The sequence below is a fragment of the Prosthecodimorpha hirschii genome (genome assembly GCF_001305515.1).
Classification (GTDB): Bacteria; Pseudomonadota; Alphaproteobacteria; order Rhizobiales; family Ancalomicrobiaceae; genus Prosthecodimorpha; species Prosthecodimorpha hirschii.
This window is the reverse complement of sequence record NZ_LJYW01000001.1, coordinates 2,376,163-2,489,604: the sequence shown is the minus strand read 5'-3', so window position 1 is coordinate 2,489,604 and position 113,442 is coordinate 2,376,163. Positions and strand designations below refer to the sequence as shown.

At 69.7% G+C, this 113,442-nt stretch carries 105 protein-coding genes and 1 riboswitch (2 of these 106 cut by a window edge); of the genes, 22 read left to right on the top strand and 83 right to left on the bottom strand.

Translation table 11 applies throughout. The features are described from left to right. Positions 1–860, bottom strand: partial view of an MFS transporter gene (locus ABB55_RS10920; RefSeq protein ID WP_054358831.1) — the 5' portion only. The gene continues 604 nt to the left of window position 1, outside the view; 860 of the gene's 1,464 nt are visible here — the first part of the coding sequence; it begins with the start codon at positions 858–860; its stop codon lies beyond the left edge, outside the window. A gap of 136 nt (positions 861–996) precedes the next feature. On the opposite strand from ABB55_RS10920, the gene ABB55_RS10915 reads away from it, so the two are divergent. Further along, complete coding sequence (locus ABB55_RS10915; protein WP_083463531.1) at positions 997–2,007, top strand: LysR family transcriptional regulator; 1,011 nt, start codon at positions 997–999, stop codon at positions 2,005–2,007. Positions 2,008–2,053: 46 nt separating this feature from the next. On the opposite strand, the gene ABB55_RS10910 is transcribed toward ABB55_RS10915, so the two are convergent. The 22 genes from ABB55_RS10910 to ABB55_RS10805 form a co-directional block, all read right to left on the bottom strand. Beyond that, entirely contained in the window at positions 2,054–2,353 is a 300-nt protein-coding gene (locus ABB55_RS10910) for an SH3 domain-containing protein (protein WP_200912018.1), read from the bottom strand. Between the two features lie 17 nt (positions 2,354–2,370). After that, on the bottom strand, positions 2,371–3,294 hold the full coding sequence (truB, locus tag ABB55_RS10905) for a tRNA pseudouridine(55) synthase TruB (RefSeq protein ID WP_054358830.1): 924 nt from the start codon (positions 3,292–3,294) through the stop codon (positions 2,371–2,373). Between the two features lie 94 nt (positions 3,295–3,388). Next, the gene (rbfA, locus tag ABB55_RS10900) at positions 3,389–3,796 is read right to left on the bottom strand and encodes a 30S ribosome-binding factor RbfA (protein WP_054358829.1); all 408 of its coding nucleotides are present in this window, start codon (positions 3,794–3,796) and stop codon (positions 3,389–3,391) included. Then, complete coding sequence (locus tag ABB55_RS10895; RefSeq protein ID WP_152982003.1) at positions 3,783–4,340, bottom strand: YcxB family protein; 558 nt, start codon at positions 4,338–4,340, stop codon at positions 3,783–3,785. The genes rbfA and ABB55_RS10895 overlap by 14 nt, the downstream gene beginning before the upstream one ends. 144 nt (positions 4,341–4,484) lie before the next feature. Next, a complete protein-coding gene (gene infB, locus ABB55_RS10890; protein ID WP_054358827.1) occupies positions 4,485–7,589 on the bottom strand; it encodes a translation initiation factor IF-2 in 3,105 nt (1,034 codons plus the stop codon). 7 nt (positions 7,590–7,596) lie between these two features. After that, entirely contained in the window at positions 7,597–8,253 is a 657-nt protein-coding gene (locus tag ABB55_RS10885) for an RNA-binding protein (protein ID WP_054358826.1), read from the bottom strand. A gap of 33 nt (positions 8,254–8,286) precedes the next feature. Next, positions 8,287–9,873, bottom strand: coding sequence for a transcription termination factor NusA (nusA, locus tag ABB55_RS10880; protein WP_054358825.1), 1,587 nt, complete (start codon positions 9,871–9,873; stop codon positions 8,287–8,289). Positions 9,874–9,924: 51 nt separating this feature from the next. Next, positions 9,925–10,548 carry a ribosome maturation factor RimP gene (rimP, locus tag ABB55_RS10875; RefSeq protein WP_083464097.1) on the bottom strand — a complete coding sequence of 208 codons (624 nt, stop codon included), beginning with the start codon at positions 10,546–10,548 and terminating at the stop codon, positions 9,925–9,927. 254 nt (positions 10,549–10,802) lie between these two features. After that, positions 10,803–11,546: a tRNA (guanine(46)-N(7))-methyltransferase TrmB gene (gene trmB, locus ABB55_RS10870; RefSeq protein ID WP_083463530.1), complete on the bottom strand. Its 744-nt coding sequence runs from the start codon at positions 11,544–11,546 to the stop codon at positions 10,803–10,805. Next, positions 11,543–12,739 carry a methionine adenosyltransferase gene (gene metK / locus ABB55_RS10865; protein ID WP_054358823.1) on the bottom strand — a complete coding sequence of 399 codons (1,197 nt, stop codon included), beginning with the start codon at positions 12,737–12,739 and terminating at the stop codon, positions 11,543–11,545. The genes trmB and metK overlap by 4 nt, the downstream gene beginning before the upstream one ends. 239 nt (positions 12,740–12,978) lie before the next feature. After that, positions 12,979–13,395 carry a helix-turn-helix domain-containing protein gene (locus ABB55_RS10860; RefSeq protein WP_054358822.1) on the bottom strand — a complete coding sequence of 139 codons (417 nt, stop codon included), beginning with the start codon at positions 13,393–13,395 and terminating at the stop codon, positions 12,979–12,981. A gap of 210 nt (positions 13,396–13,605) precedes the next feature. After that, entirely contained in the window at positions 13,606–15,270 is a 1,665-nt protein-coding gene (gene lnt / locus ABB55_RS10855; protein ID WP_200912017.1) for an apolipoprotein N-acyltransferase, read from the bottom strand. After that, positions 15,267–16,319 (bottom strand): hemolysin family protein, encoded by a 1,053-nt coding sequence (locus tag ABB55_RS10850; protein WP_083463529.1) that lies wholly within the window; start codon positions 16,317–16,319, stop codon positions 15,267–15,269. Before ABB55_RS10850 ends, lnt begins: the two co-directional genes overlap by 4 nt. After that, positions 16,316–16,900, bottom strand: a complete 585-nt coding sequence (gene ybeY / locus ABB55_RS10845) for an rRNA maturation RNase YbeY (RefSeq protein ID WP_338053649.1) — start codon at positions 16,898–16,900, stop codon at positions 16,316–16,318. Before ybeY ends, ABB55_RS10850 begins: the two co-directional genes overlap by 4 nt. Further along, the gene (locus ABB55_RS10840; RefSeq protein ID WP_054361978.1) at positions 16,897–17,943 is read right to left on the bottom strand and encodes a PhoH family protein; all 1,047 of its coding nucleotides are present in this window, start codon (positions 17,941–17,943) and stop codon (positions 16,897–16,899) included. Before ABB55_RS10840 ends, ybeY begins: the two co-directional genes overlap by 4 nt. A 38-nt stretch (positions 17,944–17,981) precedes the next feature. Further along, positions 17,982–19,493: a tRNA (N6-isopentenyl adenosine(37)-C2)-methylthiotransferase MiaB gene (gene miaB / locus ABB55_RS10835; RefSeq protein ID WP_083463528.1), complete on the bottom strand. Its 1,512-nt coding sequence runs from the start codon at positions 19,491–19,493 to the stop codon at positions 17,982–17,984. 99 nt (positions 19,494–19,592) lie between these two features. Further along, complete coding sequence (gene olsA / locus ABB55_RS10830; RefSeq protein WP_083463527.1) at positions 19,593–20,525, bottom strand: lyso-ornithine lipid O-acyltransferase; 933 nt, start codon at positions 20,523–20,525, stop codon at positions 19,593–19,595. Next, positions 20,522–20,920 carry a Fur family transcriptional regulator gene (locus ABB55_RS10825; RefSeq protein WP_054361976.1) on the bottom strand — a complete coding sequence of 133 codons (399 nt, stop codon included), beginning with the start codon at positions 20,918–20,920 and terminating at the stop codon, positions 20,522–20,524. The genes olsA and ABB55_RS10825 overlap by 4 nt, the downstream gene beginning before the upstream one ends. Before the next feature lie 120 nt (positions 20,921–21,040). Beyond that, a complete protein-coding gene (locus ABB55_RS10820) occupies positions 21,041–21,535 on the bottom strand; it encodes a GNAT family N-acetyltransferase (RefSeq protein ID WP_054358821.1) in 495 nt (164 codons plus the stop codon). After that, the gene (tsaB, locus tag ABB55_RS10815; protein ID WP_054358820.1) at positions 21,535–22,308 is read right to left on the bottom strand and encodes a tRNA (adenosine(37)-N6)-threonylcarbamoyltransferase complex dimerization subunit type 1 TsaB; all 774 of its coding nucleotides are present in this window, start codon (positions 22,306–22,308) and stop codon (positions 21,535–21,537) included. The genes ABB55_RS10820 and tsaB overlap by 1 nt, the downstream gene beginning before the upstream one ends. 114 nt (positions 22,309–22,422) lie before the next feature. Continuing rightward, positions 22,423–22,986, bottom strand: a complete 564-nt coding sequence (locus ABB55_RS10810) for a NifU family protein (protein WP_054358819.1) — start codon at positions 22,984–22,986, stop codon at positions 22,423–22,425. Between the two features lie 252 nt (positions 22,987–23,238). After that, on the bottom strand, positions 23,239–23,727 hold the full coding sequence (locus tag ABB55_RS10805; RefSeq protein ID WP_054358818.1) for a universal stress protein: 489 nt from the start codon (positions 23,725–23,727) through the stop codon (positions 23,239–23,241). A 135-nt stretch (positions 23,728–23,862) separates the two neighbouring features. On the opposite strand from ABB55_RS10805, the gene ABB55_RS10800 reads away from it, so the two are divergent. The 3 genes from ABB55_RS10800 (at position 23,863) to ABB55_RS10790 (ending at position 26,920) form a co-directional block, all read left to right on the top strand. Next, a complete protein-coding gene (locus ABB55_RS10800) occupies positions 23,863–24,579 on the top strand; it encodes a response regulator (RefSeq protein WP_054361975.1) in 717 nt (238 codons plus the stop codon). Further along, entirely contained in the window at positions 24,576–26,030 is a 1,455-nt protein-coding gene (locus ABB55_RS10795) for an ATP-binding protein (protein ID WP_054358817.1), read from the top strand. The genes ABB55_RS10800 and ABB55_RS10795 overlap by 4 nt, the downstream gene beginning before the upstream one ends. 149 nt (positions 26,031–26,179) lie before the next feature. After that, the gene (locus tag ABB55_RS10790) at positions 26,180–26,920 is read left to right on the top strand and encodes an EF-hand domain-containing protein (RefSeq protein WP_160321210.1); all 741 of its coding nucleotides are present in this window, start codon (positions 26,180–26,182) and stop codon (positions 26,918–26,920) included. Positions 26,921–27,035: 115 nt separating this feature from the next. Here the strand turns inward: ABB55_RS10790 and trpS are convergent, their stop codons facing one another. From trpS to ABB55_RS29665, 8 genes are all read right to left on the bottom strand, one after another. Continuing rightward, positions 27,036–28,097, bottom strand: coding sequence for a tryptophan--tRNA ligase (gene trpS, locus ABB55_RS10785; protein ID WP_054358815.1), 1,062 nt, complete (start codon positions 28,095–28,097; stop codon positions 27,036–27,038). Between the two features lie 154 nt (positions 28,098–28,251). After that, a complete protein-coding gene (murJ, locus tag ABB55_RS10780; protein ID WP_054358814.1) occupies positions 28,252–29,817 on the bottom strand; it encodes a murein biosynthesis integral membrane protein MurJ in 1,566 nt (521 codons plus the stop codon). An 80-nt stretch (positions 29,818–29,897) separates the two neighbouring features. Next, positions 29,898–30,245, bottom strand: a complete 348-nt coding sequence (locus ABB55_RS10775; RefSeq protein WP_083463526.1) for a MoaD/ThiS family protein — start codon at positions 30,243–30,245, stop codon at positions 29,898–29,900. Further along, positions 30,242–31,324, bottom strand: coding sequence for a WD40/YVTN/BNR-like repeat-containing protein (locus tag ABB55_RS10770; RefSeq protein WP_054358813.1), 1,083 nt, complete (start codon positions 31,322–31,324; stop codon positions 30,242–30,244). The genes ABB55_RS10775 and ABB55_RS10770 overlap by 4 nt, the downstream gene beginning before the upstream one ends. Positions 31,325–31,335: 11 nt before the next feature. Beyond that, complete coding sequence (locus ABB55_RS10765; RefSeq protein ID WP_054358812.1) at positions 31,336–31,752, bottom strand: VOC family protein; 417 nt, start codon at positions 31,750–31,752, stop codon at positions 31,336–31,338. Between the two features lie 64 nt (positions 31,753–31,816). After that, positions 31,817–32,320 (bottom strand): SRPBCC family protein, encoded by a 504-nt coding sequence (locus ABB55_RS10760; protein ID WP_054358811.1) that lies wholly within the window; start codon positions 32,318–32,320, stop codon positions 31,817–31,819. 187 nt (positions 32,321–32,507) lie between these two features. Then, on the bottom strand, positions 32,508–33,761 hold the full coding sequence (locus ABB55_RS10755; protein WP_054358810.1) for an RNA polymerase sigma factor: 1,254 nt from the start codon (positions 33,759–33,761) through the stop codon (positions 32,508–32,510). Further along, on the bottom strand, positions 33,758–34,129 hold the full coding sequence (locus ABB55_RS29665) for a YciI family protein (protein WP_054358809.1): 372 nt from the start codon (positions 34,127–34,129) through the stop codon (positions 33,758–33,760). Before ABB55_RS29665 ends, ABB55_RS10755 begins: the two co-directional genes overlap by 4 nt. A 27-nt stretch (positions 34,130–34,156) precedes the next feature. On the opposite strand from ABB55_RS29665, the gene ABB55_RS28875 reads away from it, so the two are divergent. Both ABB55_RS28875 and ABB55_RS10740 read left to right on the top strand, forming a co-directional pair. Beyond that, the gene (locus ABB55_RS28875) at positions 34,157–34,873 is read left to right on the top strand and encodes a PilZ domain-containing protein (RefSeq protein WP_160321209.1); all 717 of its coding nucleotides are present in this window, start codon (positions 34,157–34,159) and stop codon (positions 34,871–34,873) included. A 193-nt stretch (positions 34,874–35,066) separates the two neighbouring features. Beyond that, positions 35,067–35,465, top strand: a complete 399-nt coding sequence (locus tag ABB55_RS10740) for a flagellar basal body rod protein FlgC (protein ID WP_054358807.1) — start codon at positions 35,067–35,069, stop codon at positions 35,463–35,465. A gap of 32 nt (positions 35,466–35,497) precedes the next feature. On the opposite strand, the gene ABB55_RS10735 is transcribed toward ABB55_RS10740, so the two are convergent. The 4 genes from ABB55_RS10735 to ABB55_RS10720 all read right to left on the bottom strand — a co-directional run bounded on the left by ABB55_RS10735 (position 35,498) and on the right by ABB55_RS10720 (position 40,331). Continuing rightward, positions 35,498–35,761, bottom strand: a complete 264-nt coding sequence (locus tag ABB55_RS10735) for a hypothetical protein (RefSeq protein ID WP_054358806.1) — start codon at positions 35,759–35,761, stop codon at positions 35,498–35,500. A gap of 210 nt (positions 35,762–35,971) precedes the next feature. Further along, positions 35,972–37,468, bottom strand: a complete 1,497-nt coding sequence (locus ABB55_RS10730) for a CoA-acylating methylmalonate-semialdehyde dehydrogenase (RefSeq protein ID WP_054358805.1) — start codon at positions 37,466–37,468, stop codon at positions 35,972–35,974. Between the two features lie 160 nt (positions 37,469–37,628). Beyond that, positions 37,629–38,963 carry an NAD-dependent dihydropyrimidine dehydrogenase subunit PreA gene (gene preA / locus ABB55_RS10725; RefSeq protein ID WP_054358804.1) on the bottom strand — a complete coding sequence of 445 codons (1,335 nt, stop codon included), beginning with the start codon at positions 38,961–38,963 and terminating at the stop codon, positions 37,629–37,631. Positions 38,964–38,978: 15 nt separating this feature from the next. Continuing rightward, positions 38,979–40,331, bottom strand: a complete 1,353-nt coding sequence (locus tag ABB55_RS10720; RefSeq protein WP_054358803.1) for an NAD(P)-dependent oxidoreductase — start codon at positions 40,329–40,331, stop codon at positions 38,979–38,981. Positions 40,332–40,735: 404 nt separating this feature from the next. Here ABB55_RS10720 and ABB55_RS10715 point away from each other — a divergent pair, with 404 nt between their 5' ends. Continuing rightward, on the top strand, positions 40,736–41,107 hold the full coding sequence (locus tag ABB55_RS10715; RefSeq protein ID WP_054358802.1) for a VOC family protein: 372 nt from the start codon (positions 40,736–40,738) through the stop codon (positions 41,105–41,107). Next, a complete protein-coding gene (locus ABB55_RS10710) occupies positions 41,104–41,547 on the top strand; it encodes an EVE domain-containing protein (protein ID WP_054358801.1) in 444 nt (147 codons plus the stop codon). The genes ABB55_RS10715 and ABB55_RS10710 overlap by 4 nt, the downstream gene beginning before the upstream one ends. Before the next feature lie 97 nt (positions 41,548–41,644). Here the strand turns inward: ABB55_RS10710 and ABB55_RS10705 are convergent, their stop codons facing one another. The 26 genes from ABB55_RS10705 to ABB55_RS10590 form a co-directional block, all read right to left on the bottom strand. Continuing rightward, the gene (locus ABB55_RS10705; RefSeq protein WP_054358800.1) at positions 41,645–42,910 is read right to left on the bottom strand and encodes a sensor domain-containing phosphodiesterase; all 1,266 of its coding nucleotides are present in this window, start codon (positions 42,908–42,910) and stop codon (positions 41,645–41,647) included. A 133-nt stretch (positions 42,911–43,043) separates the two neighbouring features. After that, positions 43,044–44,558 carry an AMP-binding protein gene (locus ABB55_RS10700; protein WP_054358799.1) on the bottom strand — a complete coding sequence of 505 codons (1,515 nt, stop codon included), beginning with the start codon at positions 44,556–44,558 and terminating at the stop codon, positions 43,044–43,046. A 23-nt stretch (positions 44,559–44,581) separates the two neighbouring features. Beyond that, on the bottom strand, positions 44,582–44,914 hold the full coding sequence (locus tag ABB55_RS10695) for a cupin domain-containing protein (RefSeq protein WP_054358798.1): 333 nt from the start codon (positions 44,912–44,914) through the stop codon (positions 44,582–44,584). Between the two features lie 23 nt (positions 44,915–44,937). Then, entirely contained in the window at positions 44,938–45,816 is an 879-nt protein-coding gene (locus tag ABB55_RS10690; protein ID WP_054358797.1) for a branched-chain amino acid ABC transporter permease, read from the bottom strand. A gap of 10 nt (positions 45,817–45,826) precedes the next feature. After that, on the bottom strand, positions 45,827–46,582 hold the full coding sequence (locus ABB55_RS10685; protein WP_054358796.1) for an ABC transporter ATP-binding protein: 756 nt from the start codon (positions 46,580–46,582) through the stop codon (positions 45,827–45,829). Next, positions 46,579–47,601, bottom strand: coding sequence for a branched-chain amino acid ABC transporter permease (locus tag ABB55_RS10680; RefSeq protein WP_083463524.1), 1,023 nt, complete (start codon positions 47,599–47,601; stop codon positions 46,579–46,581). The genes ABB55_RS10685 and ABB55_RS10680 overlap by 4 nt, the downstream gene beginning before the upstream one ends. Then, entirely contained in the window at positions 47,570–48,292 is a 723-nt protein-coding gene (locus ABB55_RS10675; RefSeq protein ID WP_054358794.1) for an ABC transporter ATP-binding protein, read from the bottom strand. The genes ABB55_RS10680 and ABB55_RS10675 overlap by 32 nt, the downstream gene beginning before the upstream one ends. After that, positions 48,292–49,440: an ABC transporter substrate-binding protein gene (locus ABB55_RS10670; RefSeq protein WP_054358793.1), complete on the bottom strand. Its 1,149-nt coding sequence runs from the start codon at positions 49,438–49,440 to the stop codon at positions 48,292–48,294. The genes ABB55_RS10675 and ABB55_RS10670 overlap by 1 nt, the downstream gene beginning before the upstream one ends. Positions 49,441–49,567: 127 nt before the next feature. Continuing rightward, a complete protein-coding gene (locus ABB55_RS10665; RefSeq protein ID WP_054358792.1) occupies positions 49,568–51,136 on the bottom strand; it encodes a hydantoinase B/oxoprolinase family protein in 1,569 nt (522 codons plus the stop codon). A 12-nt stretch (positions 51,137–51,148) separates the two neighbouring features. Beyond that, the gene (locus tag ABB55_RS10660) at positions 51,149–53,212 is read right to left on the bottom strand and encodes a hydantoinase/oxoprolinase family protein (protein ID WP_054358791.1); all 2,064 of its coding nucleotides are present in this window, start codon (positions 53,210–53,212) and stop codon (positions 51,149–51,151) included. Beyond that, entirely contained in the window at positions 53,209–54,009 is an 801-nt protein-coding gene (locus ABB55_RS10655) for an IclR family transcriptional regulator (protein WP_054358790.1), read from the bottom strand. The genes ABB55_RS10660 and ABB55_RS10655 overlap by 4 nt, the downstream gene beginning before the upstream one ends. 223 nt (positions 54,010–54,232) lie before the next feature. Further along, on the bottom strand, positions 54,233–55,387 hold the full coding sequence (locus tag ABB55_RS31275; RefSeq protein WP_083463522.1) for a reverse transcriptase family protein: 1,155 nt from the start codon (positions 55,385–55,387) through the stop codon (positions 54,233–54,235). 202 nt (positions 55,388–55,589) lie between these two features. Next, positions 55,590–56,828 (bottom strand): phosphoribosyltransferase-like protein, encoded by a 1,239-nt coding sequence (locus ABB55_RS29660; RefSeq protein WP_420848227.1) that lies wholly within the window; start codon positions 56,826–56,828, stop codon positions 55,590–55,592. A gap of 1,946 nt (positions 56,829–58,774) precedes the next feature. Further along, positions 58,775–60,331, bottom strand: coding sequence for a vWA domain-containing protein (locus ABB55_RS10650; protein ID WP_054358789.1), 1,557 nt, complete (start codon positions 60,329–60,331; stop codon positions 58,775–58,777). Positions 60,332–60,634: 303 nt separating this feature from the next. Beyond that, the gene (cobM, locus tag ABB55_RS10645; RefSeq protein ID WP_054358788.1) at positions 60,635–61,408 is read right to left on the bottom strand and encodes a precorrin-4 C(11)-methyltransferase; all 774 of its coding nucleotides are present in this window, start codon (positions 61,406–61,408) and stop codon (positions 60,635–60,637) included. Beyond that, the gene (locus ABB55_RS10640; RefSeq protein WP_054358787.1) at positions 61,405–61,827 is read right to left on the bottom strand and encodes a cobalamin biosynthesis protein; all 423 of its coding nucleotides are present in this window, start codon (positions 61,825–61,827) and stop codon (positions 61,405–61,407) included. Before ABB55_RS10640 ends, cobM begins: the two co-directional genes overlap by 4 nt. After that, positions 61,824–63,065: a precorrin-6y C5,15-methyltransferase (decarboxylating) subunit CbiE gene (gene cbiE, locus ABB55_RS10635; protein ID WP_054358786.1), complete on the bottom strand. Its 1,242-nt coding sequence runs from the start codon at positions 63,063–63,065 to the stop codon at positions 61,824–61,826. The genes ABB55_RS10640 and cbiE overlap by 4 nt, the downstream gene beginning before the upstream one ends. Further along, a complete protein-coding gene (cobJ, locus tag ABB55_RS30605) occupies positions 63,062–63,811 on the bottom strand; it encodes a precorrin-3B C(17)-methyltransferase (protein WP_054361973.1) in 750 nt (249 codons plus the stop codon). Before cobJ ends, cbiE begins: the two co-directional genes overlap by 4 nt. A 92-nt stretch (positions 63,812–63,903) precedes the next feature. Beyond that, positions 63,904–64,677: a precorrin-2 C(20)-methyltransferase gene (locus tag ABB55_RS10625; RefSeq protein WP_054358785.1), complete on the bottom strand. Its 774-nt coding sequence runs from the start codon at positions 64,675–64,677 to the stop codon at positions 63,904–63,906. After that, complete coding sequence (locus ABB55_RS10620) at positions 64,674–65,321, bottom strand: precorrin-8X methylmutase (protein WP_054358784.1); 648 nt, start codon at positions 65,319–65,321, stop codon at positions 64,674–64,676. The genes ABB55_RS10625 and ABB55_RS10620 overlap by 4 nt, the downstream gene beginning before the upstream one ends. Then, entirely contained in the window at positions 65,318–66,622 is a 1,305-nt protein-coding gene (gene cobG / locus ABB55_RS10615) for a precorrin-3B synthase (RefSeq protein WP_054358783.1), read from the bottom strand. The genes ABB55_RS10620 and cobG overlap by 4 nt, the downstream gene beginning before the upstream one ends. A gap of 83 nt (positions 66,623–66,705) precedes the next feature. Beyond that, entirely contained in the window at positions 66,706–70,281 is a 3,576-nt protein-coding gene (locus ABB55_RS10610) for a cobaltochelatase subunit CobN (RefSeq protein WP_054358782.1), read from the bottom strand. A gap of 37 nt (positions 70,282–70,318) precedes the next feature. Continuing rightward, positions 70,319–71,365 (bottom strand): cobalamin biosynthesis protein CobW, encoded by a 1,047-nt coding sequence (gene cobW / locus ABB55_RS10605; RefSeq protein ID WP_054358781.1) that lies wholly within the window; start codon positions 71,363–71,365, stop codon positions 70,319–70,321. Beyond that, positions 71,362–71,760, bottom strand: a complete 399-nt coding sequence (locus ABB55_RS10600) for a DUF1636 family protein (protein ID WP_054358780.1) — start codon at positions 71,758–71,760, stop codon at positions 71,362–71,364. Before ABB55_RS10600 ends, cobW begins: the two co-directional genes overlap by 4 nt. A 22-nt stretch (positions 71,761–71,782) precedes the next feature. Then, positions 71,783–72,610 carry a CbtA family protein gene (locus tag ABB55_RS10595; RefSeq protein ID WP_054358779.1) on the bottom strand — a complete coding sequence of 276 codons (828 nt, stop codon included), beginning with the start codon at positions 72,608–72,610 and terminating at the stop codon, positions 71,783–71,785. Between the two features lie 13 nt (positions 72,611–72,623). Further along, positions 72,624–72,833: a CbtB domain-containing protein gene (locus ABB55_RS10590; protein ID WP_083463518.1), complete on the bottom strand. Its 210-nt coding sequence runs from the start codon at positions 72,831–72,833 to the stop codon at positions 72,624–72,626. A gap of 33 nt (positions 72,834–72,866) precedes the next feature. Continuing rightward, a riboswitch (cobalamin riboswitch) is annotated at positions 72,867–73,085 on the bottom strand. A gap of 146 nt (positions 73,086–73,231) precedes the next feature. Between ABB55_RS10590 and cobO the strand changes: the two genes are divergently transcribed. The 3 genes from cobO to ABB55_RS10575 all read left to right on the top strand — a co-directional run bounded on the left by cobO (position 73,232) and on the right by ABB55_RS10575 (position 76,912). Continuing rightward, the gene (gene cobO, locus ABB55_RS10585) at positions 73,232–73,846 is read left to right on the top strand and encodes a cob(I)yrinic acid a,c-diamide adenosyltransferase (protein WP_054358778.1); all 615 of its coding nucleotides are present in this window, start codon (positions 73,232–73,234) and stop codon (positions 73,844–73,846) included. Next, the gene (gene cobD, locus ABB55_RS10580) at positions 73,846–74,940 is read left to right on the top strand and encodes a threonine-phosphate decarboxylase CobD (RefSeq protein ID WP_338053648.1); all 1,095 of its coding nucleotides are present in this window, start codon (positions 73,846–73,848) and stop codon (positions 74,938–74,940) included. Before cobO ends, cobD begins: the two co-directional genes overlap by 1 nt. Positions 74,941–75,061: 121 nt before the next feature. Further along, positions 75,062–76,912 (top strand): SPFH domain-containing protein, encoded by a 1,851-nt coding sequence (locus ABB55_RS10575; protein WP_054358777.1) that lies wholly within the window; start codon positions 75,062–75,064, stop codon positions 76,910–76,912. A gap of 72 nt (positions 76,913–76,984) precedes the next feature. Here the strand turns inward: ABB55_RS10575 and ABB55_RS10570 are convergent, their stop codons facing one another. The 3 genes from ABB55_RS10570 to ABB55_RS10560 all read right to left on the bottom strand — a co-directional run bounded on the left by ABB55_RS10570 (position 76,985) and on the right by ABB55_RS10560 (position 79,542). After that, the gene (locus tag ABB55_RS10570) at positions 76,985–78,304 is read right to left on the bottom strand and encodes a sensor histidine kinase (RefSeq protein WP_152982000.1); all 1,320 of its coding nucleotides are present in this window, start codon (positions 78,302–78,304) and stop codon (positions 76,985–76,987) included. Positions 78,305–78,489: 185 nt separating this feature from the next. Continuing rightward, positions 78,490–79,149 (bottom strand): response regulator transcription factor, encoded by a 660-nt coding sequence (locus tag ABB55_RS10565; RefSeq protein ID WP_054358775.1) that lies wholly within the window; start codon positions 79,147–79,149, stop codon positions 78,490–78,492. Then, positions 79,150–79,542, bottom strand: a complete 393-nt coding sequence (locus ABB55_RS10560) for a PepSY domain-containing protein (protein ID WP_054358774.1) — start codon at positions 79,540–79,542, stop codon at positions 79,150–79,152. Positions 79,543–79,710: 168 nt separating this feature from the next. Between ABB55_RS10560 and ABB55_RS10555 the strand changes: the two genes are divergently transcribed. From ABB55_RS10555 to ABB55_RS10535, 5 genes are all read left to right on the top strand, one after another. Beyond that, a complete protein-coding gene (locus ABB55_RS10555) occupies positions 79,711–80,379 on the top strand; it encodes a phosphoribosylanthranilate isomerase (RefSeq protein WP_054361970.1) in 669 nt (222 codons plus the stop codon). Positions 80,380–80,420: 41 nt separating this feature from the next. Further along, entirely contained in the window at positions 80,421–81,638 is a 1,218-nt protein-coding gene (trpB, locus tag ABB55_RS10550; protein ID WP_054361969.1) for a tryptophan synthase subunit beta, read from the top strand. Between the two features lie 101 nt (positions 81,639–81,739). Then, entirely contained in the window at positions 81,740–82,579 is an 840-nt protein-coding gene (gene trpA / locus ABB55_RS10545) for a tryptophan synthase subunit alpha (protein WP_054358773.1), read from the top strand. Between the two features lie 230 nt (positions 82,580–82,809). Then, positions 82,810–83,712, top strand: a complete 903-nt coding sequence (gene accD, locus ABB55_RS10540; RefSeq protein ID WP_054358772.1) for an acetyl-CoA carboxylase, carboxyltransferase subunit beta — start codon at positions 82,810–82,812, stop codon at positions 83,710–83,712. A 63-nt stretch (positions 83,713–83,775) separates the two neighbouring features. After that, positions 83,776–85,101, top strand: a complete 1,326-nt coding sequence (locus ABB55_RS10535; protein WP_083463516.1) for a bifunctional folylpolyglutamate synthase/dihydrofolate synthase — start codon at positions 83,776–83,778, stop codon at positions 85,099–85,101. Positions 85,102–85,208: 107 nt separating this feature from the next. Here ABB55_RS10535 and cydX read toward each other — a convergent pair whose 3' ends face one another. From cydX to mutM, 12 genes are all read right to left on the bottom strand, one after another. Further along, positions 85,209–85,316 carry a cytochrome bd-I oxidase subunit CydX gene (gene cydX, locus ABB55_RS10530; protein ID WP_054358771.1) on the bottom strand — a complete coding sequence of 36 codons (108 nt, stop codon included), beginning with the start codon at positions 85,314–85,316 and terminating at the stop codon, positions 85,209–85,211. Positions 85,317–85,334: 18 nt separating this feature from the next. Next, positions 85,335–86,486, bottom strand: a complete 1,152-nt coding sequence (cydB, locus tag ABB55_RS10525) for a cytochrome d ubiquinol oxidase subunit II (protein WP_054358770.1) — start codon at positions 86,484–86,486, stop codon at positions 85,335–85,337. Positions 86,487–86,499: 13 nt separating this feature from the next. Continuing rightward, a complete protein-coding gene (locus ABB55_RS10520) occupies positions 86,500–88,062 on the bottom strand; it encodes a cytochrome ubiquinol oxidase subunit I (protein WP_054361967.1) in 1,563 nt (520 codons plus the stop codon). A gap of 43 nt (positions 88,063–88,105) precedes the next feature. Then, positions 88,106–88,321, bottom strand: coding sequence for a hypothetical protein (locus ABB55_RS10515; RefSeq protein ID WP_054358769.1), 216 nt, complete (start codon positions 88,319–88,321; stop codon positions 88,106–88,108). A gap of 109 nt (positions 88,322–88,430) precedes the next feature. After that, entirely contained in the window at positions 88,431–88,901 is a 471-nt protein-coding gene (locus ABB55_RS10510; RefSeq protein ID WP_054358768.1) for a hypothetical protein, read from the bottom strand. Positions 88,902–89,256: 355 nt separating this feature from the next. After that, the gene (locus tag ABB55_RS10505) at positions 89,257–89,877 is read right to left on the bottom strand and encodes a 2,3-bisphosphoglycerate-dependent phosphoglycerate mutase (protein ID WP_054358767.1); all 621 of its coding nucleotides are present in this window, start codon (positions 89,875–89,877) and stop codon (positions 89,257–89,259) included. Between the two features lie 13 nt (positions 89,878–89,890). Beyond that, the gene (gene dapB / locus ABB55_RS10500; protein ID WP_054358766.1) at positions 89,891–90,706 is read right to left on the bottom strand and encodes a 4-hydroxy-tetrahydrodipicolinate reductase; all 816 of its coding nucleotides are present in this window, start codon (positions 90,704–90,706) and stop codon (positions 89,891–89,893) included. 186 nt (positions 90,707–90,892) lie between these two features. Continuing rightward, complete coding sequence (gene dnaA / locus ABB55_RS10495; RefSeq protein WP_054358765.1) at positions 90,893–92,338, bottom strand: chromosomal replication initiator protein DnaA; 1,446 nt, start codon at positions 92,336–92,338, stop codon at positions 90,893–90,895. 150 nt (positions 92,339–92,488) lie between these two features. Continuing rightward, a complete protein-coding gene (locus ABB55_RS10490; RefSeq protein ID WP_054358764.1) occupies positions 92,489–92,926 on the bottom strand; it encodes a rhodanese-like domain-containing protein in 438 nt (145 codons plus the stop codon). Positions 92,927–93,599: 673 nt separating this feature from the next. Beyond that, the gene (rpsT, locus tag ABB55_RS10485) at positions 93,600–93,866 is read right to left on the bottom strand and encodes a 30S ribosomal protein S20 (RefSeq protein WP_054358763.1); all 267 of its coding nucleotides are present in this window, start codon (positions 93,864–93,866) and stop codon (positions 93,600–93,602) included. Positions 93,867–94,062: 196 nt separating this feature from the next. Continuing rightward, positions 94,063–94,836, bottom strand: coding sequence for an enoyl-CoA hydratase (locus ABB55_RS10480; RefSeq protein WP_054358762.1), 774 nt, complete (start codon positions 94,834–94,836; stop codon positions 94,063–94,065). Between the two features lie 229 nt (positions 94,837–95,065). Then, on the bottom strand, positions 95,066–95,974 hold the full coding sequence (gene mutM, locus ABB55_RS10475; protein ID WP_054358761.1) for a bifunctional DNA-formamidopyrimidine glycosylase/DNA-(apurinic or apyrimidinic site) lyase: 909 nt from the start codon (positions 95,972–95,974) through the stop codon (positions 95,066–95,068). An 85-nt stretch (positions 95,975–96,059) separates the two neighbouring features. Between mutM and ubiE the strand changes: the two genes are divergently transcribed. From ubiE to ABB55_RS10460, 3 genes are read left to right on the top strand one after another with little or no spacing between them, the layout of a single operon-like run. Next, positions 96,060–96,905, top strand: a complete 846-nt coding sequence (ubiE, locus tag ABB55_RS10470; protein ID WP_083463515.1) for a bifunctional demethylmenaquinone methyltransferase/2-methoxy-6-polyprenyl-1,4-benzoquinol methylase UbiE — start codon at positions 96,060–96,062, stop codon at positions 96,903–96,905. Continuing rightward, positions 96,905–98,485 (top strand): 2-polyprenylphenol 6-hydroxylase, encoded by a 1,581-nt coding sequence (gene ubiB / locus ABB55_RS10465; RefSeq protein ID WP_054358760.1) that lies wholly within the window; start codon positions 96,905–96,907, stop codon positions 98,483–98,485. The genes ubiE and ubiB overlap by 1 nt, the downstream gene beginning before the upstream one ends. A gap of 55 nt (positions 98,486–98,540) precedes the next feature. After that, complete coding sequence (locus tag ABB55_RS10460; RefSeq protein ID WP_054358759.1) at positions 98,541–99,281, top strand: AprI/Inh family metalloprotease inhibitor; 741 nt, start codon at positions 98,541–98,543, stop codon at positions 99,279–99,281. Positions 99,282–99,327: 46 nt separating this feature from the next. Here ABB55_RS10460 and ABB55_RS10455 read toward each other — a convergent pair whose 3' ends face one another. The 3 genes from ABB55_RS10455 to ABB55_RS10445 all read right to left on the bottom strand — a co-directional run bounded on the left by ABB55_RS10455 (position 99,328) and on the right by ABB55_RS10445 (position 105,535). Further along, on the bottom strand, positions 99,328–100,695 hold the full coding sequence (locus tag ABB55_RS10455) for a formimidoylglutamate deiminase (protein WP_054358758.1): 1,368 nt from the start codon (positions 100,693–100,695) through the stop codon (positions 99,328–99,330). A 128-nt stretch (positions 100,696–100,823) separates the two neighbouring features. Next, positions 100,824–104,387, bottom strand: a complete 3,564-nt coding sequence (locus tag ABB55_RS10450; protein WP_083463514.1) for an acyl-[ACP]--phospholipid O-acyltransferase — start codon at positions 104,385–104,387, stop codon at positions 100,824–100,826. 197 nt (positions 104,388–104,584) lie between these two features. Beyond that, positions 104,585–105,535: an aldo/keto reductase gene (locus ABB55_RS10445; RefSeq protein ID WP_054358757.1), complete on the bottom strand. Its 951-nt coding sequence runs from the start codon at positions 105,533–105,535 to the stop codon at positions 104,585–104,587. A gap of 490 nt (positions 105,536–106,025) precedes the next feature. Between ABB55_RS10445 and ABB55_RS10440 the strand changes: the two genes are divergently transcribed. Together ABB55_RS10440 and ABB55_RS10435 are read left to right on the top strand one after the other, a co-directional pair. Then, positions 106,026–107,261 carry a metallophosphoesterase family protein gene (locus ABB55_RS10440; protein WP_054358756.1) on the top strand — a complete coding sequence of 412 codons (1,236 nt, stop codon included), beginning with the start codon at positions 106,026–106,028 and terminating at the stop codon, positions 107,259–107,261. Next, a complete protein-coding gene (locus ABB55_RS10435) occupies positions 107,261–110,746 on the top strand; it encodes an ATP-binding protein (protein WP_054358755.1) in 3,486 nt (1,161 codons plus the stop codon). Before ABB55_RS10440 ends, ABB55_RS10435 begins: the two co-directional genes overlap by 1 nt. Positions 110,747–110,818: 72 nt before the next feature. Here the strand turns inward: ABB55_RS10435 and ABB55_RS10430 are convergent, their stop codons facing one another. The 4 genes from ABB55_RS10430 to ABB55_RS10415 form a co-directional block, all read right to left on the bottom strand. Continuing rightward, positions 110,819–111,739: a transglutaminase family protein gene (locus ABB55_RS10430; RefSeq protein WP_054358754.1), complete on the bottom strand. Its 921-nt coding sequence runs from the start codon at positions 111,737–111,739 to the stop codon at positions 110,819–110,821. 103 nt (positions 111,740–111,842) lie between these two features. Next, positions 111,843–112,244, bottom strand: a complete 402-nt coding sequence (locus ABB55_RS10425; RefSeq protein WP_152981998.1) for a hypothetical protein — start codon at positions 112,242–112,244, stop codon at positions 111,843–111,845. Between the two features lie 55 nt (positions 112,245–112,299). Then, positions 112,300–112,560 carry a NepR family anti-sigma factor gene (locus tag ABB55_RS10420; protein WP_054358752.1) on the bottom strand — a complete coding sequence of 87 codons (261 nt, stop codon included), beginning with the start codon at positions 112,558–112,560 and terminating at the stop codon, positions 112,300–112,302. An 84-nt stretch (positions 112,561–112,644) separates the two neighbouring features. Next, the gene (locus ABB55_RS10415; RefSeq protein ID WP_054358751.1) at positions 112,645–112,884 is read right to left on the bottom strand and encodes a hypothetical protein; all 240 of its coding nucleotides are present in this window, start codon (positions 112,882–112,884) and stop codon (positions 112,645–112,647) included. A gap of 146 nt (positions 112,885–113,030) precedes the next feature. On the opposite strand from ABB55_RS10415, the gene ABB55_RS10410 reads away from it, so the two are divergent. Beyond that, positions 113,031–113,442: the 5' portion of a response regulator gene (locus tag ABB55_RS10410; RefSeq protein ID WP_054358750.1), read on the top strand. It continues 374 nt past the right edge of the window; only the first 412 of its 786 coding nucleotides appear in the window; its start codon is at positions 113,031–113,033; the stop codon falls past the right edge of the window.

The window sequence follows — 113,442 nt, the reverse complement described above, 5'->3', positions numbered from 1 at the left end:
GCCAGGATCGGATCACGGACCAGGGCCGGGGCGATCAGCGGGACGGCGGCGGTCCGCTCCGCCCGCACGAAGGCCGCGCCGCCGATCGCCGCAAGCGCCGAGAGGGCGAGGCCGGCCGGCCCGAAGAGGTCGCGGCCGAGCGTCATGGCGGCCGCATAGGCGGCGAGCGTGACGCTCAGAAAGACGGTCGCGGCCAGGCCGACGGGCGCCGGCTCGACCAGCGCGGGGCGGCGCTCCGCGGTCCAGGCCCGGAAACCGATGCCGAAGGCCACGAGGGCGAGCGGAACCGGGGCGACGAACACGGCGCGCCAGCCGAACTGGCCGATCAACAGCCCGCCCAGCGACGGGCCGAGGGCCGTGCCGACCGCCGACAGCGTGCCGACGAGGCCCATCGCGGTCCCGATCCGGTCCGGGGGCACGCTGTCGCGCACCAGCGCCAGGGACAGCGCCATCAGGATGGCGGCGCCGGCCCCCTGGGCGGCCCGGGCGGCGATCAGCAGGTCGAGCGTCGGCGCGGCGGCCGCGGCCAGGGAGGCGGCCGCGAACAGGGCGAGGCCGATCAGCAGTATCCGTCCGCGCCCGAACCGGTCGCCGAGGCGTCCGGCACCGACGATCAGGGCCGTCATGGCGATCAGATAGGCGATCACCACCCATTGGACGCGCGCGAAGGGCGCCGCGAAGGCCTGCGCCAGGGTCGGCAGCGCGACATTGGCGATGCTGGTGCCGAGCGAGGCGAGCAGCGCCGCCAGGAAGAGCCCGCCGAGGGGAAGGGCTGCGGACGGCGGACGACGCGCCGCGACCGGATCGGGGCGGTCCGCGGGGTGGGCGGCGGGGTGTTCGGCGGTGCGGGCCGATGCCATGGCGGGTTCTCCTCGGGGCTCGTTGGCAGACCTCCGAGGTAGTCCGCTCGCCGCCATGGCGGAAGACGCAGCGATTGCAGTCGATCCGTGCATCCGACGCCCTCTATCGGTCGGCCTGCCGTGCTATGATTTCGCCATGACGCCGCCCGACCTGAACCTGCTCGTGACCCTGGACGTGCTCCTGACCGAGGGCAGCGTCGCCGGCGCGGCGCGGCGGCTGCGGCTCAGCCCGTCGGCGATGAGCCGCCAGCTGGCGCGGCTCCGGGCGGCGACCGGCGATCCGCTGCTGGTCCGGGCCGGCCGCGGGCTGGTGCCGACGCCGCGCGCGCTCGACCTGCGCGAACGGGCCGGGTCCCTGGTCGAGGCGGCGACGGCCCTGCTGCGCCCGGAGGCCGCCCCGGATCTCGCCCGGCTCGAACGCCGCTTCACGATGCGCAACCGGGAGGGCTTCGTGGAGACCTTCGGTCCCGCGCTGCTCGCGCGGCTGGAGCGGGAGGCGCCCGGTGTGCGACTCTGCTTCCTGCCCAAGCCCGACAAGGACAGCGCGCCGCTGCGCGATGGCGGCGTCGACCTGGAAACCGGGGTGGTGGCGGCCGCGACCGGACCCGAATTGCGCGCGCAGGCGCTGTTTCGCGACCGCTTCGTCGGCGTGGTGCGGTCCGGTCATCCGCTGGCGGCGCATCCATTGGCGGCCCATCCGCTGGCGGCGGGACCGGTCACGGCCGAGCGCTATGCGTCCGCGCTCCATGTCGCGATCTCGCGGCGCGGCCGGGAACACGGGCCGGTCGACGCGGCCCTGGCGGCGCGGGGGCTCGAACGGCGCATCGCCACGGTGGTGGCCACCTTCTCGGAAGCGCTGGCGCTGGCACGGGCGACCGATCTCGTCGCCACCGTGCCGGAGCGCTATACCGGCCGCCTGCGCGACGGCATGGCGAGCTTCGCGCTGCCGGTGGCGCTCGCCGACCTGACCATCTCGCTGCTCTGGCACCCGCGCATGGAAGCGGACCCGGCGCATCGCTGGCTGCGCGGCGTGGTCCGGGAGATCTGCGGCGGGGCTCCGGCCCCTGGGACATCCGCCACCGGGGCGCCGGCTCCTGGGACACCCGCCACCGGGGCACCGGCCGATGAGGCACAGGCCGGCGCATGACCGGCGCGGCGTCCCGGCCGTCCGATGCCGAACCTGGCCGGGCGATCTATCGGTAGCAGCTGAGGAATTCGCGGAACACCCAGCCGACGGCCGGACCCGAGCCCTCGGGCCGGATCAGCGTCCAGCGGCGACCGCGGGAATCCAGGCTCGCGTCGAGGATCTCGACGTCGATGCCGTTGCGGATCGTCCCGACCACCGCGCCGTTCGGCGCGGCGCGCAGGTTGAGCGGCGTGCCGGTCGGGTCGGTGACCTTGCAGATCTCGGCCCGGGCCGGCGCGATGCCGGCGGCGATGGCCAGACCGAGGCCGAGCAGGGCGGCCTTGGCAGGACGGACAAAGCGCGGCATCGGCAGGTCTCCTCGTTTCAGCCTTCGAGGTTGAACACCCGCACGGGGCGGAGTTCGGCGCCCTCGATCTCGCCGATCGCGACCAGATCGCCGCCGCAGGTGACCGCGACCGCACCGGCCTCGGTCGGCGCATCGCGGCCGCGCAGGATGACGCCCTGGCCCCGGCGCAGCCGGGCCGCGCCGTCGCGATTGACCACCACTTCGGGGATTTCCGCAAGAGCCGTGTCGACGGCGAGCAGTTCGCCGCGCGGCGCGGCCGGCTCGCCGGTCTCGGCCAGTTCGTCGAGCCGATCCATCGGCACCATGTCCTCCTCGCCGAACGGGCCGACCAGCAGGCGGCGCAGCCCGACGACATGGCCGCGGGTGCCGAGCCGGCGGCCCATGTCGCGGGCGAGCGCGCGCACATAGGTGCCCTTGCCGCATTCGCAGTCGAACACGGCGGTGTCGGCATCCGGCATGTCGACCAAGTCGAGCCGGTGGACCTGGATCGGGCGCGCCTCCAGGATCACCTCCTCGCCGTCGCGGGCGAGGTCGTAGGCGCGCTCGCCGGCGATCTTGATCGCCGAGAAGGCCGGCGGCACCTGCATGATCTCGCCGGTGAACTCGTCCAGGATGTCGAGCACGTCGTCGCGGCTCGGGCGCAGGTCCGAACGGGCGACCACAACGCCCTCGGTGTCGTCGGTATCGGTTTCGATGCCCCATTGCACGACGAAGCGGTAGATCTTGCGCCCGTCCATCACGAAGGAGACGGTCTTGGTCGCCTCGCCGAGCGCGACCGGCAGGAGCCCCGAGGCGAGCGGGTCGAGCGTGCCGGCATGGCCGGCCTTGTTGGCGTGCATGATGCGCTTGACGCGCGCCACCGCCTGGGTCGAGGTCATCCCGACCGGCTTGTCGAGCACCAGCCAGCCATTCACGTCGTCGAACTTCTTCCTGCGGGCCACGATGGTCCGGTCCTTCTGGATGAGCGGCCGCCCGCTCGGGACGAGCGCGACGGCAGGGATATGGGGGTGATGCGGTGGTCGGCGCGGCGCGGGATCAGTCCTCGCGGTCGCCGCCCTCGATGTCCTGGCGCACTGAGGGTGTGCGCAGCAGGGCGTTGATCTGGTCGTCGTCGTCGTAGCGGGTGTCGAGCCGGAAGCGGATTTCGGGCGCGAAGCGCAGGTCGACGCGGCGCGCGATCTGGCCGCGCAGCCATTTCCGGCTGCGCTCCAGGCCGGCCAGCACGCGGTCGGCATCGCGCCCGCCGAGCGGCATGACCAGCACGGTCGCCTGCTTCAGGTCCGGCGACATGCGCACCTCCGGCACGGTGATGATGACGCCGTCCAGATCCGGATCGGCGATCGCGCCGCGCGACAGGATGTCGGACAGGGCATGGCGCACGATCTCGCCGACGCGCAACTGGCGCTGTGACGGGCCGGCGGGGGTGGGGTTATGCGGCGGCATGGGTCTTTTCCTGGATGAATTTCGTAATGGCCGCCCACTCGTCCGGAGATGCCACGGCGCTTCTTGGGATGACGACATACATCAGCTTATCGAGCATCACCGTGATGTACTCGGACGAATAGATGCACTTGGTCACAACGGACCATTTGGCAGACCACTCCGTGACCGGTGAAGAATTGAAAACCCTATCCTCGGTCAAGAGAATTTTCTGTTCGATGCGGTCTGCCCGGACTCTTTTCAAGAGGCGGCTTGGTAAAACAATGCGAATATACGCCTCTGTAGATATGGCGGCTACGATCAGTGCAGAGACCGTAAAAAGCAAGTATTTCGACGAAAAAAATGAAAGAATTTTGAGTGTCTTCGTCAGATCAAATTCGCTAAAAATATAGAAAATAACTATCACCGTTGGAACGCAAAAAGCAACGCTGGTCATGAAATGTCGAAGTGCCGCGATTCCGAAGTGACCACGCTCGAGCCGACACAATTCCTCGAAATAGGGGGCATCCATTCGAAACGAAATCTCAAAATACTTCTTGTCCTGCATAATGTCCTCCGCCCACCACGTCGGGGATCGGACCCGGCGCCATGGCATCTGATGTTCCAGTCGTCATTGACAGACGGCCCGGAGCGCTGGGGCTCCGGGCCGTTCCTGACTTCGCATTCCCGGTCGTGGCGCCGCCTATGGGCCTCAGAGCGAGCGGGCCACCGTCTCGACGCGGTAGCACTCGATGACATCGCCGGCGCGCATGTCCTGGTAGGACTCGAAGGCCATGCCGCATTCCTGGCCGGACTGCACTTCCTTTGCGTCGTCCTTGAAGCGCTTGAGCTGCGACAGCTTGCCTTCGTGGATGACGACGTTGTCGCGGATGAGGCGCACATTGGCGCCGCGTTCCACGGTGCCGTCGGTGACCAGACAGCCGGCGACCTTGCCGACCTTGGAGACCGCGAAGATCTCCAGGATGCGGGCATTGCCCAGCATGGTCTCGCGCAGCAGCGGCGGCAGCATGCCCGACATCGCGGTCTTCACGTCGTCCACGAGGTCGTAGATGACGTTGTAGTACCGGATCTCGATGCCCTCGCGTTCGGATGACTCGCGCGCTTCCTTGGAGGCGCGGACGTTGAACCCGATGATCGCCGCGTGCGAGGTCGCCGCCAGCGAGATGTCGGATTCCGTGATGCCGCCGACGCCGCCATGGATGACGCGGGCGCGCACCTCGTCGTTGCCGAGCTTCTCCAGCGCGCCGGTGATCGCCTCGAGCGAGCCCTGCACGTCGGTCTTGACGACGAGCACGAACTCCTTGCGGCCGGTCTCCTTGAGCTGGGTCATCATGTCCGCGAGCGAACCGCGCTGGGCGGTGCCGCGGGCCATGCTCTTCTCGCGCTTCAGGCGCTGGCGGTAGTCGGTGATCTCGCGGGCCCGGGCTTCGCTGTCGACCACGGCGAAGCGGTCGCCCGCCTCCGGGGTGTCCTGGAAGCCGAGCACCTCGACCGGGGTCGAAGGCGTCGCCGCCTTGATGGTGCCGCCCTGATCGTCGAGCAGCGCGCGCACCTTGCCCCAGGCCGGACCGGCGACCAGGATGTCGCCGACCTTGAGGGTGCCGCGCTGGACCAGCACGGTGGCGACCGGGCCGCGGCCCTTGTCGAGCTTGGCTTCGATCACGGTGCCTTCGGCCGAGCGGTCCGGATTGGCCCGGAGTTCGAGCACTTCCGACTGCAGCAGGATCGCGTCGAGCAGCTTGTCGAGATTGATCCGCTTGGTCGCTGAGACCTCGACTTCGAGCACGTCGCCGCCCATCGATTCCACCACGATCTCGTGGCGGAGCAGGTCGGTACGGACCCGTTCGGGGTTGGCGTCGGCCTTGTCGATCTTGTTGACGGCCACGATGATCGGCACGCCCGCGGCGCGGGTGTGGTTGATCGCCTCGACGGTCGTCGGCATGACGCCGTCATCCGCCGCCACCACCAGCACCACGATGTCGGTCGCCTTGGCGCCGCGCGACCGCATGGCCGTGAAGGCCTCGTGGCCGGGGGTGTCGATGAAGGTGATCTTGTGGCCGCGGCTCTCGACCTGGTAGGCGCCGATATGCTGCGTGATGCCGCCGGCTTCGCCCGCCGCGACCTTGGTCGAGCGGATGGCGTCGAGCAGCGAGGTCTTGCCGTGGTCGACATGGCCCATGATGGTCACGACCGGCGGACGCGGCAGGAGGTTCTCCTCCTCCTCGGCGACGGTGGCGAACAGGCCCTCCTCAACGTCGGATTCGGCGACCCGCTTGACCGAGTGGCCCATCTCCTCCGCGATCAGCTGCGCCATGTCGGCGTCGATCACGTCGTTGATCTTGAGCATCTGCCCCTGCTTCATCAGGAGCTTGATCACGTCGACGCCGCGCTCTGCCATGCGGTTGGCGAGTTCCTGGATGGTGATCGTCTCGGGGATGACCACCTCGCGCAGGACCTTTTCGCGCGGCTCGTTCGACATCATGCGGCGCTGCTGGCGCTGCACGCGGCGGCGGAAGGCGGCGACCGAGCGGCCGCGATCCTCCTCTTCCTCTTCCTTCTGGGCCGTGGTGACGGTCAGCTTGCCGCGCGGCTTTTCGGCCGCCTTGTCGCGGGTCGGCTTCGGCGCCGGCACGGCGACCTTCTTGGCAGCCGGCGAGATGCTGCGCGGGGGACCGCGACGGGCGCTGTCCTCCTCCTCCTCCTCGGTGCGGGCACCGACCGGCTTGCCGGCGACCGGAGCCAGCGGCTTGGCGACGGCCGGCGCGGCGGGCGCACCGGGACGCGGACCGCCCGGATGGGCCGGACGCACGGCGGAAGCCTCGGCCGGCGGACGCAGTTCGCCGTCCAGGCGGCGCTGGGCCTCCTGCTCGGCGCGGCGGCGCGCCTCGTCTTCGAACTTCTTGCGGGTATCTTCCTCGGCCTTGCGGCGCTCGGCCTCCTCCCGCTCGCGGGCGAGGCGGACCTCCTCCTCGGCGCGGCGAATCGCTTCTTCTTCGGCGCGCTTGCGCTCCTCGGCCTCGCGGGCGCGGGCTTCGACCAGAGCGTTGGCGCGCGCGGCGCGTTCATCGGCGGAGAGCGCCTGCAGGACGACGCCGGTGCGGCCGGGCGACTGGCCCTGGCCGCGCGACGGACCCGCGGGACCGCGGCCGGTCGGACCGGCCGGCTGGGAGCGGCCACCGGCGGGCGACTGCGGGCGCGGCGGCTGGGCAGCCGGAGCCGACGGGCGACCCGCCGACGGCTGAGCCGCGGCCGGACGCACCGAAACGGGGGCCGGGGCGGCCGGCGCCGGGCGCACGGTCACAGCGGCAGGCGCCGCCGGAGCGGGCGCCACCGCGGCCGGCGCGGCGGCGACGGGTGCGGCCGGGGTCGGTTCCGGAGCGGCGGGGGGCGTCGGTTCCGGAGCGACCGGGGTCGCCGGCGCGGCGGCCACGACCGGCTTCGGAGCCTCGGCGACGACGGGCTCGGGCGCCACGACCGGGGCCGGCGCCACGACCGGGGCGGGCGCCGGGGCCGGAGCGGCGGCCGGAGCCGCGGCCACCGCCGGAGCGGCGGGCGGCGTCGGTGCGACCGACGGCGCTGCGGCCGGTGCAGCCGCGTTCGGGCGCACCGCGGCGGGCTCGACCTCGCCGGGCTTCAGAATCGGCCGCTTCTTCTTCGTCTCGACGACGACCGCCTTCGACCTGCCGTGGCTGAAGCTCTGCCGGACAACGTTGGTGTCCGACTTGGGCTTCAACGTCAGCGTCTTCTTGACGTCGACGTGCAAGGTCTTGTCGGTCGTGCTCTTCGTATCGTTCATGAGCCTGTCAGTCCTGCGGGGCGTCGCCGCCCCTCGTACGTTCGTTGTCCGCCGCCGGGATGGCCGTGCCACCCCGCCAGCGTTCGAGCGCGTGGTACCGCTCGAGGAATATTTCACCCGCCCGGCCCGCGAGCACCGCAGCATGTACCACATTCGACCGGCCCAATGCCAAATCCAATTGGGCCCCGGAGAAGAAACGCACGACCGGAATCGCGTTTTCGTCACCGAAGCGGCGCCGGAGCGCCGCGGTCATCTTGTTCGTCCCGTCCTCGCCGGCCTCGCTCGCACGGATCAGGCCGATCACCGCATCCGAGCGGATCGCAGCCTCGACCTTGGCGAAACCCAGGACGATCAGGCCGGCCTTGCGGGCCAGACCGAGCGTGCCGAGGGCGGCATCGATCAGGAGCCGGTCGACCTGGTCGGGCAGGTCGGTTCCGGCCTTGGCTTCCTCGCCGAAGCCGCGGCCGAACAGCCGCTTCCTCGTCGCCGTCTCGACCGCCTTGCGGCTGGCTTCGACCCAGACGCCGCGTCCCGGAAGCTTGCGCTTCAGGTCGGGTACCACGGTTCCGTCCGGACCGAGCACGAAGCGGATCAGCGCCTCGACCGGCAGGGTCTCTCGCGAGACGATGCAGGTCCGCTCGGTCGGTTCGTTCTTGCGCGGCATGGCCTGATCCGGCCGAACCCCGAGGCGCTGGCCTCAGACCTCGTCCGCCTCCTCGGCTTCCGCCTCGGCCACGGGCTCGTCGATCCAGCCGGCCTTGATGCGGGCGGCCATCACGATGGCCTCCACCTCGGCCTTCGAAACCTCGAAGCCCTTCAGCGCGCCGTCATGCTTGATCGTCTCGCCGTTCTTGCGTTCGGTCCAGCCGGTCAGGTCGTCGGTGGCGCAGCCGGCGAGATCCTCGACCGTCTTGATGCCGTCCTTGCCGAGCGCGACCATCATGGCGGTGGTCACGCCGGGCACCTCGCGCATGGCGTCCTCGACGCCGAGCGCCTTGCGCTCCTCGTCCTGGGCCGCCTCGATCTCGGCCAGATGCGCCAGGGCGCGGTTCTGGATTTCCTGGGCGGTATCCTCGTCGAAGCCTTCGATGCCGGCGATCTCGTCCAGGTCCACATAGGCCAGTTCGTCGATCGAAGCGAATCCTTCCGTCGCCAGCAGCTGGGCGACGACCTCGTCGACATCCAGCGCCTGCATGAACAGCTGGGTGCGCTCCTGGAATTCCTTCTGGCGACGCTCGGATTCCTCGGCCTCGGTCAGGATGTCGATATCCCAGCCGGTCAGCTGCGAGGCGAGACGGACATTCTGGCCGCGGCGGCCGATGGCCTGGGACAGCTGGTCGTCGGGGACGACCACCTCGATCCGGCCGGCATCCTCGTCGAGCACCACCTTGGAGACTTCGGCCGGCTGCAGCGCATTGACCAGGAAGGTGGCGGCATCCGACGACCACGGGATGATGTCGATCTTCTCGCCCTGCAACTCGCCGACCACCGCCTGGACGCGGCTGCCGCGCATGCCGACGCAGGCGCCGACCGGGTCGATCGAGCTGTCGCGGGAATAGACCGCGATCTTGGCGCGCGAGCCCGGATCGCGGGCGACCGACTTCACCTCGATGATGTTGTCGTAGATTTCCGGCACTTCCTGCGCGAACAGCTTGGCCATGAACTGCGGATGGGTGCGCGACAGGAAGATCTGCGGCCCGCGCTGTTCGCGGCGCACGTCGTACACATAGGCGCGGACGCGGTCGCCGTTGCGGAAGTTCTCGCGCGGGATCAGTTCGTCGCGGCGCACGATGGCCTCGCCGCGGCCGAGATCGACGATCACGTTGCCGTATTCGATGCGCTTGACGCTGCCGTTGACGATCTCGCCGATGCGATCCTTGAATTCGTCATACTGCCGGTCGCGCTCGGCCTCGCGCACCTTCTGCACGATGACCTGCTTGGCCGACTGGGCGGCGATGCGGCCGAAGTCCATCGGCGGCAGCGGCTCGGCGATCATGTCGCCGACCTGCGCGGCCGGGTTCTTCATGCGCGCTTCGTCGACCGAGATCTGGATCGCCGGATTCTCGACCTCGTCGACCACCATCAGCAGCCGCTGCAGGCGGATTTCCCCGGTCTTGGAATTGATCTCGGCCTTGACCTCGGTCTCCGAACCGTAGCGCGAGCGGGCCGCCTTCTGGATCGCATCCTCCATCGCGGCGAGCACGATCCGCCGGTCGATCACCTTCTCGCGTGCGACCGCGTCGGCGATCTGGAGGAGTTCCAGCCTGTTGGCGCTAACTGCCATGGTCTTCTCCCTGGGACCGGACCGCTTCGCGCGAGCCGGGGGCTTTCGTCGTCAGGAACGGGCGGCCTCGGGGCCGCCGTCGGTTTCGGAAGGCTCGCCATCGGTCTCGGCGTCGTCGAGCCCGAGTTCGCGTTGCGCCAGCTTGGCGGCACGCAGCGAAGCCTTGATCAGGTCGTCGGTCAGGACGAGGCGAGCCTCGGCCAGATCGTCCATCGGCAGCCAGACCGTGTCCGCCGCGCCGGGGGCGGGGTCGGCGACCTTGAGGCCGATCGTGGCGTCGCGGGCGCCGAGCAGGATGCCGCGCCAGCGCTTGCGGCCGTCGACCAGACGCCCGAGCTCGATCTTCGCCTCGTGGCCGGACCAGCGGTCGAAGTCCGAGGGGCGCACCAGCGGCCGGTCGATGCCGGGCGAGGACACCTCGAGATTGTAGGCGCGCTCGACAGGATCGTCGGCATCGAGCGCCGGCGACACGTTCCGGCTGATCGTCTCGCAGCCTTCGACATTCATGCTGCCGTCCGGCCGCTCGGCCATGATCTGAACCGTGAAGCCGTTGCGGGCGGAGCATTTCACGCGGACCAGGCGGAAGCCCAGATCCTCGATGACCGGTTCCACGATGGCGGCGACGCGGGCATCCATCCCGGTCTCGCTGATGATGCGCGGTTCGTTGCGCGTCACGGATCGTCCCATTCTCGCGGATCGGCAGCGCCGTCCCGGTGATGAAGGCCGGCGGGACCGGCCCAGGAGACCGGCCGGTTGCCCGGCCTGGTCGGCAGATCGGCGGAACCGACCCGGTGAAGCAAAAAAGAGCGGGTCCCGGGGGGACCCACTCTCACCACACTCCATCAGGAGCGAACTGAGATGTTGAGATGGCGGGAATATAGTCGAAAGCGCCCGAAGTGCAAGGCCGACGATGCGGACGCCCGCCGCGGTCAGCGGCGCTCGACGCGCAGATAGGCCGGCACGCGGCCTTCACGCAGGGCTTTCGCCTCGTAGCGGGTGCCGGGCCAGCCGTCCCAGGGGCGGCGCCAGTCGTCCGCCGTGGCCGCCGTCCAGCGGAAAGCCTCATGGGCGAGCAGGCGCGCCAGGGTCCAGTCGACATAGTCGGCCCAGTCGCTGGCGAAGCGGAATTCGGCGCCCGGCCGGAGCACGCGGGCGATCCGGTCCAGGTTGGCGCGGTCGACGAAGCGCCGCTTCCAGTGCCGTTTCTTCGGCCACGGGTCGGGATAGAGAAGATAGAGGCGGTCGAGTGAGGCCGGCGGCAGCCAGTCGAGCAGCGGCACGGAATCGGCATTGTGCAGCCGGATGCGTCCGGCGAGGCCGTGCCGCTCGATCGCCGCCAGGGCCTTGGCCATGCCGTTGACGAAGGGCTCCACCCCGATCAGGCCGAGGTCGGGATCGGCCAGCGCCATGGCGATCAGATGCTCGCCGCCGCCGAAGCCGCTCTCCAGATGGACGCGCGTCACCGGCACGTCGAAGAGCCGGCCGAGCTCCGCCGGAGCCGGGCCCGACAGGTCGAGCGCCAGCTGCGGCAGCAGGGTTTCCATCAGGTCGGAATGGCCGTCGCGCAGCGGCTTGCCCTTGCGCCGCCCGTAGAAGGCGTGGGCGCGCGCCTCGCCGTCCGCCGGAGACGGTCCGGCGGCGGCATCCGGGCTGCGCTCGACGATTCCGGTCACTGACCGACGGCCGTCCGGATGGCGTGGACGAGGTCGATCTGTTCCCACGAGAAGCCGCCGTCGGCTTCCGGCGCACGGCCGAAATGGCCGTAGGCGGAGGTCCGGGCATAGATCGGGCGGTTGAGCTTGAGGTGGGTCCGGATGCCGCGCGGGGTCAGATCCATCACCTCGCGCAGTCCGGCTTCGAGCTTCGCCTCGTCGACGCGACCGGTGCCGTGCAGGTCGACATAGACGGCGAGCGGCTGCGAGACGCCGATCGCATAGGCGAGCTGGATGGTGCAGCGGTCGGCGAGATCGGCGGCGACCACATTCTTGGCCAGGTAGCGCGCCGCATAGGCGGCCGAGCGGTCGACCTTGGTCGGGTCCTTGCCCGAGAAGGCGCCGCCGCCATGCGGAGCCGCCCCGCCGTAGGTGTCGACGATGATCTTGCGTCCGGTCAGGCCGCAATCGCCGTCCGGGCCGCCGGTCACGAACTTGCCGGTCGGATTGACGTGCCAGACGGTGTCCTGGGTGACCCAGCCGTCCGGCAGGGCCGCGACGATGTAGGGTTCGACGATGGCGCGCACGTCGGACGAATTGAGGTTTTCGTCGAGATGTTGCGTCGAAAGCACGATCTGGGTCGCACCGACGGCCTTGCCGTTCTCGTAGCGCACCGTGACCTGGCTCTTGGCATCCGGCCCGAGCGCCTTCTCCCGGCCCGACTTGCGCGCCTCGGCCAGCAGCTTCAGGATCTTGTGCGAATAATAGATCGGTGCCGGCATCAGTTCCGGGGTCTCCCGGCAGGCATAGCCGAACATGATGCCCTGGTCGCCGGCGCCCTCGTCCTTGTTGCCGGCAGGGTCGACGCCGATCGCGATGTCGGCCGACTGGGCGTGCAGAAGCACTTCGATCTGGGCCGTTTCCCAGTGGAAGCCGTCCTGTTCGTAGCCGATGTCGCGGATGGCGAGCCGCGCCACATGGGCGATCAGGTCCCGGGTGATCGTCTTCGGACCGCGCGTCTCGCCGGCGATGACCACGCGGTTGGTGGTGGCCAGCGTCTCGCAGGCGACGCGCAGATGGGACGGATCCCAGCCGGCTTCCGGCCCAAGGCGGAAGAAGGCGTCGACCACTTCGTCGGAAATGCGATCGCAGACCTTGTCGGGATGACCCTCGGCCACGGACTCGCTGGTAAAGACGTAATTCGACCGGGACACTGGAAATCTCTCGCAGAAACGCGCCGGGACGGACGGTCCCGGCGACGGGCGAACCCGTCTATCAGCCGGATCCGATCACGGTCAAGTTCGGGTGCCGCCGTTCCGGCATCGCGTGGCGGCAGGCCGTCGGCCCGCGATCGGCAGGCTCCCCGCAACCGGTCTGTAGCTCCGGCAGCGGAAAGCGATCCTGTGCGGTTGAGGTCCGTTGAGCGACTCCGTCCAGCCGCTCGCCGGCCTTCTCACTCTTCGTCTTCGCCGGCGATGGAGCGGACGAGTTCGACGACCTTCCGACGCACCTTGGCGTCCTTGATCCGGACGAAGGCCTTGTTGAGCGACAGTCCCTCGGAACTCGACAGGAAGTCGACGACATAGGAGGCCCCGGCGGCTTCGTCGAAGCCCTGATTCCCGGCGACCGGCGTCATGCCCGGCGCATCTTCGAAGAAGAAGGCGACCGGAACATTCAGTACACGGGCAATGGCCTGCAGACGGCTGGCACCGATGCGATTGGTGCCCTTCTCGTATTTCTGGATCTGCTGGAACGTGATACCCAGATGTTCGCCAAGTTTTTCCTGGCTCATTCCAAGCATCATGCGCCGGAGCCGAACGCGGCTGCCGACATGAATGTCGATCGGATTTGGGGATTTTTTGCTGGCCATTTTGGCACCTTTGTTCCGGTTTTTGTCACTTTGTTATTGGCAGCGCCGAGGCGCCGTGACGAGCCGCCGATGGTTGTGAGGATCTTTGACCCACGTTGAGGCTGGTGTCCCGACAGCCCCGACGCATACCGAAAGGTCGCGTGCCCTCACAATCGATAGACTCGTGATTGCATCATTCCAGGCATGAGACAGGACGTCAACTTCCGCTCATCACGATAATCTCCGTGCCCGAATTAACACTAAGCAAAGCATACATATAGCGGCCAGCCAAAACGCATTGGATCGGTGTTCCGAGTAGAAAGTTGCAGGCAAACTCACGGGAAGTTGCGCATCCAATAGAGCCGATTGACCGAGCTTAAGCGACGATATGACCCGGCCATACCCGTCGATCACAGCAGAAATGCCAGAATTTGCTGCCCGAACGAGGGGTAACCCCTCTTCAACTGTCCGCAACCTGACTTGATGAAAATGCTGGTAGGGTCCGGGCGTCAGCCCGAACCAAGCGTCATTGGTCACGTTGAGCAGCCATTCCGGCCGATTTCGGGCATCCACGACGGCATCGGGAAAGATGGCCTCGTAGCAGATCAGCGGTCCCATGGCCGGAGCCCCCGGAACCGCCAGGGTCTGCAGCCCCGGTCCGGGCGTGAAACCGCCGCGCAGATGGGTCAACTGTCGCAGGCCGATGGCCTCCAGGGTGTCCTGGGCCGGGAGGTATTCGCCGAAGGGAACCAGATGGGCCTTGTCGTAGGCGGCGAGAATGGATGCATTCTCGCCGATCACGTAGATCGAGTTGAAATAGCGCGTCCGGCTCTCGCCCGGCGCCGGCGGTTCGGCCCGGATGGCGCCGGTCAGAAGGATGGTTCCGGACGGCAGCAGGTCGGCCAGCTGGCGCAAGGCCTCCGGCTCGTAGGTCAAAAGGAACGGGAAGGCGGATTCGGGCCAGATCAGATGCGTCACGCCGGCGAGGCCCTGGCCGTCGGTGCCGGTTGCGGTGCTGAGCGCGTTGTAGCGGGCCAGAATCTCGTCGCGGAACTCCGGCTTCCACTTGTGCGACTGATCGATGGCGGGCTGCATGATGCGCAGCTTGATGCCGGGATGGACGGCGACGGCCTGCGCCGGCAGCCGCCAGGCGCCGAATCCCGCGACCGCTGCGAACAGGGCGAGGCCGGCCGCGGCCGTCGCCAGTCCGGCACGCCCGCCGCCGACGGCCGCGGCCGGCGCGGCGAAGATCAGACCGGCCAGCAGCGTCATGCCGTCGAGACCGACGAGCGAGGCGGCCTGCATCAGCGTGTCGTTGGCGGCGAGGCCATAGCCGAGGGCGTTCCACGGGAAGCCGGTCAGGATGTGCCCGCGCAGATATTCCGAGATCCAGAGGCCGACCGCGAGCGCCAGGATGCGCGCAGGTCCGTCGGTCCAGAGCAGGCGGGCGATCAGGGTGCCGAGGCCGGTAAACAGGCCGAGCCCGGCCGAAAGGGCTGCCAGCGCGATCGGCAGCAGCCAGCCGAAGCGCAGGGGGTCGACCAGGAAGGCCGATCCGATCCACCAGAGCCCGGCCAGGAAATAGCCTGCGCCGAAGCACCAGCCGATCCCGAAGGCCGCGCGCCAGCGTCCGCTGCGGCCGCCATCGGCGGTCTCGACGGCGCCGTCGAGCAGGAAGACGAGGACCGGAAGCGCGATCCACAACACCGGAAAGGCGTGGATCGGCGCCTGGGAGAGCGCGGCCAGCCCCCCGGCGAGCCCGGCGGCGAGGGCCCGGCGCCAGCCCCAGGCGAGGACCAGACTGCCGGCGATCCGCTCGACCGGACCCGCGCGGCCCGGGCCGCGGCTGGCCGCACGCCGGGCCGGGCGCGGGGAATCGGTCGGGGCGAGGCTCACGCGGCGCCCATCTCGCCGACGCGGCCCTTGTCGTCGCCGCGCCGACCGGCCGGGTCGTCGGGCAGGATGTGGACCCGCCGGATGCGCCGGTTGTCGGCCGCCACGATCTCGAACATGTAGCCGGGCAGCCGGTCGGACCGGATCTGCTCGCCGCTGACCGCCATCCGGCCGACCAGGGCGGAGACCAGGCCGCCGACCGTTTCGACATCCTCGGGAATGTCGGCGGCGTCGAGATCGATGCCGGTCGCCTCGGCGAAATCCTCCAGCTCGACCAGCCCGTCGGCGATCCAGCCGCCGGTTCCGTTCGGCACGATGGCGGCCCCCTCCTCGTCGATGTCGTGTTCGTCCTCGATGTCGCCGACGACGGTCTCGACCACGTCCTCCAGGCTGACCAGCCCGTCGACGCCGCCATATTCGTCGATCACCAGCGCCATCTGGATGCGGTTCGACTGCATCCGCGCGAGCAGGTCGGTGACCGGCATCGAGGCCGGCACGAACAGGACCGGCCGGACCAGGCCGGTATCAGACAGCCGGCGCCCGAGATCGACCTGGGTCAGGTGGATGCCGGCGGTTTCCTCCGACCGGGTTTCGATCGAGGAGGCGCGCACCGCGGCCTCCTCGGCGATGTGGTTCATCAGGTCGCGGATGTGGACCATGCCGGAAGCGTCGTCCAGGGTCTCGCGGTAGATCGGCATGCGGCTGTGGCCGGTCTCCTTGAAGGCGATCATCAGCTCGGTCAGCGAGACGTCGACCGCGACCGCGGCGATCTCGGCCCGCTGGATCATGATGTCGCCGACGCGGGTCTCGCCGAGCCGCAGGATGTTGCGGATCATGCGCCGTTCGTCGGCCGTGAAGCTGTCGTCGGCGCCGCCGTCGCGCTCGAGCAGGTCTTCGAGGGTGTCGCGCAAGGTGGCGGTCGACGGCTTCAGGCCGACCGCCGACATCAATCGGTCGATCCAGGTTTCGCCGGATCGACTGTCGCCCTCGCGCGGGTCGGCGCCGTGGCCGTTTTCCTGCCCGCCGGCGCCGGAATTCTGGGGATCGCTCATTTCGCCTTCGTCTCGACAGGATCCCCGCCGCCGCCGTCGATCGGCTGCGTGTCGGCATAGGGATCGGGAATGCCGAGGTCGGCCAGGATGGCCGTCTCCAGCCGCTCCATGGCTTCGGCCTCGTCGCTCTCTTCGTGATCGTACCCGAACAGATGCAACAGTCCGTGCACGATCAGATGACTGATATGATGCGCGAGCGGCCGGCCCGCGTCGAGCGCCTCGGCCGCGGTCGTCTCGTAGGCGACGGCGATGTCGCCGAGCATCGGGCCGATCGGCTCGTCGGGATCGGAGCCCGGGAAGGACAGGACGTTGGTCGGCTTGTCCTTGTCGCGCCAGTCGCGGTTGAGCACGCGGATATGGGCGTCGTCGGTCAGCAGCACCGACAGTTCAGCCGCCTCCGGCACCTCGATGCCGCCCGACCGTATGGCGGCGGCAACCGCGGCCTCGATCAGCGGGCGGATGTCCGCTTCCTCGCCCCAGTCGCCGGCCTCGATCAGGATGTCGATGGCGATGTCGATGGCGATGTCGGGGCCGGGGCCGATGCCGATGTCGGGGCCTTCTGCGGCCGTCTCGGTGCTCACGGGGTCGGCCCCCGCGCCGCCATCGGCCCGAAGGTCCGGGCGGCCTCGGCGGCCAGCCGTTCGCGCGACTGGTCGTCGTAGGCCTTGACGATGCGGCCGACCAGTTCGTGCCGGACGACATCCTTCTCGGTGAAGCCGACCGTGACGATGCCCTTGACGCCCTTGAGGATCTCCAGCGCGTCGACGAGCCCCGACTTCTGCCCCGGGCCGAGATCGACCTGGGTCGGATCGCCGGTGACGATCATCTTGGAATTCTCGCCGAGCCGGGTCAGGAACATCTTCATCTGCATTGTCGTGCAGTTCTGCGCCTCGTCGAGCAGCACGACCGCGTTGGCGAGCGTGCGCCCGCGCATGAAGGCGAGCGGCGCCACCTCGATCATGCCGGACTGCAGGCCGCGCTCGACCTTCTCGGCCGGCATCATGTCGTAGAGTGCGTCGTAGAGCGGGCGCAGATAGGGGTCGACCTTCTCGCGCATGTCGCCGGGCAGGAAGCCCAGCCGCTCGCCGGCCTCGACGGCTGGTCGCGACAGGATCAGCCGGGTCGCGTCGCCGCGCTCGATCAGCGCGGCCGCATAGGCGACCGCCAGATAGGTCTTGCCGGTGCCGGCGGGGCCGACGCCGAAGACCAGATCGGCGCGGTCCATGGCCCGGATATAGGCGTCCTGGGCCGGCGTCCGCGCCACGACGGTCTTCTTGCGGGTCGAGATCTGCGCGGCGGAGATGCGCCCCTTGGGCTCGAGCGTCGGCAGCGGCAGCTGCGCTTCCGCCGCTTCGGCCATGCGGATGGCGCCGTCGACATCGCCGGGATGGACCTCGGAACCCATCTGCAGCCGGTCCCAGAGGATCTCCAGCACCTGCCGGGCCTGCAGGCAGGCCTGATGCGGCCCCTTGATGGTGACCTGGTTGCCGCGCGCGATCGCCGTCACGCCGAGGCGGCGTTCGATCTCGGCCAGATTCTGGTCGAACTGGCCATAGAGGTCGCCGACCAGCCGGTTGTCGTCGAAAGCCAGATCCACATGCGTCAGGTCGGAGGCGTGCGCCATGACCGGGAAGGACGGCTCCAGACCCTGCTTCGCCTCTTTCACCCGCGACCTCCCCCGGCGGCCGCTGGCGCGGCCGCATGACTGGCGGCTGCTGGTGCAACCGCATGACCGGCGGCCGCTTGCGCAGCCGTGTGACGGGCGGCCGCTGGCGCGACCGCGTGATGGCCGGGCGTCGGTACGATCGCCCCGAACAACGAATAGCTGTGCATATCGGAAATTGCGACCGGAACTATGCTGCCGATCATCGAGTCCGGCCCGTCGACATGGACCGGCTGCAGCCAGGGCGAGCGGCCGACCAGCTGGCCGGGCACCCGGCCGCGCTTCTCGATCAGCACGTCCATGGTCATGCCGATGCGGCTGCGGTTGAAGGCCTGCGTCTGCCGCTCGATCAGGGCTTGCAGGCGCTGCAGGCGTTCGGACTTGACCGCCTCCGGCACCTGGTCGTCGCGGCCTGCGGCCGGCGTGCCGGGGCGGGGCGAGTATTTGAACGTGAAGGCGGCCGCATAGCCGACCGTCTCGGCGAGCGTCAGGGTCGCCTCGAAATCCGCATCGGTCTCGCCCGGGAAGCCGACGATGAAGTCGGAGGTCAGCGCGATATCGGGCCGGGCGGCCCGGATGCGCGCGACCAGATCCCGGTAGTCGGCCGCGGTGTGGCGCCGGTTCATGGCCTTGAGGATGCGGTCGGACCCCGATTGGACCGGCAGGTGCAGATAGGGCATCAGCGCCGGAAGGTCGCGATGGGCGGCGATCAGCGCCTCGTCCATGTCGCGCGGATGCGAGGTCGTGTAGCGGATGCGGTCGAGGCCGGGCAGGTCGGCCAGCGCGGCGGCGAGCCGGCCGAGCGTCCATTCGCGTCCGTCGGGGCCGAGCCCGTGCCAGGCATTGACGTTCTGGCCAAGCAGCGTCAGCTCGCGCACGCCGCCGTCGACCAGCGCCCGCGCCTCGGCGAGGATGCGGTCGAGCGGCCGGGACACCTCGGCGCCGCGGGTATAGGGCACCACGCAGAAGCTGCAGAACTTGTCGCAGCCTTCCTGGATGGTCAGGAAGGCGGTCGGGCCGCGTGCCAGCGTCCGCGCCCGGTCGGGCCCCGGCAGGGTCTCGAACTTGGTGCCGATGTCGAATTCCGTTTCCACGATGCCGGCGCCCCGGGCGACCGGCCCGCTGCGCTCGCGCCGTTCCCCGGCGCGCGCCAGCAGCTCGGGCAGGTTCTGGTAGCTCTGCGGCCCGACCACGAGATCGACGACCGGCGCGCGGCGGACGATCTCGTCGCCTTCGGCCTGGGCGACGCAGCCGGTCACGCCGATCATCAGCGAGCCCCCGGCCGCGGCCTTCTCGGCCTTCAGCACGCGCAGACGGCCGAGCTCGGAATAGACCTTCTCGGCCGCCTTCTCGCGGATATGGCAGGTGTTGAGCAGGACGAGATCCGCCTCGTCGACAAGCTCCGTCGCCTCGTAGCCCTCTCCGGCCAGGAGGTCCGTCATCCGATCGGAATCGTAGACGTTCATCTGGCAGCCGTAGGTGCGGACGAGGACTTTCTTCTTCGCTGTCATAACGTCAGGAGTGTCGATCGGGACCGGTTTGTGGTCCGACCATCGAGCGGGACCCGGCAGCCTGCTTAGCGCGAATCCGGCGGCGAGAACAGCCGCAATTCAGGGTGCGGGCAGGATGCCGGCGGCCTGACCGGCCACGGCGGGCCGTTTCGACAGCCCGGTCGGGGCCGCCGCGCCCGGCAGCCCCGGCCGCAACGGCTCGCGGCCGGCGATCCCGGCGGAGACGAGGCGGCGGACCTCCCGCTCCAGCGCCCGGGTGATCAGCTTGCGGTCGGTGGTCTCGTCGAAGGGGATCGGCTCGCCCCAGACGAGGTCGATGTCGACCGGGCCGAGCAGGATCGTCCCGATGAGATGCGGGAACATGTCGGTGTCGCCGTACCAGGCGAGCCGCGGCCGTTCGGCGCGCCCGAGCGGCAGTCCGTCGAGCCGCTTCAGGACGATGGCCAGCGGCTGCACCCAGACCCGGTCGTGGCCGCCCTCCACCATTGCGGCGCGCGCCGCGCCGATCAGCGCGGAGCGGAAGGGCAGGACATGCGTGCCGTCCGACGACGTGCCTTCCGGAAACAGCACCATGGCGTCGCCCGAGGCGAGCCGCTGCGCGATCTCGCCGTTGACCCGCGCGGTGTCGGTGCGCCGGGTGCGGTCGACGAAGACGGTGCGCTGAAGCTTGGCGAACAGGCCGAACAGCGGCCAGCCGGCGACCTCGCTCTTGGCCACGAAGGAGAGCGGCATCAGGCTGCCGATCAGGTTGATGTCGAGCCAGGAGACGTGGTTGGGCGTGACCAGGAGCGGCCGGTCCCGGCACGGCGCGCCGACCACGCGCACCCGCACGCCGAGGGCCGCCAGGGCACGCCGGTGCCACCAGACCGGCAGCGTTGCCGCCAGCCGCCAGCCGCGCCGATGGGCGACGAGCTGAACCGGCAGGGCGGCCAGCGTCAGGACGACCAGGATCGCGATGGCGGCGACATTGCGCAGCGTCAGCACCAGCGACGGGCGGGCCGGGCGGCGTGCGTCGGACGCCGCTGCCGTCATCGCTCGCGCTCCGGACCGCGCTCCGCCTCGTCGAGCACGACGCCGTAGAGTTCCAGGCGGTGTCCGACCAGCCGGTAGCCGAGCTCGCGGGCGACGAATTCCTGCAGCTTCTCGATCTCCTCGCTGCGGAACTCGATGACGTGGCCGGTGCGCATGTCGATCAGGTGATCGTGATGCTCTTCCGGGACCGTCTCGTAGCGGGCGCGTCCGTCGCGGAAGTCGTGCCGCTCGATGATGCCGGCATCCTCGAACAGCTTCACGGTCCGGTAGACGGTGGAAATCGAGATGCGCCGGTCGATGGCGGCGGCGCGACGGTGCAGTTCCTCGACATCCGGATGGTCGTCGGCGGAGGCGATCACACGGGCGATGACGCGGCGCTGTTCGGTCATGCGCATGCCGCGCGTCTCGCACAGGTCTTCGAGGCTCTGCTCGCTGCAGACGCCGCGCGAGGTGCCCGTTCCGGCTGCGTTCAAGGCGAGACTCCCCGGTTGCCGGCCGATCCCGAAGACCGGCAGTTAACCGAGATCGGCCCGCATGACAAGCGCCGAGGCGCCCGGCGTCGAGCCCGCCCGGTAGTAGCCCTTGCGCTCGCCGACCTGCCGGAAACCGAGCTTGCCGTAGAGCGTCAGGGCCGGCTGGTTGCCGCCGTCGACCTCCAGAAAAACCGCCTTGATCCGGTCGCGATAGAGGCGCCGGAAGGCCGCCTCGACCAGGGCCCGGCCGCAGCCGCGCCCGCGCTGGCGCGGCGACACCGCGATGGTCAGGATTTCCGCCTCGTCCGCCGCCACGCGCATCAGGATGAAGCCGACCGGGCTGCGGGTTCCGAACAGGTTGGCCCGCCGGGCGACCATCCCGAACACGGTGCGGTCACGCAGCAGCGCCGAGATTTCCTCCGCGGTCCACTCGTAGGGAAAGGATTCGCCGTGGATCGCAGCCAGTTCCGGCGCGTCGTCGAGTTCGGCCTCCTCGACCGCGATCGGCGCGCTCGCCCACCACCAGAAGGGGTTCATCACGGACGGACCTCCGGGTCTGTTGGGGAGGGCGGGACGGGGTCTGCGTCGGGAGCGGTCGTCCGGGCGATGCGGAAGCCCTCCTGCGGCTTGGCATCGGCGGCGCGCAGGTAGACCGGCGCCGGCGGCCGCGCCGACGGCGCGCGCGCGGCGCCGATCCGGCCGACGCGAACGATATCGGGGAAGCGGATGGCCGTATCGGCGGCGATCCGGCCGTCGGCCGCCGCCGCGACCAACATCGCGCCGGAACCGACCACGCGCGCGCCCGCGGCGATCGCCAGGGCGGCGGCCTGGGCGTGGCTCATGGCGGCGGGGGCGGTCCGTTCCGTGGGCATCGCAAGGCCGGCCGGAGCGGCCTCGTAGAGCCCGGCATAGACCTCGCCCCGGCGGGCGTCGATCGCGACCAGGACGGGCGCGATCAGGACGGGCGTCACTAAATCGGGATCCAGCGCCTGCGCCAGGGCATCGTCGGCGATCGCCTCGAGCGTGGTCACGCCGACGACCGGGATGTCGGCCGCGAGCCCGATGGCACGCGCCGCGGCAAGGCCGACCCGGATGCCGGTGAAACTGCCGGGCCCGATCGTGACGACGATGCGGCTGAGATCGCGGGGCGTCGTGCCGGCGGCCTCGAACACCTCGCCGGCCACCGCCATCAGCACTTCGGCATGGCCGCGTCCGATGTCCCGGGTTGCACGCGCCAGCACATCGCCGCCGGCCGTCAGCAGGGCGACCGAGCAGGCATCCAGAGCGGTATCGAGGGCCAGTATGGACATTCTCAGACTAAAGCGCAGGCGGGGCCATGACGTCGAGACGACTTTTGGCCGTCAGGTGCCGATCCATCATGATCGGTCTTCCTGAAGAGTGCCTTACGCTTCTGAGAAATCCGGTCAGGCGGCGCGCACTTCCTGTACGTCCGGAACGAAATGCCGCAGCAGATTCTGGATGCCGTGGCGCAGCGTGGCCGTGGAAGACGGGCAGCCGGCGCAGGCGCCCTTCATGTTCAAATAGACGATCCCGTCGCGGAAACCCTTGAAGGTGATGTCGCCGCCGTCATTGGCGACCGCGGGGCGGACCCGGCTGTCGAGCAGCTCCTTGATGGTCGCCACCGTCTGGGCGTCGGACGGATCGAAGAATTCCTCGCCGGGCGCGATCTCGGTCGGATCGCTGCCGACCGCCATGACCGGCGCGCCGGACATGAAATGCTCCATGATCACGCCCAGGATGGCCGGCTTCAGATGCGGCCATTCGGCGCCGGACTTGGTCACGGTGATGAAATCCGAGCCGAAGAACACGCCCGAAATGCCGGCAATCGAGAACAGCTTCTCGGCCAGCGGCGAGGCGCCGGCATCGTCCGCCGAGCGGAAGTCCTTGGTGCCCTCCGGCAGCACGGTGCGGCCGGGGATGAACTTCAGGGTCGCCGGGTTGGGCGTGGTCTCGGTCTGGATGAACATGTGCGCCTCCTCTCGGGTTCAAGGCCCGGAGCTTGGAACGGAAAGTAAGGATTCGGCGCCGGACATCAAGAGCCGGATGCAGGGAGGCTGACGGCCGGCGGATGGATAGGTCCGCCGTGCTTCCCCGGCAACGGCCGGCCCGTCGGCCCGTCACGCGTCCGAATGCGCCCGGAATCCCCCCTGCGCGGGCCGAATGCCCGTGAGCAGCGGAACTGCATTGCGCAGCGCCGGTCCGGCGATCGCGGCGGGCCGTCAGGCGATCGCGGCGATCTCTTCGTCCGACAGCGTGCCCGGAACGATCGTGATCGGGACCGGGAAGCTGCCGAGCCGGCCGGTCAGGGCCGTGACCAGCGGTCCGGGACCGTCGCTGCCGGTCCCGGCGGCGAGCACCAGGATGGCGATGTCCTCGTCCTTCTCGATCAGGCCGACCACCTCGGCGGCGCGCACGCCCTCGCGGACCACCATCTCCGGCTCGATCCTGGCGACCGTGCGGATCCGGTCCGCCACCTTGGCGAGGGTCAGGTCGGCGGCCTCGCGCGCTTCCGCCCGCATCATCTGCTCGACGCCGATGAAGCCGCGGAAATCCTGGTCGTCGATGACGAAGAGCATGACCAGCGCGCCGTTGGTGCGCTCCGCGCGGCGGGCCGCATAGATCAGCGCCCGGTCGCATTCCGGGGTGTCGTCGACGACGACGAGAAACTTGCGCTTGTGTCCGGCTTCGTGAGGGCGACGTGTCAGCATGGGGGGATGCTGGCACGGGTTACCGGTCAGCGGCAAGGCGCCCGGCGTGCCGGAATGGGGGATGGGTGCCGACATGTTACATTGGGTTACATGTCGGCTCTTTCGCGCCGCGTGTCGCAGCGGCATAACGGCTTCATGGAATCCACACCCCACATATTGATCGTCGAGGACGATCAGGAGATCCGCACGCTGGTGGCGCGCTACCTGAAGGCCAACGGTCTGAGGGTGACGACGGCGCCGGCCGCCCGCGAGATGGACCGGATTCTCCAGGAGGCGCGGATCGACCTTTTGGTGCTGGACGTTAACCTTCCCGGCGAGGACGGCTTTTCGATCTGCCGCCGTCTGCGCAACAGCACGCCGCTGCCGATCATCATGCTCACGGCCCGGACCGAGGAGATCGACCGGGTGCTCGGCCTCGAAATGGGCGCCGACGACTATCTCGGCAAACCCTTCTCGCCGCGCGAGCTTCTGGCGCGCATCCGCGCCGTCCTGCGGCGCCGGCCCGATCTCGGCCCCGGCTACCGCTCGGATCGACGGTCGCGCCAGTTCGCCGGCTGGCGATTCGAGCCGCTGTCGGCAAATCTCAGTTCGCCGTCGGGCACCCGGGTGCCGCTGACCGGTGCGGAATCCGATCTGCTCGCCGTGCTCAGCGACAATTCCGGCCGCATCCTGTCGCGCGACGCGCTGCTCGATCTGACGCGCGGCCGGGCCGCCGGTCCGTTCGATCGCAGCGTCGACGTGCTGATCAGCCGTCTGCGCCAGAAGATCGAGGTCGATCCGCGCGATCCGCAACTGATCCGGACCATCCGCGGCAACGGCTATCTGTTCACGGCCGAAGTGCAGGTGGAATGAAGCGGGTCGTCCGCCTCCTGCCGCGCGGCATCGCCGGTCAGGTCGGCGTGCTGATGGCCGTCGCGGTGCTGGCGACCGCCCTGGTCGGTGGATTGGCCGGCTATCGCTTCGGCGCGCGGCCGGCCGGAACGGACAATCCCATCATCCGCATCGGCGGCTTCATGACGGTGATCCGACTGCTGATCGCCGAGCCCGATCCGGATGCGGTCGCGGTCGTGATCGCCACGGCCAACAAGACCTTTCCGGGTTTCGATTTCGAATTGATCGACAGCGCGGCGCTGCCGCTGCCGCCGCCGGCCGACGCCCGTCGCGCATCGACGCCGGAGCCACCGCCCCCCGGCGCCGCCGGCGCCCCCGGCGAGCCGGGGCCGCCCGGCTTCCCGAACCCGATCTTCGGACCCGACCTCGGCGAGTTCCTGCGCCGGGACCTCGGCGTCGAACGCGTGATCGTGGAGATGTCGACGCAGGGCAAGCCCGGGCGGATCATCATTCCCATCGCCGGAAATCGCGCCGTCCGCGCGACCTTTCCGGCCTCGCCGGCACCTTTCGGCAATTTCGGGCCGTTCCGCGGTCCCGATGCGGGCCGGATCGTCTCGATCCTGCTGCTCGGCGTGCTGGCGACCGTGCTGCTGTCGCTCTGGGCCGCCTTCTGGCTGACGCGGCCATTGCGCGAACTCGCCGAGGCGACCGAGCGCTTCGAGCCGGACCGGCCGCACGAGCCGATCACGGAGAGCGGTCCGGCCGAAGTCCGCAAGGCGGCGCGCGCCCTGAACCTGCTGCGCGACCGCGTCTCCCACCTGATCGCCCAGCATGCCCGCACCCTGGCGGCGGTCGGCCACGACCTGCGCACCCCGATCACCCGGCTCCGCCTGAAGGTGGAGTTCGTCGAGGATCCGTCCCTGAAGCGGGCGCTGGAAGGCGATCTCGACCGCATGTCGGCGATGGTCGAAGGGGCGCTGAACTATCTGCGCGCGGGCCATAGCGGGGCGGAACGGCAGCGCGTCGACCTGGCCGCCCTGGTGCAGACCGTCGCCGACAGCGTCGCGGAGACCGGCGGCGACGTGGTCTGCGAACTGACCTCCGGACGCGCCCCGATCGTCGCCGACGTCTCCAGCCTGGAGCGGGCCTTCTCGAACCTGATCGAGAATGCCCTGCGCTACGGCAACCGGTGCGAAGTCGGCATGACGCTCGCGCCCGGGGAGGCCCGCGTGACCGTCGACGACGACGGGCCGGGCATCGCCGAGGCCCAGCGCGAGCGGATGATGGAACCCTTCGTGCGCGGCGACGAGGCGCGTCCGGCCGGCGCCAGCGAGGGGTTCGGCCTCGGCCTGTCCATCGCCTCGGCGGTCATTGCCGATCACGGCGGGCGAATCGCCTTCGAGGATCTGATCCCGCAGGGACTGCGGGTGGTGGTCAGCCTGCCGCTGGCGACGCCCGACGCGGCCGGATGAATTTTGCAAGCCTTCGTTTCTCGGAAGCCCGCCGAAACACTCGTTTACACATCCGCTTCCGGCCCCCGGTCAGTGGAAAGGTTTGGTTAACGCGCCCGGCGCGTGATCGGAGCGCCGTCCCGTTACGGCATCGCGCAAGGGGGGCACCCATGACATCGATCGGCGGCATTGGCGGTTTCGCACCGCCGCCCATGATGCGCGGCGGCAAGGAACCGCCGAGCTTCGACAGTCTCGATTCCGACAAGAGCGGCGGCATCTCGCTCGACGAGTTCAAGACCGCGGGCCCGGGCGGCGGCAAGGACGCCAAGGCCAATGCCATGGCCGAGAAGATGTTCGCCGCCATGGATACCGACAGCGACGGCTCGGTCAGCGAGGACGAGAAGTCGACATTCGATTCCAAGATGCAGGATCGGATGCAGTCCCTGCAGATCATGGCCCAGATCGCCGGGCAGGGCGGCCCCGAGGCCTTCGCCGATGCGGTCGTGTCGAGCGCCGACACCGACGGCGACGGCGCCATGTCGGCGGACGAGTTCTCCGCCGCGGCCCAGTCGTCCGGGATCGAGTCCGCGTCAGGCGACCTGGTCGCCAAGCTGTTCGAGGCGATGGATGCCGACGGCAGCGGCAGCGTCGACACCGGCGAGGCGGAGAGCTTCGTCAAGGATCTGGCCAGCCAGGGCCCCGGCGGCGCCGGCGGCCCGCCGCCCGGTCCCCCGCCCGGCCCGCCTCCCGGCGGCATGGCCGACGGCAGCGGTTCGGATTCGGACTCCTCGTCGAGCCAGTCCGACGCCATCGCCCGGCTGTTCGAGATCGCGTCCGCCGCCTATGCGTCGACCGCCTCGAACAGCGCGAATTCGACCGCATCGAGCCTGCTGTCGAGCCTCGCGGCCTGACGGCCTCGCCGGCCGGTTCGGCTGGCTATCGCGGGCCGCCGCCGCCCGGACGCAACGAAAAAGCCGGCCGCAGCCTTCGGGCTCCGGCCGGCTTCGTGCTGTCGGTCGCTCCCGTTCAGCGGATGAAGCCGACGATGTCCTTGACCTCGTCCATGATCGGCGCCGCGATCGCCGCGGCGCGCTCGGCGCCGGCCCTGAGGACGCCGTCGATATAGCCCGGATCGGCCACCAGCCGCTTCATCTCGCCGCCGACCGGGGCCAGCCGCTCGACGGCCAGATCGGTCAGCGCCTGCTTGAAGGCGGAGAACTGGCTGCCGCCGAAATCCTGCAGCACGGCGGTGACCGGCTTGCCGGCCAGACCGGCGAAGATGCCGACCAGGTTCTCGGCCTCCGGGCGGCCTTCGAGGCCCTTGGCCTCGCTCGGGATGGCGTCGGCGTCGGTCTTCGCCTTGCGCAGCTTCTGCGCGATGGTGTCGGCGTCGTCGGTCAGATTGAGGCGGCTATATTCCGACGGGTCGGACTTCGACATCTTCTTGGTGCCGTCGCGCAGGCTCATGATGCGCGCGGCCTGGGGCTGGATCAGCGGTTCCGGCGCGGGGAAGAAGCCGCCGGCCTCGCCGCGGCCGAGGCCGAGCTCGGCGATGCGCGGGCCGAAGTCGTTGTTGAACTTCTGCGCGATGTCGCGCGTCAGCTCCAGATGCTGCTTCTGGTCCTCGCCGACCGGGACATGGGTCGCCTTGTAGACCAGGATGTCGGCGGCCATCAGGTTCGGATAGGCGTAGAGACCCGTCGAGGCGTTCTCGCGGTCCTTGCCGGCCTTGTCCTTGAACTGGGTCATGCGGTTCAGCCAGCCGAGCCGCGCCACGCAGTTGAACACCCAGGCGAGTTCGGCATGGGCCGAGACCCGGCTCTGGTTGAACACGATCTGCTTCACGGGATCGATGCCGGCCGCGATGAAGGCGGCGGTCACCTCCCGGATCTGCGCCGGCAGGTCCGGCTGCACCAGGGTCGCGGTGATCGCGTGCATGTCGACGACGCAATAGATGCAGTCATGCGACTTCTGCAGCGCGACGAAATTGACGATCGCGCCGAGATAGTTGCCGAGGTGCAGATTGCCGGTCGGCTGGACGCCCGAGAAGACGAGGGGCTTGAAGGGCTTGATCGCGGCGTCGGTCATGGCGTTGTCCTGATTGGCGGCTCGCATGTGCCCGATTGCGGCCGCAAGAGCAAGAGGCCGCCGCGGCGCAGGGGTCCGGCGGCGGGTCTCGTGGTCCGATCGGGACGGAGGCACCGATCCGTCCCGCCGATCCGAACCGCGCTCCCTCGGACATTCAGGTGGGGCGGCGGCGCATCTGGCGCAGGATGCGGCCGAGATCGACGGCCCCGGTCGCCTGCGCGACGCCGAAGAACAGGCCGAGCCCGAGCGCGATCAGGCTTCCGAGCGCGCCGGCCTTGACCAGGAGATGGTTCTCGGCCCCGGTCCAGACGCCGACCGGGTCGACCAGCAGATAGAGCACCATCCCCATCACGGCCGCGCTGGCGGCGATGCGCGGCAGACGGCTCTCCAGTTCCCAGTCGGCCCGCCAATGGCCGCGCCGCACGGTGATCAGCCAGAGCAGCGCCGCATTGACCCAGCCGGCGATCGACGTGGCGATCGCGACGGCGACGAAGTCGACCACCGGGAACAGGGCGAGCGCCAGCGCGATGTTGACCGCCACGGTGGCCATGCCGATCCACATCGGCGTCGCGGTGTCCTCGCGCGCGAAGAAGCCCGGCGCGAAGACCTTGACCAGCACGAAGGCCGGCAGGCCGAACGCATAGGCGGCGAGCGCGGAGGCGGTCCTCATCGTGTCCTGCGGCCCGAAGGCGCCGCGTTCGAACAGCACCTCCACGATCGGCCCGGCCAGGATCGCCAGCGCCACGGCCGACGGGAGGGTCAGCACGGCGGCGAATTCGATGCTGCGGTTCTGCGCCGCCAGGGCCAGATCCTCGCGGTCGGCGCGCACCTGCCGGGCGATCTCGGGCAGCAGCACGACGCCGATGGCGGCCCCGACGATGCCGAGCGGCAGCTGATAGACCCGGTCCGCATAGTAGAGGTAGGAGACCGATCCGGCCGAGAGCGACGCGATGATGGTGCCGACCACCAGGTTGATCTGGGTGATGCCGCCGGCGATGACGCCGGGCGCGCCGAGCCGGGCGAGGCGGCGGATCGCGGCTGTCAGGCGCGGCCGGACGATCGGGAAGCCGACGCCGGCGCGGCGCACGCCCCAGACCAGCGCGGCGCACTGCGCCAGTCCGGCGACCGCGACGCCGATCGACAGGATCGTGCCGGCGAGTGGGGTGCGCTCGGCGCCGCCGAGGCGGATGGCGAACAGGAAGGCGATCAGGACGAGATTGAGCAGCGCCGGCACGAAGGCGGCGAACAGAAACAGACGATGCGCGTTGAGCACCCCGGACAGCATGGCGCCGACCGAGATCAGCGCCAGGTAGGGGAAGCAGATGCGCGTCATCAGGACGGCCAGGTCGAACTTGGCCGGATCGGCCGCGAAGCCCGGTGCCAGCAGGAAGACCAGGGCCGGCGCGAAGATGACGGCGAGCCCGGTCACGAGCGCCAGGAGGACCAGCAGGGCCGACAGGGCCTCGCTGGCGAAGCGGCCGGCCGCCTCCGGTCCGTCGGCCTCCAGCGCGCGGCTGTAGAGCGGGATGAAGGCGGTGTTGAACGCGCCCTCCGCAAAGAAGCGGCGGAACAGGTTGGGCAGGCGGAAGGCGACGAAGAAGGCGTCCGCCGCCGGTCCGGTGCCGAGCGCCGCCGCGATCATGGTGTCGCGCAGGAAGCCGAGGATGCGGCTGACCATGGTGGCCGCGCCGACGCCGAGGAAGTTGCGAAACAGCGTCATTCCCCCGACCCGGCACGGCACGATTCCAAGCTCTTATAGCCGAGCGCCGGCGGGCTGTCGCGCCCGCTCAGTGACCGCTGTCAGCCACCGCTGATCGCCGTCAGGATGAAGATGTCGGCACCCGGCCGGATCGGGGTCGCGAGCGACGCCCGCGCCCCGTCGACGAAGACGTTCATGTGCCGCCGGATCGCCGGCCGTTCGTCGCAGATGCGCGCCGCCATGCCGGGATGGCGGGCGTCGAGCGCCGCGACGAGGTCCGCAACGGTGCCGGCGCCGTCGATCGCCACGAGCGCCGCGGCGCCGGGGAACAGAGTGACGAGCAGCGGCGACAGGCGGACCAGGGCCGGAGGCGCCGTGCCGGTGCCGCCAGCCGGTTCGCCGCCCCGTTCGCCGCCCCGTTCGCCGATCGGAGGGCCGTCCTCCGTCATGCCGCGATCACCATGGTCTCGACCGAGGCGATCACCGGCAGGTTCTCGGCGATCCGCGACCAGCTTGCGCCCTCGTCGAGGCTCGCATAGAGCGATCCCGAATTGGTCCCGAAATAGAGACCGGGCCGGTCGTGCCGGTCGGTCGCCATGGCCTGGCGCAACACGTTGAAATAGGCGCCCTCCTGCGGCAGGCCGGTGCGGCCGTCGGCCCAGGTCCGGCCGGCATCGGCGCTGCGCCAGACCGCCGCGCGCGCGTCGGGCATGAAGCGGCCGGCGATGTCGCCGTTGAGCGGGATCAGGAACACCCGGTCCGGATCGCTCGGATGGGCGGCGGCCGGAAAGCCGAAGCTCGACGGCAGGCCCTGTTCGATCGACACCCAGTTCTCGCCGCCGTCGTCCGACCGGTACATGCCGCAATGGTTCTGCTGGTAGAGCCGGTCCGGCCGGCCCGCCGCCATGACGATCGAATGGACGCACTGCCCGGTCTCGGGGTAGCGCTGGTCCTCCGGCATGTAGTCGCAGCGCACGCCGCGATTGCGCGGCGTGAAGCTGATCCCCCCGTCGCGCGTCTCGAACACGCCCGCCGACGAGATGGCGACCCAGTAGCGCTCCGGATCGTCGGGATGCAACAGCACGTGATGCAGGATCAGGCCGCCGCCGCCCGGCATCCAATAGGGGCGGGAGGGATGCTCGCTGAGACCCTTCACCTCCGCGAAGCTCTCGCCGCCGTCGGCGCTGGCGAAGACCCCGGCCGGCTCGACGCCGGCATAGACCCGGCCATGGCCGACGGCGAGGCTCCAGGCCGATTTCACCGGTGTCGAACCTTCCGGATAGGCGAGGCCGCGGCTCGAATGGCTCCAGCTGCGGCCGAGATCGGACGATTTCCAGATCGCCGGCCCGAACCATTCGTTGCCGCCGGCCGCCCAGATGGTGCCGGTCTCGGCATCGCCGAGGACGTGGTTGATCGGCCACATCTCGCAGAACGGCCCGCGCACCGTCCAATCCCGACGCTCGGCATCGGATTCGAGCAGGAAGGCGCCCTTCCGGGTGCCGAGCAGCAGCAGCGTTTTCGTTGCCATGACGCCCTCCCTCATGGGTTCGCGATGATGATCCAGCCGACGCCGAATTTGTCGGCGACCATGCCGAAGCGCGGCGAGAAGAAGGTCCGCCCGATCGGCATCCGGACCTCGCCGTCCGCCGCCAGGGCCTCGAACAGGCGGTCGGCCTCCGCGGGCGTGTCGACCATGATGGTCAGCGAGAAGCCGTCGAAGCCGCCCTGGCGGCCGCTGCACATGCCGTCGGAGACCATCACGTCGGTCGATCCGATCCGGATGCGCCCGTGCATCACCCTGTCCTCGGTGCCGGGCGGCATCACGCCGGGCGGCGGCGGATCGGGCGCCTCGCGGAAGCGCATCAGATCGAGCCGTTCGGCTCCGAGCTTCGCCTCGTAATAGGCGATTGCCTCCTCGCAGCGGCCTTCGAAGAAGAGATAGGGGGCAACCTGCATCGTCGTTCCTCCATGGGGTACGGTCGGTTGGGGACCGGGTTCTGATTTCGGGATCGGCTCGGCGTCACGCAGCGCCGCGGGCGAGCCGCTCGGCGAGAGCGGCGAGGCGGTCCGCACTGCGGCCCCAGCCGTCGTCGAAGCCCATCGCGGCATGCTCGTCGCGCCTGGCCGCGCTCCAATGGCGGCCGCGCGCGGTGTAGCGGGTGCGCCCGTCGCCCAGATCGTCGAGCGTCGTGATCGAGACCGTGAACGGATCGGGCTTCGGCACCCAGCCGGCCCGGAAGGCATCGGTGAACACGATCCGCTCCGGCGCGGTCACTTCCAGGAACACGCCCTCGAAGGGATATTCCTGCCCGTCCGGCAGGCGCGAGACGACGTGGAAGCGGCCGCCGGGCCGCAGGTCCATCTCGACCGCCGGAACCGTCATGCCGCCCGGCCCCCACCACTCCTCGATCCGCGCCGGATCGGTCCAGAGCCGGAAGATCAGGTCGCGCGGCGCGGCGATCTCGCGCGTCACGCTGAGCTCGAAGCCGTTGGGGTCGGGCAGGTCCGCTGCGAACAGGCTCATCGATGTCTCCGATCCGATTGCGCCCCTAGTGGTTTGATCGAGACGGATGGTACCCATCCGTCTCGTGAATCCAAACCACTAACTCTTTGACGACGTGGTCAATTCAATCTGACATTTGCGGGACGCAAATGTCAGATTTTGACCACTAGGACGTCGGCCGGCGGACGGTCCCGACAGGGGAGGCAGGTTATTTTTCCGGATGCGCCGCTTCGGCCATCAGCTGGTCGAGCTTCGAACGGATATGGGCGGCCTCGTTGGCGTTTCGGGCCAGTGCAATGGCACGGCCGAAGGCGGTTTGTGCTTCGGCGCTGCGACCGAGCTCCATCAGGAAGGTACCGCGGGTACCGTGGAAGTAGAAATAGCCGCCGAGTTCGCTTTCCAGCGGGGCGATCAGCTCCAGGGCGGCGGCCGGGCCGCGGCAGCGCGCCACCGCAACGGCGCGGTTCAGGCGGACGACCGGCGACGGCTCGAACCGTTCGAGTGCGCCGTAGAGAAGCTCGATCTCGGCCCAGTCGGTCGCCTCGACCGAGGGGGCGCGGGCATGCAGGGCCGCGATGGCGGCCTGGATCTGGTAGGGGCCGGGGCGGCGATGGCGCAGCGCCTTGTCGAGCAGCGCCAGCCCTTCGGCGATCAGGCTGCGGTTCCAGCGGCTGCGGTCCTGCGCGTCGAGCGGGATCGGCCGGCCGTCGGCATCGGCGCGCGCCGCCGCGCGGGCATGGCCGAGCATCATGACGGCGGCGAGGCCCATGATCTCCGGCTCCGAGGGGAACAGGCGGATCAGGAGACGGATCAGCCGGATCGCCTCCTCGGCGAGAACCCGGCCCTCGGGCTCGGCGGCGGTCGTATAGCCCTCGTTGTAGAGCAGGTAGAGCATCGCCGCGACGGCGGCCAGCCGCTCCGTACGCTCGATCGCGCTCGGCGCCTCGAAGGCGACGCCCGAGCGGGCGATGCGCCCCTTGGCGCGCGTGATGCGCTGCTCCATGGCGCTCTCGCCGACCAGGAAGGCGCGGGCGATCTGGCGCACCGAAAGTCCGGACACGACGCGCAGCGCCAGCGCGACCTGGTGTTCGGCCGGCAGGTCCGGATGGCAGCAGACGAACAGCAGGCGCAGGATGTCGTCGCGATAGTCGGCCTCGTCGATCTGCCGCACCACGGCGGCCTCGGCATCGTCGAGATCGGACAGTTGATCCTCGTCCGGCAGGCTGGCCAGGCGGCGCGATCGGCGCAGGGCGTCGACGGCGACATTGCGTCCGACGAAGATCAGCCAGGCGGTCGGATCGCGCGGCGCCCCTTTCTCCGGCCAGGTCTTGAGCGCGCGCAGGCAGGCCTCCTGGAAGGCCTCCTCGGCGAGATCGAGGTCGCGGAAATGCCGCAGCAAGGCGGCGATCGCCTTGGGCCGCGCCGCCGTCAGCGCGCTTTCGACCGGGTCCGGGCGGGTCACGGCGCGACGGCTCCGGGCCTGAAGATCGAGATCGGCCGGATCTCGTAGGCGCCGCCCGGATTGGCGCGGGCGAGGTCGCGGGCGACCGTGAGGGCGCCGTCGAGATCGTCGCAGTCGACGACATAGAAGCCGAGCAGCTGCTCCTTGGTTTCGGCGAAGGGGCCGTCCAGGACCAGCGGCGGATCGCTGTCCTTGCGCAGCGTGGTGGCCGAGGTGGTCGGCAGCAGGCGGACGACCGGGCCGAGCCGGCCGTCGCGGGCCAGCTGCTCGTGCACCACGGCCAGCCGGCCGAGGACCGCGTCGTCCTCCTCCTGGCTCCAGCTGCAGACGACCTGTTCGGAATGGTAGCAGAGAATGGCGTAGTACATGTCGCGTTCACCTCCACGCTGCGGCCCATGCCGAGGACGGATGGACCCTGCGCCGGCCGACAGGTCCGGCAAAAAGCCGGCGGCGCCTGTCGAACGGCCCTGATTTCATTCTCGGTTAACGAAATCATTCGGGAAAACACCGAAAACCCGAACAAGGAAGGTTTCGTTAGTCACCTTGGACCATGCTGCGCTACGGACGCGCAACGCGTTTCGCCTCCCATTGGCGTGGAACGTAGACGGGACATCAGCGGGATCGCGAAGGCCATGTCGGCGGAGAACAGGAAATACCCGCGACGCCGGGTATTGAAGAGCGGGGTGGTGATCTTCAACAATCGCCACTCGACGATGGATTGCACCGTCCGGAATCTCTCCGAGGGCGGCGCGCTGCTCGTCTTCGCCCGGCCGCCGACGCTTCCCGAGCGGTTCTCCCTGCGCTTCGAGGACGGCAGCGAATTCCCGTGCCGCAAGGCGTGGCAATCCGCCATGTCGATCGGCGTCGCCTTCCTGACCGTCGAGGCCGCGCCCGCCGTCCCCCCGTCGGCCCCGGCTGCTCCGCCGGCCCAGGCTGCCCCGCCGGCTCCGGCGGCAGAGCCCAAGCCGGAGTCGGTCGAGGTCAGGATCGGCGGGACGGTGGTCTATGCGACCGGGTCGGACGGCGGTGCTGCCCCGGCCCTCGACGCGGAGCGCAAGGCTCAGGTCCTGAAGGCGCTCGCCGACGCGATCGCCCAGATCGGCGCGACCTGATCCCCCCGGGGCTGCGATCGCCGATCCGGGCGCGGACCGCGATGTCGAACGTCGCGCTGCGACGGATGTTCAGACGGATGTTCACCGGGCAGCCGGCAAGGTGACGTCGAATTCGTTCGAATTGATTCGAATTCCGCAAGGGACCCGCAACGCGCTCCTGGCAGGCTCACGCTGGGTCAAGGAGTCCCGTCCCATGTCGCTCGCCGCGATCTCGATCGCCCTGTCCGGTGCCAACGCGGCCGTCCGCCGCCTGGAAAACTCGGCCGCCAACGTCGCCAACGTGTCGACGACCGGTACCGTCCCGGACGGCACCGGCGCCTCGACGGCCTATCAGCCGATGGTGGTCAGCCAGCAGTCGGTCCCGGGCGGCGGCGTGACCACGACCCTGGTGCCGCAGCGGCCCGGCTTCACGCTGCGCTACGATCCGACATCGCCGGACGCCGATCCGCGCGGCATGGTCGGGGCCCCGGACATCGATCTGGCCGGCGAGGCGGTCACGCAATTGACCGCCCGGTTGGACTACCGGGCGGCCCTGAAGGTGATGCAGGTGGCCGACGAGATGCTGCAGAGTACGCTCGACCTTACGTCGTAGAGAAACCTGCCGTCATCCCTGCCGGTGGAGCCTCAGTACCAGGGGCAGACCAGCTTGTTCTTCCAGACCGGTCCCCAGGGCGTGTGGATCAGCTTCGGCTTGTAGAAGCAGCCGCCGTAGCCGCCACCGTAGCCGCCGCCCCACTGGCCGTGATGATGATTGTGGCCGAACTTCACCACGACCCCGCCATGGTGATGCTTGTGGCCGGCCTGGGCCGAGGCGGTGGTGGCGACGGTGCCGCCGGCGATCGTGGCGGTGGCGACGAGGGCCAGGAGGGTCTTGCGCAGGATGGTCATGGGCGTCTCTCTCTCGTTTGAAAGGTCGGGATCGACCGTATGACGAGAAGCTGACATGGATGCCCTGAACCCGGCTTGAGCCGCCCGTTCATCGGGCCGGCAGAAACGTTGCGTACTGCCGGCCTTCCGTGTTCGTTCGCCTTCAATTCTCACAAATTCAAATAATGGAATTCGACGGGACAAAAGGGGGCGGTGCCCCGTCCGCGGCGCTCACTTCAGGCTCGGGAAGTTGAACTCCGCGCCGGACCGGATGCCGGTCGGCCAGCGCGAGGTGACGGTCTTCAGGCGCGTGTAGAAGCGCACGCCCTCCATGCCGTAGATCGAATGGTCGCCGAACAGCGAGCGCTTCCAGCCGCCGAAGGAATGGTAGGCGACCGGCACCGGGATCGGCACGTTGACGCCGACCATGCCGACCTCGATCTGGTCGGCGAAGGCCCGGGCGGCATCGCCGTCGCGGGTGAAGATGGCGGTGCCGTTGCCGTATTCGTGAGCCTGGATCAGCCCGACCGCCTCGTCGAAGGAACCGGCGCGGACGACCGACAGGACCGGACCGAAGATCTCCTCGCGGTAGATGGTCATGTCCGGGCGGACGCGGTCGAACAACGTGCCGCCGACGAAATAGCCGTTCTCGTAGCCCTGCAGGCGGAAGCCGCGGCCGTCGACGACCAGGTCGGCGCCCTCGGCGACGCCCTTGTCGATATAGCTGAGCACCTTGCGCTGGTGCAGTTCGGTGACCAGCGGGCCCATCTCGGCCTCCGGATCGCTGGCCGGGCCGATCTTGAGCGCCCGGACGCGCGGCGCGAGCGCCTCGATCAGGGCATCGGCGGTGCGCTCGCCGACCGGCACTGCGACCGAGACGGCCATGCAGCGCTCGCCGGCCGAGCCGTAGCCGGCGCCCATCAGCGCGTCGGCGGCCTTGTCGATATCGGCATCCGGCAGGATGACCATGTGATTCTTGGCGCCGCCAAGCGCCTGCACGCGCTTGCCCTTCGCGGTGCCGCGCGCATAGACATATTCGGCGATCGGGGTCGAGCCGACGAAGCTGACCGCCTTCACGTCCGGATGGTCGAGCAGCGCGTCGACCGCCTCCTTGTCGCCGTGGATGACATTGAGCACGCCCTCGGGGAAGCCGGCCTCGCGGAACAGGTCCCAGACCAGCATCGGGGCGGACGGGTCGCGCTCGGACGGCTTCAGCACGAAGGTGTTCCCGCAGGCGATCGCGATCGGATACATCCAGAGCGGCACCATGGCCGGGAAGTTGAACGGCGTGATGCCGGCGACGACGCCGAGCGGCGCGCGATCCGACCAGCTGTCGACATCCGGGCCGACATTGCGGCTGTACTCTCCCTTCAGAAGATGCGGGATGCCGCAGGCGAAATCGACCACCTCGATGCCGCGCGCGACCTCGCCGAGCGCGTCCGCATGGGTCTTGCCGTGCTCCTTCGAGATGGCCCGGGCGATGTCGGCGACATGCCGGTCGAGCAATTCCTTGAACTTGAACATGTGCCGGACGCGCTTCAGCGGCGGCGTGCGGCCCCAGTCCGGCGCGGCGGCCTTGGCGGCCGCGACCGCGGCGTCGACCTCCTCGCGTGTCGAGAGCGGCAGGATGCCGGTCTGCTCGCCGGTCGCCGGATCGTAGACCGGCGCCGTGCGGGCGGATGCGGAGGTGACGCGGCCGGCGCCGATCGCATTCTGCAGGGTTTGCATGGTCGTTTCCCGAAAGGACGTTTCTTGTGGAGAGGGCGGCGGCCAGAGCGGCGGTGTCTGTGCCGCCACCCTTGAGCAATCCGACGATCGATGGGCCCGGACCCATGCGCGGCCGAACTCATCCGACCCCGCTCATCCGATCCTGCCTATGCGACCCCGTTCACTCGGCCGGCTCAAGCACGGCCGGCCCGCGCGGGTTCTGGGCCATCGGATTGTTGGGATGTTCGAGCCAGGTGCGGTGGCCGCCGACCGGCAATCCGGTGCGCTTGTCGATCGCGCCGGCCTGGAGCGGTTCCATCGTGATGCACTGGTCGACCGGGCAGACGACGGCGCACAGATTGCAGCCGACGCATTCCTCTTCCATCACCTCGAAATGCCGCTGGCCGTCCTTCTCCTTCATGATCGCCTGATGCGAGGTATCCTCGCAGGCGATATGGCAGCGACCGCACTGGATGCACAGATCCTGGTCGATCTTCGCCTTGACCGCGTAGTCGAGATTGAGATGCTGCCAGTCGGTCAGCTTCGGCACCGCCGCGCCGACGAAGTCGTCGGCCGACGCATAGCCCTTCGCATCCATCCAGTCGGACAGGCCGGTGATCATCTCCTGGACGATCTTGAAGCCGTAGGTCATGGCGGCGGTGCAGACCTGCACGGTGCCGGCGCCGAGCGTCATGAACTCGGCCGCGTCCTTCCAGGTCTCGATGCCGCCGATGGCCGAGATGGGCAGCCCGTGGGTCTCCGGATTGCGGGCGATCTCGCTGACCATGTTCATGGCGATCGGCTTCACCGCCGGGCCGCAATAGCCGCCGTGGGTGGCCATGCCGTCGGTCGACGGCCAGGGCGTCAGGGTGTCGAGATCGACGCCCATCACCGAGTTGATGGTGTTGATCAGCGACACCGCATCCGCGCCGCCGCGCTTGGCGGCTTCGGCCGGCTTGCGGATGTCGGAAATGTTCGGCGTCAGCTTGACGATCACCGGCATCCGGCTGTGCTGCTTGCACCAGCGCGTGACCATCTCGACATATTCGGGCACCTGCCCGACGGCCGCGCCCATGCCGCGCTCCGACATGCCGTGCGGGCAGCCGAAATTGAGCTCGATGCCGTCGGCCTCGGTTTCCTCGACCCGCTTCAGGATCGCCTTCCAGCTCTCCTCCGTGCACGGGACCATCAGCGAGACGATCAGCGCGCGATCCGGCCAGTCGCGCTTGACCTCCTTGATTTCGCGCAGGTTCACCTCGAGCGGCCGGTCGGTGATCAGCTCGATGTTGTTGAAGCCGAAGACGCGCCGGTCCTGCGAATGGATCGCGCCGTAGCGCGGACCCGAGACGTTGACGATCGGCGGGCCGTCCTCGCCGAGCGTCTTCCAGACGACGCCGCCCCAGCCGGCCTTGTAGGCGCGGACCACGTTATAGGCCTTGTCGGTCGGCGGCGCGGAGGCGAGCCAGAACGGATTGGGCGACTTGACGCCGCAGAAGCGGACACTGAGATCAGCCATGGTCTCCTCCCTCGCTCACGCCACGCGCGCCATGCCGGCCTTGAGCGCCCGATCGATCGAAATCGCCGCCTGCTTGCCGTCTTCCACCGCCGCCACCGTCAGATCCTCGCCGCCGGCGACGCAATCGCCGCCCGCCCAGACCGCGCCGAGGGACGTGCGCCGCTCCGCATCGACCTTGATCCGGCCGCCCTCCATGGCGATCAGGCCGGCGCCGAGATCGCCGGCCAGGAAGGTCTGGCCGATGGCCCGGAACAGCTGGTCGCAGGCGATCTCCAGGCTCTCGCCGGTGCCGACGAGCCGGCCGTCGCGCTCTTCCACATAGTCGAAGGCGATGCCGGCGAGCCGGCCGTCGGTCGCCATGAGCCGGGCGGGCCGCAGCCAGTGCCGGATCAGCACGCCGTCGGTCTGGGCGACCATCTGCTCGTAGTCGCTGGCGTTCATCTGCTCCGGCCCGCGCCGGTAGACGATGGTCACCTCCTCGGCGCCCAGACGCTTGGCCTGCGAGGCGATGTCGATCGCCGTCATGCCGCCGCCGATCACCACCACCCGGCGGCCGATCGGCAGGGTCGCGAGGTTGTCGGTCTGGCGCAGCTCAGCGATGGTGGCGACCGCGTCCTCGACGCCGGCGAGGTCGTCGCCGAGGCCGAGCGCGTTGACGCCGCCGAGGCCGAGGCCGAGAAACACGGCGTCGAAGCGGTCGGTCAGTTCGGCCAGCGTGAAGTCGCGGCCGAGCCGCTTGCCGGTCTCCACCGTGATGCCGCCGACGCCGAGGATGTAGTCGACCTCGGCCGCCGCGAAGCCGCCGGTCGCCTTGTAGGCGGCGATGCCATATTCGTTGAGCCCGCCGGCCTTGTCGCGCGCCTCGTAGACGGTGACCTCATGGCCGAGCACGGCCAGCCGGTGCGCGCAGGCGAGCCCGGCCGGGCCGGCCCCGACGACCGCGACATGCCGGCCGGTCGGAGCGCCGCGGCGGAACAGCTGCCGGCCGGTCGCAAACAGACTGTCGGTGGCGAAGCGCTGCAGGAGGCCGATTTCGACCGGCTTGCCCTCGGCCGCCTCGCGCACGCAGGCCTCCTCGCACAAGGTCTCGGTCGGGCAGACCCGGGCGCACATGCCGCCCATGATGTTGGAGTCCAGAATGGTCCGCGCCGCGCCGAGCGGATTGCCGGTGGCGATCTGGCGCACGAACAGGGGGATGTCGATCGAGGTCGGACAGGCGGTGACGCAGGGCGCCTCGTAGCAGAACAGGCAGCGCTCCGCCGCCACCCGCGCCTCGAACCGGTCGAGGGGGTGGTGCAGATCGGCGAAATTCTCCGCCAGCTCCTCGGGCGTCAGGCGCCCGCTCCTGATGTCCGGCAATGCGCTCATCCGAGGTCCTCCCACCGCCCGAGGGCCGTTTTGGCGGTCTTCGACCGCTCTGGCGGTCTGCAACCGCTCCGCCGCAATTGGAACGCTTCCAGTTCCAAGATTTGACCATCTGATCAAACGTCGGAAAGGGTGTCAATCGGGACCCTGCACAGACAAGCGGCAAGCCGCTGCATTGTGCAGTGCGGTATGCCCGATCGCGCCGGATCTCGCCCGGGAAGCGCCGCAAGACGACTGGCGCCGACCCTCCCTCTCGCGGTATGGGCGTCGGAACGATCCGGCACATGGGGCGACCCTGCGGCCGAAACCCCCGGGGCGCCGTCTCTCGGATCCGACACGCTCCTGACATCTCCTGACAGTCCGTTCGCCTAAACCGCTCCCGTTGCACCAACACCGGGAGCGCCGTCATGGCCGAATTCAGCTTCGTCATCCTCTATGTCGACAACCCGCCCGCCAGCGCCGACTTCTATGCGGACCTGCTCGGCCGGCCGCCGGTCGAGGTCTCGCCGACCTTTGCCATGCTGCCGTTGCGCGAGGGCGTGATGCTCGGCCTGTGGTCGCGCCACACGGTCGCGCCGGCGGCCGCGGCGGCAGGCGGCGGGACCGAGATCGCGCTGGCGGTCGAATCCTTCGACGTGGTCGATGCGCTGCATGCCGATTGGAGCGGGCGTGGGCTTGCCATCGCGCAGGCGCCGACCGTGATGGATTTCGGCCGCACCTTCGTCGCCCTCGATCCGGACGGCCACCGCCTGCGGGTGATGGCGATGGGTGAGGCATGAGCCGGGCCTTCGTCGCGGTCGCCTCGGCCGAGCATGTCCGGCGCGGCCGGGCCGACGGCTTCATGCAGGTCTGCCACGGCAAGAGCGGTCCGCTGCGGCGGATCGATCCGGGCGACCGGGTCGTCTACTATTCGCCGACCGAGACCTTCGGCGGCCGCGACCGCCTGCAGGCCTTCACGGCGATCGGACGGATCGTGCCGGCCGCCCCCTACCGCTTCGACATGGGCGGCGGCTTCGTGCCGTTCCGGCGCGATGTTGCCTGGTGGCCGGCGCGGGAGACGCCGATCCGGCCGCTTCTGCCGCGTCTCGCCTTCGCGGCGGACGGCAACTGGGGCTACCGCCTGCGCTTCGGACTGTTCGAGATCGGCGAGGGCGACATGGACGTGATTGCCGAGGCGATGATGGCCGCCGAGCCGGTCGCGACGGCCCTCTCGGCCTGAGGCGGTTGCGACCCGCCGGGGCTTCATCCTGCGAGGCGCGTCCCGCCTTGCGGGGATGCGAGGCCGAGCACCCGCACCGGGTGGGGTGGTGCCCGGCCTAAAAGGACCGGGCTTTCTGGTGGCCGGCCGCGTCGGACCAGGTGGCCAGGGGGCCGGGGCGGCTCAACAGGTAGCCCTGGCCGAGCTCGATCCCCATCCGCCGCAGGGTGGCGAATTCGGCCTCGGTCTCGATGCCCTCGGCGACGATGGCGATGCCGGACCGCCGGCAATAGAGCGTGAGAGCGTCGGCGAGCGCCTGCCGGTCGGCATCCCGGTCGATGTCGCGGACGAGGCTGAGGTCGAGCTTGATGATGTCCGGGCGGAGCAGAAGGATGTGGCGCAGGCTCGAATAGCCGGCGCCGGCATCGTCGATCGCAACCCGGAGCCCGCGGGCGCGCAGGCCGTCCAGCACCTGGTTGAGGCGCGGGTAGTCGAAGACCTGCTCGTGTTCGGTGATCTCCACGACGATGCGTCCGAGATCGATCCCGTCCAGGATGGGGGCGAGATCGCGCGCCAGCAAGGCGCGCGGCGACATGTTGAGCGATGCGGTGATCGGGGCCGGCCAGGCCTTCAGCCGGGCGACCGAGGATTCCAGGGCGGCGAATTCCAGTTCGAGCCCGCAACCGACCGCGACGGCATCCTGAAACCACTCCACGACCGGCTTGAAGGGCGCCTTGGGAAACCGGGTCAGACATTCGAAGGCGGCGATCGAACGGTCTTCCAGGCGATGGATCGGCTGGAAGACCGTGTCGAGCCCGCCCTCGGCGATCACGGCCTGGATGGCATCCGCCTTCGCCCGAAGGCTTCGGGTCGTGGCGATCTGATCGTCGATCTGGCTCGCGACCAGATCGGCGATGGTCGAGAAGAAGGCCAGGTCGCGTTCGTTCAGGGACGGTCGCGGTTCGAAGGAGAAGCAGCAGAAGGTGCCGTAGACGGTGCCGTCCCGCAGCCGGATCGGCACGCTCAGATGGGACCCGATCGGAATCGTGCCGGTTTCCGGGATCGCCAGCGCGGCCGGTTCGTCGTGGGTGTCGACGATCAGCGTGGGCAACCGGCCCTGGACGACCTTCAGGCAGTAGCCCTGCTCCAGGGAGAGGCTCTGCCCGACCTTGAGCGGCAGCGAGACGGTATCGGTGTCGACATAGCGGAAGACGCGGTTGGGACCGATGAATTCGGTCAGAAAGCCGACATTCATGCCGAGATGGCAGCGGATCGCATGGAGGACGCGCTGAATGCCGTCGCGGGCCCGGGCCGGATCAACGGCCGCCAGAATGCCGTCGGTGAGGGTCGGCGATTCGTCGCCGGGCAGATCGGTTTCGATCATGGCTTCGCTCTGAGCGGGAACCGGTGCGAATCGCAGCAATTCCCATCTCCGGCTCAGGCTAGCGCCGACGCCTTAAATTTCAATCTCCAGAATATGTCGAACGCATCTCTCGCGTCGCAGCATGAACCGCGCGTCACTGCGGACCCGCCATCTTCCGGTCGAGCGCGCGCAAGTCGGTCTTGAGGATCTTGCCGTAGTTGTTCTTCGGCAGGGCCTCGACGAAGACATAGTGCTTCGGCCGTTTGAAGCGGGCGATGTGGTCGAGGCAGAGCGCGTCGAGCGCTTCCGGGGTCGCCGCGCCGACCGCATAGGCGACGACGATCTCGCCCCATTCGGGATCGGCGCGGCCGATCACCGAGACTTCGGTCAGACCCGGATGGCGCAGCAGCACCTCCTCGACCTCGCGCGGATAGATGTTGCTGCCGCCCGAGATGATCACGTCCTTGGAGCGGTCCTTCAGCGTCAGGAGGCCGTCCGCCGCGAAGGCGCCCTGGTCGCCGGTATGCAGCCAGCCGCCGGCGAGCGTCCTCATCGACGCGTCCGGATTGTCCCAGTAGCCGGACATCACGGTCGGGCCGCGCACCAGCACCTCGCCGGTCTCGCCCACGGGCAGCGGAACATCGCCCGCATCGGCGACGCGGACCTCGACGATGCCGAAGGGTTGCCCGACGCTCGCCAGCCGCGCCAGCCAGTCCGGATGATCCCGGTCGGCGACCATGTCGCGGCGAAGCGTCGAGATGGTCATCGGCGTCTCGCCCTGGCCGTAGATCTGGGCCAGGCACGGCCCGAGCGCGTCGAGCGCCTCGACGGCGTCGGCGGCATACATCGGCCCGCCGCCATAGACGACGGTCCTGAGCGCGGTCGGGTCGCCGGAGCCGAGCCCGCCGACCATGCGCTTGACCATGGTCGGGGCCGCGAACAGCGAGACGCGGCGCCAATGGGCGGCGAGCGCGTAGAGTTCGTCGGGCTCGAACCCGCCGGATTCGGGGACCACGTTGACGGCGCGCCGCACGACATGGGCCATCATGTAGAGGCCGGAGCCGTGGCTCATCGGCGCGGCGTGGAGCAGGCGGTCGCCCGGCGCGGTCGGATCGACCTCGGCCAGATAGGCATGCGTCATGGCCGAGAGGTTGCCGTGCGACAGCATCGCACCCTTCGGCCGGCCGGTGGTGCCGCTGGTATAGAAGAGCCAGGCGAGCGCATCGTCGGCCCGTTCGACGAGGTCGAGCGGTTCGGAAGCGCCAAGGCGGGCATGCAGGGCGCCGCCGAGCGGGACGAGATGCTTCAGCCCGGCCGGGGCCGTCGCGGCGACCGCGGTTTCCAGCCCCTCGGACACGAAGGCGACCGCCGCGCCGGAATTCTCCAGCGCATAGGCGAATTCGTGCGGGTGCAGCTTGGCATTGACCGGGACGGCGGCCGCGCCGGCCCACCAGACGGCATGCAGGGCGGCGACATAGTCGGGCTCGTTCTTGGCGATGATCGCGACGCGGTCGCCCGGGCGGACGCCGAGCCCGGCAAGGCCGCCGGCCAGCCGCGCCGTCGCCTCGGCCAGTTGCCCGTAGGTCGCGACCACGCGCGTGCCGTGACCGACAGCCGGCAGCGACGGATCGGAGCGTCCCGCGCCGGCGAGCCATCCCGCAATGTTCATGGCCCGAGCCCTCCCGTGGCTGTTCAGTAGTATTCCGGCCGCGCCGGGGTGAAGACGTCGAAATTCAAGACCGGCTCGTCGCCGACCACCTCGCCCCAGTGGACGACGTTGGGCGGAATGACCAGGAGCCCGCCCGGGCCGACCAGATGCTCCTCGTCGCCGACGAAGAAGCGGATCGTGCCCGCCAGGATATAGGCGATCTGCTCGTTGGGATGGGAATGCGGTTTCGGCTCGTGGCCGGGCATCAGCCGGTGCAGCGTGACGGTGGCGCCGTCGCCGCCGAAGGCCTTGCGGTCGACCCCGGGGCGGACCGGGGTCCAGGGGATGGCGTTCCAATCGATCGAGCGGGCCGGCATGGGTGTCTCCAACGGTGCGGGGGTCACTTGGCGGCGCCGAAGATACCGGCGGGCCGCACGAACAGGAACAGGAGCAGGACCGACAGGGCGGCGGCGCTCTTCAGGCCGGCGCCGAGCCACAGGATCGCGATCGACTGCACGAGGCCGAGCGCGAGCCCGCCGACGAAGGCGCCGAAGGGCCGGCCGAAGCCGCCGATGATCGCGGCGATGAAACCCGAGATGGCGAAGGGCACGCCGACATTGAAGGCGGTGTACTGGGTCGGCGTCAGCAGGATGCCGGCGACCGCTCCGAGCCCCGCCGACAGCGCGAAGGCGAGCGCCAGCATGGTCGAGACCGGGATCGCCTGCAGGAGGGCGGCCTCGCGGTCGATCGCGCAGGCCCGCATCGCCTTGCCGGTCAGCGTCACCTTGAAGAACAGCGCGAGCGCCCCGACGATCGCCAGCGAACCGGCGATGATGAACAGCGACTGGTAGTTGATCGCGACGCGCCCGAGCATGATCGGCGGCCAGTCGAGGAACACCGGCAGCGTCTTGGGCTGGTCGTCGACGAGCAGGAAGGTCACCCGCTCGATGACGATCTGGGCCGCCAGCGTGGCCAGGATCATCACGAAGACCGGCGCCTTGCGCATCCAAAGCGGCCGCACGACCAGCCGTTCGAGCACCACGCCGACCGCCGCGACCGCGACCACGGCGACGAACGCGGCGAGCGCATAGGGCACGTGGTAGCGCACCAGCAGGACATGGGTGATCATGCCGCCGAGCATCACGAAGGCGCCCTGGGCGAAATTGACGATGCCGCTGGCATTGTAGATGACGCAGAAGCCGATGCCGATCAGCCCGTAGACGCAGCCGATGCCGAGGCCGGAGACGAGGCTTTGCAGGACGAGGTCCGCTTGGGTCACCGCTCTCTCCTCAGCCCAGATAGGCGGCGATGACCGCCGGATTGGCCTTGACCTCGGCCGGAGCGCCCTGGGCGATCTTGCGGCCGAAATCGATGACGACCACGTCGTCGGCGGTGTTCATGACCAGCGTCATGTCGTGCTCGATCAACAGGACCGATGTCCCGGAGGCGGCGATCTTGCGGATCACGTCGGAGAGCCGGGCGCTTTCCTCGGCGTTGAGGCCGGCGGCCGGTTCGTCGAGCAGCAGCAGCTTCGGTTCGGCGGCGAGCGCGCGGGCGACCTCAAGCAGCCGCTGGCGGCCGTAGCTGAGCGTCGCGGCCTTGCGGTCGGCGACCGCGCCGAGCCCGACCAGGTCGAGCAGTTCGCGCGAGCGGGCGGCGATGCCGGCCTCCATGCGCCGGATCGACGGCGGCCGGAACACCGCCGACAGGAAGCCGCCGCGGGTCTTCAGATGGGTGCCGACGGCGACATTCTCGGCGGCGGTCAGATCGGCGAACAGCTTGACCAGCTGGAAGGTGCGCACCAGCCCGCGCGCCGCCTTGGCCTCGGGCGGCAGACGGGTCACGTCCTCGCCCTCGAACACGACCCGGCCGGCCGTCGGCGGCTGCGCGCCGGAAATCAGGTTGAAAAGGGTGGTCTTGCCGGCCCCGTTCGGGCCGATGATCGCGGTGACGCCGCGATCGGGCACGACGAAGCTGACATCGTCCACGGCGGTCAGGCCGCCATAGCGCTTGGTCGCGCCCTCGACGCTGAGACGGACGGTCATGACGCCTTCCTTCCGGCGGCCAGGTCGATCAGGCCGGCCATGCCGCGCGGGGCATAGATGAGGAGCAGGATCAGCGCCGCGCCGTAGCCGAGATCCTGGTAGTCGCGGAAGCCGCGGAAGGTCTCCGGCAGCAGCGAGATGACCAGGGCGCCGATGATCGGCCCGACCACGGTGCCGAGCCCGCCGACATAGAGCATCGTGAAGGCCAGGATGACCATGTGCAGCCCGAACACCTCCGGGCTGACATAGCCGACCACATGCACGAACAGCGTGCCGGCGAGCGAGGCGAAGCCGGCGGAGAGCAGGAAGGAGGCGAGCTTGTAGCGGGCCACGTCGATGCCGAGCGCGCGCGCCGCCTCCTCGCTGCCGGCCACCGCCGACAGCGCGCGGCCGAAGCGCGACCGGCGCATGCGGGCGACCACGAAGGCGCCGAGGAGCACGATCGCGGTCAGGACCGCCAGGATCTGGCGGTCGCCGGTCGCCTCGAAGCGGCCGATGCCGAGCGACGGAATGCCGGAAATGCCGAGATAGCCCTGCGTGACGCTCTCCCACTGCACGGCGATCTCGTAGACGATCAGGCCGATCGCCAGCGTCCCCATGGAGAGGTAGTGGCCTTTGAGGCGCAAGGTCGGCCAGCCGATCAGGCCGGCCAGCGCGAGGCTGCCGGCGAGGCCGGCCGCGAAGGCCGCGAGCGGGGGCCATTCGTAGGTCGTCGTCAGGACCGCGGAGGTGTAGCCGCCGATCGCCGCGAAGGCGTTGTGGCCGAACGAGACCTGGGCGGTGAAGCCCATGAAGATGTTCAGCCCGGTCACGAAGACCGCATAGATCAGCGCGAAGGCGACGATGGTGGCGAGATAGCCGCCGAGATAGCCGGCCGCGCCGACCAGGCCGGCGGCGACCAGCCAGGGCAGGGCGCCGAGCACCAGGGCGAGGCCCGAGCGGGCCGGGGTCCCTTCGGCTTCCGAGCCGAGCCCCGGCGGCCCGGCGTCAGGCGAAGTAGTAGCGGGCGAGTTCGTCATGCGACTTCACCTGATCGGGGGAGATCACCGCGACGGTGCGGCCGAGCGAAAGGAGATGGACGCGCACCGCCAGTTCCAGCGCCAATGGCGCCTTCTGCTCGACCAGCACGACCGAGAGGCCGGACTGGTTGAGCCGTCGCAGCGTCTCCAGGATCTCCGCGGTAACGCGCGGCGCGAGGCCGAGCGAGGGTTCGTCGAGCAGCAGCACCTTCGGGTCGGCCATCAGCGCGCGGCCGATGGCGACCATCTGCTGCTCGCCGCCCGACATCGACCCGGCCGTCTGGCCGAGCCGCTCCGAGAGGCGCGGGAACAGCTCGAAGGTGCGCGCGAGCCGCCGCTCGACCTCCCGCCGGTCGCGGACCCGGTAGGCGCCGAGCCGCAGATTCTCGGCGACCGTCATCGGTCCGAAGATGCCGCGGCCCTCCGGGACCAGCACGATGCCGGCCGAGGCGACCGCGACCGGATCGGCCCGCGGCAGCACCACGCCCTCGGAGCGGACCTCGCCGGTATTGGCGACGAGGCCCAGGATGGCGCGCAGGAGCGTCGATTTGCCGGCGCCGTTCGGGCCGAGGATCGCGACGAGTTCGCCGCGATCGACGGTGAGGTCGGTCGCCTCCAGGGCGCGGACATGACCGTAGCGGGCGGTCAGTCCGCGGACCTGGAGCAGCGGCGCGTGCGGGTCGGGTGCCATCACTTCACGATTTTGATCTTGCCGCCGGCAATGGTGGCGATCACGAAGGGGTTCTTGGTGATGCCCTGGTGCTGTTCGGGGCCGAAATCGTAGGTGCCGGTGGTGCCCTGCCAGCCGGTGATGGCCTCGATCGCGTCGCGCACCGCCGGACCGGAGGCCGACTTGCCCTTCTCGATCGCCGCGACCGCGAGCATCACGCCGTCCCAGCCGCGCGAGGCCCAGTTCGGGTCGCGATCGGCGAACTTCGCCCGCCACGGCACCAGGAACTTGCCGATCTCGGTCTTCAGCGCGCCCTCGGGAAGGGTCTCGTAGACCTGCGACGGCGAGGCGACGAAGAAGAACTGTTCGCCGAGCACTTCGGCGACCGGGCGGAACACCGCGAGGTCTTCCAGCGAGGTCAGGAGCAGCATCTTGGAGCCGAGCTGCTTCAGGTTCTTGGCTGCCGTCAGCGTGGTGCCGCCGAGGCCGATCTTCAGGACCGCGCCGGCGCCGGCCGCCTGCATCTTGCCGAGCTGCACGGAGAGATCGGCGTCATCCTGCTTGTAGGCTTCGACCGCGACGACCTCAATGCCGTATTTGGCCGCGACCTTCTCGGCGACGCCCTTCTGCAGCAGCGCGTAGGGGGTCGGGTCGTGCAGCACGCCGACCTTGCGGATGTCGGTCTGCTCCTTCAGATATTCGAAGCGCTTCTCGACCTCGAAGCCGGCCGGCGGCAGGGTCGAGAAGGCCCATTTCACCTGCGCGGGCTGCTGCGGCAGGATCGAGCACAGCATCATCGGGATCTCGGCCTTCACCACCATCGGGGCGGCGGCGAAGTTGCCGGCCGAGACGCAGCCGGAAATGAAGATGTCGACCTGATCGGACGAGATCATCTTGCGGTAGACCGTGACGGCCTCCTGCGGCTCGGAGCGGTTGTCCTCGACCACCACTTCCAGCTTGCGGCCGAGCACGCCGCCGCGCGCATTGACCGCCTCGGCGGCGATCTGGACGCCGTCGCGCCAGGCGCGGTCGACGGTCGCCGCATAGCCGGTCAGGCCGGCCGAGATGCCGATCTTGTAGACGCCGTCGGCGGCCGTCGCCGGGCTCGCAAACCCGGCCGAGAGAAGCAGCGCCGCCAGGGCGGTCTTGATCTGGTCTCTGGTATCCATTGCCGTTTCCTCCGTGGATGTTTTTGGGGATTCTCGATGTCGCGCGGTCGGGGCGGCATTCTGCGGCCGCCCTCGGCCGGTCATGCCTTCGGGCCGAAGCCCGCCAGGGCCTCGGTGCCGAAGCCCATCATGCCTTCGGGCCGAAACCGCCGCCGCCGGGCGTCTCCAGCAGCACCGCGTCGCCCGGATTCATCGACAGTTTGCGCGCCTGGCTGACCGGTTCGCCGTTGATCAGGAAGCGGCCGGGCGCACCGGCCTCGCCGCCGCCGATGCCTTCCGGTCCGTCTTCCATGCGGCTCGGGACGGCATTCAGCAGCCAGGGCTGGTCGGTGTTCATGTGGAAGCCGATCGACTGGCCGTCGCCGCCGCGCATCCGGCCGGCGCCGCCGGAGCCGCGGCGCAGCTCCTTGCGGTCGAACACGATCGGCATCGAGGCTTCCAGGATCTCGACCGGCACGGCCGCGACGCCGGTCGGGTAGCAGGTCGCGCTCGGCCCGGGCTTGCCGGCGCGCGCGCCCATGCCGCCCGAATAGTTGAACATCGACGAGGTGAAGGCGCGCCCGTCCGAGCGCTTGCCCTGGATCTGGATGGTCCAGACCGCGCCCGAGCCCTCGGCCAGCACCCGGTCCGGCATGACCTGGTGCAGCGCCTTCAGGATCGGCATCGGCACATACATGCCGACGACGTGGCGCGCGTTGACCGGCGCCGGATACTCGCAATTGATGATCGAGCCGAGCGGCGCGCGCACTTCGATCGGCGCGAGCGAGCCGGAATTGTTCGGCAGCTCCGGGTTCAGGCAGGAGCGGACCGCGAAGGTCGAATAGGCGTGGGTGTAGTTCAGCACCACGTTGATGCCGGTCGTGGTCTGCATCGAGGAGCCGTCGAAATCGACCACGATATGGCCGGCCTCGGCATCGATGGTGACCGCGGCCTTGAGGGTGATGATCTCGCCGCCCGGCACGTCGAAGCGCGAGACGCCGTGATAGGTGCCGGGCGTCAGCTTGCGGATCGCGGCGCGCGTGGCCTCTTCGGAACGGCGCAGGATCTCGTCCGACAGTCCCTCGATATCGGCGAGGCCGTGCCGTTCGCACAGCGCGACCAGATGTTCCGAGGCCGTCCGTCCGGCCGAGACCTGGGCGGCGAGATCACCAAAGACCGCGTCCGGGGTGCGCACGTTGCGGCGGATGATGTCGTGCAGGACGGCATTCGGCACGCCGCGCTCGTAGAGCTTGAGCGGCGGGATCCAGAGCCCTTCCTCATGCACATCGCGGGCGCCGGCGCCGATGCCGTAGCCGCCGATATCGGTGTGGTGGATGGTCGAGCCGACCCAGCCGATCACCGCCGCGCCGTTGAAGATCGGCGTCAGGGTGGTGATGTCGAAGAAGTGCCCGGCCGACAGCCAGGGATCGTTGGTGATCAGCACGTCGCCCGGCTCGACCTTGCCGGTGAACAGGCCGGCCAGATGTTTGCCGGCAAAGGCGAGCGAGTTGATGTGGCCGGGCGTGCCGGTATTGGCCTGGGCGACCATGCGGCCGCGCTGGTCGAACAGCGCATAGGCGAGGTCGCCGGCCTCGCGCACGATCGGGCTGAAGGCGATGCGCTGCAACGCCTTGGCGCGCTCGGTCACCATGCCGATCAGGTTCGACCAGAGGATTTCGAGCTCGACGGCATCGATGCGGGTGAGATCGCGGGTCATCGGGCGTGTTCCTCAGGCCTTGGTGGCGACGATGCAGCCGACGGGGTCGATGGTGGCGCTCCAGCCCGGCGGGATGGCCGTGGTGGTCTCGCGCTCCTCGATGATCGCCGGGCCTTGGATGGTCTGGCCGACGGCGAGGTCGGCCCGGTTCCAGACGGCGACCGGCTGGTCGTCCTGCCAGGCATGGACCGGGCGGACGCGGCGCGCCTCGCCGGCCGCGGCGGCCGGGCGGCCGGCGGCGTGGAAGCGGATCGGCGGCCCCTCGACGACCACGCGCCAGGTGACGATCTCCATCGGCACATGCGAGGGATTGACGCCGTAGAGGACGCGGTAATCCTCGGCGAAGATCGCCGCGATGGCGGCCACGTCGCGGGTCCGGCGCGGATCCGCGGCGAAGGTCACCGGGACCTCGTTCTGCTGGCCGGAATAGCGCATGTCGGCGCCGATCCGGATGCGCATTTCCGCATCCGTGCAGCCGGCCTCGCGCAGCGCCGCGCGGCCCTCGCGCTCCAGGTCGCCGAGGATGCGCTCGACGCGCGCCCAATCGACCGCATCGAGGCGGACCAGATCGGAGCGGACCAGATCGAGCCGGACCGGCGTGACCAGCGTGCCGAAGGCCGACAGCACGCTCGATTGCGGCGGCACGATCACGGACGAGCTCTGCAGCAGTTCGGCGACCCCGCAGGCATGCAGCGGGCCGGCGCCGCCGAAGGCGAACAGCGGCAGGCCGCGATAGTCGACGCCGCGGTCGGTGGCGTGGCTGCGTGCCGCATTGGCCATCGCCTCGGTGACCACCCGGTAGATGCCGCGCGCGGCCTGCACCGGCGAGGCGCCGAGCGCGCTGCCGAGGCGGGTGAGCGCGGCTTCGGTGGCGGCGCGGTCGAGTTTCATCTCGCCGCCGAGGAAGTTGTCGGCGTCGATCAGGCCGAGCATCAGGTCGGCGTCGGTGACGGTGGCGCCCTGCCCGCCGCGGCCGTAGCAGGCCGGTCCCGGATCGGATCCGGCGCTGTCCGGGCCGACCTTCAGGAGCCCGAGATCGTCGATGCGGGCGATCGAGCCGCCGCCGGCGCCGATCTCGATCAGGTCGATCGACGGCACCGTGACCGGGATGCCGCTGCCTTCCTTGAAGCGATAGCGGCGGTCGACCTCGAACAGGCCGGTGACCAGCGGGGTGCGGTTCTCGATCAGGCAGGCCTTGGCGGTGGTGCCGCCCATGTCGAAGGACATCAGCCGGTCGATGCCGAGGATCTCGGCATAGTGGCAGGCGGCGAGCGCGCCGGCGGCCGGGCCGCTCTCGATCATGCGCACCGGATTGCGCCCGGCCGTCTCCGCGCCGACGACCCCGCCGGAGGAGAGCATGATCAGCGGCGTCTGGCCGATACCCTCCTGGTCGAGGCGGGTGGTTAGCCGCCTCAGATACGGCAGCGAGATCGGCATCGCATAGGCGTTGACGGTGGTCGTCGAGGCGCGCGGATATTCGCGGATCTGCGGCGCCACGTCGGACGAGGTGCAGACGAAGACATCCTGCAGCAGCCGGGTGAGCGCGCCGGCGACCTTGGTCTCGTTGGCCGGATTGGCGAAGGCATTGAGGAAGCAGATCGCGACCGACTGCGCGCCCGACGCGCGGATCGCCGCCGCCAGGGCCTCGATCTCGGCGTCGTCCGGCACGCGCGTCACCGTGCCGTCGGCGAGCGTGCGCTCGGCGAGCCCGAAGGTCAGGTGCTCGGGCACCAGCGGCTCGGGGAATTCGATCTGCGGATCGTACATATCGTAGCGGTGCTCGTTGCGGATCACGAGCACATCGCGGAAGCCCTCGGTGACGACCAGCGCGGTCGGCGGTCCCTTGCGCTCGATCAGCGCATTGGTGACCACCGTGGTGGCGTGCACGACGACGCCGTTCACGTCGCGGGCCTCGATGCCGGCCTTGGCCAGCACCGCATGCACGCCGCCGAAGAAGCCGCGCAGCAGGTCGTCATGGGTGGTCAGCGTCTTGTCGACGGTGAGCGAGCCGTCGGACTTCCTGAGCACGATATCGGTGAAGGTGCCGCCGATATCGACGGCCAGGGAATAGGTCATGGCTTCGCGCTCCAGCCCAGCTGCCGGGAGATGTCCTGTGCGGCGGCGAGGACGGCCCGGATCTGGGCCTCGGTGGGGGGTGAGGGAATGAATTGCGTCGGCCCGGCAATGGCGAGCGAGCCGACCTGCTCGCCGCGATGGTCGAAGACCGGCGCGGCGAGGGCGTTGACGGCAATGACGATCTCGTCGGGGGCGGTGGCCCAGCCGCGCGCCCGGATCGCCTCGATCTCGCGCCGGAGCGCGGCCGGGTCGGTGAGGGTATGCTGCGTCCACTGGCGCAGCGGGCCGGCGAGCGCCGCCTCGCGCCGCGCGGCGGCCCCGAAGGCGAGCCAGACGCGGCCATGCGCGGAGGCGTGATAGTCGAGCCGGGTGCCCGGTCGGGTGCCGAACTCGATCACGGTGCGGCCCTGGATCAGTTCCAGCACCACCACCCCGCCGCCGTCCATGGGACCGCACAGCGTGACCGCCTGGGCGGTCTCGTCGCGCAGCCGCACCATCACGTCGCGCGCCGCCGTCATCACGTCGAAGCGCGCCCGGACGGCCTCGCCCCAGACGACCAGCTTGACGGCCGGCTCGTAGCGGTCGGTCTGCGGGTCCTGGCGCACCAGCCCGTGCCGGCCGAGCGTGACCAGATGGCGATAGACGGTCGACTTCGACGCCCCGAGCGCCGCCGCGATCTGCGCGAGCGCCTGGGGCCGGCTCTCGCCGACCAGAAAGTCGAGCACCCGAAGCGCGAGATCCAGCGTGCTGGTCCCCCCCGCGAGCTTGCCCGACGCGTCGTCCGCCTCGGTCGTCATCTGTTTCCGTCCCGGTCATTTCATTATATGAAACGACGTTTTGTTATTTGAAAGGAGGTTAGGATGGCGGCGGACGGGTGTCAACGGGGGAGATGAGGGGAAAGGCGTAGGGGTGGGGCATCTTTTACGTAGATGCGAATTCATTCAAGAATCAAAATTCTTACCCCAGATTCTCACTATATATTATTCACTTAGTGCAATTTGAAAATAAAACATTAATTTACTATAGCATCCAGTTAACGGAATTGAATTTTTTGTAAAGCTTAGAGGCGTATTTACTATTAACTTGATGGGCGTATGCGATCAGCCCTAATATATGTCGTCGCATTCCAATTAGCGATGAGAAACCTCGATGCTCACGATGCCGTTCGGCGCCGATATCTTTGTGCAAAAGGGCATAGAGATGCGTCTCGATGTTATTACGAAACGCCTTAGTGAGTTTTGGTTCACCTGTGTCAACTAGCATACCTAGGAGAATTTTTCTGCCACCGGGAGGGGATATACTGGTCTTCTGGCGATGCGCCACCAATCCGTGATGTCGCAAAGAGTACTCGACAAGTTTGACCAGCCTCATCGCTTCGTGGCGTGTTCCGGTGGTTGTGCGTGAAAATGCTAAATCATCTGCATACCTAGTGTAGGTCCAACCTACGCCAAGTGCTATCCGTTGGAGCCTGCAATCGAGTGCTTCAACCGCACGATTTGCAAGCATCGGACTTGACGGTGCACCTTGTGGCAAGTGCCCCATTGGATATGAACGATATGGTACTTTGCCGCTTCGGCTGAGAAGCCGCGGAGCATCACGTCCTTTGTAGCGGGGTAGTCGTGTACAGATACGTGCCATTTGGAAAGATAGCAGCGCGCCGTACCCAAAAGACCTAAAAACGCGATAAACTGCCGATTCAGAGATGGACTCAAAAAAATGCCGCACATCCATTTTGATTAGCCACTTTGAATTAGTGTGGCGCTTCGCTGAATCTGTGATGTCACGATTCCTGATAAATGCAAAACTTACGTCATGCGATGACGTTGTTTGAAGAATATTTTGCGCTATCCAGCGCTGAACCCTCATAAGATTCGGTTCTGGTACGCATATAGTTCGGTATCGCCTTGAAGGGGTGGGCACAAGATTGGAAACGCCGCGCTTCTTTACCCTGAAAACACGATATGCATCGACCTTCCGATTGGCAACTTCTTGCAGGAAACTTGAGTTAACGTCAACTAAATGCGCAAGGTGCTCGATCGTAAAGATGACCGGCAGGTCGGGGTGGACTCTCTTTATTGCATTTGCTGTTGCAATGCAGGCGTTGATGGTTGTCGCGCTGATACCGAAACTGCGGGCGCCTGATATGAAGGTCTGAGGGTCCCACGGGTGTGACATCTACTTTAGCGCAGCCCAGTCGCGCCGGATCGTTCATCAAACCGAGCCATTCCGAGGGGGTGGCCCGAAGGGCCATGATGGACGATCTGGCGTGGACCTGCTTTCGAGTGCTCTTTCAACGGCAATGGAAAACTCCATTCCCCACAACAGTGGATTAGTATCCACAATTACGGCCATTCTTTCGAATGACATAGTCTAGATGCTATCGTGGGACCCTCAGCGATTTTGGATAATATGATTCTTGCCTAGTTGCAACGATAGGTTTTTTCCTGTCGCAGATGGTGCCGGCCCTTAGAAACTTATAGCCGTCGTCGGTTAATCGTCCATTGCTCGTAATAAATCCTCTCTTCGAGGCTTCGCGTAGTATATCAAATATGATGGGAACCGGAATTCCGCATTTCTCAGCTAATTCTATCTCTGATCCAGTGTACATTCGTCCGCGCAAAAGACTTAAGATAATTATCATATTTTTTTCGTATTCGAGTAACGAAGGTTCCAATTTAATTCCATTAGCTGACGCGGCAAGTTGTAAGATCTGTGACATTGGGCGGATGCCAAACAATGCAGATAGTGCCGTAGGTGCGGGCCCCTCGTAAAGTGCGTGCCATGCGCCTTCGCTTTGGTGGAGAATGTTAGGAGTATTATTTGGAATGCGATAACTGAATGCTATTAGAGCTGCTTCCCCACCGAAACCATATCTGCCACAACCGCGCCCGTTCGGGGGTCCGTAGTTTTCAATTAATTGACACCATTCGATCTTGACATTTTGTGAACTAGAAGAATAAACTACTGGGGCGATCCACTCACTGATGACTTCCGGTCTTAGTCTATGATGTCGAACATTTTTCAAACCTGAATCTGTTGCTGCCGCTGAAACTACTCGAAAAGTGATTAATTTTCGCGAGACCCAAGATTTGATACTAGGGACGGACCAGAATTTATCAAGCATCGAGCGAATGCGATTTCCAGAACCTATAAAATCCGTGAGAATAATAATTTCGCCTGCCGGCGCCGATTTTGCGCGCAGGCGATCCGGACCTGGATGGTTTTTGAAAATTTTCGGCCATGCATCCTTCTGCTGAGAAGCTAGAAAAGCAATAAACCCCTCGCTGCCGACTCGAGGACTATTGCGCAACGGCTTAACAGCTGAAGGTCCTGTCGATCCGACAGCGCGCCGCCGAAGTACTCCGTAGCGATCGGGCGTGAGGATGGAAGGAAAAATTTCTGACTCTTGAAACTCTCGCTCTGCATAGAGGGCAATTCGCTTATTCCGATGGCGATAACCTCTACATATTCTGTCGAGAGTGCTCCTAATTGCGATGGACACCTGATCTTCATTTAATAACATAAGCGCGTCAAGCATAGTGGCCGCCGTGGGTTGGTCGCATATAGCGAATTGCCTTATCCATTTCTCTCCGATCTCGGTTTTACTTAGTTTCATCGGACGGGCCTCGCTGATTCTTTTGAGTTCACGAGAATAGCCGGGAATCGCATTTCAAACTATGTTGCGTCCGTAAACGAGTAAATTGTCTGGCTTATATGATCGGAGTGCTTACTTAGGCTACAGCATCCAGCAGACTGAAATGGTATTATATCGCGTGGTGGACTTAACAATAACAATAGCGGGGACAATAGAATGGGCAGTGCACGGTCTCCCAATTCCGGCGGCGAGGCCGTGACGACGAGGGGGACGAAACGTGGCTTCGGGCTCCGGAGAGCCGTCGGCCCCTGCTCTACCGCTGAGCTACGGGCCACCCGAGGGTGGACCCGGCGGGAGTCGAACCCGCGACCTGGTCAGCACAATGATGGAGTTTCGTCGGCATTCGTCACGGCCTTGCGGCCGGAATAGGGCTGCGGATCGGCGCGGTGGAGGTCGCGGCGACGAGAGGCGGCGGGGTTAACGTCGGCCGGCCGAGAGCATTGCGGTGCCGGTCGGGCCTGGTGGCCCGATCGAACCGTGCTGCCGGCAGCCGGCGTGAGGATTCGAACCTCTCGCCCTGGGGCTTACCGATGGAGTCCCGCCTGCATTCGCCGCGGCCTTCCGAGCGCCGCGTGTTTCGAGAAAAAGGTGGCCGAGACGACGAGGCTTTGAAGGAATCGCACATGACGCTCTATCCGCTGAGCTACGGCCCGTTGCCGGTCCGGCGGGATTTGAACCCGCGCCATTCACGTTGGATGGAGTTCCTTCGGCATTCGTCTCGGCCGGACAGCAGTCCGAACCGGTCGGAGGGACGAGTCAAGGCGCGGGACCGTCGTTCACCCAAAGAATGGAGTCCCATGCCGCATTCCCTCCGCCCGGTTCGGGCCGCCTTGGTGGTCAAAATCGGACATGTGCGTCCCGCATATGTCAGATCGAATTGACCACGCCATCAAAGAGTTGGTGGTTCGGATTCGCGAGCCGGATGGGTGCCATCCGGCTCGATCGAACCACGAGCCGTCGCACCCGGGCACGAGGCCCGGACGTGGCGGCACGGCTTCGCATTGGCTGATCGGCGCCGCCCCCGGCACCGGGATCGGGAGATCCGGGTGCCGGGGGACGCGAGGCTGGCGGAAGAGCGAGCCGGGAGGACGAGTTTGTTCCGGGGACCTGGGTCATGGGAGTGATGGAGTCCCCGGAGGCATTCCCCCCGGCCTTTTCGGTTTTGCCGGGCGGACCCGGCAGGGATGGGTTGACGGCCGACCGGTCGCTGCCGGCCGGTCGCTCGGTTGGTTGGGGTGCCGCCCCCGGGGACACCCGAGGACCGCGCGCGGCGGGACCCGGGACGGACGGGTCGGGGGGACGAGATGAAACCGGGGACCAGGGTCGTCACAAACGATGGAGTCCCCGGAGGCATTCCCCCCGGCTTTCGGTTCTGCCGGGCGGACCCGGCAGGGATGGGTTGACGGTCGGCCGGTCGCTGCCGACCGGTCCGCTTCAATCGGCCGGCGGATACCGGCACGTTCGGTTCGGTCGGCCGACGGGCGTCAGCAAGTTATGATCGTTCGGCCGACTGTCGTCGGCCGGGCGGCTCGGAGCGCGGCCGCCGGGATCGTCGCGGATCCCCGGCGGCAGGGCCCCGGAAAGAGCGGGTCGGGGGGACGAGACGAAACCCTGGGACTTTGGATCGTGAGAAGCGATGGAGTCCCCGGAAGCATTCCCCCCGGCCGTCCCCCCTGCCGGGCGGACCCGGCAGGGGCTTGTCGATGGCCTGACCGGCCGGGCGATGCCGGGCGGTCGGCCCAGCCGGCGGATGCCGGCGGTATCGTTCTGTGGTCCGGCCGATCAGGATCGGCCGGCCGGCGGATGCCGGCGGCGTCTTTGGGTGGTCCGGCCGATCGGGACCGGCCGGCCGGCGGATGCCGGCGGTGTCGTTCGGTGGGCCGGCCGATCGGGATCGGCCGGCCGGTTCAGAGCTTGGTCGCCTCGATCTCGCGGACCCAGTGGTCGGCGGCGGAGCGGCCCTCCATGAAGGCGCCGATCGTTTCGAACACCGCGTCGGAGAAGCCCCCGACATTGAGGATGTCCGGCCGATCGACGGCCTGCGTGGTGGCGTTGGGCTGCAGGTCGATGCACACCAGCTTGGCGTCCTTGTTGTAGGACTTGAGCCGGGTCCAGGCCTGCATCAGCGCCGTCGAGCCGCGCGCCTCGGCGGCATCGACCCAGGACTCGTTGTCCGAGACGAACACCACCAGATCGACCCTGGCATGCCGCTTGACGAGCATTTCCAGAGGCGCCGAGCAGTTGGTCCCGCCGCCGCCGATCGCCGCCAGCTTGGCCGCGTTGGTGGTCACCGTGTCGCGCGGATCGAGCCGGAGCTTGATCACGTCGTTCTCGAACGGCAGCACCTCCGTGTCCGGGTTGGCGCGCAGGAAGGCCGCCGCCACCAGCGCCGCCACGTCGACGCAGCGCACCGCCGTGGTCGAGCCGCGACGATAGCCGGTCACCGGGGAGCGCATCGATCCGGACACGTCCGGGCAGACGACCACGCGCCCCTTGACCTTCGGCACGTTGGCGAGGGCGATCTCCAGCGCGTCCTGCAGCGCCGCCACGATCGGCTCCGGCGCCGTCCCGGCCACCATGGCGTGCGCCGCCATGAGCTGGTAGGGCAGCGCCCGCGCCCGGCGGATTTCGGCCGGATCGGCGAGCCGGCGGGCGATCCGCTCGACCATGCCGGGCCGTTCGAACACGCCGTGGCGCGCGAAGGTGGCGATGTTCATGCGCAGCATCTGCCAGCCCCCGCGCTCCGCGATCGCCGCCCAATGCGCCGCGGTCAGCGGCATCGAGGTCAGCATCTGGAACGGCACCTCCGGGACTTCGAGCGAGGGATCGCGCTTGAAGGCCTCGAAGGCGGTGACGAGCGGCGGCAGGGCCGCAACGTCATAGGGCTTGCCGATCAGCCAGGCGTAGAAGGCGCGCCGTCCGGCATCGGCCGGCCGCGGATGCACCATCTTGACGACGTCGGCGAGCGACGGATCCGCACCGACCGCGGCACGCATCAACTCGGCCTCGGAGGCCTGTTCGAGCCAGGCCTGGACCATCCGCTTCGGCCGCGTGCCGAGCGACTTCCGCCCGACCGCCCCGGACCGCATGATCTGCACGAAGGTGCGCAGCATGCGGCCGTTGTCGATCGTGCGGACGAAGGCCGGCGCGAACAGGTCGGTCGCCATCGTCGACAGGAGCGCGACCAGGAGCGCCGGCATGTCCTTCATCGCCCCCTTGCGGCGGGCATAGACCGCCGTCTTGGCGATGAAGGTCGCGTCGACCTCGCGGGCGAGCGCCAGGATCGCGTCGAGCTGCTCCTTGGCATCCGCATAGAAGGTCGCGTTCAGCGTGCCGGTGGCGGCGAGCTGGGCGAGGCGGTGGCGCGGCGACAGCTCATAGGCCGGCGCCCCGTGCCGATTCTTGGCATTCGCCTTCGGGAGCAGCTTCCCGATATAGGATGCGAACAGGGACTTGTTGGCCATGACACGATCTCCTTCGGTCTGTCATGCCCCCTCTACTGCGAGCCGCGTGCCAGATCGGATCGGTGCCGATGCGAATTTTTCAAGGTACTGAAATCATGAAAGAAACGAATTCGTGATCGATGGCGGGACCGCTGTCGGCCTGCGGACCTCAAGCGAAATCCGAGATGTGGGGATCGTCTTTTATATGGACGTATAAGCCCGATCGTCCGTCAGGCTTTGCCGACCGCCGACCGCCGACCGCCGACCGCCGACCGCCGACCGCCGACCGCCGACCGTCGACCGTCGACCGCCTCCTCCGGCGGCTCACCCCTCGCCGGGTCCGCCGCGGCCGCGGTAGCGGCGCTGGTAGCCCGGGTCGTAGAGGGCGCTCTCGCGGAAATCTGATTTCCCGAGCACCGGCCCGACCAGGATCAGCGCGGTCCGCTCGATCGGGTCGGCGGCGACCGTCGCGACGATGCTGGCGAGCGTGCCTTCCAGCACGCGTTCGTCCGGCCAGGAGGCGCGGTAGACGATCGCCACCGGGCAGTCGGGGCCGTAATGCGGTACGAGGCTGTCGACCACCTCGGCGAGCGCGTGGATCGAGAGATGCACCGCCAGCGTCGCCCCGGTCGCGGCGAAACCGGCCAGCGTCTCGCCGGGCGGCATCGAGGAGGCACGGCCGGGCGTGCGGGTCAGCACCAGCGACTGGCCGACCTCGGGCAGCGTCAGTTCGCGCTTCAGCGCCGCGGCGGCGGCCGCGAAGGCCGGCACGCCGGGCGTCACCGTGTAGGCAATGCCGAGCCGGTCGAGCCGGCGGATCTGCTCGCCCATCGCGCTCCAGACCGACAGGTCGCCGGAATGCAGCCGCGCGACATCCTGGCCGGCCGCGGCGGCGCGGACGAATTCGGCCTCGATCTCGTCGAGCGACAGCGGCGCGGTATCGACGATGCGGGCACCCGGCGGGCAATGGCCGAGCAGCGCCGCCGGCACCAGCGAGCCGGCATAGAGGCAGACCGGCGAGGCGGCGATCAGGTCGCGGCCGCGCAGGGTGATCAGGTCCGGGGCGCCCGGCCCGGCGCCGATGAAATGCACCGTCATCCGGCCCTCCCGTCCGCCACCGCGACCGCGCAGGTGATCCCGTCCGAGGCCATGCGCGGCACGATCAGCCGTGCGCCCGGTCCGGCACCGGCAAGCGCGGCGGTCTCGGCGATCGAGGGCACGCCGAACAGCTGCACGACGCGTTCCGACCGGGTCACGGTGCCGTCCGAGACGGCCTCGAGCGCATTGCGCGGCAGGAAGACCAGCGCCAGGCCGAGCCGGCTCGCGGCCTCGACCAGGCCGGTCTCGGCGCGCTTCTCCACAGCCGTGAACACCGCCGCGCCCGGCGCGAAGCCGGCCGCTTCGGGAAGCGCGCGCGCCGCCGCCAGCGCCCGTTCGATCAGCGCCGCGGCGGCCGGTCCCGCGACCCCGGTCCGGCAGCCGATGCCGACGGCAAGCCTTGCGCCGCGTCGATTCATGGCTTCTCCATCCGCCATTGCACCACCGGCATGGCCGGTCGCCAGCCGAGAAAGCCGCCGAGCGGTTCGGCCCGCGCCACCTGCAGCATGATGAGATCGCCGCCGCGCCGACGCCGCTCGTCGCCGAGCCGCGCCTGCGCCTCCAGCGTGACGCCGTTGACGACCAATCGCCCGCCGGGCTTCAGCGCCGCCAGACAGGCCTCGATCACGCCCTCCGCCGTGGCGCCGCCGCCGACGAAGATCGCGTCCGGCGTCGGCAGTCCGGCGAGCGCCGCCGGGGCCGCGCCGTCGACGATTTGGAGACCCGGCACGCCGAGCGCGGCCGCGTTGCGGGCAATCCGCGCGGCGCGGTCGCGGCGCGGCTCGATCGCGATTGTTGCGAGGTTTGGGTCGGCCAGCATCCATTCGATGCCGACGGAGCCCGAGCCGGCGCCGACATCCCACAGAAGTTCGCCGCGCCGGGGCGCGAGTGCGGACAGCGTGATCGCCCGGATCTCGCGCTTGGTAATTTGACCGTCGCTCTCGAAGGCCTCGTCGGGCAGGCCGGCCGCGCGCGGCAGGATCCAGGCGTCGCGGCCGGCGACCACCTCGAGCGCGACGGTGTTGAGCGGGTCGATGCCGTCGAGTTCGAAGCCGGCCGCGGTCGTCGTGCGGATGCGTTCGCGCGGGCCGCCGAGGCATTCGAGTACCGTCATGCGGGTGTCGCCGAGGCCCCGGGCGGCGAGCGTCGCGGCGATCCGTCCGGGCGTGGTGCCGTCCCAGCTGAGCGCCAGGATGCGGGCGCCGGGCTGCAGCGTGGGCACGATCCGCTCGAAGCTGCGGCCGTGCAGCGACAGGAGCGTGCAATCCTGCTGGCCCCAGCCGAGCCGCGCGGCGGCGAGCGCGAAGGCGGACGGGGCCGGCAGGCAGAGCATCTCGTCGGCCGGCACATGGGCGGCGAGCGTCGCGCCGACGCCGTAGTGGAACGGGTCGCCGGAGGCGAGCACCACCACCCGGCGGCCGCGCCAGCCAAGAATGTCGGGAATCGCGCCGACGAGCGGCGACGGCCAGACCAGACGCTGCGGTCCGGAATCCGAGGGCCGATCGGAATCGAGCCCGGCGAGGCGCAGGTGGCGGGCGCCGCCGACGACCAGCTCGGCATCGGCCAGCACGCGCCGGGCCGTCGGCGCGAGGCCGTCGAGCCCGTCCTCGCCGAGACCGATCAGGGTCAGCCAGCGCGCCGGCACGGCCTCGCTCACCGGGCGCCCCCGGCCTGGCGCGGCGTGTAGATCCAGGGATCGCGGCCGGGCCGGTCGATGAGACGGGTCTCGCTGGAGCCGATCATCACCAGGGTCGCCATGTCGGCGAGACCCGGATCGGCGCTGCCGAGCGCGGCGATGCGGATGCGTTCGTCCGGCCGGCCGACCGCGCGCGCGAAGGCGACCGGGGTCGCGGGGTCCTTCAGGGTCCTCAAGTGGTCGAAGGCCTGGAAGATGCGGTCGGGCCGCGCCTTGGAGGCGGGATTGTAGAGCGCGATCACGAAATCGCCGGTCGCCGCGGCGGTCAGCCGGCGCAGCACGAGCTCCCAGGGCTTCAGATTGTCCGACAGCGAGATGGCGCAGAAATCGTGGCCGAGCGGCGCACCGAGCCGGGCCGCGGCGGCCTGCATGGCGCTGATGCCGGGATGGACCTCGATATCGAGCGCGCGCCATACCGCCGGGCCGGCCTCGACCGCCTCGAACAGGGCCGCCGCCATCGCGAAGACGCCCGGATCGCCACCGGAGACGACCGCGACCGAACGGCCGGCCGACGCCAGTTCGAGGGCATGGCGGGCGCGGTCGATCTCGACCCGGTTGTCGGTGGCATGGCGGGTCAAGCCGGGCCGCGCGGGCACCCGGTCGACATAGGGGCCGTAGCCGACCAGATCGGTTGCCGCATCGAGTGCCTCGGCCGCCTCGGGCGTCAGCCAGCGCGCCGGGCCGGGGCCGAGGCCGACGACGCGCAGGCGGCCGGTCGCCGGAGTCCCGGGCGCCGGAGTCCCGGTCGCGTGACTCCCGGTCGCAGGGGCATCGGTCGCCGGAGCCACAGAGGCAGCGATCACGGCCGCCTCCCGTGGCCGGGCACGAGCAGGATCGAGAAATAGGGCGCGTCGTCGTCCGGCTTGTCGGCGAGCCGCATCACGGTCTCGCCCGCCATGGTGCCGCGTTCGACATAGATCGCCTCGTCGTCGCGTCCGGCAGCGGCGAGCGCGCGCCGCACCTTGGCGAAATGGCTGCCGAGCTTCATGACCACGGCCGCGTCGGTCGCCTTCAGCCGCTCGACCAGGGTCGCCTCGGGCAGCGTGCCGGGCAGCACGGTGAGCACGTCGTCGCCCCAGGTGATCGGGCTGCGCGCCGCCGTCCAGCAGCCCGACATGCCGGTGACGCCCGGCACGATCGAAACCGGGAAGCGGCCGTCCAGGCGCACGAAGAGATGCATGAACGAGCCGTAGAACAGCGGATCGCCCTCGGCGAGCAGCGCCACGTCGCGCCCCGAAGCGAGCACCGCGCCGAGCCGGGCGGCGGCCTCCTCGTAGAAGCTGCCGAGTTCGCGCCGGTAGCCTTCCTCGGCGAAGCCGATCTCGGTCGTCACCGGATATTCGAGCGGCATCTCCTCGACGCTCGCGGCGAGCCAGGAATCGACGATGGTGCGGGCGTTGCCGCGCCGGCCCTTCTTCGCGAAATAGGCGACCACCGGCGCCGCGCGGATCAGCCGGACGGCCTTGACGGTCAGCAGATCGGGATCGCCCGGCCCGAGGCCGATGCCGTGCAGCGTGCCGACGGTCTGGCCGGGCGCGCGGGCGGGGACGAAGGCGGGATCGAAGAGGTTCATTCCCGCTCGCTCGCCACCGCGTTGACCGCCGCCGCCGTCATGGCACTGCCGCCCTTGCGCCCGCGCACGACCAGATAGGGAACCCGCCCGTCCGCCATCAGCGCCTCCTTGGATTCCGCCGCGCCGACGAAGCCGACCGGCATGCCGATCACGGCGGCCGGCGGCGCCACGCCCTCATCGAGCAGATCCAGCAGCCGGAACAGCGCGGTCGGCGCATTGCCGATCGCCACCACGGAACCGGGCAGCCGATCGCGCCAGAGTTCCATGGCGGCGGCCGTGCGGGTGTTGCCGATGCGACGGGCGAGGTCGGGCACGGACGGGTCGTCGAGGGTGCAGACGACGTCGTTGCTGGCCGGCAGGCGCGCCCGGGTGACGCCGTTGGCGACCATCTTGGCATCGCACAGCACCGGCGCCCCCGCGGCGAGCGCCGCCTTGGCGGCCGCGACGGCGCCGGGCGAGAAGGCCAGATCGGCGGCGATCTCGACCATCCCGCAGGCATGGATGATGCGCACCGCGACCTTCTCCTCGTCCGCTGAGAAGCGCGCCAGATCAGCCTCGGCGCGGATGATCGCGAAGGAGCGGTCGTAGATGGCCTGGCCGTCGCGGATATGGTGATCGCGGGTGGCGGGTCGATGATCGGTCATGGTCGGCCCTTGTCGGCCAGAGCGGCGAGCCGTGCAAGCACGTCCTCGGCCGAGAGGGCGGATTCCTGGGGGCTCTGGTCGGCCGCGCCGTCGAGCACGAGATCGTAGCCGGCTTCCCGGCCGACCAGCGTCAAGGCGGCGGGTCCGGGCTGGGCGCAGCCTTTCGGGCAACCCGAGACATGCAGGCGCACGCCGCTGCCGGGCAGGCGCACGGCCGCGGCGGCGAAGCGGGCGGCATCGGTCCGGGCGGGCTGCAGACCGGAGGAACAATCCGGCCGGCCCGCGCAGGCGACCACAGCGAGCCGCGCATCCTGCGGCGTCGTGACGATCCCGGCCCCTGCCGCTGCGGCGAGGGCGGCTGCGCGCGCGGCCGTCGCGATGCCGGACAGGACCACGGCACGCCCGGGCGTCAGGCGGATATCGCCGTCCCCGAAGCGGCGCGCGAGATCGGCCAGCGCGTCGAGCTGGTCGGCGTCCCAGCGGCCGAAGGGGGCGGCGAGATGCAGGAAGCCGCGCCCGTCGCTGGAAGGCCAAGGATGGAACCCGACGGCTGGCGCCGCGCCGCGCTGCGGGGAAGGGACCGACGCCGGCGCCTCGATCGGCGTGAGCCCGGCCGCGCGGACGAGCGCCGGTGCGCCGATCCGGGCGAGGAGGGCGGCGAGGCGCCGTTCCTCCGGCTGCCGCAGGGCGAGATAGGCCTGCGCCAGGGCGACCGCGGTTGCCCCGGCTTGTGCTTCCGGTACGGTGGTTGCCGATACGGCAGTGCTGGCTGTGCCGGCGAGCGCGATCAGGACGCGGCCGCCGGTCCGGCCGGTCAGGCGGATATCCGTGGCGGTCCCGTCGAGCGGGAAAAGCCCACCCTCGTCGACCAGGAAGCCGAACTTGCCGGGCAGCGCCTTCAGGGCCTCGTCGGCACCGAGCCGCCGTTCCAGATCCGCGGCGATCGCCGTGCCGTCGACCGGCGCGGTCGGGTCGCAGCCGGCCAGCGGGCTCGGCACGATGTTGCGGATCGCCTCCGCCTCGGCATCCGCGTCGAGAAGGCCGAGATCGTTCAGGGCGGCGATCAGGTCCGGCCAGGTCCGTTCGGTGACCCCGCGCAGTTGCAGATTGGCGCGCTGGCTCTGGTCGACGAGGCCGTTGCCGTGGCGCCGGGCCAGTGCCGCGACGGCGGCGAGGCGGTCGGCCGACAGGCGCCCGCCGGAGATCCGCAGCCGCACCAGGAGACCGTCTCCGGTCGCCATCGGCCGGAGCGCGCCCGGGCACCAGCCCTTGACGCGATGGGGCAGGGGCGGGCTCGGCATGGCGGGGTCGACCGGGGCGAGGCCGGCGGCATCGGGAGCGGACGAGGGCGGTGCCGGGGGTCGGGGGGACGGTGCGGCGGGCATCATGCGGCGTCCCCGGTCAGTTCGGCGAGGAGCGCGAGCGGGGCGTTGCGCCGGCAGTGCCAGTAGCCGCGCCGGCGCGCCGCCGCGAAGCTGCGGGCGATGGCCTGGGCGGCGGCCGGATTGGCGGCGAGCAGGAAGTCGCGCACCGCGTCGTCGCCGAGCGTGGCGTCGTAGACGAGATCGAACTGCCGGCTGGTCACCGCCTCGGTGGTCGCCGCGAAGGCGTAGAGGTTGCCGACCGTCTCGGCGATCTCGGCCGCGCCGCGATGGCCGTGGCGCATCTGGCCGGCGATCCAGCGCGGATTGATCGCCCGCCCGCGCACCACCCGGGCGATCGCCTCGCCGAGCGTCCTGACCTTGGCCGGGCCGGGGCCGGTCGTGTCGGCATGGTAGAGCGCCGGGGCGGCGCCGAGCGATGCGGCCGCCGCCGAGAAGCCGCCCTCATGGGTCGCGAAGGCATCGGAATCGAGGATGTCGCGGTGCCCGTCATCCTCGACATGCACGAAGGCATCGGCGGTCGCGACGCGGGCGCGGAACCGGTCCGGCTCGGCGACGCCGTCGCGTCCGGCCCCATAGGCGAAGGCGGAGGCCGACAGATAGGCGGCGCCGAGATCGGCCCGGTCGGCGAAGTCGTCCGCCTGGAGGCGATCCGACAGCCCACTCCCGTAGGCGCCCGGGGCGGCGCCGAAGATGCGGGCGGCCTCGGCCTCGCCGGCGCGGCGGGCGGCGGCGAGCGGGTTGACGTCGTCGTCCTCGTCGAGGCGGGCGACCGCGCGGGCGGCCTCGTCGAAGAGCGCGATCTGGGCCGGGAACACGTCGCGGAACAGGCCGGAGATGCGCAAGGTCACGTCGACGCGCGGCCGGTCGAGCCGGGACGGCGACAGGATCTCGAAGCCGGAAATCCGGCTTGAACCGGGATCGCGCACCGGACGGACGCCCAGATAGGCGAAGGCCTGGGCGAGATCGTCGCCGCCGGTGCGCAGGCTCGCCGAGCCCCACAGGTCGACGAAGACCCGGCGCGGCCATTCGCCGTGCTCCTGGGCGTGCCGGGTCATCACCTCCGCGGCGGTACGGCTGCCGATCTCCCAGGCGGTCGCGGTCGGGATCGCGCGCGGGTCGACGGCGGTCAGGTTGCGCCCGGTCGGCAGCACGTCGAGCCGGCCGCGCCCCGGCGCCCCGGCCGGGCCGGGCGCCACAAAACGACCGTCCAGCGCCGCCAGCAGGGCGGCGGTCTCGGCTGCTGCCGAGCGGTCGAGCCGGTCGGCGACGGTCTTGGGCGTTGCGCCGGTCGCCTCGGCGAGCAGCGCGACCGTGCTACGGCGGGGCTCGCCGGCGGGCGCGCGGCCATAGACATGCAGGCCGTCGCCGATGCGCATGTCCTTCAGGTCGCACAGCCAGGCGTCGAGCCGCGCCAGCGCCTCGCGGGCTTCGATCTCCGGCCCGATGCCGGCCTCGCCGGCCAGCCCCGTCTCGCGGGCCTTGTCCAGGATGGCGGCGGCGAGACGGCGGGCGCGGCGCGGATCCAAGCCCTGCGCCTCGGCATATTCGTCGAGCAGCGGCTCGATCTCGGCCGCGGCGCCATGGTGGCCGGCGCGGACGAGCGGCGGGGTCAGGTGGCCGATCGTGACGGCGCCGATCCGGCGCTTGGCCTGGGCGGCCTCGCCGGGATTGTTGACGATGAACGGATAGAGCACCGGCACCGGGCCGGCGAGCACGGCCGGCGCGCAGTCCGCCGCCAGCGCGACCGACTTGCCGGGCAGCCATTCGAGCGTGCCGTGGGTGCCGAGATGGACCAGCGCATCGAGCCGGAAGACGTGCCGGAGCCAGAGGTAGAAGGCGACATAGAAGTGGCAGGGCGGCAGGTTCGGGTCGTGGTAGTCGGCCTTGCGGGCGCCAGACCGGCCGCGATCCGGCTGCACCGCGGCGACGATCGCGCCGGCGCACTCCGCGAGGTCGGTGCCGAGACCCGCGCTGGCGCCGAGCATCCGGAACCGGAAGGCGCCGCCGGCCGCGGCCGGGTCTTCCGCGGGATCGCCCCAGGCCGCCGTCACGCTGGCGCGGAAGTCCGCCGGCAGGGCCGCGAACAGCCGGCGATAGGTGTCGAGGCCGAGCGTCGGGGTCTCCGGCGCGGCCGGCGGCTCGGCGTTTCGACCGTCGGGCTCATGCCGGTGGCGCTCCTTGGCGACCGTCGCCTCCTCCGGGGCGGCCATCCGGCCTTCCAGGGCAGCCATCATGTGGTCTTCCGGCGGGAAGCCCCCGGCGCGATAGCCGGCTCCCGCCAGACTGGCCACGATGGCGGCGAGACTGGCGGCCGTGTCGAGGCCGACCGCATAGCCGGTGCGGCCGCCCTTGGCCGGATAGTCCGACAGCACGATCGCCACCCGGCGCGCGGCCGGCGGCTTCGCCCCGAGGCGCGCCCAGGCGGCGGCGAGATCGGCCGTGAAGGCGATGCCGTCCGGCTCGGGCCGATGCCGCACGATCGCGAAATCGAGCCCCGGCACGGGCGCTTCCGAGGCCTTGAATGAGATGGCTCGGGCCAGGATGCGCCCGTCCAGTTCCGGCAGGACGACATTCATGGCCAGATCGGCGGCGCCCAGCCCGCGCCGGTTAGCCGCCCAGGCCGCGCGCGGCGTGGTCGGCAGGATGGCCTGCAGCACCGGCACGCCGGCGCGGTCGAGCACCGTGCCGTCGGCGGCGTCGGGCGCTGACGAAGACGCAGACTCGGCGTCCAGCCGCGCCGATGCGCCGGCATCGAGCCGCGCCGAAGCGCCGGCGTCGAGCCGCGCCGAGAAGGCGGTGGTGTTGACGATCACGGCCGGCGGGTGCGCGGCGATCTCGGCTGCGACGGCCGCGATGGCGCGCGGGTCCTTCAGGCTGGTCACGGACAGCGTGGCGACCGCGAAGCCGCGCGCCTGGAGGGCGTCGGCCAGGGCCAGGAGCGGCGCGGTGTCTCCGGCCAGCAGCTGCGAGCGATAGAACACGACCAGCGCGCGCGGGGCGTCCGGGGCGGGAGCCTCCCGGCAGGCCGCCGCGAAGGGGCCGGCCGCCGGCACCGGCACCGGCGGGGCCCAGGGGCTCGGTCGGCCGGCCTTGTCGGCGAGGAAGCCGATGAGCGAGGCCATGTTGTCCGGCCCGCCCTCCTGGAACCAGGCCCAGATGCGACCGAGATCGTCGGGCGGCAGCGTCGAGGCGCGTTCGAGGCGCAGATCCGGCATGTGGTCGCCCGGGACCACCGCCAGCGCGATGCCGCGGGCGCGGGCGAGCACGGCCAGTTCGTCGATGCCGTAGCGCCAGTAGTCGGCCCCGCCGAGGCAGCGGACCACGATCATGCGGGCGTCCGCGCAGGTCTTCTCCAGATAGAGATCGACCGAATAGGGGTGCTTCAGGCGGCCGAGCGCGGCGAGGCGCAGGCTGGGCAGACCGGACGGATCGGGCATCGCCGCGGCGGCGGCCGCGACGGCGCCGAGATCGGAATCGGAGAAGGACAGCACGACGATCTCGCCCGGGGACTGGCCGAGATCCACGGCCGCCTCGGTCTCGTCCAGCGAGCGCACGTCCTCCGCGACGAGATGCACCTTTCCTCCCTCTCCCCGCCGGTCGGCGGTGCGGGCGTCAGGCGGCGAGGGCCGCCTCGATGGCCGCGCGGTCGAGCCCCTTGCGGCCGATCACCACCAGCCGGCTGCGGCGCGCCTCGCCGGGCGCCCAGGCGCGGTCGAAATCGCGCCGGAAGCGCGTGCCGACGCCCTGCACCAGGAGCCGCATCGGCTTGCCGGCGACCGCCACGAAGCCCTTCATGCGCAGCACGTCATGGGCTTCGGCGATGTCGGCGAGCCGCGCAACCAGCGCCGACGGATCGGTGGTCTCGGCCAGTTCGACGACGAAGCTGTCGAAATCGTCGTGGTCGTGCTCCGCCTCGTTATCGTGATGCGACGGCCGGGCGGCGAGATCGTCCTCCGCGGCGGCGCCGAGGCCGAGCAGCACGGCGGCGTCGATCTTGCCGTCGCGGGTCGCCACGATCTTGACCGCGCGCGGGATGGCGGCGCCGATCTCCGCGCCGATGCGGCCGACCTCCTCGGTGGCGATCAGATCGGCCTTATTGAGGATGATCAGGTCGGCGCACAGGAGCTGGTCCTCGTAGACCTCCTCGAGCGGATTGTCGTGGTCGACGGCCTCATCCGCCGCCCGCTGGGCCTGCACGGCCTCGGGATCGTCGGCGAAGCGGCCGTCCGCCGCCGCAGCGGCATCGACCACGGCGATGACGCCGTCGACGGTCAGCCGCGCGCGCACCGGCGGCCAGTCGAAGGCCTTGACCAGCGGCTTCGGCAGGGCGAGGCCGGAGGTCTCGACGATGATGTGGTCCGGCCGGTTCGGATGGGCGAGCAGCGCCTCGATGGCCGGCACGAAATCGTCGGCCACGGTGCAGCACAGGCAGCCATTGGCCAGCTCGACGATATTCTCCTCGGGGCAGGAGTCGACCCCGCAGGCCTTCAGGATCTCGCCGTCGACGCCGACATCGCCGAACTCGTTGACGATCAGCGCCAGGCGGCGGCCGCGCACCGTCTCCAGGACGTGCCGGATCAGCGTGGTCTTGCCGGCGCCCAGGAAGCCGGTGACGATGGTCACCGGAACCTTGGCGAGGGAGGGGGCGGGAGGGTTCATTCGGCGGCCTCGGGAACTGCGGGAATCGGGGGGATGCGGGCGACGACGCCCTTCTTCAGAGCGTCGGGACGCTCCTTCCAGGGGATCAGCCCGTCCGGCGCGGCGCGATACTGTTCGGCGGCGGCGAGGATGCGTCCGGCCGCCGCGTCGGTGGTCTCGGCGAAATCGCCATAGACGTAGGTCCACTTGCCGGGCGCCGCAAACCCGATCGTGACCGGGCGCTTGCAGACGCTGAGGCATTCGACCGGCAGCACCGTCACGCCCGGAGCGCCCTCTGCGGCAGCGGCGAGGGCACGGGCGAGGCGGGCGCCGGAGCGCTCGTCGCGCGGTTCGCCGGGCTCGTCGGCCCGCCGGCAATTGGCGCAGACCAGGATGGTGACCGTCGTGTCGGGCATCGCGTGCCCCTTCTCGGCGGGATCAGGCACGGTGCGCCGACCGCTCCCAGATCATGCCGACCGCGCAGGCGATCAGCATCCACATCGCGGCCGTCAGCGCCAGCGAGGAGGCGGCGAAATGGGCCGCCAGTTCGGCCGGCACCGTGCTCTCGTATTTGGCCGGATGCGGCGCGCCGACCAGATGCGGGATCGCGATCAGGATCAGGCTGCCGATCCGCGCGCCGATCGACTGCAGGCGGAGCAGGCCGTAGAGGCCGGCCGCGCTCGCCGCGGCGGTGCCGATCCACCAGATCTGGCGGGCGACGAGATCGCCGGCCGCCGAGCCCGGCAGTTCCGGGGCGAGCCCCAGACCGGTCGCGAGCCCGGTCGCCGCGAAGGCCGCCGCGCCCCAGCCGATCGCGTTGCGTACCGTGATCCGGTCGCCGGCGATCAGCATGCCGGCGATCAGCACCAGGGCCCAACCGATCGAGGTCAGGACGGTGGCGAGTGCCGTCACCGCCGTGCGCTGCCAGCCGTCTGCGGGCTTCCAGCCCTCGTCGGCCTCGGCCGCGGCGGCGCTCGCATCGGTCGCGGTCGCCGCCGGCGTGCCGTGATTGTGGGCGACCCGCACCGCGCCGTCCGGCAGGGCGCGGCCGGCCAGGACAGCGCCCGGCACGACAGCGCCCGCAACACCATGGCCCGGCAAAGCGCCGTGCTGGCCCGGCAGGGCGCCGTGCTGGTGCGGGGCGGCGGTCTCGTAGGTCTCGGCGACCAGAATCAGAGGCGTGGTTGTGACGTGCTGCAGGACCGCCGTCGCAAGTCCTGCCGCGAGGCCGGCCAACAGGCCGACCCACAGCACCCGTCCGAGCATGACGATCAGGCCGTCAGTGGCAGGGGAAATTCATGGCGTGGCGCGAATCGTGCGCCGCGTTGTGCAGCAGCTCCGGATGCGCGAAGCCGGTCGTGAAGACCAGCGCGAGGCCCATCAGCGCGGCGACCGCGGCGGCCTTGAGGGCGACAACGCGGTCGATGCCGGCTTCGGCGAGGCCGGTTTCGGTGCTGGCGGTCGAGGCGGCGGCGATGCTGACGGTCATGGTCTTCTCCTCTCCGCCCCTCCGGCGGACCTGGCTGGATCGGATGCGTCGGCAGGTCTCCTGGCTCGCGGGTCGTCGCCGAGGCCGCCGCCTTCCCGATCCCGAGGGACCAGTGGCGTTCGGCGGCACAGCTCGCCGCTTACAGTTGCGGGGGCAGCTGCGGAGTAGCCCGCCGGGCCGAAGCCCCTTCGGGATCACCGCATTCCCTTTTCACCCTCGTTCGAAGGAGGGACCTACGCATTCTCGTTTATGGGCGCGGCATCCGCGTCCTGTCAATCGTCCGCAAGGCCGTCGACGGTCGACCGGCCGGATCGACACCCCGGATGCGACGGGTCGCGTCGCCTGGCGGCTTGCCCGGGCGGCGGCGTCGTGGTCTTCAGGCAGGCGAGGAGACCGCCATGACCGACGAGACCGACGACGAAGCCCGCCACCGCGCCAAGATGGCCAAGCGCAAGGCGGTCCAGGATGCCGAGGTGGCGTCCAAGACGATCGCCGAAAAGGGCCTGCTGATCGTCCATACCGGCCCCGGCAAGGGCAAGTCGACGGCCGCCTTCGGCCTCGTCATGCGGGCGCTCGGCCACGGCTGGACGGTCGGCGTCGTGCAGTTCATCAAGGGCGCCTGGGACACCGGCGAGCGGCATGCACTCGACCGCTTCGGCGATCAGGTGCGCTGGCATTCGATGGGCGAGGGCTTCACCTGGGAGACCCAGGACCGCGCCCGTGACGTGGCCGCCGCCACCCGCGCCTTCGACAAGGCGCGCGAGCTGATGGCCGATCCGGCGATCCGCCTCTTGGTTCTCGACGAACTGAACATCGCGCTGCGCTACGACTACCTGCCGCTGGCCGAGGTGATCGAGACGCTGCAGGCCCGCCGGCCGGACCTGACCGTCGTGGTCACGGGGCGCAATGCCAAGCCGGAGCTGATCGAGGCGGCCGACACGGTCACCGAGATGACCCTCGTCAAGCATCACTTCGCCGCCGGCGTGAAGGCCCAGCAGGGGATCGAGTTCTGATGGACCGGACCGGGGAGGCCGGCGGTGTGGCCGAGGCCGGCGCAGCCGTGCACCACGGCGCAGCCGTGCATCATGGCGCAGCCATGCAGCATGGCGCCGCCATACATCACGGCGGCGATCTGGCGACCGCCCGCCGGCTCCATCCGGATGCGCCTTCGCCGTGGATCGACCTCTCCACCGGCATCAACCCGGTGCCCTATCCGGTCGGCGAGATCTCGGCCGACGCTTGGACGCGCCTGCCCGGCCGGGATGCGGTCGACCGCTTGATCGCTGCCGCCAGGATCGCCTACGGCGCCGGGCCGGAGACCGCCGTTGTGGCGGCGCCCGGCACGCAGGCCCTGATCCAGCGCCTGCCGGACCTGCTGCCGGGCCCCCGGGTGCGCGTCCTCGGCTTCACCTACCAGGAGCACGAATCGGTCTGGCGGCTGGCCGGGCGCCGGGTCGAGCGGGTCGCGGAGGCTTCTGCGCTGGCCGGCGCGGACGTGGCGGTGATCGTCAATCCGAACAATCCGGACGGCCGCCTGATCGCGCCGGCGGCGCTCGCGGAAATCGCGCACGGGATCGCGGCGGCGGGCGGCACGCTGGTGGTCGACGAGGCCTTCATGGACGTGATCCGGCCCGCTCCCGGCGCCTTTCCGGCCGGCCTCCTGCCGCTCCGGCCGCCGGGCACCCTGGTGCTGCGCTCCTTCGGCAAGGCCTATGGGCTGGCCGGCCTGCGCCTCGGCTTCGCGCTGGGCGATGGCGCATTGGTCGCGCGTCTCGGCGCGGCCCTCGGCCCCTGGGCGGTGCCGGGGCCGGCGCTCGAGATCGGCGCGCGCGCGCTCGCCGATCGGGCCTGGCTCGAAGTCGCCACCGCGCGGCTGGAGGCCGACGCGGCGCGGCTCGACCGCCTGCTCGTCGGCGCCGGCTTCGAGATCATCGGCGGCACGCCGCTGTTCCGGCTCGCCCGACATGCCGACGCGGCGGGACTGCATCACCGCCTCGCCATCGCCGGCATCCTGACCCGCGCCTTCGCCGAGCCGACCTGGCTGCGCTTCGGCCTGCCCGGAACCGCACCGGCCTGGTCGCGGCTGGCGGCCGCGCTCGGGGGCTGACCGGGTTCCGGAACGCATGCTTCAGCATGCTTCAGAATGAATCTCTGCATGCGTTGCGTGAACGTCGTAACGTCAGCATAGTCTGATCCCGGGGGATGCGGTCTTCGGGAGAGACCCGGCCATGATGTGGATTTTCTGGGGCTCCGTCGCCATCGCGATCGGGCTGTACCTCTTTTTCCGCCGCGGCCTTTCGGCGGCACCCGACAATGCCCCGTCCGGCAAGCCGAACCTGGTGCAGACGCTCCTCGCCGGCCTCGGGCGCAGCGCGATCGGGCTCGGATTCATCGCGCTCGGCGTCCTGATGCTCGCCAACACATCCTTCGTCTATGTCGCGGCCGATCAGGTCGGGCATCTCAAGCGGGTCTATGCCTTCCAGGAATTGCCGCCCGGCCATGTCGTCGCGCTGCCCGGCCAGAAGGGGCCGCAGGCGACCGTGCTCGGACCGGGCTTTCACGTCATTCCCTTCGTGCGCGTCCTCTATCAGATCGAGGAAATGGCGCTGGTCGACGTGCCGGAAGGCTTCTACGGCCAGGTCACCGCGGTCGACGGCGCGCCGATGCCGGCCGGCATGTTCATGGCCCCGGCGATTCCCGACGACCGGCTCGCCGAGATGCTCGATGCGGAGAGCTTCCTGCGCAAGGGCGGCTATCGCGGCCCCCAGGAGACGGTGCTGAAGCCCGGTTCCTACCGGCTGAACCGCTATCTGTTCGACGTGAAGGTCGACAAGGAGACGCCCGCCACCCTGATCCCGGCCGGCCATGTCGGCGTGGTCAAATCCAACGTCGCGACGCCCGGCGTGGTCTGCCGGGAGGAACGCGTCACGGCCGCGCCGGTGGTCGGCGGCCCGGCGACGCCGACGGTGGCACAGGCGCCGAACTCGGAAAGTCTCTCGGTGCCGCTGGTGCCGCGCGGCTGCGTCGGCATCTGGAAGGAACCGCTGCTGCCCGGCGCCTTCTACATGAACAAGCGCGCCTATGAGGTGACGCTGGTCGATACCCGGGTCCAGACCTGGGAATTCAAGGGCGGCTATCTCAAGCGCTCGGTGGATCTCTCCGTCGACCAGCAGGGCAACATCCGCCAGAACGAACGCTCCTCGAACGAGCCGGTGCCGCAGAATGCCGCCGATCGCGCGGTCTTCGTCAAGATCGAAGGCTGGGACATCCCGATCGAATTGCGCGTCCTGGTCCAGGTCGATCCGCAGGATGCGCCGATCGTGGTCGGCAGCGTCGGCGGCCTGCGCGAGATCGAGGACCGCATCCTGGTGCCGGCGATCCGCTCGGTGGTCCGGACCGTCTCGGGATCGGCGATCCGCGTGCCGGTGCGCAATGCCGACGGGTCGCTGGCCCAGCCGGCGCGCTTCGAGGTCCGCTCCACGCGCGTGCTCGACCTGATCGAGAATCGCGAAGCGATCGAGCAGACCATCGCGTCGATCATCCGCATCGAAGGCCGCAAGGCCGGCGTCGACATCCGCGAGATCCGGCTCGGCGAGCCGGCCATCCCGCCGGAAATCCTGATCCCGCGGCTGCGCCAGCAACTCGCCGACCAGCTGTCACAATCCTATGTGCGCGAGACCGCGGCGCAGACCAAGCGCATCGAGACCGAACAGGCCCGCGCCACCGCCAACGAGCAGCCGCGCCTGGTGGAGAGCCAGATCGCCGTGCAGGTCGCCGGCCAGCGCGAGCAGGAGCGCGAGGCCCTCGGCCGCGCGGAACGCAAGTTCCTGGAGGAACTGGCCAAGGGCCAGATGGCCCAGGCCGGCGTCCTCGGTCAGGATCGGGTTGCCATGCTGCAGGCGCTGGAGAAGGTTCTGCTGACGCTCGAACGCAAGCCCGAGATCGTCGGGCTGATCTCCCGGCTGGTGCCGCAGACCGTGGTCTCGTCCGACGGCTCCGGTCTGGCCGGAGCGGCGGCGATTCTCGGCGGCGCGCTGGCGGGTGCGCAACATGGCGGCGCGGCGGCCGCGAAGCCGTGACCGGCGCGGGGGCCGGGCGCCGGTCCGCGCAAGCCGGACGGGCCGGGGCGCGCGGCCGTCGGCGCGGGCGGATCACTCCGTCTCGACCGCGCTCGGACTGCGCGGCAGTTCGACCCGAACGGTCAGGCCGCCGCCGGGCGTTTCCGACAGCGCCAGCGTGCCGCGATAGCTGGTGACCAGATCGTCGACGATGGAGAGGCCGAGGCCGGAGCCCTGCACCGTCTCGTCGAGCCGGATGCCGCGCTTCAAGACGGCCTCGCGGCGCGCTTCCGGGACGCCCGGTCCGTCGTCGGCGACGACCACCTCGATGCGCTCGCCGGCCGCGTGGGCGCTGACCTCGATCCGGCCGGCGGCCCATTTGCGGGCGTTGTCGAGCAGATTGCCGAGGATCTCGTTGGCATCCTCGGGATGCAGCGGCGCCGTCAGCCCGGGCGGGATCTCGACCAGCCAGTCCAGTTCCTCGCCGCGCGGCAGGCGCTGCATCGCGCCGACCATGCGGTCGAGCGCGCGCGAGAGATCGAGCCGGTTCAGATAGGGCACGGCGGCGGCGCGCGAGCGGGCGAGTTCGCGCTCGACGAAGCGCGACAGACCCGCAACCTCGATGTCGATCGCGTCGGCAGCCTCGGTCTCGCCCCGCTCGCGCAGGGAGCGGGATTCGGCCGACAGCACGGCGAGCGGGGTCTTCAGGCCATGGGCGAGGTCGCCGGCCCGCGCCCGGGCGCGCTCCACGGCCTGCTCCTGCGCGTCGATCAGCCCGTTCAGCTCCTCGACCAGCGGCAGGACCTCGTTCGGGAAGGCGCCGTCGAGGCGGCGGGTCTTGCCGCGGCGTACCTGGAGGACGAGATCGCGCAGATTTTCCAGGGGCTTGAGGCCGACCGTGATGTAAGCCCAGCCGGCCAGCGTCAGGAAGGCGACCAGCACGAACAGGAAGGCGGCGGCTTCGAGCGCGAAGTCGAACACCAGGCCGTCGATCTCGGCGCGGTCCTCGCCGACGAACAGGCGGAAGGTGCGCAGGTCGCCGCCCTCGGCCGCCATCGAGACGCGCCGTTCCAGCGTCATCAGCGCCTGGTCGCGCGGTCCTTTCAGTTCGCGCACCTCGCCTTCCGGCGCTTCCGGCGGGATCGGCAGGGTCTGGTCCCAGAGCGAGCGCGACCGGATCTTGATGTCGCCCGCCTCGACGATCTGGAAATAGAGCCCCGAGAAGGGACGCACGAAGCGCGGATCGGCAAGGTCGTCGATCACCTCCGGTCCGCGCGCGCCGACGCGCAGGAGCGCCGTCAACTGGTCGAGATGCGCCCCGACCTCCTGCACCAGCCGGCGCTCGACATGGCGGTCGGCCAGCACGACGAGCGCGACGCCGGCCGCCGCCACCGCGAGAGCGGAGGAGATCACGGCCGAGAGAATCAGCCTGAGGCGGAGCGAGCCGGGGACCAAAGGCCGTCCATGGGTGCGGGGTCTGATCCGGGTCCGTCAGACCCGATCGGTTGAGGCTTGGGCGGAAGATAGCCGGGGAGCGCAGGCGTTCAAGGGCCGCGGCCGGGATATCCGGCCGCGATGCGCGCCCGGGGCCGGGCCGATCAGTCGGTCGAAACCAGATAGCCGTGGCCGCGCCGGGTCTCGATCACCTCGGACCCGACCTTGCGCCGGACGCGTCCGACCAGCACTTCGAGCGCGTTCGAATCCGGTTCGACATCCTCGTGATAGATGTGTTCGACCAGCTCGGCCCGGCTGACCACGCGGCCGCGATGGTGCAGCAGATAGGAGAGCAGGCGGAATTCGAGCGGCGACAGCGGGATCGGCTGGCCGTCGACGGTCGCCCGCGCGCGCCGCGTGTCGAGCGTGATGCCATGCGCGGAGAGAACCGGATTGGCGCGGCCGGCGGACCGGCGGATCAGGGCGCGCACCCGCGCGACGACCTCCTCCATCCGGAACGGCTTGACCAGATAGTCGTCGGCGCCGGCGTCGATGCCCTCGACCCGGTCGGTCCAGCTGCCGCGCGCGGTCAGGATCAGGATCGGAATGTCGCGCCCGGCGTCGCGCCAGCGCTTCAAAACCTGCAGTCCGTCCATCTTGGGCAGGCCGAGATCGAGCACGACGGCGTCGAACTCCTCGGTGTCGCCCCGGAACCAGGCATTCTCGCCGTCCGCGGCCTCTTCGACCACGTAGCCGGCATTCTTGAGCTGGACGGCCAGATCGCGGCGGATCCGGTCTTCGTCTTCCACGACGAGCACGCGCATCTATTTGAGCTCTTCTTTGAGGACTTTTGCTGTAGCGGCGTCGATCGTCACGACCCGGTAGCGACCGCCCGCGGTCAGCAGCGTCATGGCGTAGATCCAACGGCCATCGGTGCGATCGAGGGAGACCTCGACGAAGTTGTCCTGCCCACTCAATGTGACGAGACCAAGGATTTCGTCCAACGATTTCACCTCGCCGCGCGCCAGGGCCTGCCGGGCCTTCTCGTGGTCGGCCGCAGCCGACTCGAGGTGCCGGCGGCCGCCCGGACGATCCGGCGCCGCAACGGCACCCGTGCGGGAAGTCCCGCGACCCATCTCGGCCGGGCTGGCGAACGGGGGCGGTGTGGCGATGACGGCCAGCAGGGCGGCCGCGACCGAATGGCGGAGACGAGGCATCGAAGGATCCTTCTTGCCCAGTCTAACTGACGCCGCCTGTCCGAAGACTGACCGGACGCGCGGTTCCGGCAAAGGCGTTGCAGTGTCCGCGTCCGACGGAACGGTGGACGGCGCGGCCGTTCCGTGCCAGTGATCACCTCCCCAATGGAGCCCCCGGCCGCGAAGACCATGCCAGCCCTCGTCAAGATCTGCGGGCTCAGCACCGCCGAAACCGTCGCTGCCGCGCTGGATGCCGGCGCCGATATGCTCGGCTTCGTCTTCTTTCCCCGCAGCCCGCGCCATGTCGCCGTCGAGGCCGCGGCCGCCCTGGCGGGTCCGGCGCGCGGCCGCGCGCAGATCGTCGCACTGACGGTCGATGCGTCCGACGCGGCGCTCGACGCGATCGTCGCCGGCCTCAGGCCCGATATCCTGCAACTGCATGGCGCCGAGACGCCCGCCCGCGCGGCCGCGATCCGGGCGCGCACGGGGATTGCGGTGATGAAGGCGATCCGCGTCGGTGAGGCGGCCGATTTGGCGCCGGTGCCCGACTTCGCCGCGCATGTCGATCGCTTCCTGTTCGATGCCAAGCCGCCGCCCGGCCTGACCGGTGCGCTGCCCGGCGGCAACGGCCTCGCCTTCGACTGGCGTCTGGTGCGCGGCCTCGATCCGGGCCGGCCCTGGATGCTGTCGGGCGGTCTCGACCCGGCGAATGTCGCCGAGGCGCTGGACCTGACGGGCGCGCCGGCCGTCGACGTCTCTTCCGGCGTCGAGAGCGCCCCCGGCGTCAAGGACCCGGACCTCATCCGCGCCTTCATCCGCGCCGTACGATGGCGGGCGCCGGCTGTCGCGACCGCCTGACCGACCTTCCCACACAGAATGACCTGCCCGAGGACGCTCCCGTGACCATCACGCCCAACACACTCCGTTCCGGCCCGGACGACCGCGGCTTCTTCGGCCTCTATGGCGGCCGCTTCGTCGCCGAGACGCTGATGCCGCTGATCTTGGAACTGGAGAAGGCCTATGACGAAGCCCGGAACGATCCGGCCTTCCACGCCGAACTGGCGCATCTGGGCAAGCACTATACCGGCCGGCCGAGCCCGCTCTACTTCGCCGAGCGCCTGACCGAGCATCTCGGCGGCGCGAAGATCTACTTCAAGCGCGACGAGCTGAACCATACCGGCAGCCACAAGATCAACAACTGCCTCGGCCAGATCCTGCTCGCCCGGCGCATGGGCAAGACCCGGATCATCGCCGAGACCGGTGCCGGCCAGCACGGCGTCGCCTCGGCGACCGTCTCGGCCCGCTTCGGCTATCCCTGCACGGTCTATATGGGCGCGACCGACGTGGAGCGGCAGAAGCCGAACGTCTTCCGCATGAAGCTGCTCGGCGCCACCGTCAATCCGGTCACCTCGGGCGCCGGCACGCTGAAGGACGCCATGAACGAGGCCCTGCGCGACTGGGTCACCAATGTCGAAGACACCTATTACATCATCGGCACCGCGGCCGGCCCGCATCCCTATCCGGCCATGGTGCGCGACTTCCAGTCGGTGATCGGCACGGAGGCCAAGGAGCAGATGCTGGCGGCCGAGGGGCGCCTGCCGGATGCGCTGGTGGCGGCGATCGGCGGCGGCTCCAACGCGATCGGCCTGTTCCATCCGTTCCTGGACGACCGCGACGTGCAGATCTTCGGCGTCGAGGCCGGCGGCCACGGGCTCGACGTGCCGAACGGCCATGCCGCCTCCATGGCGGGCGGCCGGCCGGGCGTGCTGCACGGCAACCGCACCTATCTGCTGCAGGACGGCGACGGCCAGATCCTCGAGGGCCATTCGATCTCGGCCGGCCTCGACTATCCGGGCGTCGGGCCGGAACATTCCTGGCTGAAGGATACCGGCCGCGTCTCCTACGTGCCGGCGACCGACCGCGAGGCGCTCGACGCCTTCCAGGTCTGCACCCGCCTGGAGGGCATCATCCCGGCCCTGGAGCCGAGCCATGCGCTCGCCCATGTCATCAAGCTCGCCCCGACCATGGCCAAGGATCAGATCATCCTGATGAACATGTGCGGCCGCGGCGACAAGGACGTGTTCACGGTGGCCAAGCATCTCGGCCAGGATATGTGACGGTTTCCGTCCGGGGACCCGCCGCGTCGCGGGTCCGCCCACCCCTTGCATTCGACCCCTTCCTCGTCGATGACATCGGCGAGAAATCCGTGGGATCCGTCATGACCGAGAGCCGCATCACCCGACGCTTCGCCGAGACCGCCGCCGCCGGGCGGCCGGCCCTGGTCACCTTCGTGACCGCCGGCGATCCGGACTACGACACCTCGCTCGCCATCCTGAAGGCGCTGCCCGGCGCCGGCGCCGACGTGATCGAGATGGGCATGCCCTTCTCCGATCCGATGGCCGACGGCCCCGCCATCCAGGCCTCCGGCCTGCGCGCGCTGAAGGCCGGGCAGACCATGGTGCGGACCCTGGCCATGGTTCGCGCCTTCCGCGAGACCGACCAGACGACCCCGATCGTGCTGATGGGCTACTACAATCCGATCTATTCCTGGGGTCCCGAGGCCTTCCTGGATGCCGCCAAGGCGGCCGGGGTCGACGGCCTGATCATCGTCGACCTGCCGCCGGAGGCCGATGACGAGCTCTGCCTGCCGGCCATGGCACGCGGGATCAACTTCATCCGCCTGGCCACGCCGACCACCGACGACCGGCGCCTGCCGGCCGTGCTCACCAACACCTCCGGCTTCGTCTACTACGTCTCGATCAACGGCATCACCGGCACGGCCTCGCCGGATGCGGTCCGGGTCGGCGGCGCGGTCGAGCGGATCAAGCGGCACACCAGCCTGCCAGTCGCGGTCGGCTTCGGCGTCAAGACCGCCGAGCAGGCGCAGCGGATCGGCCAGGATGCCGACGGCGTGGTGGTCGGCTCGGCCATCGTCGCGGCCATCAAGGGCAGCCTGGACGCCGAGGATCGTGCCACCGGGGCGACCGTTCCGGCGGTCGAGGCGCTGGTCGGCGAACTGGCCGCCGGCGTCCGGGCGGCGAAGCGCTCCGCCGCCTGATCCGCGCCGCCGGCGCCGCCCGTCCCGCGACATGGCGCCCACGGGCGAGCCGATGTCGGCGGCAGCGTTGCGTCCGGCCTCGCTTCGGCCTATTCGAGAGGCCCCGCATGCGGCGGGGCGGCCCTCGGATGGCCGGAATTCAGTCCTATTCGACGACCGGCGACGCCACGGCGTCCGGCCGTCGAGCCGTCGCCTGACCGGCCTCGTCGAGGCCTCGGAGACCGACCCCCGTGAACTGGCTGACCAACGTCGTCCGACCCAAGATCAAGAGCCTGCTCGCCAAGCGCGAGACGCCGGACAATCTCTGGATCAAGTGCCCGGAGACCGGCGAGATGGTGTTCCATCGCGACCTGGAGGCGAACCAGTTCGTCATTCCGTCGTCGGGTTATCACATGCGCATGCCGGCCCGGCGCCGGCTCGAGGTCCTGTTCGACGGTGCCCGCTACGAGACGATCGCCGTGCCGCCGTCGCCGGTCGACCCGCTCAAGTTCCGCGACGAGCGCCGCTATACCGACCGCCTGAAGGACGCCAAGGCCAAGACCGGCAACGAGGATGCGGTCCTGCTCGGCATCGGCCAGCTCGACGACATGACCGTGGTCGCCGCCGTGCAGGATTTCGACTTCATGGGCGGTTCGCTCGGCATGGCTGCCGGCGAGGCGATCGTCACCGGCATGCTGGCGGCGGTGGAGCGGCGGGCGCCGTTTATCCTGTTCGCGGCCTCGGGCGGCGCGCGCATGCAGGAGGGCATCCTGTCGCTGATGCAGATGCCGCGCACCACGGCCGCGATCCAGGCGCTGCGCGAGGCGAGGCTGCCCTATCTGGTCGTGCTGACCAATCCGACCACCGGCGGCGTCACCGCCTCCTATGCCATGCTGGGCGACGTGCATCTGGCCGAGCCGGGCGCGCTGATCGGCTTCGCCGGCCCGCGCGTCATCGAGCAGACCATCCGCGAGAAGCTCCCCGACGGCTTCCAGCGCTCGGAATATCTGCTCGAGCACGGCATGGTCGACATGGTCGTCCAGCGCCAGGACCTGCGCGCGACACTGTCGCGCCTCTGCCACGTCCTGACCAAGACGCCCAAGGTCGAGGTCGTCGAACTCGAACCTGTCGAGGTCGAGCAGCCCGCGGCCTGACCGCCGTCTGCCGTGCCCGGCTCGCGGATGCCCGTCCGCGCCCACTCCGGAGCTCATCTGGCGATGCCCCCTTCGGCCCTCGATGCCCTCCTGGATCGCCTGACCATGGCGATCCCGGCAGGGTGGGATCTCGGCCTGGAACGGATCGAGCGCCTGCTCGCCGAACTCGGCAATCCGCACCACACCCTGCCGCCGGTGATCCATGTCGCCGGGACCAACGGCAAGGGCTCGGTGACGGCCTTCTGCCGCGCGATCCTGGAGGCCGCCGGCAAGACCTGCCACGTCTACACCTCGCCGCATCTGGTCCGCTTCAACGAGCGCATCCGCATCGCCCATCCGGGCGGCGGGCGGCTGGCCGACGACGACGTGCTGGCGGCCGCGATCCTGGAGGCCGAGCGGGTCAATGCCGGCCGGCCGATCACCTTCTTCGAGCTGGCGACGGTCGCCGCCTTCCGGCTCTTCGCCCAGCATCCGGCCGACTATACCCTGCTGGAAGTGGGCCTCGGCGGACGGCTCGACGCCACCAACGTCATCCCGGCGCCGCTGGTCAGCGTGATCACCTCGATCTCGGTCGACCATGAGAAATTCCTCGGCGACACGATCGAGAAGATCGCCGCCGAGAAGGCCGGCATCATCAAGCGCGGGGCTGCGGCCGTCTCGTCGCCGCAGACGCCCGAGGTCGTGACCATCCTGGAGCGGCGCGCCGCGCGCGAGGGCGTCCGTATCCAGTTCGGCGGCCAGGACTGGATCGCCGGCCCGGAGAACGGCCGGCTGGTCTACCAGGATGCCGACGGGCTGCTCGACCTGACCGCGCCGCGCCTCCTTGGCGCCCACCAGTTCGTCAATGCCGGCACGGCCGTCGCGGCGCTCCGTGCGGCCGGGATCGCGCCCGACAACCAGACGATCGGGCGCGGCCTGGAGACGGTCGAATGGCCGGCGCGGATGCAGCGGCTCGGACCGGGGCCGGTCACGGCGCTGGCGCCGTCCGGTGCGGAGGTCTGGCTCGACGGCGGCCACAATCCGGGCGCCGGCGAGGTCGTCGCGCAGGTGATGGGCGATCTGGAGGAGCGCGTGCCGCGGCCGCTGTTCCTCATCGCCGGCATGCTCAAGACCAAGGATCCGGTCGGCTTCTTCCGGCCCTTCGCGGGCCTCGCCCGCCATGTCTTCACCGTCCCGATCCACGGCGGCCACGAGACGCGGACGCCCGAGGATCTCGCGGCGGCGGCGACCGCCGGCGGGCTCTCGGCCGAACCGGTCGCCAGCCTGGAGGCCGCGCTCGCCCGTCTCGCCTCCGGCTGGCAGTCGGACGAGGCGCCGCGCATCCTGATCTGCGGCTCGCTCTATCTCGCCGGCGAAGTGCTCAAGGCCAACGGCGCCCTGCCGGCGTGACCCCGACGATCCCGCGGTTCGGGCGGCAAGCGGCCGACGCGCCGACAGTCCCTGAACCGCTTCGGCTTCGCAGGCCGGCACGGCGGCCGGCCTGCCGGCGTTCGTCGTCAGTCCGTGTGGCCGGGATCGGGCATGTGCAACTCATGCCACATGGCGTTGAGGATGGCGGCTCCGCAGGCGAAGCCGAGGCCGAGCACCCAGGTGAAGTACCACATATCGACCGTCTCCCCGATTCAATAGAGATGCGTGGAATTGGCCTCGATCGCTTCGGCCGTCATCTTGCCGCGCAGGACGCGAAAGACAAAAGCCGTGTAGGCGAGGACAATCGGCAGGAAAAGCAAGGTCGCGCACAGCATGACGAAGAGCGTCAACTGGCTCGACGACGAATCCCAGACCGTCAGGCTGGCCCCGGGCGCTATCGAGGACGGCATCAGGAAGGGAAACATGCTGACGCCGACGGTCGAGATCGTGCCGAAGATTGCGATGGCCGATGTCACGAAGGCGAAGCCGGGACGCTTGACGACGACCAGGACGGCCGTGAGAACCGATCCGGCGAGACCGGCGATCGGCGCGGCCTTCAGAAGCGGCCAGGCCTCGTAGTTCTTCAGCCACTGGCCCGGCACGATCGCCACCTCCTTGACGAGGGGGTTGGACGGCCCGTCATGCGCGACCGCGCCGACGAGCGCATAGCCGGGCAGGCCCTTGGCGATCCAGAGGCCCGCCAGGGTGAACAGCAGGACATGGAGCCCGGGGAACAAGGCGCCGGCCACCCGGGCCCGATCGGCAACGGGTCCCTCGGTCTTCAGGGCGACGAAGACGGCGCCGTGGCCGGTCAGCATGGCGAGCGAGACCAGGCCGCACAGCAGTCCGAAGGGGTTCAGCAGTTCGAACAGGCCGGATCCCTCGTAGAGCACGCGCATGTCGTTGTCGATGCGGAACGGAACGCCCTGGAGCAGGTTGCCGATCGCGACGCCGAAGACCAGCGAGGGCACCAGCCCGCCGGCGAAGAGCGCCCAATCCCAGGATGCGCGCCAGCGCGGGTCGGCGATCTTGTTGCGGTATTCGAACCCGACCGGGCGCAGGATCAGGGTCGCCAGGACGAGGAACATGGCGATGTAGAAGCCCGAAAAGGCCGTGGCATAGACGGCCGGCCAGGCGGCGAAGATGGCGCCGCCGCCGAGGATCAGCCAGACTTGGTTGCCCTCCCAGACCGGACCGATGGCGTTCAGCACCTGGCGGCGCTCGTTGTCGGTTCGCGCGACGGTGCGCAGGAGCGTTGCGGCCCCGAGATCGAAGCCGTCCATGATCGCGAAACCGATCAGGAGAATGCCGAGGAACAGCCACCAGATGAGACGGAGCGTTTCGTAGTCGACGGGAATGTTCATGGGGCGACCCTCCTCATTCCGCGGGCTGAAGGGCGGCGCCGGCCGGGCGCGGACGGATGTCGAGCGCGGCGACGGGACCCATGACGATGTATTTGCGCATGAGCTTCACCTCGATCACGAGCAGCGTCGTGTAGAAGATGACGAAGCCGGCCAGCGTGAACGTGACCTGCGGCAGCGACAGCGCCGAGGAGGCCAGCCGGGTCGGCAGGACACCGTCGATGGCCCAGGGCTGACGGCCGTATTCGGCGACGAACCAGCCGAGTTCCGCCGCGACCCAGGGCAGCGGCAGGCTCAACAGGCAGAGCTTCAGAAAGGCGGGATGCTCGAAGCTGCGCCGGGTCGAAAGCCAGAAGGCGGTGGCGAAGAGGACGATGAAGAAGAAGCCGAGCCCGACCATGATCCGGAAGGCCCAGAACAGCGGCACGACGTTCGGCACGGTGTCGAGAGCGGCCCGAGCGATCGTGGCCTCGTCGGCCCGGCGCGGATCGTCGATATGTCGCTTCAGGAGCAGCGCATAGCCGAGATTGTCGGCATGGGCGACCAGGGTTTCGCGGGCGGCCTTGTCGGTCCGGTCGGCCTTGAGGCGTTCCAGGGCGTCGTAGGCGACCAGTCCGTCGCGGATTCGGGCCTCGGTCTTCTTGACCAGATCCTTGATGCCGGGGATTTCCTGGCTCGTGGAGCGCGTGGCGATCAGCCCGAGCATCCAGGGGATCTTGACCTCGGCCGTGTTGGCCTGCCGCTGCTGGTCGGGCAGCGCCACCACTGTGAAGCCTGCCGGAGCCTTTTCGGTCTCCCACATGGCCTCGATGGCGGCCATCTTCATGTGCTGATGCTCGTTGACCGTGTAGCCGCTCTCGTCGCCGAGCACGACGACCGACAGGGCCGAGGCGAGCCCGAAGGCCGAGGCCACGATCATCGAGCGCGTCGCGAAGGCACGGTGCCGCCGGCGCAGCAGATAGTAGGCCGACACCGCCAGGACGAAGCCCGCGCCCGTCACATAGCCGGCCGAGACCGTGTGGACGAATTTCGACTGGGCGACCGGGTTGAGCAGCAGCGCGCCGAAATCGGTCAGTTCCATGCGCATCGTGTCGGGGTTGAAGGCCGAGCCGATCGGGTTCTGCATCCAGGCATTGGCCACCAGGATCCAAAGCGCCGAAAGGTTCGAGCCGATGGCGACCAGCCATGTCACCGTCAGGTGCCCGACCTTGGAAAGGCGGTCCCAGCCGAAGAAGAACAGGCCGACGAACGTGCTCTCCAGGAAGAAGGCCATCAGGCCTTCGATGGCCAGCGGCGCCCCGAAGATGTCGCCGACATAGTGCGAATAGTAGGCCCAGTTCGTGCCGAACTGGAATTCCATCGTGATGCCGGTGGCGACGCCCAGGGCGAAGTTGATGCCAAAGAGCTTGCCCCAGAATTGCGTCATCTCGCGCCATATGACGCGACCGGTCATGACATAGACGCTCTCCATGATGGCCAGCAGAAGGGAGAGCCCCAAGGTCAGGGGTACGAACAGGAAATGGTAGAGGGCGGTTGCGGCGAACTGCAATCGCGCCAGCCCCACCGGATCGATGTCCAGCATGGCTTGTCCTTTTGGCAAGGGGCTCGAAGGCCCCGGACGGTCAGGGAAGGGACCGGGTCGGCGCCGGGGCGATGAGGCGGGACATGGCCGCTTCGTCGACCGGCACGACGGCATCGGTCCCGATGAGATAGGCCCGCATCGCGATGACGACGCAGAGCTTGAGGGCGAGGGCGGCGACGATCGCGCGCGCCAGCGGTGTCTGCGGGCGGATCGCGGCGCGCAGGAAGGCGGCCAGCGCGGAAACGGAGCCGGACATGGAAGACCTCGAGGTGAGGAGACGGGCGCTGAGGATCGGGACCCGGCGCGCATGGCGGTCGCAGGACCGCACGCGCCAGGGGGCTGCCGATCGACGAACTGACCGACGATCAGGCTGCCGGCGGACCGGTGGGCGGCTTGGCCCGGTCGCGAACGACAACGGCGGCGGCATCCCGTTCGAGGACGGCGAGCATCGCGGCGACGATCGCGCCGCCGTTCGGGGCGAGCGGGATGTCGGCGGGAATGTCGGCGAGGCCGCCGATCAGCGGCAGGCAGAAGGGACAGGTGGCGCCGCCCGGCTCCTCGCCGATCGGGCGGCCATCGCGGTCGAGGATCACCAGGCCGGAGCCGGTGCAGATGACGATGCGGTCGCTGCCGAACGGGTCGAGTGCGCGGTCGATGCCCGTCGGAGCGCCTCCCGCCTGCGCGCCACCCGCCGGTGCACCGGCGGCCACCATCATGGCGACGAGGAGATTGGTCAGGACGACCAGCATGCCGAGGGCGGACGCGACCTCGCGGCGGACGGCGCCGAGCGCCGTCGTCGTGGCAAGGTCGTATCTGCGCCGAGGCCTCCGGCCCACCCTTCGAGCTCCCGTTCGGCCGCAAGGCCGTCTGCCGGATCCGTCGGTGTCCGGCAGGCTGCCGCTCGACCCACCGCCGTACGCCGTCCGTCAGGCACGGGCCGTGGCGCCAGGAGGTTTGTCAGTTGGCCGCGATCCGCCGGCGACCACAGCTCCGGATCGTAGCGATCCTGACAAGCTATGCCTTGACCGAGGTCAGAGTCTCAGCCGGGTAGGCCTTCATCCGGATGGCTTTTGGGGCGGCCCGCAGGCGCGCCCCGGCGTCCGCCGGCTTGGTCGGCGGTCTCGTCCGGCGTTCAGTTCCGGCGATTGGGGCGGACCGCCGATCGGGCCGTCCGCAGGATATCCCGAGCGGTCAGGCCGCCAGGTCCTGGCGCGACAGGATCGCGCCGTCTTCGGCGAAGCGGTAGACGATCGGCACGCCGGTGGCGAGTTCGCGCTTGATGATCTCTTCGCCGGTCAGGCCTTCGAGCTTCATGATCAGCGCGCGCAGCGAATTGCCGTGGGCGGCGACCAGCACGCGCCGGCCGGCCATCACGTCGGGCATGATATGCGCCTCGAAATAGGGCAGCACCCGCGCGGCCGTATCCTTCAGGCTCTCGCCGCCGGGCGGGGGGATGTCGTAGGAGCGGCGCCAGATATGGACCTGCTCCTCGCCCCAGCGCTGGCGGGCATCGTCCTTGTTGAGGCCCGACAATTCGCCGTAGTCGCGTTCGTTGAGGGCCTGGTCGCGGACGATCGGCAGGTCGGTCTGGCCGAGTTCGGCGAGGATCAGGTCGAGCGTGGTCTGCGCCCGCTTGAGCGCCGAGGTGTAGCAGAGGTCGAAGCCGAGCCCGAGCGCCTTCAGCTTCTGGCCGGCCGCCCGGGCTTCCGCGACGCCCTTCTCGGTCAGGCCCGGATCCTTCCAGCCGGTGAACAGGTTGAGCTTGTTCCACTCGCTTTCGCCGTGGCGGCACAGCACCAGGAGACGGTCCATCGAGAGACTCCGGTCAGTCGTCGGAAAGGCCGAGCACGTCGGCCATGGAATAGAGGCCCGGCTTGCGGCCGCGGCCCCAGAGCGCGGCCTTGACGGCGCCGCGGGCGAAGATCGAGCGGTCCTCGGCCTTGTGGACCAGTTCCACGCGCTCGAACTCGCCGGCCAGCACCACGGCATGCTCGCCGATGACCGTCCCGCCGCGCAGCGTCGCGAAACCGATGTCGCCGCGCCGGCGGGCGCCGGTATGGCCGTCACGGCTGCGGACCGCGTGATCGCCGAGATCGATGCCGCGCCCGCGCGCGGCGGCTTCGCCGAGCATCAGCGCCGTGCCGGAGGGCGCGTCGACCTTCATGCGGTGGTGCATCTCGACCACCTCGATATCGAAATCCGCATCGAGCGCGCGGGCGGCCTGTCGCACCAGCAGTGCGAGCAGATTGACGCCGAGGCTCATATTGCCGGACTTGACCACGACTGCGTGACGCGCGGCGGCGCGGATGCGGTCATTGTCGGCGTCGGACAGGCCGGTCGTGCCGATCACGTGGACGATGCGCGCCTGCGCGGCCAGTTCGGCGAATTCGAGCGTCGCGGCCGGTCCGGTGAAGTCGAGCACGCCCTCGGCCGCGGCGAACAGCGGCAGCGGATCGTCGGTCACCGTCACGCCGAGCGGTTCGAGCCCGGCGAGGACGCCGGCATCGCGTCCGATCTCCGGCGAACCGGACCGTTCCACGGCCCCGGCCACGGTCACGCCGTCCATGCCGGCGATCGTCCGGATCAGGGTCTTGCCCATCCGGCCGGCCGCTCCCACCACGATCAGCCGCATGTCGGCCATGGCGCTCCTCCTGTCCAGGCTGGAGCTATAGAGAGCCGGCCTCTGCGGCGCAACCGCGCGGGCGCGGGGCGCGGTCCCGCCTTTCGCAGGGGTGGCGGGTTCCGAGCGGCGGACGCCGGGCGCCGAAACGCCGAAAGCCGCCCTCGACTGGGGGCGGCTTCCGAAAACGGCACAATGTCCGGAAGGTCAGAGGTCGATCTGGCGCTTCAGCCCGTCGACCTCGTCCTGGAAGGCGCGGTCGGTCTTGATCATGTCCTCGATCTTGCGCACCGCATGCAGCACCGTGGTGTGATCCCGGTTGCCGAAGCGGCGGCCGATCTCCGGCAGGGAGCGCGGCGTCAGCGTCTTGGACAGATACATCGCGATCTGGCGCGGCCGCACCACGGTGCGGGTGCGCCGGCTCGACAGAAGATCGGCCTTGGAGACATTGTACTGCTTGCAGACGATCCTCTGAATGTCCTCGATCTTGACGCGCTTGGCCTCGCGCACGCGCAGCAGGTCGCGCAGCGCCGTCTCGGCCATTTCGACGCTGATCGGCTCGCCGGTCAGCTGGTTGTGGGCGACCAGGCGGTTGACCGCGCCGTCGAGGTCGCGGCCGCTCGACGTGACGTTCTCGGCGACATAGTCGATCACCGCATCCGAAACGGCGAGTGCCGCATAGCTGCGTCGCGCCGCCGCGATCCGGCCGGACACGATGCGCCGGCGCAGGTCGAGATCGGGCGCATGCAGTTCGATCAGCAGGCCGCCGCCGAGGCGGGAGCGAACCCGTTCGTCAAGCGTTTCAAGCTCGACCGGCGGCCGGTCGCCGGCCACGACGACCTGGCGGGCGCCATCGATCAGCGAATTCAGCGTGTGGCAGAATTCCTGCTGCACCTGCTTGCCCTGCAGGAACTGCATGTCGTCGATCAGCAGGAGATCGATGCCGCGCAGGCCGTCCTTGAAGGCGATGGCCGACTGCGATTTCAGCGCCGCGACGAAGCGGTACATGAAATGCTCGGCGGTCAGGTAGAGCACGCGCCGGCCCTGCTCCTTCGCGGCCCGGGCCACGGCCTGCAGCAGATGGGTCTTGCCCAGTCCGACGGCGGCATGGAGATAGAGCGGGTTGAAGCCGACGGCCTCGCCCGGACGGGCCTCCGCCACGCGGCGGGCCGCGGCCAGCGCCAGGCTGTTCGAACGGCCTTCCACGAAGGTGTCGAAGCTGTAGCGCGGGTCGAGCGGCGAGCCATAGAGGGCGTCGTCGGTCCTGACCTCGGCGAAGACGGCCTCGCGCTGGACTTTCAGCGGCTGCGGCGCCTGGGCGACCGGGCGCGGATCGAGCGTCGGCCCGTCATAGGGCTCGGCGCCGACCGCCGCGCCGGGCGTCCGCGGACGGATCGCCGAGCGGACGGTGAATTCGATCTGCCGCGCGCCCTCGAACTCTTCCTGGAAGAGGGCCAGGAGACGGTCTCGGTAGCGGTTCTGCAGCCAGTTCTTGAGGAAGCGCGTCGGCACCGACAGATGCACCGCGCCGTCCGTGATCGATTCCAGATCCACCCTTGCGAACCAACTGTTGAAGACATCCTCGCCAAGCTCCGCCCGCAGGCGTTTCTTGATGCGATCCCATTCCGCATGGCCCGACAGCCCCACGCTCATCGTTCCAGCCTCCTTCGTAGTCCTTGGGTCGGCCCGGACCCGCCAGTCCAGGTTCGACTATGATTTGTTGAATTGGCGCACGCTTATGCAACTAAAACGCGAAGCCAAGGGGACCCTGCGGCCTCGCGGGGTCCCCGACGATCAAACAGTTCAGGTTTGCTTCCAGGGAAGTCCGGCAGCCTTCCACCCGTCCCGCTGGCCACGATGGCCGTTCGGATCGAGAGGGCCTTCGAAGCCGCCTGCGACGTTGAGGCAGCGCTGCCATCCTGCAGCGGTCGCCGCGATGGCGGCGGATCGACTGCGGACGCCGGACCGGCACAGGAAAAGAACGGGATCCTCCCGCGACGCACCGACACCATCGAGGGCCGCCGACAGGCGGTCCACGAAAGCATCGTCCACAGCCATTTCGGGATAGACCTGCCACTCGATGAGGAGAGGCGCCTTGCCGAGCCCACTCAGCTCGGGCAGTCCGACGAAAGACCATTCGGGACGGGTACGCACATCGACCAGCTGCGCCGGCCCGCTGTCGGACAGCAATCTCCAGGCCTCCGCAGGGGGGATATCCCCCGCGTAGGCTTCGCCAGTCATCAATGACATTCTCGGCCCCCGCATGCGGACTGCGCCGCATATTCCAAAATCTTTGACGAAGCAAGGCATTGGCTGCCTTTATCTTCGTTTCAGATTAGTTATTCTTGAATTGAACGGAACGCGACACTAGATCCCGGAACTTTCAACTGAGCATTTTACTCGCCATTTTTGAGCATAACGCGCCCAATGCTCATCATGAGCTCCGTGTCCCAGGATTTTGTCTGAGGGTCATGAAGGGCGGGCCCTTCATGACCCCAACTTTACACAGCGGGGTCGTAGGGTGCAACAGAGACGAGTCCCCGGTGGGGTCCGGTGTTGCCGAGAGTCCGCACTCGGAAAATCGTCGAGAACGGGTTCATATCGAGAAGCGATGTGGAGTCAATGTGGTCTCCGTCGGGACCGCTCCGGAGACCGGATCGGAAACCAGCCGGCCAAGAATTTTGCCATCAAGGCCTTGACTCTTCGACCGTGTCGGGCCTTTCCAGATGCTCTTGGAACATTCTTGTAACATATTGGAATATCATAAATTTCTCTGATCAGCCCGGGTCCTTCCGAGTCTCTCCGGAAACCGGTTGGGTGGCGCCGGGCGGGCCGTTGAGGTTAGCCGGACAAACGAAAAGCCCGGACCACCGGTCCGGGCTTTGCGCAGTATTCGACAATCGCAGCGTGCTGATCAGGCGCCGAGAGCCTTGAGCCGGCTGGCGAGGCGCGAGATCTTGCGGGACGCGGTGTTGGCGTGCAGCACGCCCTTCGACGCGGCGCGCTGCAGCTCGGGCTGAGCGGCCCGGAGCGCGGCGGCGGCGGCCACCTTGTCGCCGGAGGCGAGCGCCTCCTCGACCTTGCGCACGAAGGTCCGAACGCGGCTGCGCCGGTTCTTGTTGACCGCGGTGCGCCGCGTGATCTTGCGGGCCGCCTTCTTGGCGGACGGCGTATTGGCCATGGACGAGCCTTTCCTGGAACGATCCTGAGAGGCGCTCCGTCCGCGGCTTCGGCGGGTCTCCCGCCGGGCCTCGCGTACCGGGTGCCGATCAAACGAAAGCGGCGGCGGACGCGCCGCCACCGGTCGGAGCGAGCTTATAGCCAGGGTCCCGGCCCGCGTCAACGCCGAACCGGCCGTCCCGGGCGGGCATGCGGCCTCAGCGGTGGGTGAATTCGGCCTTCCGCTTCTCCGCGAAGGCGTTCATGCCTTCCTTCTGGTCGGCCGTGGCGAACATCGAGTGGAAGATGCGCCGCTCGAAGCGCAGGCCCTCGGCGAGCGTGGTCTCGAAGGCGCGGTTGACGGCCTCCTTGGTCATCATCGCGGCCGGCAGCGAGAAGCCGGCGATGTCGGCGGCCGCCTTCATGGCGGTCGGCAGGAGCTCGGCCAGAGGCACGACGCGGGCGACCAGGCCGGAGCGCTCGGCCTCCTCGGCCCCCATCATCCGGCCGGTCAGGCAGAGATCCATCGCCTTGGCCTTGCCGATCGCCTTGGTCAGGCGCTGGGTGCCGCCGGCGCCCGGCATGACGCCGAGCTTGATCTCGGGCTGGCCGAACTGGGCATTGTCGGCGGCGATGATGAAGTCGCACATCATCGCCATCTCGCAGCCGCCGCCGAGCGCGAAGCCGGCCACCGCCGCGACGATCGGCTTGCGGAAGCGGGCGATGCGGTCCCAGGAGGTGATGAAGTCGTCCAGATAGGCGTCCGGATACTGCAGGTTCGCCATCTGCTTGATGTCGGCGCCGGCCGCGAAGGACTTCTCCGAACCCGTGATCACCACGGCGCCGATCGCCCGATCGGCCTCGAAGGCGTCGAGCGCGGCATTGATCTCGTTGATCAGATCGGAGTTGAGCGCGTTGAGCGCCTTCGGCCGGTTCAGCGTGATGCGGCCGACGCGGCCCTCGGTTTCGACGATGATCAGTTCGTAGGCCATGGGGCGCTCCCTTCGATCGCGCCGGAGCGCGCATGGCGGCGGCCCCGGTCTTGGTCCAAGAAGCGCTACCCGAGGCCCGGTCCGGTTTCAACCGGACCGAACGGGGGAGGCCCAATCCGGTTTCAACCGGACCAAACGGGGGAGGTCCTATCCGGTTTCAACCGGACCGAACGGCGGGGACCCACCGCGGTTGCGACGCCACGGAGCGACGGAGCCGCTGGCCGGTCACTCAGCGCTGGCAGACCGGACAGAAGAAGGTGGAGCGGTTCGACTGGACCACCCGTTCGATGACGCCGGCGCATTCGAGCCGCGGGCAGGGTTCTCCCTCCCGGTCGTAGACGGCGAAGCGGTGCTGGAAGTAGCCGAGTTCGCCGTCGGCATTGACATAGTCGCGCAGCGACGAGCCGCCGGCCTCGATCGCCTCGCCGAGCACGTCGCGGATGGCGTCGGCCAGCCGCTCGGCCTCCGCGCGCGGCCGGCCGGTCTTCGTCACGATCGTTCCCGCCGCCCGCATCGGCGACAGCCGGGCGCGCCACAGGGCTTCGCAGACATAGATGTTGCCGAGCCCGGCGATCAGGCGCTGGTCCATCAGGGCCGCCTTGAGCGAGGTCCGGCGGTCCTGGAAGAGGGCCGCGATGGCGGCGCCGGTCAGGGCGTTGCCGAGCGGCTCCAGGCCGATGCCGCGCATCATCGGGTGGTCGGCGAGGCCGGCCCGCTCGGTCATCACCATGAAGCCGAAGCGGCGCGGGTCGTTGTAGGTGACGGTCGCCCCGTTGGAGAGGGTGAACACGACATGGTCGTGGGCGGCATTCTTGGAGCGCTCATACTGGAAGGCGCCGGGCGTCTCCCCGTCCGCGCCAGTCGTGTCCGCGCTGGGCGCAGCCGGGAGGGCGATCCGGAACGAGCCGGACATGCCCAGATGCATGATCAGCACGGCGCCGTCGTCGAGGTCGGCCAGAAGATACTTGGCGCGGCGGGCGAGCGAGACGATGCGCCGGCCGGTGACGCGCTCGGCGAAGCGCTCGGGCAGGGGGAAGCGCAGGTCCGGCCGGCGACAGTCCAGACCCGTCACCTCGGCGCCTTCCATGACCGGGGCGAGGCCCCGGCGGACGGTTTCGACTTCGGGCAATTCGGGCATCGGCGACAGGCTCTCGCATCCGGGGCCGGGACGATAGCGCTCCCGACCGGCTTCCGCTATGGTCCCGCGCCAAAAGGAGAACCCCATGACGCAGCATCCGTCGAGCGGGGCGGCCGAGAGCCGTCCGGACGCGGCTTCCGCGGCAGGCCGGATTCCGCCGGAGGCGGCCGCGGCCAGTGCCGAGACGGCGAGCTTCGGCTTTCGCGACGTGCCGATCGGCGAGAAGCAAGGCCTTGTGGACGAAGTGTTCCACCGGGTCGCGGCGCGCTACGATGTCATGAACGACGCCATGTCGGGCGGCCTGCATCGGCTCTGGAAGGACGCGATGGTGTCGCGGCTCGCGCCGCCGCGGACCACCCGCAAGCCGCTCCGGGTGCTCGATGTGGCCGGCGGCACCGGCGACATCGCCTTCCGCATCGTCGAGCGCGCCGACGGCAATGCCAAGGTCACGGTCTGCGACATCAACGCCTCGATGCTGGGCGTCGGCCGCGAACGGGCCGAGAAGCGCGGGCTGGCCGGCAAGGTCGATTTCATCGAGGGCAATGCCGAGGAATTGCCGTTCGAACGGTCGTCCTTCGACGCCTATACGATCGCCTTCGGCATCCGCAACGTGCCGCGCATCGACAAGGCGCTGGCCGAGGCCTACCGGGTGCTCAAGCCCGGCGGGCGGCTGCTGTGCCTGGAATTCTCGGCCGTCGACGTGCCGGTGCTCGACCGCATCTACGAGACCTATTCGTTCAAGGTGATCCCGGTCCTCGGCAAGCTGATCGCCGGGGACGACGAGCCCTACCGGTATCTGGTCGAATCGATCGCCAAGTTCCCGCCCCAGGAGCGCTTCGCCGGCATGATCCGCGCGGCCGGGTTCGAGCGGGTCGACTTCACCAACCTGACCGGCGGCATCGCGGCGATCCATTCGGGCTGGAAGATCTGATGTCCGGAGCGGTCGTCGGTCCGCTGCTGCGGCTCGCCCGGGCAGGCTTCGTCCTGGCCCGGGAGGGCGTGCTCCGGGCCATGGCGCCGCCCGACCCGCCGACCGTCGGGCGGATCGTCCTGGCGGTCTCCGCCCTGATCGAGCGCCGGGGACTGACGGGCGTCGACCGCGGCACCCGCGTCTCGGAGGCGCTGAACCGGCTCGGCCCGTCCTATGTCAAGCTCGGCCAGTTCCTGGCCACGCGGCCGGACGTGGTCGGCCGGGACATGGCCAAGGATCTGGAGGCGCTGCAGGACCGGGTCGCGTCCTTCCCGCTCGCCGATTCGATCGCCACCATCGAGCGCGCCCTGCAACGGCCGTGGCAGGCGGCCTTCGTCTCGATCGGCCCGCCGGTCGCCGCCGCCTCGATCGCGCAGGTCCACAAGGCCCGCGTCCGCACGCCCGACGGGGAGACCCGGGAGGTTGCCGTCAAGGTGTTGCGCCCGGGCGTCGAGGCCCGGTTCCGGCGCGATCTCGACAGCTTCTACCTCGCCGCCCGGCTGATCGAATGGCTGGTTCCCGCGGTCCGGCGGCTCAGGCCGGTCGCGGTCGTCGACACGCTCGCCCGCTCGGTGCGCCTGGAGATGGATCTGCGCCTGGAGGCGGCCGCCCTCTCCGAGATGGCCGAGAACAGCCGCAACGATCCCGGCTTCCGCGTGCCCGGCGTCGACTGGGAGCGCACCGCCAAGCCGGTGCTGACGCTCGAATGGGTCGACGGCGTCAAGGTCTCCAACCTCGCCGGCATCGAGGCGGCCGGTCACGATCGGGTCGCGCTGTCGAAGACCGTGATGCAGTCCTTCCTGCGCCACGCCATGCGCGACGGCTTCTTCCACGCCGACATGCATCAGGGCAACCTGTTCGTGGATGCCGACGGCCTGCTGGTGGCGGTCGATTTCGGCATCACCGGGCGGCTCAACCCGGCCGAGCGGCGCTTCCTGGCCGAGATCCTGTTCGGGTTCATCCGGCGCGACTACCTGCGCACGGCCGAGGTGCATTTCGAGGCCGGCTACGTGCCGCCGGAGCAGGAGGTCGAGGTCTTCGCGCAGGCGCTGCGCGCCATCGGCGAGCCGCTGCGCGACCGGCCGGCGCGCGAGATCTCGATGGCGCATCTGCTCAACCAGCTGTTCGAATATACCGAGGTCTTCGACATGAAGACCCAGCCGCGGCTGATCCTCCTGCAGAAGACCATGGTGGTGGTCGAGGGCGTCGCCCGCACGCTCGATCCCGATCTGGACATCTGGACGGCGTCCGAACCGGTCGTGCGCGAGTGGATCGAGCGCAATCTCGGCCCCGGCGCCAAGCTCGGCGAACTGGCCGGCAGTGCCGGTGCGGTCGGCGGCCTGGTGATGCGCCTGCCGGCGCTGGCGGAGCGGGTCGAGACCGTCTCGGCGGGTCTCGCCGACATGACCCGCCACGGCTTCCGCCTGGACGAGGAGACCGCGCGCGCCATCGGCCGCGAGGAGGGGCGGGGCCGCCGTCTGCCGACCTGGATCGGCGCCCTGGCGCTGGCCGCGATCGCGCTGAAACTCCTGTTCGGATAGATCCGGACGGCCGCCCGGTCTGGTTTTTCCTCCGTGCCGGCGCTAGCATTTGACCATGTCGCCCCGTCGCCGAACGATCCGCAGCGTCTGCCTCTCCGCGTTCGCCGCGGCGGCCGGCGCTATCCTCACTGCCGGCGCCGCCCTGTCGGCCGGCGCCGTCGACGAGGCCGTCTACCGGGCGACGGCCGGCCGCTGGCTGATCGCGCCGGAGGGCGGCGGCAAGGGCTGCGTCATCACGCTTTCGACCGAGACCACCATCGGCGGTCGCCGCCTGGACGGGACGGCCGGCTGCAAGGGCGCCGTGCCCGCCATGGCCGAGGCGGCGTCCTGGGATTTCGACAACGAGAAGAGCGGCATCGTCTTCCGCGACGCGCTGCGCAAGCGTCTTCTCGAGGTGGTCGAGCAGGAGACCGCGACCTACCGGCAGGAGCCGGCCGGCCCCGGCAAGGCTCTGGTGATGTTCCCGGCGCGCGGCAGCATGGACCGCGTGCCGAGCCCCGGCGACCTCTTCGGCGAATGGCAGATGCGCCGGCCTGGCGGCCCCGTCCTGTGCACCGTCTCGCTGCTCGAACGCACCGCGCCGGGCGACCAGGGCAGCTATACGCTCTCCCTCGCGCGTGAATGCGATGCCGGCCTGGTCCGTCTGAAACTGTCGACCTGGCGGATCGAGGGCATGGATCTGATGTTCTACAGCTTCGAAGGCGACAGCCTCGCCTTCACCCCGCGGGCGCCCGGTGCCTACGCCAAATCCGAGAAGGAAAGCGGCAAGCCGCTCGACCTGATCAAGACGAAATAGTCGCGCTGCCCCGCGCGTCTCCGCCGCCGATTGCCCGAAGTCTCCGTCAGGCCAGCAGCGTCCGCATCGTGGCGGCGTGGCGGGCCATGATGGCGTCGCGCGCCTTGTGGCGGCCGTTCTCGACGACGAGCCGACCGGCGACGCGGACGGCATCGACGCGCCAGCCGTCGGCGAAGATCCAGGCATCGAACAGGGTCTCGGGCGCGACAGGCAGGTCGCGGGTCGGCGCCAGCGCGACGAGGTCGGCGGGGGCGCCGGGGGCGAGACCAATCGCGTCCGAACCGGGAGCCGCGGTCGCGGCCCCGAGCGCCCGGGAGCCGCCCGCCAGAGCGCCGGCATAGAGCGTTTCGCCGGTCGACCCGCCGGGGGCGGCGATCACGTTGCGGGCGCGGCGGCCGAGGCGCTGGGAATATTCCAGCATGCGCAGTTCGGCTGGGACGCCGATCTCGACGTTGGAATCGGATCCGACGCCGAAGCGGCCGCCGGCGCCGAGGAATTCGGGCGCGTCGAAGATGCCGTCGCCGAGATTGGCCTCCGTGACCGGGCACAGCCCGGCGACCGCACCCGACCCGGCGAGCGCGCGGGTCTCCTCCGGCAGCATGTGGGTCGCGTGGATCAGGCACCAGCGCCGATCGACCGGGGCGTGATCGAGGAGCCAGGCGACGGGGCGCCGGCCGGACCAGGCCACGCAATCCTCCACCTCCAGCACCTGCTCGGCGACATGGATATGGATCGGGCCGTCCGGCGCCATCTCGACCAGCCGGGCGAGCTCGCCGGGGGCGACCGCGCGCAGCGAATGCGGGGCGAGGCCGAGAACGGCACGGTCGAGCGGCCGGATCGCCGCGGCGGCGCCGTCCAGCATGCGGGCGAACAGGTCGAGATCGGAGATGAAGCGGCGCTGCCCCTCCGCCGGCGGCTTCGCGCCGAAACCGGCATGGGCGTAGAAGACCGGCAGCAGGGTGAGGCCGATGCCGGTCGTGGCTGCGGCGGCGGCGATGCGCGCCGCCATCTCGGCCGGGTCGGCATAGGTGCGGCCGTCGCGGTCGTGGTGCAGATAATGGAACTCGCCGACGCGCGTGAAGCCGGCCTCCAGCATGGTGCAGTAGAGCGCCCCGGCGACCGCCTCGACATCGTCCGGCGTCATGGTCAGCGCGAAGCGGTACATCTGTTCGCGCCAGCTCCAGAACGAATCCGAGCCCGGCCCGCGCCGCTCGGCGAGGCCCGCCATGGCGTGCTGGAAGGCGTGGCTGTGCAGGTTCGGCAGGCCGGGCACCATGACCGCATGGCGCGCGTCGCCGGGCTGAGGCGCCGCACCGGTCTCGACCGTCGCGATGGCGCCGTCGGCCAGCGCGATGCGCACGTCGCGGGCCCAACCGCCCGGCAGGAAGGCGTGGTCGGCGTGAAGCACGGTCATGGGCGCATCCGGTCTCGGCAACGGGGCAGGGCGTGACCGGGTCGGCCGGTCCGAATGATATGTCTATACATTAAGCCGGCTCGGCTGTGAAGCCGGGCGGCCGGGTTTCCGACCCGCGGCCATTGCCGTCAGGCGGCCGGCAGCGTCCCGGGCGAGACCGTCGACGCCCCATCGGAGGCGACCGGCGTTGCGTCGCCCGCGGCAGGGGACCCGCCGGAGCCAGCCGCCGCGCGGTCTGCGGCGCCCGGCTCCGACCCGCCATCCGGGACGGTCCCGGCGGCCGCCACCACGATTTCCGCCGGGGCGGGCGTGCGTTCGCGGACCAGCTTCGCAACGCCGACGAAATCGGTCTTGCCCGAGCCGAGGACCGGCAGCTTGTCGACCACGACGACCTCCGACGGCGCCATCAGTTCGGCTGCGCCACGGCTCTTGGCGAAGGCTTGGAAGGCCGCACGCGACGCGCCGCGCGCCGTGGTCACCATCACCAGCCGTTCGCCCTTGCGCGGATCGGGTTCGGCGACGACCGCCGTCATGGCGTCCGGCCAGAGGTCCGAGGCCAGCGTCTCGACCGCCGCCAGGCTGATCATCTCGCCGCCGACCTTGGCGAAGCGCTTGGCGCGGCCCTTGATGGTGACGAAGCCCTCGCGGTCGATGGCGACGATGTCGCCGGTATCGTACCAGCCCTCCGGCGGCGGTTCGAGCACGCCCGGCGCCTCGGCGCGCAGGTAGCCGAGCATGATGTTCGGCCCGCGCAGCATCAGCCGCCCGCCCTCGGTCACGCCCGGCACCGGCTCCAGCTTGTGCCGCAGCCCCGGCAGCAGCCGGCCGACCGTGCCGAAGCGGTTGAACATCGGCGTGTTGATGGCGACCACCGGCGCCGCCTCGGTGACGCCGTAGCCCTCCAGGATGCGCAGCCCGAAGCGCTCCATCCAGACCCGCCGCGTCGTCTCCTTGACCGGCTCGGCGCCGGCGACGACGTAGCGCAGCGAGCGGAAGTCGTAGGGGTGCGCGGAGCGCGCATAGCCGGTCAGGAAAGTGTCGGTGCCGAAGAAGATGGTCGCGTTGGAGCCGTAGACCAGCTCCGGCACGATCCGGTAGTGCAGCGGCGAGGGATAGAGATAGACCGGCACGCCGGAGACCAGCGGCAGGATCAGGCCGACCGTCAGGCCGAAGGAATGGAACAGCGGCAGGACGTTGAAGACCTTGTCGGTGCGTCCGAAATCGATCCGCGCCGCCGCCTGGGCGGCATTCGCCAGCATGTTGCGGCTGGACAGCACCACGCCCTTCGGCGTGCCCTCCGAGCCGGAGGTGAACAGGATCGCGGCCGGATCGTCCGGCCCGCGCGTGGCGAGCGGCGTCTGCCAGTGCCACAGCGCGGCGAGCCGGTCGGTCAGGCCGACGGTGGCGCGGATGTCCTCCAGATAGACCAGCCGGATGCCCTGGCCGTCGAGCGCATCGACGATCGGCTGCAGGCGGGCCTTCTCGATGAAGCCGCGCGAGGTCACCACCGTCTCGATCACGGCCGCCCGGCAGGCGGCCAGGATGTTGGTCGGCCCGGCCGAGAAGTTGATCATTGCCGGCACCCGGCCGGCCGACATCAGGCCGATCGTGGCCACCGCGGCCGCATTGGCGTTGGGCAGCATCACGCCGACATGGGCGCCGGGCGCGGCGAGCGGCATCAGGCGCTGGCCGATCACCCGCGCACCGGCCAGGAACTTGCGATAGGAAAGCGGCCCCGACAGCGGATCGTCGAGCGCGATCCGGCCCGGGCCCTCGTGGCGGGCGGCATCGACCAGCGCGCGGAACACGGTGCGGTCGATCGCGGTCGTCCGGTAGACCAGATCCGACATGATCTGGTAGAGCGCCGCGCCCGAGGCGAGCCGGCGCATCTTGCCCTTCAGCGCCGGATCGACATCGAGCTTGACCGGCTCCAGGATGGTGACGCGCACCTTGGGGAACAGGCGGCGGCGGATCTGGTGCGGCTTCAGCCGGGTGAACGGTGTCTGCTCCAGGCCCTCGATGCGCACCGGCACCACCATGGCGTCGGCCTTGTCGGCGATCAGCCCGGCTCCGTCATAGACCTTCATCAGCGATCCGGTGACGGTCAGCCGCCCCTCGGGGAAGATGATCAGCGTCTCGCCGTTCCGGACCGCATGGATCAGCGTGCGGGTCTGCATCGGCTTGGTCGGATCGAGCGGCATGGCCCGCGTGATCTTCAGGAACGGCTTCACCCACCAGCGCTGCGCGATGCCGGAATCGATCGCGAAGACCGGCTCCTGATCGAGCAGCGACAGGGCCAGGCCGGCATCCAGGAAGCTGACATGGTTGAGCGCGATGATCCGGCGCGGCCCGGCCTTGGCGACATTCTCCAGGCCGCGTACTTCGAGCCGGAAGATGCCGCGATAGACGATCGAGAGCAGGTCGCGGAACGGGCTCGTCGGCAGGGTCCGGAAAATGACGACGCCGACCGCCAGCGTGGCGAGGCCGAGCACCGCGAAGACCCCGGCGACGCCGAGACCGAGCGCCAGCAGGATGGCGGTCGAGATCGAGCCGACGGCGATGAAGGCGCCGGAGAGCACGTTGGAGGCGCCGATCACGCGGGCGCGCCGGTCCTTGCCGGCCCAGGCCTGCAGGGCCGAGAAGGACGGCACGATGAACAGGCCGCCGGCGATCGCCAGGCCGAACAGATCGATGCCGATATGCAGGCCGCGCGCGCTGGTGAACACCTCGACGGCGCCGACCGGCGCGCCGGTCGCCTTGACGCCCCACAGCGCAAAGGCCAGATCGAGCGAAAACAGCCCCATCAGCACCGCGCCGACCGGCGTCGGCAGGAGCACGATGCGTTGGCTGGACAGGAACGAGGCGAGGCCCGAGCCGAGCGCGATCGCGATCGAGAAGATGGCCAGGAAGGCGGTGACGACGCTTTCCGAGCCGCCGATGACGGATTTCACCATGGGCGGCAGCAGCGACAGCACCACCGCGCCGATCAGCCAGAACCAGCTCGTGACCAGCCCCAGCCACCAGAGCCGGGCGTCGGCCTTCAGATCGCGGATCAGGCCGCGCGTCGAGACCATCACGTTGGGCTCGATCTCGAGCCCGGGCGCGGCCTCGCCGGCCGGCGGGATCATCCGCGCGGCGCCCCAGGAGATCAGCGCGAAGACCATCATCAGGCCGGACAGCGTCGCCGGATCGCCGCCGCCGGCGGCCGCGACGCCGGCGATCACCGTGCCGGTCAGGATGGCGATGAAGGTGGCGCTCTCGATCAGCGCGTTGCCGCCGGGCAGTTCGGATTCCGCCAGGTGATCCGGCAGGATGCCGTATTTCACCGGTCCGAACAGGGCCGCGATGACGCCGAAGCCGCCGAGCGCCACGAACAGGATCACGATCGAATGCAGCGCGAAGCCGATCACGGCGATGAGCGCGACGAAGATCTCCAGGAACTTGACCCGCTCGGCCACGCGCGCCTTGTCGTAGCGGTCGGCGATCTCGCCGGCGAGCCCCGACAGGAAGAAGTAGGGCGCGACCAGCACGGCTCCCGCCAGCGCGACCAGGGCCCCGGACCATGCCTCGGAGACATGGTAGAGGATCAGGAAGACCAGCGCGTTCTTCAGGAAATTGTCGTTCAGCGCCGAGAAGAACTGGCAGACAAAGAGCGGCGCGAAGCGCCGTTGCAGGATCAGCGGGCGGGACATCGGGTCTCCGGACGGTCGAGGAGGCGCGGAGGCGGCCACGCGTGCGGTCGGGGCGGCCCGCGCCGCCGGGCGCCATCACCCGGTCGGCGCGAGCCTGTTCGACAGGACCCTACCGGAACTTCTTTTCCTTCCGGTTTCTTCGATCGTTCGTTTCGTTTCCTTTGCCCGCAATTTCGCGTCGTCCCGGCCGTCCTGTCTCAGGCGCTCGCCTCGTCGAGCTCCGCAATGGCGGCGGCGTCGAGATCGAGTTTCGCGGCGGCGAACAGGGGGGCGAGCTGGTCGGCCCGGCTGGCGCTGGCGATCGGCGCCGTGATGCCCGGCCGGGCCATCAGCCAGGCGACCGCGACGGCGGCCGGCTCGGTGGCGTAGCGGTTGGCGACGCGGTCGAGCGCCGCGAGGATCTTCAGGCCGCGCGGGTTCAGATAGCGGGTGACGATGGTGCGGCCACGCACGCTGAGGCCGGCATCGGCCTCGCTGCGGTACTTGCCGGTCAGGAAGCCGGCCGCCAGCGCATAGTAGTTGATGACGCCGACCTCGCGCTCCCGGCAGAGCGGCTCCAGCGCGGCCTCGTAGTCCTGGCGGGCATAGAGATTGTATTCCGGCTGCAGGCTTTCGTAGCGCGGCAGGCCGGTCTTCTCGGCGAGATCGAGCGCGGCGCCGAGCCGCTCGGCGGTGAAGTTCGAGGCACCGATGAAGCGCACCTTGCCCTGCTCGATCAGCCGGGAATAGGCCTCCAGCACCGCCTCGATCGGCGTTTCGGGGTCGTCCCGGTGCGACTGGTAGAGATCGATATGGTCGGTCTTCAGCCGCCGGAGCGAATCCTCGACCGCCTGACGGATCCAGCGCGGCGACAGGCCCTTGCGGTCGCCGCCCATGTCGGAGCCGACCTTGGTGGCGATGACCAGCCGGTCGCGCCCGCCGCGCGCCTTCAGCCAGTCGCCGATGATGGTCTCCGATTCGCCGCCCGTATGGCCTTTCACCCAGGTCGAATAGACATCGGCCGTGTCGATGAAGTTGAAGCCGGCGCCGACGAAACGGTCGAGCAGGTCGAAGGAGGCGGCGGCATCCGCGGTCCAGCCGAAGACGTTGCCGCCGAAGCAGAGTTTCGTGACCATCAGGTCGGAGCGGCCGAGCCGGCGCAGTTCCATGGCGGGATCTCCCTTGTCCGTGCCGCGGAACGTTAGGGGCCGGATCGCCCTGCGGCAACGGCTGACGGCGGGCGGCAGGCCTGCAGGCCGGTCCCGCAGGAGGGGCGGAGGCGATCGGACGGGGAGAGGGATCGGTCGGGGAGAGGGATCGGTCGAAAGGAGAAACCGGCGGGGGTATCGTCGGACGGTCACGACGCGATCGAGGCGGGTAGCTAGGCCGCCGATCACGTACTGCCATCGTGGAATGCCCGAGCCCCGCCATATCCCACGATGACGGGCATCCGGGGGGCGGTGAGGCATCCTGCCGTCCTCCACCCCCGCCAGCCGGACCCTTATAGACGAGCCCGCCGAAACCGCCACCCGGCATGGCGATCAATCCCCATCTTTGCGCTTTCGGGCTGCAGGCGGTTTCGGGCTAAACTCCCGGTCCTGATTCCCGGGCCCGATTCCCGGCCCGTCGCCGGTCCCGCCTTCCGCCGAGAACCGCCCCATGCGCTTCACGTTCCTGCATGCCGCCGACCTGCATCTCGGCAGTCCGCTGGCCGGCCTTGCGGGCAGGGACCCGTCCGTCGCGCGCCGCATCGCCCTGGCCGGCCGGGAGGCCTTCTCGGCATTGGTCGACCGGGCCCTCGACGAAAAGGTCGCCTTCGTCCTGCTGGCCGGCGACATCTACGACCGCGAATGGCAGGACAACGCCATCGGCCTCTTCTTCAACAAGGAGGTCGCCCGCCTGCACCGCGACGGCATTCCGGTCTTCATGATCCGCGGCAATCACGATGCCGCCAGCGTCGTGACCCGGACCATCACGCTGCCGCAGAGCGTCGGTCAGTTCTCGACCCGCAAGGCCGAGACCCTGCGGCTGGACGCCCTGCGCGTCGCGGTCCACGGGCGTAGCTTCCCGGACCGGGCCGTGGAGGAGAATATCGCGCTCGACTATCCGGATCCGATCCCCGGCTGGTTCAATATCGGCCTGCTGCACACCTCCCTCGACGGCCGTCCGGGCCACGCCCCCTATGCGCCCTGCTCGCTCTCCGACCTCAGGTCGCGCGGCTACGACTACTGGGCGCTCGGTCATGTCCACGAGCACGAGGTGGTCGCGACCGACCCGCATGTGGTCTATCCCGGCAACATCCAGGGCCGCAGCGTGCGCGAATGCGGTGCCAAGGGGGCTGTGCTGGTCGATGTCGAGGACGGCCGCGTGGTCGATCTCCGCCGTGTCCTGACCGCCCGCGCCGAATGGGCGATGGCCGCCGTCGACCTGACCGGGATCGGCGAAGGGACCGGCTTGCTGGCGGCCGTCGAGGCGGCGGTCGCACAGCATCTTCCCGCCGACCGGGAGACGATGTTGGTCTTGCGCGTGACGCTGACCGGGACGACGGCGCTGCACCTGGGGCTCTCGGCGCATCCGGAAACGCTGCGCACCGAGATCCAGGCGGCGGCCGACCGGGTCCATGGCGATGTCTGGGTGGAAAGCGTCAAGCTGGCCACCCGGGAGCCGTCGTCGTCAGTCGCCGGTCCGGTCGATACCGCGAATTTCGGGGCGCTGCTGGCCCGGATCGGTGCGGAGCCGGCCTTCAGGGAGCGGATCGCCGGCGAGATCGCCATCGTCTCGGCGAAGCTGCCGCCGATCGAGGGCGCGCCGCCGCTGGCGGATGATCTGCACGCGATCGTCGAGGAGGCCCGTGCACTGGTGCTCGGCCGCGTCGCCGGCCCGGGGGCGTTCTGATGCGGATCACCCGGCTCGATCTCGGCCGCTACGGCCCCTTCTCCGACAAGAGCCTCGTGTTCCGGCCGGATGCGCGGCTGCATGTGGTCTACGGCCCGAACGAGGCCGGCAAGTCGACCGCGCTCGCCGCCGTGACCGATCTCCTGTTCGGCATCGAGGAGCGCAGCGTCTACAACTTCCTGCATCCCTATCCGGATCTCTGGATCGGCGCCGAGATCGTCGACCGCGCCGGCCGCCGCCTGGCCTTCAGGCGGCGCAAGCGGCGCAAGGGCGCCCTGGTCGACCCGTCGGGCGGCGAGTTGCCCGACGATGCGCTGCTGCCCTTTCTCGGCGGCATCGATCGCGCGCAGTTTCTCGCCGGTTTCGGCCTTTCCGCCGCGACCCTGCAGTCGGGCGGCAAGGAACTGGCGCAACAGGCCCAGGACAGCGGCGGCCAGTTCTTCGCGGCGGACTACGGCATCAACGGCGTGCCGGCTCTGCGGCAGGCGCTCGAACACGAGGCCGAACAGGTCTTCGGCACCCGCGCCAAGGCCTCGCGCCGCTTCACCCAAGCCCACGACCGCTACGAGGCGGCCCGCCGGGCGATCCGCGAGCATGAACTCGGCGCCCAGGAATGGAAGCGGCTGACCGAGCGGATCGAGGCGCTGGACGCGGCCTGCGCGGTGGCCCGCAATGCCCGGACCGAGGCCGAGATCGCGGAGCGACGGCTGGAACGGGTCGAGCGCGTACGGCCGGCTCTCGCCGAACTCGACCGGATCCGGGCCGAGCGCGCCGCCATCGGCGAGCTGCCGGCGGCCCCTCCCGGCGCGGCCGCCGAGGTGCTGGAGGCGATCCGCACGGTCGCCGACCGGGACGCAACCGTCGAGGCGGCGCGCGGCGAGCATCGCGACGCGCTGGAGGAACTGTCGGGGATCGTGGTCGACGCCGCGTTGATCGCCCGGGCCGGCGCCGTGGCCGGCCTGACCCGTGCCGTCGGCGGCTACACCAAGGCGATCGGGGCCTGCCCGGCCGCGATCGAAGCCCTGGAGACCCTGCGCGCGCGCATGGCCGGCCTTGCCGGGCAGCTCGGTTTTCCGGATGCCGAGAGCCTCACGGCGGCCGAACCCGGCACGGCGGGGATCGCCGCCTTGCGCAAGGACCTCGCCGACGGCCGCCGGCACGAGGCGGCCGTGGCGAACGCGGCCATGCAGGTGGTCGAACAGCGGCGGCGGCTGTGGGACCTGGAGGCGATGGGGGCGGCGGCCGGCGCGCCGGCGGATCCGGCCCCGCTCAAGGCCCGTCGTGCCGCCTTCGACCCCCTCGTGGAGCGCCTCGAAGAGGCCGCCCGGACACGCGCCCGGCTGAACAAGTCGGCCGGGGCCCTGGCCTTCGACGCCGCTAAACTCGATCCGGCCGTGACCGATCTGGCCACGCTGGCGCTGAAGCCGCGGCCGTCGATCGAGGTCCAGAAGGCGTTTGCGGCCGACCGGAGCCGGCTCGACGGCGAAATCGCCCTGCTGCGCGGCGCGTTGGCCGCCGAGACGGCGACGATCGCCGCGGCCGACGCCCGGCTGGCGGCCTTGTCGGCCCGCGGCCCGGTGCCGACCGCCGAGGCCATCGCCGACGCCCGTGCGGCGCGGGATCGCCTCTGGACGCGCGTCAAGGCCGCCCTGTGGGGGGCACCGGATGCCCCCGCCGAGGCGGTCCTCGGCGCGACGGTGGCCGATTTCGAGGCCGCCAAGGCCGAGGCCGACCGGCTCGCCGATGCGGCCGCGCAGGATGCCGAGCGCGTCGCGGCCTTCGCGCTCGAGACCCGCGATCGCGCCGCCGCGGAGGCTCGTCGCCGGGACGCCGCCGCGTCGCTGGACGACCGCGACAGCGCCTGGCGCGACCTTCACGCCCGCTGGACGGCCGCCTGGGCGCCGGCCGGCATCGCGCCGCTAGCGCCGCCGGCGATGGAGCCCTGGACCGCCAAGCTCGACGGCCTGATCGCCCGCCTTGAGGCGCTGGAAGCCGACCGCGCGGACTTGGCCGAACACGACCGGCAGATCGCCGCGGCGCTGGCGCCCTTGCGCGATCTCGCCCGGGCCGCCGGCATCGCCGAGGCCGACAGCCTCGATTTCGGCCTCTGCGCCCATCGCCTGGATGGCCGGCTCGACGAACTTGCCGCGGCCTTCGACGACAGCCGCACCCTGGCGGGCGGCATTGCGGCGGCGCGGCAGACCCTGGAGGAGCTTTCGGCGGAGGAGCCGAGAGCGCGGGCGGCGCTCGATGCTTGGCGCGCCGGGATCGGCCCGCGCCTCGCCGCGCTCGGCCTCGCTCCCGATGCCGCGTTCGAGGCGATCGAAAGCGTGCTCGACGCCTTTGCCAGCCTGCCGGATCTGCGTGAGAAGATCGCCGCCGGCAAACGCCATCTCGATCGGCTCCAAGGGGAGATCGGCAGCTTCGAGGCGGAGGTCGCCGACCTGGTCGCAGCCATCGCCCCCGACCTTGCCGATCATCCGTCCGATCTGGCGGTGACGGCGATCGAGCGGCGCCTGGCCGCGGCCCACGACGCGGAGACCCGACGCAAGAGCGCCGCGGCCCGCCTCGCGCGCGCCGAGGCGGCACTGACGGGGGCCGAACAGGATCTCGCCGAGGCGGATCGGCATCTCGACATTCTGACGGCGGCGGCCGGCCTCAAGCGCGGCGACGATCTCGCGGCCCGTGCCGCGACACGGGTTCGCGCGGAGGAACTGGAGGCCCGCGCCGCTGCCCTTCTGGACCAGATCGGGCGGCTTGCCGACGGTCGCGACGAGGCGGCGGTGCGCGAGGAGGTCGCGGCGATCGATCCGGATGTGGTGGCCGTCAGCCGGCATGAGCATGCGGCAGCCAGGGCGTTCCACGACGAAGAGGTCACCCGCCTCTACGCGGAGCGCCAGGAGGCCATCCGCTTGCGCGACGAGCGGGGCTCGGGCAACGCCGCCGACCTCGACTGGCAGGCCAAGCGTGCGGCAGAGGCCGAACTCGCCGTCGCGGCGCGCGACTGGGCCGTGCTCCGGACCGCTAGTCTGATGATCGACGCGGCGATCGAACGCCATCGCGAAAGCCGGCGCGATCCGCAGGTGCAGCGCGCCGGCGAGTTGTTCCGGATCGTCACCGGCGGCGCCTTCCAGGGGCTGAGCCAGGACTGGGACGACGAGAAGGAATGCTTGCGCATCGTCGGCGTGCGCGCGTCGGGCGATCGGATCGACGCCAAGGCGATGAGCGAGGGGACGGCCGACCAGCTCTATCTGGCGCTGCGGCTCGCCCATCTGGAGGAGCATGCCGCCCGCGCCGAGCCGGCGCCCTTCCTCGGCGACGATCTGTTTGCGAGCTTCGACGACGCGCGGACCGGCTTCGGCCTGCAGGTGCTGGCGGCGATCGGCGGCGAGGTCCAGCCGATCCTGTTCACCCACCATCGCCATGTCGCCGCCATCGCCCGGGCCGAACTGGGCGACCGTGCGGACGTGATCGATCTGACGTGAGCGGCCAGACGGGAGCAGCGGGCCCGCCGAGCCAGTCACCGAAGCCGGGCGGGTCTCCGATCCGCTCGCCGATCAGGCGGCCGACGGGAGATCGACCGGCACCGGATCGGTCTCGGTCTGCATGTCCGTCCCGGACGTGACCGAGACCTCGACCTCGACCGGATGGGCGGCGCCGGTCGGCCCCGTATAGCTGCCCGAGATCGGCGACGCCTGGCCGGGGCTGCGCGCCACCGCCACCCGGAGCAGGGCCTCGCCGGCGACCAGGCGATTGGTCGGATCGTATTCGACCCAGCCGGTCTCGGGGATGAAGACCTCCGCCCAGGCATGGGTGGCGCCGCCGCCGGTCAGTCCGCCGGCGCCGAGATCGGTCGCCTGATCGTACAGATAGCCGGTCACGAAGCGGGCCGCGAAACCGGCCCGGCGGGCGCATTCCACGAACAGCCAGGCCATGTCGCGGCAGGAGCCCGACTGCCAGCGGATCGTATCGACCGGGTCCTGGGTGCCTTCCTCCCAGCGGAAGCTGTAGGCGACGCGCTCGTGGATGCGCTGGTTCAGACCGTCCAGGAAGGCGAGGCCCTGCGTTCCGGCCGCGTCGAGAATGTCCTGCATGAAGCCGTCGACGACGCCGTCGGCGTCGGGCGTCAACGGCGTCATGAAGGCTTCGAGCACCGCAAGGTCGTCGCCCTGATAAGCGATCGGGAAGGCGGTCGCCGCCGGGTGGGTGAAGAACGGCACGGTCGATTCGAAGCGCTCGACCACCAGCGTACTGACGATGTCGAGAATGTCGGTCTCGCCGTGGAAGTCCGCGATCGCGATCGCGTTGCCGAGCGGATCGTGGTGCCAGCGCAGGGTCGCCGGAGGGGTCGTGGCGAGTTCGGCCTTGATCAGCCGCATGTCGAAGCTGCCGCGCGGCCGGGTCATCAGGCGATGGGGGCCGAGCAGGACGGAGGTCGAATAGCGATAGGTCGTACGGTGGCGGATCGTGAAGATCATGCGGGCCTCTCGGAAGGGGGCAGGACCGGGCGTCGTTCGCCCGGTCCCGAAGGCATTCCGGCGAACCGGCCGTCGTCGCAGCCTCGGCCGGATGCCGGTTGCGTCACGGCGCCGAAATGCCCGGGATCAGACGGCTCGGCTGATCCGGGCCGTTCGACTTGAAGACGATCGTGCTGCAGCCCGGCAGGCAGGACTCGGCCTGGGTTGCGGATGTGGTGAACCGCAAATCGCGGCCGGGCTGGCCCTGAAAGCGCGCGAAGGCTGCGGTCACGCGCGCGTCGCCATCGGCATCGAGGCGGTCGGTCTTGGGCATGGCGGCCAGAATGCTGAACGGACCGGTCGCGCCGCTCGGGGCATCGCTCAGCATCAGCCCGCCGGCCGCGGCAATAAGGATGGAACCGGCGGCGAAGGCGACGGGAAGGCGTGTTCCGATCATCGTCTGTCTCCTCGGGTTGTCGTGTCTCGTCGACAGGTCAACGCGAGAGACGGAGCCCGGTTCCGCCATGGCGGTCACGGTTCCGGGAGTGCGCCGGCACGGGGCGGGAAAATGTCCGCCGCCGTCACTCCTTGCCGGCGGCGATTTCGTGGACGGAAGCGGCGGACGCGATCGAGGCGGCTTCGCGGGCGGCGGGGTCGCCGTCACCGAGGGCGCTGGCGGTCGGCGTCTGTGCGAGCGTGTCGAGCAGGCTCAGAAAGCGGTCGGGGATCGGCTCGGCAATGATCTTGTCGAAGGATTGGCGCAGCCGGCGCCCGATCGCGTCCTGGGCGATCCGCGGCATACGGGCGTCGGGGGCTGCGCCGGTGGTCTTGGTCTCGTTCATGGTCTCAAGGCGATCCGTTTCCGACAGTCTACTTCATTTCCATGCGCGAACGAACTCAAGAAAGCGACCCCGCCGCGCCTGGCTTCACGCCGTGCCGTCATCCTTGGAACCGCCATCCGCGGACCCGGCGTCCCGACCCGGGGCGGAACCCGGTCCGTCCTTCGGTCGCGCCAGGGCATCGAGCAGCGCTTCGAACCGTTGCGGCATCGGCTGGATGGCGGCCGCGGAAAAGTGGGAGCGCAGGCGGCCGCCGATCCGCGCGAGCACGTCGTCGGGCAGACCCGGCTTTCGGCCGTCATCACCCGGATCCTCTGTCTTGCCCATTCGTGCAATCCGAACCCGCGGCTCGCATACATCCGGCCGTCAACTCCCTTCCGCACGACTTGGTTCCCGACCGGCTGGAACTTTTTCACAAGCGACGCGTTTCCAGATCTCCGTGCGCACACACGGCCCCTTTTGGAGGCTCATCAATGAATATGAAGGACAGGATCGGGGCGCATCTTCCCTACCTGCGGCGGTTTGCCCGCGCTCTCAGCGGGTCCCAGCAGAGCGGTGACGCCTTCGTTCTCGCCATGCTCGAATGCCTTGTCGAGGATCCGACCATGCTGCGCGGGGATCTCGAAAACAGGACCGCGATCTACAATCTGTTCCTGCGCATCTGGAACTCGATCAGCACCAACGGCACGACCGAGATGTCCGAGGACCATGTCGCCACCCTGGCGGCGCTGACGCCGCGGTCGCGGCAAGCCTTCCTGCTGGTCACGCTGGAGAATTTCAGCGAAGAGGAAGCCGCGCAGGTAATGGATGTCGAACCGTCCGAGTTCGCCGAGATGATCGAGGAGGCCGGCCGCGAGATCGCCGAGCAGGTCGCCACGGACATCC

Bases quoted from the DNA above. Each gene is read 5' to 3' on its own strand.
- ABB55_RS10435 (WP_054358755.1), top strand. From the start codon at position 107,261: ATGCGGATCACCCGGCTCGATCTCGGCCGCTACGGCCCCTTCTCCGAC.
- ABB55_RS10765 (WP_054358812.1), bottom strand. From the start codon at position 31,752: ATGCAGGTTGCCCCCTATCTCTTCTTCGAAGGCCGCTGCGAGGAGGCA.
- ABB55_RS10575 (WP_054358777.1), top strand. From the start codon at position 75,062: ATGATGTGGATTTTCTGGGGCTCCGTCGCCATCGCGATCGGGCTGTAC.
- trpA (WP_054358773.1), top strand. From the start codon at position 81,740: ATGACCGAGAGCCGCATCACCCGACGCTTCGCCGAGACCGCCGCCGCC.
- ABB55_RS10650 (WP_054358789.1), bottom strand. From the start codon at position 60,331: ATGGCCAACAAGTCCCTGTTCGCATCCTATATCGGGAAGCTGCTCCCG.
- cobO (WP_054358778.1), top strand. From the start codon at position 73,232: ATGACCGACGAGACCGACGACGAAGCCCGCCACCGCGCCAAGATGGCC.
- murJ (WP_054358814.1), bottom strand. From the start codon at position 29,817: ATGACGCTGTTTCGCAACTTCCTCGGCGTCGGCGCGGCCACCATGGTC.
- cobW (WP_054358781.1), bottom strand. From the start codon at position 71,365: ATGAACCCTCCCGCCCCCTCCCTCGCCAAGGTTCCGGTGACCATCGTC.
- dnaA (WP_054358765.1), bottom strand. From the start codon at position 92,338: ATGAGCGTGGGGCTGTCGGGCCATGCGGAATGGGATCGCATCAAGAAA.
- ABB55_RS10800 (WP_054361975.1), top strand. From the start codon at position 23,863: ATGGAATCCACACCCCACATATTGATCGTCGAGGACGATCAGGAGATC.
- ABB55_RS10885 (WP_054358826.1), bottom strand. From the start codon at position 8,253: ATGCCGCGCAAGAACGAACCGACCGAGCGGACCTGCATCGTCTCGCGA.
- infB (WP_054358827.1), bottom strand. From the start codon at position 7,589: ATGAACGATACGAAGAGCACGACCGACAAGACCTTGCACGTCGACGTC.
- ABB55_RS10705 (WP_054358800.1), bottom strand. From the start codon at position 42,910: ATGATCGAAACCGATCTGCCCGGCGACGAATCGCCGACCCTCACCGAC.
- ABB55_RS10700 (WP_054358799.1), bottom strand. From the start codon at position 44,558: ATGAACATTGCGGGATGGCTCGCCGGCGCGGGACGCTCCGATCCGTCG.
- ABB55_RS10505 (WP_054358767.1), bottom strand. From the start codon at position 89,877: ATGGACCGTCTCCTGGTGCTGTGCCGCCACGGCGAAAGCGAGTGGAAC.
- ABB55_RS10735 (WP_054358806.1), bottom strand. From the start codon at position 35,761: ATGACCATCCTGCGCAAGACCCTCCTGGCCCTCGTCGCCACCGCCACG.
- ABB55_RS10820 (WP_054358821.1), bottom strand. From the start codon at position 21,535: ATGAACCCCTTCTGGTGGTGGGCGAGCGCGCCGATCGCGGTCGAGGAG.
- ABB55_RS10620 (WP_054358784.1), bottom strand. From the start codon at position 65,321: ATGACCGATCATCGACCCGCCACCCGCGATCACCATATCCGCGACGGC.
- olsA (WP_083463527.1), bottom strand. From the start codon at position 20,525: ATGACGGCAGCGGCGTCCGACGCACGCCGCCCGGCCCGCCCGTCGCTG.
- ABB55_RS10850 (WP_083463529.1), bottom strand. From the start codon at position 16,319: ATGAGCGATCCCCAGAATTCCGGCGCCGGCGGGCAGGAAAACGGCCAC.
- ABB55_RS10555 (WP_054361970.1), top strand. From the start codon at position 79,711: ATGCCAGCCCTCGTCAAGATCTGCGGGCTCAGCACCGCCGAAACCGTC.
- dapB (WP_054358766.1), bottom strand. From the start codon at position 90,706: ATGGCCGACATGCGGCTGATCGTGGTGGGAGCGGCCGGCCGGATGGGC.
- trpS (WP_054358815.1), bottom strand. From the start codon at position 28,097: ATGACCGACGCCGCGATCAAGCCCTTCAAGCCCCTCGTCTTCTCGGGC.
- cobM (WP_054358788.1), bottom strand. From the start codon at position 61,408: ATGACGGTGCATTTCATCGGCGCCGGGCCGGGCGCCCCGGACCTGATC.
- ABB55_RS10640 (WP_054358787.1), bottom strand. From the start codon at position 61,827: ATGAATCGACGCGGCGCAAGGCTTGCCGTCGGCATCGGCTGCCGGACC.
- ABB55_RS10680 (WP_083463524.1), bottom strand. From the start codon at position 47,601: ATGACGAACTCGCCCGCTACTACTTCGCCTGACGCCGGGCCGCCGGGG.
- ABB55_RS10670 (WP_054358793.1), bottom strand. From the start codon at position 49,440: ATGGATACCAGAGACCAGATCAAGACCGCCCTGGCGGCGCTGCTTCTC.
- ABB55_RS29665 (WP_054358809.1), bottom strand. From the start codon at position 34,129: ATGTACTACGCCATTCTCTGCTACCATTCCGAACAGGTCGTCTGCAGC.
- ABB55_RS10860 (WP_054358822.1), bottom strand. From the start codon at position 13,395: ATGGCCAGCAAAAAATCCCCAAATCCGATCGACATTCATGTCGGCAGC.
- rpsT (WP_054358763.1), bottom strand. From the start codon at position 93,866: ATGGCCAATACGCCGTCCGCCAAGAAGGCGGCCCGCAAGATCACGCGG.
- ABB55_RS10770 (WP_054358813.1), bottom strand. From the start codon at position 31,324: ATGGCAACGAAAACGCTGCTGCTGCTCGGCACCCGGAAGGGCGCCTTC.
- ABB55_RS10895 (WP_152982003.1), bottom strand. From the start codon at position 4,340: ATGCAGGACAAGAAGTATTTTGAGATTTCGTTTCGAATGGATGCCCCC.
- ABB55_RS10675 (WP_054358794.1), bottom strand. From the start codon at position 48,292: ATGGCACCCGACCCGCACGCGCCGCTGCTCCAGGTCCGCGGACTGACC.
- ABB55_RS29660 (WP_420848227.1), bottom strand. From the start codon at position 56,828: ATGAAACTAAGTAAAACCGAGATCGGAGAGAAATGGATAAGGCAATTC.
- ABB55_RS10445 (WP_054358757.1), bottom strand. From the start codon at position 105,535: ATGGAACTGCGCCGGCTCGGCCGCTCCGACCTGATGGTCACGAAACTC.
- ABB55_RS10490 (WP_054358764.1), bottom strand. From the start codon at position 92,926: ATGACTGGCGAAGCCTACGCGGGGGATATCCCCCCTGCGGAGGCCTGG.
- preA (WP_054358804.1), bottom strand. From the start codon at position 38,963: ATGGCTGATCTCAGTGTCCGCTTCTGCGGCGTCAAGTCGCCCAATCCG.
- cobD (WP_338053648.1), top strand. From the start codon at position 73,846: ATGGACCGGACCGGGGAGGCCGGCGGTGTGGCCGAGGCCGGCGCAGCC.
- ABB55_RS10515 (WP_054358769.1), bottom strand. From the start codon at position 88,321: ATGTCCGGCTCCGTTTCCGCGCTGGCCGCCTTCCTGCGCGCCGCGATC.
- ABB55_RS10760 (WP_054358811.1), bottom strand. From the start codon at position 32,320: ATGAGCCTGTTCGCAGCGGACCTGCCCGACCCCAACGGCTTCGAGCTC.
- ABB55_RS10420 (WP_054358752.1), bottom strand. From the start codon at position 112,560: ATGAACGAGACCAAGACCACCGGCGCAGCCCCCGACGCCCGTATGCCG.
- ABB55_RS10825 (WP_054361976.1), bottom strand. From the start codon at position 20,920: ATGCGCATGACCGAACAGCGCCGCGTCATCGCCCGTGTGATCGCCTCC.
- ABB55_RS10565 (WP_054358775.1), bottom strand. From the start codon at position 79,149: ATGCGCGTGCTCGTCGTGGAAGACGAAGACCGGATCCGCCGCGATCTG.
- ABB55_RS10665 (WP_054358792.1), bottom strand. From the start codon at position 51,136: ATGACCCGCGATCTCACCCGCATCGATGCCGTCGAGCTCGAAATCCTC.
- ABB55_RS10715 (WP_054358802.1), top strand. From the start codon at position 40,736: ATGGCCGAATTCAGCTTCGTCATCCTCTATGTCGACAACCCGCCCGCC.
- cydX (WP_054358771.1), bottom strand. From the start codon at position 85,316: ATGTGGTACTTCACCTGGGTGCTCGGCCTCGGCTTCGCCTGCGGAGCC.
- ABB55_RS10460 (WP_054358759.1), top strand. From the start codon at position 98,541: ATGTCGCCCCGTCGCCGAACGATCCGCAGCGTCTGCCTCTCCGCGTTC.
- ABB55_RS10660 (WP_054358791.1), bottom strand. From the start codon at position 53,212: ATGACCTATTCCCTGGCCGTCGATATCGGCGGCACCTTCACCGATATC.
- rbfA (WP_054358829.1), bottom strand. From the start codon at position 3,796: ATGCCGCCGCATAACCCCACCCCCGCCGGCCCGTCACAGCGCCAGTTG.
- ABB55_RS10625 (WP_054358785.1), bottom strand. From the start codon at position 64,677: ATGAACCTCTTCGATCCCGCCTTCGTCCCCGCCCGCGCGCCCGGCCAG.
- ubiB (WP_054358760.1), top strand. From the start codon at position 96,905: ATGTCCGGAGCGGTCGTCGGTCCGCTGCTGCGGCTCGCCCGGGCAGGC.
- ABB55_RS10655 (WP_054358790.1), bottom strand. From the start codon at position 54,009: ATGACGACCGAGGCGGACGACGCGTCGGGCAAGCTCGCGGGGGGGACC.
- cydB (WP_054358770.1), bottom strand. From the start codon at position 86,486: ATGAACATTCCCGTCGACTACGAAACGCTCCGTCTCATCTGGTGGCTG.
- ABB55_RS10685 (WP_054358796.1), bottom strand. From the start codon at position 46,582: ATGACCGTCCGTCTCAGCGTCGAGGGCGCGACCAAGCGCTATGGCGGC.
- miaB (WP_083463528.1), bottom strand. From the start codon at position 19,493: ATGACAGCGAAGAAGAAAGTCCTCGTCCGCACCTACGGCTGCCAGATG.
- ABB55_RS28875 (WP_160321209.1), top strand. From the start codon at position 34,157: ATGCCGAGGACGGATGGACCCTGCGCCGGCCGACAGGTCCGGCAAAAA.
- ABB55_RS10915 (WP_083463531.1), top strand. From the start codon at position 997: ATGACGCCGCCCGACCTGAACCTGCTCGTGACCCTGGACGTGCTCCTG.
- ABB55_RS10810 (WP_054358819.1), bottom strand. From the start codon at position 22,986: ATGTTCATCCAGACCGAGACCACGCCCAACCCGGCGACCCTGAAGTTC.
- ABB55_RS10775 (WP_083463526.1), bottom strand. From the start codon at position 30,245: ATGACGGAGGACGGCCCTCCGATCGGCGAACGGGGCGGCGAACGGGGC.
- ABB55_RS10440 (WP_054358756.1), top strand. From the start codon at position 106,026: ATGCGCTTCACGTTCCTGCATGCCGCCGACCTGCATCTCGGCAGTCCG.
- ABB55_RS10600 (WP_054358780.1), bottom strand. From the start codon at position 71,760: ATGCCCGACACGACGGTCACCATCCTGGTCTGCGCCAATTGCCGGCGG.
- ABB55_RS10720 (WP_054358803.1), bottom strand. From the start codon at position 40,331: ATGAGCGCATTGCCGGACATCAGGAGCGGGCGCCTGACGCCCGAGGAG.
- ABB55_RS31275 (WP_083463522.1), bottom strand. From the start codon at position 55,387: ATGTCACACCCGTGGGACCCTCAGACCTTCATATCAGGCGCCCGCAGT.
- ABB55_RS10730 (WP_054358805.1), bottom strand. From the start codon at position 37,468: ATGCAAACCCTGCAGAATGCGATCGGCGCCGGCCGCGTCACCTCCGCA.
- ABB55_RS10415 (WP_054358751.1), bottom strand. From the start codon at position 112,884: ATGGGCAAGACAGAGGATCCGGGTGATGACGGCCGAAAGCCGGGTCTG.
- mutM (WP_054358761.1), bottom strand. From the start codon at position 95,974: ATGCCCGAATTGCCCGAAGTCGAAACCGTCCGCCGGGGCCTCGCCCCG.
- ABB55_RS10740 (WP_054358807.1), top strand. From the start codon at position 35,067: ATGTCGCTCGCCGCGATCTCGATCGCCCTGTCCGGTGCCAACGCGGCC.
- ABB55_RS10795 (WP_054358817.1), top strand. From the start codon at position 24,576: ATGAAGCGGGTCGTCCGCCTCCTGCCGCGCGGCATCGCCGGTCAGGTC.
- ABB55_RS10560 (WP_054358774.1), bottom strand. From the start codon at position 79,542: ATGCCTCGTCTCCGCCATTCGGTCGCGGCCGCCCTGCTGGCCGTCATC.
- ubiE (WP_083463515.1), top strand. From the start codon at position 96,060: ATGACGCAGCATCCGTCGAGCGGGGCGGCCGAGAGCCGTCCGGACGCG.
- ABB55_RS10805 (WP_054358818.1), bottom strand. From the start codon at position 23,727: ATGCTGACACGTCGCCCTCACGAAGCCGGACACAAGCGCAAGTTTCTC.
- tsaB (WP_054358820.1), bottom strand. From the start codon at position 22,308: ATGTCCATACTGGCCCTCGATACCGCTCTGGATGCCTGCTCGGTCGCC.
- ABB55_RS10455 (WP_054358758.1), bottom strand. From the start codon at position 100,695: ATGACCGTGCTTCACGCCGACCACGCCTTCCTGCCGGGCGGTTGGGCC.
- ABB55_RS10695 (WP_054358798.1), bottom strand. From the start codon at position 44,914: ATGCCGGCCCGCTCGATCGATTGGAACGCCATCCCCTGGACCCCGGTC.
- ABB55_RS10840 (WP_054361978.1), bottom strand. From the start codon at position 17,943: ATGGCGCACGCCTCCGACCTGACGCATGTGGATCTGGCTTTCGACGAC.
- ABB55_RS10480 (WP_054358762.1), bottom strand. From the start codon at position 94,836: ATGGCCTACGAACTGATCATCGTCGAAACCGAGGGCCGCGTCGGCCGC.
- ABB55_RS10535 (WP_083463516.1), top strand. From the start codon at position 83,776: ATGCCCCCTTCGGCCCTCGATGCCCTCCTGGATCGCCTGACCATGGCG.
- ABB55_RS10430 (WP_054358754.1), bottom strand. From the start codon at position 111,739: ATGATCTTCACGATCCGCCACCGTACGACCTATCGCTATTCGACCTCC.
- ABB55_RS10450 (WP_083463514.1), bottom strand. From the start codon at position 104,387: ATGTCCCGCCCGCTGATCCTGCAACGGCGCTTCGCGCCGCTCTTTGTC.
- ABB55_RS10590 (WP_083463518.1), bottom strand. From the start codon at position 72,833: ATGACCGTCAGCATCGCCGCCGCCTCGACCGCCAGCACCGAAACCGGC.
- ABB55_RS10425 (WP_152981998.1), bottom strand. From the start codon at position 112,244: ATGGCGGAACCGGGCTCCGTCTCTCGCGTTGACCTGTCGACGAGACAC.
- ABB55_RS10790 (WP_160321210.1), top strand. From the start codon at position 26,180: ATGACATCGATCGGCGGCATTGGCGGTTTCGCACCGCCGCCCATGATG.
- nusA (WP_054358825.1), bottom strand. From the start codon at position 9,873: ATGGCAGTTAGCGCCAACAGGCTGGAACTCCTCCAGATCGCCGACGCG.
- cobG (WP_054358783.1), bottom strand. From the start codon at position 66,622: ATGCCGAGCCCGCCCCTGCCCCATCGCGTCAAGGGCTGGTGCCCGGGC.
- ABB55_RS10910 (WP_200912018.1), bottom strand. From the start codon at position 2,353: ATGCCGCGCTTTGTCCGTCCTGCCAAGGCCGCCCTGCTCGGCCTCGGT.
- ABB55_RS10710 (WP_054358801.1), top strand. From the start codon at position 41,104: ATGAGCCGGGCCTTCGTCGCGGTCGCCTCGGCCGAGCATGTCCGGCGC.
- ABB55_RS10595 (WP_054358779.1), bottom strand. From the start codon at position 72,610: ATGCTCGGACGGGTGCTGTGGGTCGGCCTGTTGGCCGGCCTCGCGGCA.